Source organism: Lysobacter sp. HA18, from assembly GCF_054057595.1.
Genome location: NZ_JBSRZL010000001.1, coordinates 1650569 through 1765911, shown reverse-complemented (window position 1 = coordinate 1765911; position 115343 = coordinate 1650569). Strand labels below are relative to the sequence as shown.

The window sequence follows — 115343 nt, the reverse complement described above, 5'->3', positions numbered from 1 at the left end:
TCGAATGCGAAGCGCGGAATCTTGGTGACGACGTAGTCAATCGACGGCTCGAACGATGCCGGCGTCTGCCCGCCGGTGATCTCGTTACGCAGCTCGTCCAGCGTGTAGCCGACGGCGAGCTTCGCCGCGACCTTCGCGATGGGAAAGCCCGTCGCCTTCGACGCCAGCGCCGACGAACGCGAGACGCGTGGGTTCATTTCGATGACGACGACGCGGCCATCGTGAGCATTGACGCCGAACTGCACGTTCGAGCCACCGGTATCGACGCCGATCTTGCGCAGCACCGCGATCGATGCATCGCGCAAGCGCTGGTATTCCTTGTCCGTGAGCGTCTGTGCGGGCGCGACGGTGATGCTGTCGCCGGTGTGCACGCCCATCGCGTCGAAGTTCTCGATGCTGCATACGATGATGCAGTTGTCCGCCTTGTCGCGGACCACTTCCATCTCGAATTCCTTCCAGCCCAGCACCGATTCCTCGACGAGGATTTCGTGCACGGGCGAGAGCTCGAGGCCACGCTTGGCGATCTCCTCGAACTCCTCCTTGTTGTAGGCGATGCCGCCGCCGGTGCCGCCCAGCGTGAAGCTAGGCCGGATGATCGTCGGGAAGCCGACGGTGGTCTGGATCTGCACCGCCTCCTCGAAGCTGCGCGCGACCGCCGCCTTCGGGCAATCGAGACCGATCTCCGCCATCGCGACGCGGAACAGCTCGCGGTCTTCGGCCATGCGGATCGCATCGCGCGATGCGCCGATCAGCTCGACGCCGTACTTCTCCAGCACGCCGTTGTCGGCGAGGTCCAGCGCGCAGTTGAGCGCGGTCTGTCCGCCCATCGTCGGCAGCAGCGCGTCGGGCTTTTCCTTGGCGATGATCTTCTCGACCGTCTGCCAGGTGATCGGCTCGATGTAGACCGCATCCGCCATGTCGGGGTCGGTCATGATCGTCGCCGGGTTGCTGTTGACCAGCACCACGCGGAAGCCCTCGTCGCGCAGCGCCTTGCAGGCCTGCACGCCGGAGTAGTCGAACTCGCACGCCTGTCCGATGACGATGGGGCCCGCGCCGATGATCAGCACGGTCTTGATGTCGGTGCGCTTGGGCATCGTGTCCTCAGTACAGTCGGTTCTGCCACCGCGACGGCGGCAGCCAGGTGATTCGGTCCGGATCGGTCGCGTCGACGGCGCCATTGCGCACGGCGTCGCGGATCGCGGACTGCATGTCGCTCCAGCTACGCGCGGTGGAACCGATGCGCGCGCCGAGCAGGTTGTTATGCGCATCCATCGCGCGGCCGTCGTTGCCGATGCCGTCGTGCTCCATCACGTGTGTCACCCAGTCGACGCAACGCGGCGACAACGTGTACGCGACGGTCGCGCTCGCAAGCGAGTGGCGGTATGCGTCGGCGGGGCCCGTTACGTCCGCCCGGAAGATGCGCCTGGAAGAAGTGCACGTACGTCGCGCCGAGCACGAACGCCGGATAGGCGCCGAGCGCGAGAGCAACGACAGCCCAACGACGCCAGCGACGGCGCCGCGAGCGACCGTCGGCAGCGCCCGCTGCGCTCAACGCGCGGACTCCATCGCGTCGATGAAGCGATCGAACAGCGGTGCGACGTCGTGCGGACCCGGGCTCGCTTCCGGATGACCCTGGAAGCTGAAAGCCGGGGCGTCGGTGACGGCGATGCCCTGGTTGCTGCCATCGAACAGCGAGCGATGGGTGACGCGCACGTTGCCGGGCAGCGTCGCTTCATCGACTGCGAAACCGTGGTTCTGGCTGGTGATCAGCACGCGCCCGCTATCTAGGTCCTGCACCGGATGGTTCGCACCGTGGTGGCCGAATTTCATCTTCAGCGTGCGTGCGCCGACCGCAAGCCCGAGGATCTGGTGACCGAGGCAGATGCCGTAGACCGGCAGCTTGCGTGAGAGGAACTCCCGCGTCGCCTCGATCGCGTAGGTACACGGCTCCGGATCGCCCGGGCCATTCGACAGGAACACGCCGTCGGGCTTCATCGCGAACACGTCGGCCGCCGGCGTCTGTGCCGGCACCACCGTGAGGCGACATCCGCGCGAGGCCAGCATGCGCAGGATGTTGAGCTTGATGCCGAAGTCGTACGCGACCACGTGGAAACGGTCGTCGCCTTGTGCGAACGAATCGCTATCGAGATCGAGTTCCGTCTCGCGCCACTCGTAGGACGTGCGCGTGCAGACTTCCTTCGCCAGGTCCATGCCCTTGAGGCCCGGGAACTTGCGTGCGGCTTCGAGCGCGCGGTCCACATCGATCTCGCCCGCCATCAGCGCGCCGTTCTGCGCGCCGCGGTCGCGCAGGATGCGCGTGAGCTTGCGGGTGTCGATGTCGGAAATTGCGACCACGCCTTTCGCCGCGAGCCATTCCGGCAGCGACTGCTGCGAGCGCCAGTTGCTCGGGCGCTTGGGTACGTGGCGGACGATCAGGCCGGCGGGCCACACCGTCTTGGCTTCGTCGTCCTTTTCGGTCGTGCCGGTATTGCCGATGTGCGGATAGGTCAGCGTCACGATCTGCCGTGCGTACGACGGATCGGTCACCACTTCCTGGTAGCCGGTCATCGCGGTGTTGAACACGACTTCGCCGACGGACAGGCCGGGCGCGCCGACCGAAACGCCCTCGAAGATCGTTCCGTCTTCGAGCGCGAGGATCGCAGGTTGATTCACGGGGATCGCCTGTGCTGCCAGAGGATGCCGAGCCCTGCAAGCGCCGGATCGCGGCTGCAGAAAATCGCGGACGCGGTGCGGGACCGGTCCGACGAAGGGCTTCAGGCGAGCGAGAATTCTAGACGCAAGGCGCGCGCGGTTCCAGCGGCAGTCGAGACTTCTGCGGTGAAATCGTCGTCAGTCGAGCAGATCGGCGACGCGGTAGGCGCCCGGAGCGCGACCCTGAAGTCGCCGGGTGACGTGCAGTGCGCCGCGCGCGAAGATGTCGCGGTTGGTCGCACGGTGGATGAGCTCGATGCGCTCGCCCGCCGTGGCGAACTGGACGGTGTGCTCGCCGACGATGTCACCGGCGCGCAGCGAGGCGTAGTGCGGCTCGGCGCCGCCGACTTCGGCCCGTGCGCCCAGTGCGAGCGCGGTGCCGGAGGGCGCGTCCTTCTTGTGGACGTGGTGGGACTCGACGATGTCGCAGTCCCAGTCGGCCAGAACGCGGGCGGCGCGCTCGACGAGATCACCGAGGACCGCGACGCCGAGGCTGAAATTCGCGGCCCAGACGACGGGGATCTTGGTCGCTGCGTTCGCGAGCGTCTCGCGCTGCGCGTCGGACAACCCCGTCGTGCCCGAAACGAACGCGGCACCGCGCCTCACGCACAGGTCAAGCGCCGCGTCGAAGGCTTCCGGCAGGCTGAAATCGATGGCGACGTCGAATTCCGGCGCGCTGTCGAGCGACACCGCGTCGATGGCTGCAACGCCAGCCGGCAGGTCCGCCGGCGCCCGGCGCGCTGCGGCCGCGACCACACGCAGGTCGTCGCGTTCGGCCGCCAGACGCATCAGGGCCTGGCCCATGCGGCCGGAAGCGCCGTGAATCAGCAGTTGGGTCGGTTCGGTCATCGCGCGAGGCTAGCGGCCGTCGAGCGATGCGACAAGCGCGCGTAAAATCGCGGCGACCTCTGCCGGAGCTGTCATGGACGCACTGCTCGACATGCATCGCCTGCAGGCGCCGATCCCGGATCGCGCGCCGACGCCATTTCCGCTGTTCGTGCTCGAGCACATGCTGCCGGCAGACGCGGCGGCTCCGCTCGAGGACGACTTCCCTCGCTATCGCAGCGCCGGTTTCTTCCCGTATGCGCCGGAGGATTGCGGGCCGTCGATGCGCGTGGTTGTCGAGCAGATGACGTCGAAGGCGTTCGGCGATGCCGTAGGGCGTCAGCTAGGCATCGAAGGGCTGGGCGACAAGCCGACGCTGGCGACGCTGTGCCGGTCGCTCAACCGTCGGCACGGCACGATCCACACCGACAGCCGTTCGAAGATCGTCACGGCCCTGCTCTATCTCAACGAGGACTGGCCGGCGATCAGCGACGGCTGCCTGCGGTTTCTCGGCAAGATCGACGACATCGATGCGCTGGTCGTTCCGGAAATCCGGCCTGTGTACGGAACGCTCGCCGCGTTCAAGCGCGAGGACAACTCGTTCCACGGGCATCTGCCGTTCGAGGGCGAGCGCCGGGTGGTGCAGGTGGCGTGGCTGACTAGTGAGGACGAGAAGCTGCGGAAGACCAAGCGCGGTCGGTTTTCGCGCGGGTTGAAGCGGTTGCTTGGGGCGCTGGATAAGCGATTTGGTGCGGGACGGAAGGACAATGCTTCGCATCCGGATTGATGGATGCTTCGGGCAGGAAAAAAGCGGGCTGAGGCCCGCTTTTTTGTGTCGATCGATCGCGTTGTTGGCCAGCGTCAAAGCGAGTTTTATGTGACTCGCACCACTTTCGTCGCCCTGCCATCGCTATTCGCGATGGCGTTCGCGGCAGCAGGACGCGTAGCGTCCTAGCGCTGCCGCTCACCCCGTCATCCGTTCCCAGAACCCCTTAACACCGTCGAGGAACGTCGACGAACGCGGCGAATGACGACGCGCCGCCGTCTCGCCGACAAACGTCGCCTCGAACTTCTCCAGAAGCTCGCGCTGTTCGATGGTGAGATTCACCGGCGTTTCGACGACGACGCGGCAATACAGATCGCCTTCGCTGCGGCTGCGCACCGAACGCACGCCCTTGCCGCGCAGACGGAACATCTTGCCGGTCTGCGTTTCCACCGGAATGCGCAGCTCCACTTCGCCACCCAGCGTCGGCACGCGGATGGTGTCGCCGAGCGCCGCCTGCGAGATGCGGATCGGCACTTCGCAGTGCAGATCGTCGCCGTCGCGCTGGAAGATCTCGTGTTCGCGAACGCGCACGTCGACGTACAGATCGCCGGGCGGTGAGCCTGCCGGACCCGCTTCGCCCTCGCCCGCCAGACGAATGCGATCACCGCTATCGACCCCGGCGGGAATCTTGACCTGCAGCGTCTTGGTGCGCTCGACGCGGCCTTGGCCACCGCAGTCATCGCACGGGTTCGCGATGATCTTTCCACGACCAGCGCAGTGCGGGCAGGCCTGCTGCATCGAGAAGATGCCGCGCTGGAAGCGCACCTGGCCGCGGCCCTGGCAGGTGCCGCAGGTTTCGAGCTTGCCGTCTTCCGAACCGCTGCCGTCGCAGGTCTCGCACTCTTCGAGCGTCGGGATCTCGATGGTCTTCTCGACGCCGCGGACGGCTTCTTCGAGACCCAGTTCCATCACGTAGCCGATGTCGGCACCGCGGCGCGGGCCGCGCTGTGCGCCGCCACCGAAAATGTTGCCGAAGATGTCGCCGAAGATGTCGCCCATGTCGGCGTAGCCGGGACCCGGCCCGCCACCGCCCATGCCATGTTCGAACGCGGCATGGCCATGCGCGTCGTACATGCGGCGCTTGTTGCCGTCGGAAAGCGTTTCGTACGCCTCCTTGCATTCCTTGAAGGCATCCTCGGCCGCCTTGTCACCCGGATTGCGGTCCGGATGGTGCTTCATCGCGGCGCGGCGATAGGCCTTCTTCAGGTCTTCGTCGCTGGCGTCGCGGGCAACGCCGAGGACTTCGTAGTAATCACGCTTGCTCATGGTGCGCTATGTCTTGGATGCGGTGTTCGATGCGGCGGTCGGGGACAAACCACATCACGGCGACGGCGGCGTACATCGCCTGTGCCGCCCAGGTGTTGACGAAGGCCAGCGAGATGCCGGTGAGATAGAACACAACGGGTAGGACGGATTTCCAACCCCACGGATCGACTGCACGCGACAGCGTCCAATCACTTCCGCTCGCGCGCATCAGCGAAGCCTGAAACGGCAGCCACGCAATCGCCGCCATCATCAGCATGACGCCGTACATCGCGACCGGCGTCGCCGCGTCGTGGTGTTCGCCCATCCACGCGGTGGCGAATGGGAACATCGACAACCAGAAAAGCAGATGCAGGTTCGCCCACATCACCCGACCGTCGATACGCGTTGCCGCGCGCAGGAAATGGTGGTGGTTGTTCCAGTAGATGCCGACGTAGATGAAGCTCAGCACGTAGCTGACGAACACCGGAAGCAAGGGCCGCAACGATTCGAGATCACTGCCGGCCGGCGCGCGCAGCTCCAGCACCATGATGGTGATGATGATGGCGAGGACGCCATCGCTGAACGCTTCGAGCCTCCCCTTGTTCATCGCCATCCCCGTCGAAAGAAAGGCGCCGGTCGGTGACCGGCGCCCTGTGACAGCTTACTTGGCGTCGTCGCCCTTCACTTCGGTGAATTCGGCATCGACGACATCGTCGTTGCGCGACGCACCGCCCGGATTCGCACCGCCCGACGCGTCGTCGCCACCGCCCTGACCCGCCTGCGCGACGGCCAGCAGAGACTGCGCGGCTTCCTCGAGCGCGCGGCTCTTGGCCTCGATCTGACCCTTGTCGTCGCCCTTCATCGCGGTTTCGAGGTCGGCGATCGCGGTTTCCGCGCGACCGATCGCGTCGCCCGGCACCTTCTCGCCGTGCTCCTTGATCGCGCCGCGGGTCATGTGGATCAGGCCATCGGCGTGGTTGCGCGCCTGCACCAGCTCCTGGAACTTGCGGTCTTCCTCGCGGTTGGCTTCCGCGTCCTCGACCATCCGCTTGATCTCGTCCTCGGACAGGCCCGAGCCCGCCTTGATCTCGACCTTCTGCTCCTTGCCGGTCTTCTTGTCCTTCGCGGTGACGTGGACGATGCCGTTCGCGTCTATGTCGAAGGTGACCTCGACCTGCGGCATGCCGCGCGGTGCGGCGTCGATACCGGTGAGGTCGAAGCGCGCGAGCGACTTGTTGTAACGCGCCTGCTCACGCTCGCCCTGCAGTACGTGCACCGTCACCGCGGACTGATTGTCCTCGGCGGTCGAGAACGTCTGCGACGCCTTGGTCGGGATCGTGGTGTTCTTCTCGATGATCTTGGTGAACACGCCGCCGAGCGTCTCGATGCCGAGCGACAGCGGGGTCACGTCGAGCAGCAGAACGTCCTTGACGTCACCCTTGAGCACGCCGCCCTGCACCGCCGCACCGATGGCGACGGCTTCGTCCGGGTTGACGTCCTTGCGCGGCTCCTTGCCGAAGAAATCGGCAACGGCCTGCTGCACCTTCGGCATGCGGGTCTGGCCGCCGACGAGGATGACTTCCGTGATGTCGGACGCACGCAGGCCCGCATCGTTGAGCGCGACGCGGCACGGCTCGATCGTCTTCTTGACCAGATCGTCGACCAGCGCTTCGAGCTTGGCGCGGGTCAGCTTGATGTTGAGGTGCTTCGGGCCCGACGCATCCGCGGTGACGTACGGCAGGTTCACTTCGGTCTGCTGCGCGGTCGACAGCTCGATCTTCGCGCGCTCGGCGGCGTCCTTCAGGCGCTGCAGCGCGAGCGGATCCTTGCGCAGGTCGATGCCCTGGTCCTTCTGGAACTCTTCGACGAGATAGTCGATGACGCGCTTGTCGAAGTCTTCGCCGCCGAGGAACGTGTCGCCGTTGGTCGCGAGCACTTCGAACTGCTTCTCGCCGTCGACTTCCGCGATCTCGATGATCGACACGTCGAACGTGCCACCGCCGAGGTCGTACACGGCGATCTTGCGATCGGCGCCCGACTTGTCCAGACCGTACGCGAGCGCGGCCGCGGTCGGCTCGTTGATGATGCGCTTGACGTCGAGACCGGCGATGCGGCCGGCGTCCTTGGTTGCCTGGCGCTGCGAGTCGTTGAAGTACGCCGGCACGGTGATCACCGCTTCGGTCACCGCTTCACCGAGATAGGCCTCGGCGGTCTTCTTCATCTTGGCCAGCACTTCGGCCGAGATCTGCTGCGCCGCCATCTTGCGGCCGTCGGCAGTTTCCACCCACGCGTCGCCGTTCTCGTGCTGCGAGATCTTGTACGGAACGAGGCCGATGTCCTTCTGCACTTCGGCGTCGGTGAACTTGCGGCCGATGAGGCGCTTCACCGCGTAGAAGGTGTTCTTCGGGTTCGTCACCGCCTGGCGCTTGGCCGAGGCGCCGGCGAGGATTTCGCCATCCTTCGTGTACGCGATGACCGACGGCGTGGTGCGGTCGCCTTCCGCGTTCTCGATGACCTTCGCCTTGCCGCCTTCCATGACCGCGACGCACGAGTTCGTGGTGCCGAGGTCGATACCGATGATCTTGCCCATGGGGTTGCTCCTGCCAATTCGTGAATTCGGGGGCGCTGGGTCAGCGCCGATAAGCCGTATCTATGGACCGCTGGCGCCGGTTCAAGGCGCCGGACGCGATCAGGACTGCGCGATCACCACCAGCGCGGGGCGCAACAGCCGCTCGTTCAGCAGCCATCCCTTCTGGTAGACCTGTACGACGTGGTTGTCCGGCGTATCGCCGCCCGGAACCATGCTCATCGCCTGGTGGTGGTCGGGATTGAACGGCTGGCCCTTCGGGTCGACCGGGACGAGACCGTTGTCCGACGCCACCTTCAGCAGCTGCCGGAGCGTGAGTTCCATGCCCTCGCGCAGCGCGCCGGCATCGGCCGACGCCTGCGAAAGGCCGGCTTCAAGGCTGTCGATCACCGGCAGCAGCTCGCCGAGCAGGCGCTCGTTGGCGAACTTGCGGGCGGTGTCCATGTCGCGCGCGATGCGGCGACGCTGGTTCTCGAGCTCCGCACGCTCGCGCAGCGACTCCTCGCGAAGTCGGGTGAGTTCGGTGGTCGCGCTCTCGAGCTGCGTCTGCAGCACAGCGCAGCAATCCTTCACGCCTTCGCCGGCGGACGGCTGCGCCGGGTCGGCGCCGGGTTGCACGGTCTGTTCGGTGGTCATCGCAGGCCTGTCTCCTTCGCGCGGGTCGCGCGCCGGGGCCAGCTATGGGGCCGACGACCGTCGATTCAAGGCGTCAGGCGCCGCGATCGCCCGTGTTCAGCGCATCGCCGAGGATGTCCGCCGCGGCCTGCACGACCGGGATCACGCGGTCGTAGGCCATGCGGGTCGGGCCGATCACGCCCAGCACGCCGAGGACGCGGCCGCCCGAGCCATAGGGGGCGGTGACCAGCGATACGCCGTCCAGCGGCGCCAACCCGGTTTCCTCGCCGATGAAGATCCGCACGCCGGGCGCCTGCGCCGTGCGCTCCAGCAGCTGCAGGATCTCGCGCTTGCGGGAGAACGCCTCGAACAGCTCGCGCAAACGCTCGATGTCAGCCAGCTCCTGAACGCCCATCAGGCGCGTCTGGCCGGCAACCAGCATGTCCTCGTCGCCCGGCACCAGCACCTGCTCGGCGAGTTCGATCGAGCGGTCCATCAGGCGATGCAGTTCGTCCTGGGCGGTGCGCATTTCGTGCAAAAGGATCGCGCGGATCTCAGCCAGCGGCCGCCCCGCGAAGTGCTGGTTGAGGTAATTCGCGACGCGTTCCAGCTCGCCCGACTCGAACGGCCGACGCGCCTGGATGATGCGGTTCTGCACGTCGCCATCGGAGAACACGAGGATCGCGAGAACGCGCTGTTCGTCGATCTGGACGAAATCGATGCGTCGGAACGCGAACTGCTCACGCCCCGGCACGCTGACCACACCGACGAAATGCGTCATCGCGGACAGAAGTTCGGTCGTGCTGCCGAGCAGCGCCTGCGTACCGGAACCGGGCGGCAGTTCGCCGCGCAGCCGGGCCATCTCGCCGTCGGGAAGCGGGCTGACCTGAAGCAGCGAGTCGACGAAGAGCCGGTAGCCCTGCGCCGTCGGGATCCGGCCGGCCGACGTATGCGGCGCGCTGAGCAGGCCCGCGTCCTCGAGGTCCGACAGGATGTTTCGGATGGTCGCTGCGCTGACGTCGAGCCCCGCATGGCGCGCCAGCGTCTGCGACCCCACCGGCTCGCCGTTGCGGATGTAGCGCGCGATCAGCGTGCGCAGCAACTGCCGCGCGCGGGGATCCTGGCTGGGGTCGAGGGGACGGCGGCTCATGTCGGACCTATAAGCTGCGGGCAGCGGGCGTGCAAGCGATGTCGTCGCTTCGCGTGCGACGCCGGGCCGGGCACAATTCGCGCCATGCTGACCCAACTCTCGCTGAAGCAGTTCGCCGTCGTCACGGGGGCCGAACTCGAATTCGGACCCGGCCTCACGGTGATTTCCGGCGAAACCGGCGCCGGCAAGTCGTTGCTGGTCGACGCGTTGGGGCTAATTTCCGGCCTGCGAGCGGACAGCGGCGTCGTCCGCCACGGCGCAGATCGCGCCGAACTCGCAGCTGCGTTCGACCTCGCCGACGCCGTCGCCGCACGCGACTGGTTGCGCGAGAACGAACTCGACGACGAAGACGAACCGGGCACCTGCCGCATCCGTCGCGTGATCCGCGCGGACGGCGGGTCGAAGGCGTGGATCAACGGGCGACCGGCGACGATCGCGCAGCTCACCGAACTCGCCGGCCACCTCGTCGAGATTCACGGCCAGCACGAGCACCAGGCGCTGCTTTCGCGCACCAGCCAGCTCGCGCTGCTCGATGCGTTCGGGCGCACGGACGGAGAACTCGCGCAGGTCGCGACGGCCACGGCCGCGTGGAGCGAGCTGCTGCGCGAGCGCGATCGCCTGTCGTCGCAGGGCGACGTATCCGATCGCATCGAATGGCTGCAGCACCAGCTCGACGAACTCGAGCGCGAAGACATCGAGCCGGACAGCATCGAGAAGCTGCAGTCCGACCATCGCCGCTTTGGTCACGCGACCGCGCTGATAGCGGCCTGCGACAACGCGTTCTCGCGCCTCGGCGGCGACGACGGCCCGTCGATTTCGCGGGTTCTCGGCCAGGTGCGCGCCGAACTCGCGCGCGCGACCGAGCATGAACCGCGACTCGGCGAAGTCGACGGCATGCTCGATCTCGCGACCATCCAGATCGACGAAGCCATCGCCGCGCTGGATCGCGTTCGCAGCGACCTCGATATCGACCCGGACACCTTCGAACGCCTGGAACACCGCTTGGGCCGCGTGCATGAACTCGCACGCAAGCATCGCGTGCAGGCCGAGCAACTCGCTATGCGTCGCGATGCGATCCGCGACGAGGTCGAAGCCTTACGCACAGCCGGGGAGCGCCTGGAAAAGCTCGACGGCGAGATCGCGCGCGCAACGTCCGCATGGCGCGACGCGGCATCGAAACTGACTTCCGCTCGCACTGCAGCGGCTCACTCGCTCTCGTCGCAAACGACGACGTTGATGGGCGAACTCGGCATGGGCGGCGGCACGTTCGAAGTTGCGTTCGAACCGACCACTACGGAACGCCCCGACCCGAACGGCGCGGAACGCATCGAGTTCATGGTGAGCGCGAATCCCGGTCAGCCGACGCGCCCGCTGCGCAAAGTGGCATCCGGCGGCGAACTCGCGCGCATCTCGCTCGCAATCGAAGTCGCGTCGCTCGGCCTCGATGCCGTGCCAACCATGATCTTCGACGAGGTCGACACCGGCATCGGCGGTGCGGTCGCGCACATCGTCGGTCAAAAACTGCGCGCGCTTGGCGATCGCCGGCAGGTGCTTTGCGTCACCCATCTGCCGCAGGTCGCGGCGCAGGGTCATTCGCACTACCGCGTCATGAAGTCCAAGAGCGATGGCGTGACGCAGAGCGAAGTCGTCGCGCTGTCGCCGGCCGAACGTCAGGACGAACTGGCACGCATGCTTGGTGGCGCCGAACTTACGCGCGAGGCTCGCGCAGCGGCGAAACGTCTTCTGCAGGATGTGAGCTGACGCGCGGGCCGTCGTTATCAGTGATACTTCGCACCTCACGCGACACGGATGCCGCGTGGCCCACGGCATTCGCATACACCGGGCCACTCACCAAGGACGATGAAATGAAGACGACATTCTGCGTTGCCGCACTGGCTGCGCTACTCCCGCTGACCGCAAACGCGGGCATGTTTAGGGCGTCGACGCCAGACGAAGGCAAGCTAAAGACCCGCGCTGCCGACTCAATTGGCGTTGAACCCGACGAGATCGCGCTGTCAGACGTCGAGCAGGACGGCACCACGACGCGGTTCAAGGCGGCTCTCGCAGACGGCACCCTATACCGCTGCACGGTCGAATCGCCGAGCGGAATTGCGAAGTTCGCGACCTGGGGGCAAGCCGATACGAGCGACGCGATGTGCAGCAAGCGGCCGGGCTCGGGCAAGGGACCCGAACCGCATACGAATGCGCTGCTGGATGCAGCGAAAAAGATGCAGAAGCCCTGACTTGCGCCGCCCCGGCCGTGTCGCGGTCGGGGCGGACCCGTTATCCGCAGACGTTTAGCCCGTCTTTTTGCGCCGCACGTACAACACCAGCGAATGCGCTTCGATGTCGTAGCCGTGCTCGGCGGCGATGCGCTGCTGCAGCGCTTCGATCTCGGCGCTTTCGAATTCGATGATCTTGCCGGTGTCCACATCGACCATGTGGTCGTGGTGCTCGCCGCGATCGAGTTCGTACACCGATTGGCCCGACTCGAAATGGTGCTTGAGCACCAGCCCGGCGGCTTCGAACTGCGTCAGCACGCGGTAGACCGTCGCGAGGCCGATGTCCTCGCCGTCTTCGAGCAGGCGGCGATAGATGTCTTCGGCGGTCATGTGCCGCGTCTGCGCGCGTTCGAGAACGTCGAGGATGCGCAGTCGCGGGTGGGTGACCTTCAGGCCGACATTGCGCAGGTCTTGCGATTCCATCGAAGCTCCGGGACGGCCGCGATGCGCAGCCCGACGGGACGGGAGATGGCCCGGCCGCACGCTCAACCGGAGCTGACGCGGCGCACCGCGCGGGGTGCGGCAGGCGGGCGGCAGTGTATCATCCGCCGGTCCCACGACCCTCGTCGTGTCGAGTCTTCTGACCCATGCGAAAGCTGCTTCCCGTCCTCGTCGCCACCCTGCTCACCGCGGGCTGCGGCATCGTCTATCACCAGCCGATCTACCAGGGCAACCTGCTCGAGAAGTCGGCGGTCGACCAGCTCCAGGCGGGCATGGACAAGCAGCAGGTGATCCTCCTGCTCGGCACGCCCTCGGTGTCGGATCCGTACCATCAAGATCGCTGGGACTACGTCGCGACGCAGCGCACCGGTCGCACGAGCCACACGGATAAGAAGGACTTCACCCTGTACTTCGAAGGCGACAAGCTCGCCCGTTGGGAAGGCGATTACTTCCCCGAGCAGGACGAACAGCTCGCACGCCAGACCGTGCACCAGTTCGGCCCGAACCTCGCGAAGGACAAGGACAAGAAGAAGCGTCGCGGCGGCGGCTGACCGCTCGCCTCAGGACGCGTTCCGCTGCGCCCTGCGACGGCGCGCGTCCTTCGGATCCGCAATCAGCGGACGCAATACTTCGATCCTGTCGCCATCCACGAGCGCGCGTGTCATCACCGCGCGTTCGCCGAATACCGCGATTTCCGCGGCATCCCAACCGCTCGCTTCGATCGCGGACGCGACGGTGGCGTCATCCGGCAGATCCAGCCACAACGAGTCGTAGCGACGCGGCCACGCACGCACGAGCTCGACGCGGATCATGTCTCGCCGCGATCGGCCGCGCGCACGAAGTCGTCGACCATGCGATCGGCGAGCCCCTGAAAACCCAGCGCGAACGCGCCTGCGAGCAGTTTCACGGCGGGCTCGAACTCGAGCGTGAGCGTGACGCGGCAGGCGGATTCGTCGATCGCGTGGAATTCCCAGCGCCCGCGCAGCTGCCGGAACGGGCCGTCGACGAACTGCAGGTCGATGTGGTGCGGCGGCACCAGCGTGTTGTCGGTGATGAACCATGTGCGGAAACCGCCGACGCGCAGGTCGAGCCGCGCCTTCATGCGATCCGGTGACTCCTCGAGCACGGTGGCTTCGTCACACCAGTCGAATCGGGCCGGATAGGCCCGGACGTCATTGACCAGCCCGAACATGCGGGCGGCGGAATGCTCGACGAGCGCCGTGCGGCGGATGGTGGGCATCTGCGTTCCTTCTCGCCGGCGCGCCCCGCGATCGGGGACAATGGCGCGATGAGCAAGAATTCGAAAGGAAAGGCCGGCAAGGATAAGTCAAAGGCCGGCGGCACGATCGCGCTGAACAAGCGCGCGCGCCACGAATACCACCTCGAGGAGCGGACCGAGGCCGGCCTGTCGCTGCAGGGCTGGGAGCTCAAGGCGATCCGCGCCGGGCGCGCCAACATCGGCGAGGCGTACGCCGTGGTGCGCAACGGCGAGATGTACCTGTTCAACGCGCAGATCACGCCGCTGATCCAGGCGTCGACGCATGTGATCCCGGAAGAGCGCCGCACCCGCAAGCTGCTGATGCACCGCAACGAGATCGACTCGTTCATCGGCCGCATGCAGCGTGATGGCTACACGGTCGTGCCCACGGCGCTGTACTGGAAGGGCAATCGCGTGAAGGCCGAAGTCGCGCTCGCGAAGGGCAAGAAGGAACACGACAAGCGCGACGTCAGCAAGGAACGCGACTGGCAGCGCGAGAAGCAGCGCGCCATGCGCTCGCACAACAAGAACGCTTAAAGGTCGGTTCCGCCCGGCAGGGTGAAGTAGAACGTCGCGCCCTGCCCCACCTCGCCTTCGGCTCGGATGGTGCCGCCGTGGCGTTCGACGATGCGTCGCACCGTCGCAAGACCGATGCCGTGGCCTGCGAAATGTTCCTCGGTGTGCAGGCGCTGGAAGGGTCGGAACAGTTTGTCGACGTAGTCCTGCGCGAAGCCCGCGCCGTTGTCGCGCACGAAATATTCGCCGCCCGGCGTCATGCCGAATTCGATGACGGCGGGCTCGCGGTCGCGCGTGAACTTCCAGGCGTTGCCGATGAGGTTCTGCAGCAGGTTGCGCAGGAGCGTTGCGTCACCCTCCACTTCGAGACCGGGCTGTATGCGCGCGTCGATCCGGCGTGTGGGCTCGCCGACGTGCAGCTCCTCGATCAGCTCGGTCGCCACGCGGCTGAGGTCGACCTGCTCGACCTTCAATGCGCTGCGTGACAGACGCGCGAGCTGCAGCATCGAATCGATGAGTTCGCCCATGCGCGTCGCCGCACGCCGCACGCGAGCGAGATAATCGCGGCCTGGATCGTCCAGTCGCTCCGCGTAGCGCTCGGACAGGATGCGACTGAATCCGTCGATCGCGCGCAGCGGTGCACGAAGGTCATGCGAGACGCTGTAAGCGAACGATTCGAGTTCCTGGTTCGCGCGCATCAACTCGCGCGTACGCAGTGCGACACGGGCTTCGAGCGTGCGGTTGAGTGCATGCACACGCGCTTCGGCGAGCAGGCGTTCGGTGACGTCCTCCATTTGCAGGAGACCGGCCACGTCCTGCCCGATGTTGCCCGGAATGGGCGAATACGTGAGATGCACGTGTCGCGTCGTGCCGTCCGGGCGGTGGAACCGGCGCATGGCGCGCCAGACGCCCTCGACGTCGTTGCGCGCGAGCGATTCGCCTTCGCGCAGGTCGAACAGCGATTCGAACGGCAGGCCAATGATCGCGTCGGGGCGGCGTCCGAACATCGCGGCGAATGCAGGGTTCACGTCGACGATGCAATCGCGGCTGTCGACGAGCGCCTTGCCGATCGCGGAATACTGCATCGCGGCGCGGAAGCGAAGCTCGCTGCGGCGGAACTCTTCGGTGAGGCGACCGGCGATCGCGCGTGCACGGGTTCCGGTGCGCGCGAGCGTGAACGCGACGCCGTACAAAAGCAGGGCCGCGATCAGGCCCAGTGCGAGCGTGCCCTGCAGCGTGCGCAGCCCGGGAACCGCTTCAACGACCGGCGATGACGCGAAATCGAATCGCCAACGGCGACCGTAGACATCCAACGTCGTCGAGCGCGTAAACGCAGGATTCGTTTCGCGTTCGCCGCCGTCGTACAACGCGACCGGCGTGCCGGTGACATCGAAGATGCGCAGGTGCACGTTCGAAAGACGGCTGCCCAGCGCAGTCTCGACCATCTCGCGCACGTGGAACGGCACGTAGATCCAGCCCTGCATCGAATTGCGACGCGCCGACGGCGTAAGCGGCTGGTCGCCCGCGCGATAGATCGGGAGGTAGAGCTGCACGCTGGAGCGCGGCGTCAGGTCGTCCTGCACCAGCTGCACCGGACCGCTGACGCGCGGATGACCGGTTTCCAGTGCGGCTTCCATCGCGGCATGGCGGATGGGCTCGCCGTACATGTCGTAACCGATCGCGGCGACGTTTTCGGGACGGCGCGGCTCGAGATACAGCACCGGGCCGTAGTACGCACGCACGCCGCGTGGCCGGATGTTGAGCAGCCCGTAGCCGGAGTCGCGCCATTCGAGTTGCATGTCCGGCAAGCGCGAACCCGGTACGTAGCCCGCGAAGCCGAGGCCAAGGATGGCCGGGTAGCGCTCGGCGATACCCATGCCTTCGACGTACGACTGCCACTGTCGTGGCGTCGGGCGTGCAACCGATGAAAAGAGCGAGACGCCGCCACGCGTGATCAGTTCGTACTGCGCGAGTCGTTCGCGCACGATGCCCGCGGCTTCGTCGGTGTCGGCGTTGAACTGTTCCTGCGCGGCGCGGATCTCGCGGGTGCGCGCGTTGGTCCACGTCCACGAGACGAGCAGCAACGACGCGATCAGCACCGCGAATGCAAGCAGGTGGCTTCCGCGCGGCACCACGCGCGACCACGGCGATTCCTTCGGCAGGCCCGCACGATCATCCATCGCGACAGCATACCGTCGCGATGCGCAGGGTCGTGACAGGCAAAAAAAGAGCCCCGCCTTTCGGCAGGGCTCCGTGTTGGTGGAGGTGGGCGGAATCGAACCGCCGTCCGAAGGCACTCCATCCCCGGCACTACATGCTTAGCTCGCCGTTGAGTCTCGTCGCAGGGCAGCACGGCGTGCAAAGCGCACCCTGAAACAAGCCCGCTTTGGGTTAACCGGCGACTGACGGGCAGCCATCACCGGCGATTCCGTGATAATGACCCTACGCAGCGAGCACGGACACAAGCTGTTTCGGGGCTTACGCCTTAAGCGGCGAGAGCGTAGTTGTCGTCGTTGGCAACTAAAGTTTTGCAGCTGGATTAACGAGGAAAGCTACCCCCTCGGCATGCGCCAGGCGATTTCGCGACCCCCGTCGAAGCCAGTGCACCCCCGGGGACAGCATGTATCGCTGACGGGACCAGTATAGGCCCCAATGCCTCCGTCTCAACCTTTCGATCGACGGCGGCTGTGTGCGTATTCAGCGGGTGCCGGACGGCGGATCCACGCGGCCGTTCCCGCGGCGCAGACGACCAGCCCGTCCGCACGCGAGGCATTGACCTGGCAGCCGCCGGTGAATTCGGAGAACGCGGGCAGGACCGTGATGCCGGGTTGCAACCAGAAGACAGGCCAGCGTCGCGGCCCCAGCTCGGCGATTCCGACGCACGGATGGAGATGTCCGCTCAGGACATGCAGCCCTGCGCCCCCCCCCGGCTCGTGGCGCAGCGCGAATGGACCGACGTCGAAGGCCTCGCCGAGCAGTTCGACGTCGAGGCCGGCATCGGCCAGCGCGCGGTCGTGGTTGCCGGTCAGCGCCGCGACCTCGACCTGTTGATGCGCCTCGCGCCACGTCGCCCAGTCATGCAGCCATGCGCTGTCGTTGACTGCGCCGTGCACGACGTCGCCAAGGATCCAGACCGACGTTGCACCGGTGAGCGCGATGGCATCCGCGAGGCGACGCAGATCGCCCATCGTGCCGCCGCGCGGGAGTCCGATGCCTGCACGACGGAACACGTCCGCCTTGCCGAGGTGGAGATCGGACAGGAACAGCCGACGCATGCGCGGCCAGTACAGCGCGCGTGCCGCGAGCAGTTGCATCGCTTCGCCCGCGATGTCCGCGTCGACCCAGGGGCCGTGGTCAGCGGCCATGACGCTTCTCCAGTCGACTCGCTGCGCGCTGCACCCGCGTCTTCCAATCCTCGCTACTGAGCTGGCCGCGCAGACCTTCCGCCCAGAGCGGGAACGCTAGAGGCGTCAGACCGCGAGGGCGCAACAACATCACTTCGCGCGATGCGCAGTCGTCGAGCACGCGTTGCAGGCGCTGCACTTCGAGTTGGCCGGCGAACACCTCGCGCTCGGCGAGTTCCAGCAGCATGTGGTGCGGGTCGTAACGTTGCAGCACGTCATAGAGCAATCCGCTCGACGCCTGCAGCTGGCGCATGCTTTTCTGCGGGCGGCCCGGCACGGTTGGCGGCAACAGCCCAGCGATGCGCGCGATCTCGCGGAACTGTCGACGCGCGAGTTCGCCGAGGTTGAGACTTTCGCGCAGGTCTTCGAACAGTCGTTCGGGCGACATCAGGTCATGCAGCAATTGCTCGTCGATTTGTGGTTCGTTCGCGGGCTTCAGCACGAAGCCGTAATCGTTCGCGGCGTAACCGAACGTGTTGGGTTCGAGACGCCCCCATCGCAACGACACCAGCGCGGCGAGTCCTTCATTGGCAAGTCGACCGGCGAATGGAAACACGAACAGCTGCGTGCCTTCGCGGGTCTTCGTCCACTCGACGAGAAGCTGTCCCGCGCGCGGCAACGATGAAATGCGCGACTGCAGTTCGAGCAAGCCGGCGACGGCGCGCATCTCCGGCACGTCGACCGGGCGCGCGAGCAGGCGCTCGACGCGTGCCGCGAGTTCCATCGACAACGGCTGCTTGATGCCCGTCCACTGCGGCACCTGCCCTTCGCCGGCGGGCGCACGCTTCACGAGCGCGGTCATTGCTTCCATGCGCACGAGCTGCAACATCCGCCCGGAAAACAGGAAGCGATCGCCCGGCTTGAGTCGTGCGACGAAGCCCTCCTCCACCGCGCCCAGCGTGCCGCCGCGAACGAGTTTCACCGCGACGCTCCCTTCGCTGGTGATCGTGCCGATCGACAGGCGATGACGAAGTGCGACGCGCCGATCGTCGACCAAGTAGCGACCGTTCTCATCGCGCACGACGCGTTGGAAGTCCGGGTAATGCTCGAGCGCGCGGCCGCCCTGCACGATGAAGTCGAGCACCGATTGCCAGGCTTCGTCGGCCAGTCCCGTGAACGCATGCGTGCCCCGCACTTCCTGCAATAGTTCGTCGGCATCGAAACCGCCGCCGAGCGCGAGCGTGACGCAGTGCTGCGCGAGCACGTCGAGGCTCATGCGCGGCGGACGTCGCGCTTCGACTTCGCCCGCGGTCACGGCTTCCCGCACCGCGGCGAACTCGACGAGTTCCAGCATGTGCGTTGGCACGCAGACGACGTGGCCCGACTCGCCGGGACGATGCTTCGCGCGGCCGGCCCGCTGCAGCAGGCGCGCGGTTCCCTTGGGGCTACCGAGCTGGAACACCTGGTCGACGGCCGGAAAGTCGACGCCGAGATCGAGGCTCGACGTGGCGACAACGCAACGCACGCTGCCATCTCGCAGGCCCGCTTCGACTTCTGCGCGGATGCTCGGATCGAGCGAGCCGTGATGCAGTGCGAGCGTCGCCGGGTCTTCGGGCCACACCGCCTGCAGCGCCTGATGCCAGAGTTCGGCGAACGCGCGCGTGTTGGTGAACAGCAGGCTGGTGCGGGCTTCGAAGATGCGATCGGCGACGCGCGAGAGTTGCGCGAGGCCGATATGTCCCGCCCACGGAAAACGTTCGCCGGCCTCGGGAAGCAATGTTTCGAGCGTGACGGCGCGTGGTGTCGCACCGGACACGACCACCGACTCGGGCACGTGTGGAAGCAGTACCTCACGCGCTTCGTCGAGATTGCCGAGCGTGGCGGACAGTCCCCAGATTCGCAGCTTCGACGACAGCGCACGCAGCCGCGCAAGGCAGAGTTGCAACAGCACGCCGCGCTTGGTGCCGAGCAGTTCATGCCACTCGTCGACGACGACGCAACGCAGCGACGTCAGCCGTTCGGCGGTTTCCGGATACGACAGCAACAGGGCGAGCGACTCCGGCGTCGTCACCAGCGCATCGAGCCGGCCGTCGCGCGCCAGCTTCTTGTCACGTGCACTCGCATCACCGGTGCGCAGGCCGATCGCCCAGTCGAGGCCCAATGCATCGGCAGGTTCGCGGAGCGCGCGCAGCGTGTCGGTGGCGAGCGCACGCAGCGGCGTGATCCAAAGCACTTTGAGGTCGCGCGTCTTGTCATTTGCGATGGCCCCGCCCTGCGCGTCGGCGATGGCCTCGATCAACGGGCCGCCGAACGCGGCTAACGTCTTGCCGCTGCCGGTCGGCGTATGCAGCAGCCCGCTGTCGCCGCGTAGATAGCGCGACCAGACGTCGCGCTGGAACGGTGCCGGCGACCACCCGCGGCTGGCGAACCAGGCGGCAAGCGCCTGCTTCGGGTCATGCGATTTCAAATGACGCGCACGCCGAACTTGCGACGGCAGGTCGATGACACCTTCGAGCGCGCAGATCGCGTCGCCTTCGCCTGTCTGCTGCTCGCGCTCTCGTGCACGTTCGGCGCGTGCGTGCGCTTCAGCACGACGCCGTTCCGACGCAGCACGCCGCGACTTCTCGCGACGTATCGATTCCACCGTCTGCCGCGGCGCGTCGGGATCGGGCCGCTCGGGATACGCCGCGTACGGGTCGTCTTCGCCGTCGGGCGGCATCAGGCCCTTCAACAACCAGCCGCTCATCGCGCCAGCGCTCGCAGCGTGTCGAGCTTGTCGGCGTCGCGCGGCGTCTTGTCCTGACGCCAGCGCAGGATGCGCGGGAAGCGCACGGCGATGCCCGACTTGTGTCGGCTCGACTTGTTCACCGCTTCGAAGCCGAGTTCGAACACGTGCACGGCTTCGACGGAACGCACCGGGCCGAAGCGCTCGAGTGTATGCGCGCGGATCCAGCGATCGAGCGCGAGGATCTCCTTGTCGTCCAGCCCGGAGTACGCCTTGGCGACCGGCACCAGCGCGTCGCCGTCCCACAGGCCGAACGTGTAATCGGTAAACAGCGTGCTGCGTCGACCGTGCCCCGACTGCGCGTAGATGAGCACGGCGTCGATGTTCAGCGGATCGATCTTCCACTTCCACCAGTCGCCGCGGCGACGTCCGACCTGGTACGTCGACGAGCGACGCTTGAGCATCAGCCCTTCGACGCCGCGTTCGCGCGCGGCTTCGCGCAGCGACAGCGCTTCCGTCCAGTCACCGGCATCGACCACGGGCGACGGCACGATCCGCGGGTCGTTGGTGGACGACAGCAGGTCGTCGAGCATGAGCCGTCGTTCGGCGAGCGGCACCTCGCGCAGGTCGCGGCCGTCGAGTTCCAACAGGTCGTAGGCGAGCACGCAAACGGGCGTGTCGGCGAGCGTTTTCGGACCGGGCTTGCGGCGCTGGATCCGCGTCTGCAGCGCAGTAAACGGCATCGGCTGCTCATCGCCAGCGCGCCACGCCATCAGTTCGCCATCGATGACGCAATCGCGCGGAAGCAGCGTCGCGGCGTCTTCGATCTCGGGAAAGCGTCCATCGAGCCGTTCTTCGCCGCGTGACCACAGCGCGATCTCCGGTCCGCGCCGGATTAGCTGCAGGCGGATGCCATCCCACTTCCATTCGAGCAACCAGTCCTCGATGGCGCCGAGGCTTTCGGCTTCCGCCTCCAGCGGTGATGCAAGGAAGAACGGATAAGGCTGTTCGCGATCGCCCGGCAATTCCTCGGGATTCAGCAGGTCGCGCAGGAAGTTCGGCGTCGGCGCCCAGTTGCCGAGCATGCGTTGCGCGATGCGCGCGATGTCGACGCCCGACATCTCGGCGAGCGCCTGCTGCACGAGGCGCTGCGACACGCCGACGCGCAGCGCACCGGTCAGCATCTTGTTGAATGCGAGTCGCTCGTCGGCGCACAGCGATTTCCAGCCATCAACGACGGCTGCGCGACGCAATGCGGGGTCGCGCCCTGCCACCGGGATCAACCGCTTCGTGATCCAGTCATGCAGCGGGATATCGACCAGGCCCTTCGGCGGGTCGTCGAATAGAAGCGTCAATGTCTCCGCGAGATCGCCGACGTGCGCATGGCTGTCCTCGAACAGCCATTCCGGCATGCCGGTTTCCTGCGTCAGCCATTCGCGCAGTTCGCGCGTGTTGGCGATTTTCGTGAGCTTACCGCCGGACAATAGCCAGAGCGCCCAGACCGCGTCTTCCGGCGGCGCGTCGCGGAAATATGCGATGAGCGCCGCGCGCTTATCGAGCGTCGCGGTGCTGCGATCGAGTTCCGTGTACAGAGCGGCGAAGCGCTTCATTCGGCTTCACCGCCGTAATCCGTGGCGAAGGCCTCGGCCGCGATACCTTCTTCGATGAGCGCGCGGATGATTGCGTCGGTGTTGCCGTGCGTCGCAATAACGCGGCTCGCGCCGGTTTCGCGGATGGTGCGCATCAGGTCAGGCCAGTCGGCGTGATCGGAGACTACGAAGCCGCGGTCGTAATTGCGACGCCGACGATTGCCACGCACGCGCATCCAGCCGGATGCAAAGCCCGTCTGCGCGCGACGGAACCGTCGCATCCACAGGCTACCTGCCGCGGACGGCGGTGCGATCACGAGTTCGCCCGCGAACTCCGCGCCCTTCGCCGTTTCGGAAACGGGCAATGTCTCGACCATGCGGATGCCGGCGTCGCGATAGACCTGCACGCCGGCCGCGACCGCGCCGTGCACGAACACGGGACGATCGGTCCACATCGCGAGTTCCGCAAGTACGCGTTGCGCCTTGCCGAGCGCGTAGCAGAGCAGCACTGCGGCTTCACCGCGTGACGCGCAGTGATCCCGCCACTCGACGATCTCGCGCGCGACGTCGCTGGTGTCCGGCCAGCGATAGATCGGCAGGCCGAACGTCGCCTCGGTGATGAAGGTGTCGCAGTCGACGACCTCGAACGGCGCGCAGGTTGGATCGTGCTGGCGCTTGTAATCGCCCGATGCCACCCAGACCTGCCCGTCCGCCTCGATGCGCACTTGCGCGGAACCCAGCACGTGACCGGCGGAGTGGAACGACACGCGCGCATCGCCAATCTCGAACGATTCGCCGTATTCGAAGGTGCGATACGCCTGCTCACCCAGCCGCCAGCGCAGGATCGGCAGGCCATCGCGTGCGGCGAAGTATTCGGCGTTGCCCGGGCGCGCGTGGTCGCCATGACCGTGCGTAATCACTGCACGTTCGACGGGTTTCCACGGGTCGATGTAGAAGTCGCCCTGCGGGCAGTACAGCCCTTCGCGACGGAGGACGACGAGATCGGATGACATGGAGCGACCGTAGGCGGTGGAGCGTCAGCGCACCGACAAAGGCGCAGGGCGACGGTAAGGCGATGCCGTCTCACCTGACGTGACGCGTCGGTCGCGCCGGCATCGCCATTCACAATCGACGCAGGTACGCGAGTACGGCCGGTCGCGCGTCACCTCAACGCGGCTTGTTTATGGACCGCCAAAAAGAAAGGCGGGGCGCCGAAGCACCCCGCCTTCCCCCGCCCGATCTGTTCGATCAGCCCTGGCGCAGCGGCACCAGCGTGATTTCGACGCGGCGATTGCGCGACCAGCACGATTCCGTGTTCTCGGTGCACAGCAGCTGCGTTTCGCCACGGCCGACGACGACCATGCGGTCACGCGTCACGCCGCGCGTCGTCAGGTAGCCCGCCACCGACTCGGCGCGCTGCTGCGACAGGTTGAGGTTGTAGCTGGCATCGCCGCGCTGGTCGGTGTGACCGGCGACGTTGATGACCGTCTGGTTGTACTGCGTCAGCGTGCTCGCCAGGTTGTCCAGTACCGGACGGAACTGCGACTGCAGCGCCGAGCTGTTCGTACCGAACGTGATCGCGTCCGGCATGGTCAGCACGATGTTGTCGCCCTGACGCGTCACGCCGACGCCGGTGCCCTGCAGGCTGTCGCGCAGCGCGCGTTCCTGGCGGTCCTGATAGTTGCCGACGGCGCCGCCGGCGAGTGCGCCGACGCCTGCACCGACGAGTGCACGCTGGCGACGTTCGACTGCGTCGTCGCCACTGAGAACGCCGGCGACCGCGCCGACTGCTGCGCCGATCAGCGCGCCGTTGCGCGTGCGGTCATTGGTGTCGGGATTGGTGCTGTAGGAATTCGGATTCGTCGCGCAACCGGCGACCATCGCGCCGATCAGCGCGGTAAGAACGAAGGTGGAAGCAGTCTTCATGGAGTGGCCCTCTAGGCTTTGGCGTGGCCACGCTAGGTGCGCCATCGTCACCGACAGGTGAGGAAGAGCACGCTCGTTCAGCGTCCAGAGGTATTAGTCGTCACCGCGTCGTGCATCGCGTGATTTGCGGTACGCGAGGAGCGCGTCATCGCGACCTTTCGCGAGGTCGACGAGCGGTGTTCTCGGGTACGAGGGCGCAACGCGGGCGAGAAGTTCCGGGTCGCGCCACGGTGCATGACGCAACGGCACAGGAATCGATGCGAGTTCCGGAAGCCACTGTGCGACGTACTCACCGCGCGGGTCGAAACGCTCCGCCTGCGTCACCGGATTGAACACGCGAAAGTACGGCGCTGCGTCCGCACCTGTACCCGCGACCCACTGCCAACCCATCGTGTTGTTCGCGAGGTCCGCGTCGACCAGCGTGTCGCGGAACCACTCCGTGCCCGTGCGCCAATGCACGCGCATGTGCTTGCACAGGTAGCTCGCGACGATCATGCGCACGCGGTTGTGCATCCACCCCGTCGACCACAGCTCGCGCATGCCCGCGTCGACGATGGGCACGCCGGTGCGTCCGCGACGCCAACGATCGATCGCGGCGCGGCCGGGCTTGGCCCAGTCGAAGTTCGCGAAGCGTTCGTCGAGATCGCGATCGGGCGTATGCGGAAAATGATGCAGAAGATGCGTAGCGAATTCGCGCCATACGAGTTGGCGCAGGAAGGCGTCGATCTGTGCATCCGGAACGCGACCACGCTGCGCTTCGATCGCATGCACCACGCGCCAGACCGCGATCTCACCGAAATGCAGATGTGGCGACAGCCGCGACGTGCCGATTCGATCCGGCCGATCGCGTCCTTCGACATAGCCGTGCAACGCGCCGTCGACGAACGCTTCGAGCGCTTCGCGCGCGCCGGTTTCGCCCGGCGTCCAGTGCGACCAGAAGCCGCCGTCCCAAGTGCGCTCAGGAGTCAGGCGAAGCTGGTCGATCAGCACACCCGCCGGGCCGTCGTCGCTGTGCGCAATGCGGTCGGGAGCATCCTGCGGCGACGTCGGCGCCCAGTGCGCGAGCGCGGCGCGATAGAACGGCGTGAATACGCGATACGGGCCGCCCTTCCCTGTCTTCAGCGTCCACGGCTCGAACAGCAGGGCAGCGTTGAAGCTTTCGACCTGCAGCCCCTGCTCGCGCAGTTCGCGCTTGATGCGTGCATCGCGCGCTTCGACCGCGGGCTCATAGCGACGATTCCAGAACACGGCCTCCGCACCGGTCGCGGCAGCGATGCCGGCGAGCGTCGGGCCCGCATGCCCGAGAAAGAATCGCAGTGCGTTGCCGTGCCGATGCAATGCGTTGTCGAGCGATTGCAGCGATCGCGCACGCCATGCGTTCGAGGCCGCACCGGGCGCCCACTCGCCCTCGCCGTCCGGGTCGTGGATGTAGACGGGCACGACATCGAAGCCGCCATCGATCGCGGCCTGCAACGCCGGGTTGTCGTCGAGCCGCAGGTCGTTCCGGAACCAGACGATCGCGACGGGCATGGCGTCAGCGTTCGAGGAAACGGACGCGTCGCGTGATCGAACAGGTCAACTCGTAGCCGATGGTGCCGGCCGATGCTGCGATGGTTTCGACCGGCAACTCCGGCCCCCACAAGGTGACCGGATCGCCAACGCGTGCTTCGGGAACGCCGCGCAGGTCGATCGTCATCAGGTCCATGGAGATGCGTCCGATCACTTGCGTGCGATGGCCGCCGACGAGAACGGGGGTGCCTGCGGGCGCCGCGCGTGGATAGCCGTCGCCATAGCCGATGGCCGCGACGCCTACGTCCATGTCCTCGGGGCATTCCCACGTGCCGGCGTAACCGATGCGGCCACCCTTGCAGACGCGGTTCACCGCGATGAGGCGCGTCGACAGCGTCATCGCCGGACGCAAGCCGAAGTCCTCGCCGGTGCGGCCATCGACCACGGAGATGCCATAAAGCGCGCCGCCCGGACGGATCCAGTCGTCATGCGCATCGGGCCAGCCCAGCACCGCTGCAGAGTTGGCGAGTGATCGCGCGCCGTCGAGATCGGCGGTCACCGCGCGGAACACCTCCATCTGTTCGCGCGTCTGTGCGCCGCGCGACGGGCTGTCCGCGAAATCGTCGGACGCCGCGAAGTGGTTCATCAGCACGACGTTGCCGACCGCGCCACCGCGCATGGATATCAGCCGCTTATACGCGGCGCGAAAAGCATCCGGCGCGAAACCGAGCCGATGCATACCGCTGTCGAGCTTGAGCCAGCAATCGATCGGCTCGCCGGGCGCGGCCTGTTCGAGCATTTCGAGCTGCGAGACGTGATGCACCGTCGTCCACACGTTCAAGCCGCGCAGGCGTTCGATGTCCGACGGTTCGTCGAAGCCCGAGAGCAGCAGGATCGGCTGCGAAATGCCGGCGGCGCGCAGGCGCTCTGCATCGGACAACGCGGCGACGCCGAACGCATCGGCACCTGCCAGCGCACGCGCCACACGCTCGAGGCCGTGGCCGTAGCCGTCTGCCTTCACCACCGCCATCACCCGGCTGCGCGGCGCGCGGGCGCGCACCTGGCCGAGGTTGTGACGCAGGGCGTCGACGTGGATGGTCGCGGAGGTCGGTCGTGCCATCCGCGCATTCTAAGGCGGCGTCAGTGCACCTGCTCGAAGCGGTAACGGTCGCGCACGCGCTCGCTGAAATAGTGGCCGCGCGAGCCGGCCCGCATCATCCGCAGCACTTCCTGCTCGGGCACATCGAAGTACTGGTAGACGCTGCCGCTGGCGAATTCGATCTCCAGCACCTGGCGCGCCGGGTCGTAACCGACGCTGCTCAGGGCTTCGGAGTCAAGGGGGATGCGCTCCACCCGGCGAAATTATTCGAACGAACCGATCGAGTCGTGTGAAAGGTTGTCGAAGCGGGTGTATTCGCCGAAGAACTTCAGCTTGAAGGAGCCGGTCGGGCCGCTTCGCTGCTTGCCGATGATGACTTCGGCGAGGCCCTTGTCCGGCGAATTTTCCTTGTTGTAGTAATCGTCGCGGTAGATGAAGACGATCATGTCGGCGTCCTGCTCGATCGCGCCGGATTCGCGAAGGTCGGCCATCACCGGCCGCTTGTCGGTACGCGTTTCCAGCGATCGGTTGAGCTGCGACAGCGCGATGATCGGCACACCGAGCTCCTTGGCCAGGCCCTTCAGCGAGCGCGAGATCTCGGAGATTTCCGTCGCGCGGTTCTCGTTGTTGCCGGGCACCGACATCAGCTGCAGGTAGTCGATGACGATCAGGCCGAGGCCGTGCTCGCGCTTGAGGCGTCGTGCCTTCGACGACAGCTTCACCGGCGACAGGCCCGGCTCGTCGTCGATGAACACCTTGGCCTCGCGCAGCTGGCGGATCGCACCCGTGACACGGCTCCAGTCCTCGTCTTCCAGCTGACCGGTACGCAGGCGCTGCGCGTTGACGCGGCCAACGGACGAGATCAGGCGCATCGCGAGCTGCGACGCCGACATTTCCATCGAGAACACCGCGACCGGCAGGCGGCTCTTGAACGCCGCGAACTCGGCGATGTTGAGCGCGAGCGTGGTCTTGCCCATCGCCGGACGCGCGGCAAGGATGATCAGGTCGGTCTTCTGCAGACCGGCGGTGAGTTCATCGAACTCGGTGTAACCGGTCGGAAGGCCGGTGACGCCGCTGCCGTTCGCATAGCGCGTCTGCAGTTCGTCGAACGCTTCCGACAGCGCCTTGGTGACCGGCGTGAAGTCCTCGCGCCCCGTGCGGTTGGCCTGCGAGATCGCCAGCACTTCGCGCTCGGCTTCCTCGAGGATCTCGCCGCTCTCGCGGCCGTCCGGTTGGAACGCGTTGTTGACGACGTCGGTGCCGACTTCGATCAGCTGCCGCAGGATCGCCTTGTCGCGCACGATCTCCGCATACGCGGCGATGTTCGCAGCCGACGGCGTGGTGCTCGCGAGTTCGATCAGGTACGCACCGCCGGCAACCGTTTCCGACTGCCCCATCGACTCGAACCATTCACCGAGCGTCACCGCATCGAACGGGCGGTTCTTCTCCGCGAGCTCGCGGATCGCGCGATAGATGAGCTGATGGTCGCGACGATAGAAGTCGCCGTCGCTGAGCTGGTCGGCAACGCGGTCGTAGGCGTCGGGCGCGAGCATCAAACCGCCGAGCACGGCCTGCTCGGCCTCCACGGACTGCGGCGGCACCCTCAACTGGTCGACGCGTTGCTCGGCGCGCGTCTCGAAGCGCTTTTCGTTGCGGAAGCCGGCGCGTGCACTCATCGTCGTTGCTGCTCTCTGCCGCGTTCGCGGCGCGATGTTCCCCGCCGCATCCTAGCCAGCGGAAGCCTGCGTCCGTTGCAGATAAGTCTGTGGGTAAGTCGGGATAAGTCGCAGCCGTTGTCGCACGGCGCTGTCTCGCGGATTGCGATCACGAACGGGCTGTCCGCGCCGTCCGGATTCGCGCCACGCAGACGCTGTTTTGCGCGGCCGGAAACGACGAAGGGCGCCCGGAGGCGCCCTTCGGCTTGTCGCGATGATGCGTGGATCAGGCCTGTTCGCCGACCACGATCACCTTGACGGTCTGCTCGACGTCGGCGTGCATGCGCACGATGACGTCGTACTCGCCGGTGCGGCGGAACGGGCCTTCGCCCAGCACCACTTCCGACTTGTCGACCTTGTGGCCGAGCTTGGACAGCTGCTCGGCGATGTCGCGCGGCGTGACCGAGCCGAACAGCTTGCCTTCCGGCGAAGCGTTGGCGGCGATCGTGACCTCGGCGCCTTCCAGCGCGGCGCGGCGGGCTTCGGCGCCCTCGAGCTGCGCCTTGGCCTTGGCTTCGAACTCGGCGCGGCGCGCCTCGAAGTCGGCCAGGTTCGACGCGGTGGCCGGCGTGGCCTTGCCCTGCGGAACGAGGAAGTTGCGGCCGTAACCCGGCTTGACGTTGACCTTGTCGCCGAGGCGGCCGAGGTTAGTCACGTTCTGGAGAAGAATGAGCTGCATGGTGATGCTCCGTATTCGTTAGTGGCGGCCCGGCGTCTGCCGGTCACCGCCACAGCGGATCGCTGTCCGAATGGAAAAAGTCGCGGTGTTTCGTCGAAGAGCCCGCGTGTTGACGCGGACTCCCTACGAACGACGCGTACTCAGGCGTTGTGGTTGTCGGTGTACGGGATCAGCGCCAGGAAACGGGCGCGCTTGACCGCCGTGGCCAGCTGGCGCTGGTACTTCGACTTGGTACCGGTGACGCGGCTCGGGACGATCTTGCCGGTCTCGGTGAGGTACTGGCGAAGGGTGTTGAGATCCTTGTAATCGATCTCCTTGATACCTTCGGCCGTGAACTTGCAGAACTTGCGGCGACGGAAGAACTTGGACATGGGTCGGATTCCTTAGGCGGCTTCGGCGGTGTCGGAGGCGTCGGCAGCGGGTGCACCGTCGCCATCGTCGTCACGGCGGCGGCGATCGCCACGCTCGCCCTTGTCGCCCTTCTCGTCCTTGAACTTCATGATCAGCGACTGCTCGGTGTCCGCACCGTCGCGCTTCATGACGAGGTGGCGGAGCACCGCGTCGTTGAAGCGGAAGCTGTCGACCAGCTCGTTCATCGTGGCCTGCGAGGCCTCGATGTTCAGCAGCACGTAGTGAGCTTTGACCAGGTTCTGGATCGGGTACGCCAGCTGGCGGCGGCCCCAGTCTTCCAGGCGGTGGATCTTGCCTTCCGCGGTTTCGATCAGCGACTTGTAGCGCTCGATCATCGCCGGGACCTGCTCGCTCTGATCCGGATGGACCAGGAACACGACTTCGTAATGACGCATTTTCGTTTCCTTGTGGATACGGCGCGTGGCGCCGGGCAGCTCCCTGCGTGCAGCAGCAGTGGAGCAAGGTCGCCGCGACCAACGGCCGCGGAGCCGGAAATTATGTCAGCTCAATGGGTTACGTGCAAACCGCGTGAAAACCGGCGGGCCGGTTTCGGGCAACTGGCGGGTTCAGTGAGTGGGCGCGACCGGCGCCTGCTTGCGGGCAGCGATCCACTCGTCGATGTGGGTTTCCAGCACCGACAGCGGCACCGAGCCGGTCTCGAGCACGGCGTCGTTGTAGTCGCGCAGGTCGAAGCGGTCGCCCAGCTCGCGGGCCGCCTTCGCGCGCAGCTCGGAGATCTTCATCTGGCCGATCTTGTAGCCCAGCGCCTGCCCCGGCCAGCTGATGTAGCGGTCGATCTCGTTGACCACGTCCTGTCGGGTCTTGGGCGAGTTGTCCATGAAATACTGGATGGCCCGGTCGCGGCTCCAGGCCTTCGCGTGCATGCCGGTATCGACCACCAGCCGCACTGCGCGCCACATGTCGTACGCCAGCTGACCCATGCGGTCGTACGGGTCGTCGTAGAGGCCCATGTCGTAGCCGAGGCGCTCGGCGTACAGGCCCCAGCCTTCGCTGTAGGCGATGAAATACGCCGTGCGACGGAACATCGGGGCGTCGGGCAGTTCCAGCGCGCGGGCGAACTGGAAGTGATGGCCCGGCACCGACTCGTGCAGCGACAGCGGGACCATCTCCCAGGTCGGCCGCGTCTCGGGCTTGTAGAGGTTGACGTAGTAGAAGCCCGGCCGGCTGCCGTCGGACGCACCCGGCTGGTAGTAGGCGGTCGTCTGGTCAGGCGCAACGGCGTCGGGAATCGGGCGCACGCCGTAGGGCAGCCGTGGAATCGTGCGGAAGACCTTCACCAGCTCGGGGTCGATGCGCTTCGCCGTCGCTGCGTACGCCTCGAACAGGTCGTCGGGCGTCTTCTTGAAGAATTTCGGGTCGGTCCGCAGGTACTGGAAGAACGCCGGCATGTCGCCCTTGAAGCCGACTTCCGCCTTCACTTTCTCCATCTCGCCGCGGATGCGGGCGACTTCCTTCAGGCCGATCTCGTGGATCTGGTCCGCGGTCAGGTTGGTCGTGGTGAAGTAGCCAGCGAGGAAGTCGTAGTACGCGCGGCCATCGGACAGATCGGTGGCTGCCGTGCTCGTGCGCGTAGCCGGGATGTATTCCTTGTCGAAGAACGTCGCGAATTCGCGGTACGCCGGGATGATCTTGCGCGCGATGACGTCCTTGGCCTGCGACTGCAGGCGTTCGCGCTCGGCCGCGGGAACCGAATCCGGAAACTTGAGAAACGGCGAGTAGAACCGGCTCTTGGTGACATCGTCGACCAGTTGCGACCGCAGCTGCGTGCTAACACGCTGCATCAACACGCGCGGCGGCGTGCGGCCGGCCTTCATGCCCGCGCGCAGGATCACCTCGTTCTGCTCGATGAGCGTCGGCAGTGCGTCGAGGCGCTTGAGCCAGTCCTGATAATCCTTGACGGTCCGGAACTGCATGTACTCGACGATGCCGTCGACGCTCTGGATCCCGCCCAGCTGCGTCACCGGCATCATCCATTCCTCGAAGCGCTGGCGATCGACCGCGTGCTGGGCGCTCCAGAGGTAGACGTCGTAGTTGACGCGATCGGCGTCGGACAGCGCGCTGCGGTCGATCGCCTTCAACTGCGCGAGCGCATCACGATCCTCGGCTTCGATGCGCGCGAAGGACTCGAGGCTGGCGTCGATCCAGCGATCGTTGTAGCGGGTGTCGCCCTCGGTCGTGGCGAGCTCGGGGTTCTCGCGCAGGTAGCGTTCCCACTGTTCGTCGAAGAACCGATGCAACGCCGTGGTCGCGGCGTTCGTCACTGCCGGTGCGGGCGCGGGTGCAGCACTTGAAACGACAGGAACCAACGTCGACAGCGCGACGGCGAGCAGCAGCGGACGAAGCATCGGGCGGACTCCGGACGGGATCGCCCGAGTCTAGCGCCGCTTGTCGACGCGCCGCCCGTGCGGCGGTCGCGGATCAGACGTCGTCGGCCGTCGTGAAGCTCTCGCCGCAACCGCATTCACCGCGCACGTTCGGGTTGCGGAACACGAACTGCTCGCCGAGCTTCTGACGCACGAGGTCGATCTCGGTACCGTCGACGATCGCAAGGCTGGCCTGGTCGACGTAAATGCGCACGTCGTCCTGCAGGAAGATCCGGTCGTCGTTGCTCGATGCCTTCGCGAGGTCGGCGACGTACTGCCAGCCCGAGCAACCCGTCTTCTTGACGCCGAAACGCAGGCCCAGCGCGTCGGGCGTCTCGCTGAGGTAGCGGCGGACGCGGTCGAGGGCGGCGGGGGCGAGCGAGACGGCCATGAAGACTCCAGTGCGGCGGATCGTGCGGGACGAGTATAGGCAGCTGGCCGCAAAGGCCCTGCGACAGCACGTAAACTCTGCATCCCACGTCGGGCCGACCGGCCCGTAAATCAAGATCAGGACGGACGGTCAGCGCATGACGATCATGAGCGTCGAGCAGGTGCTCGCGGGCAAGGTGCCGGCAGGTGGCGAAGTCACGGTGCGCGGCTGGGTCCGCACGCGCCGCGATTCCAAGGCGGGGCTGAGCTTCGTCAACGTCAGCGACGGCTCGTGCTTCGCGCCCATCCAGGTGGTGGCACCGGCCGACCTCGCCAATTACGAGTCCGAGGTGAAGCGGCTGACCGCCGGTTGCGCGGTGATCGCCACGGGCAACGTCGTGCAGTCGCAGGGCCAGGGCCAGGCATTCGAGCTTCAGGCGACTGAGATGGAAGTCGTCGGCTGGGTCGAAGACCCGGAGACGTATCCGATCCAGCCGAAGGCGCATTCGCTCGAGTTCCTACGTGAAGTCGCGCATCTGCGCCCGCGCACCAACCTGTTCGGCGCGGTGACGCGCATCCGCAACACGCTCGCGCAGGCGGTGCACCGCTTCTTTCACGAGAACGGCTTCTACTGGATCTCGACGCCGATCGTCACGACGTCCGACGCCGAAGGCGCGGGCCAGATGTTCCGCGTGTCGACGCTCGACATGGCCAACCTGCCGCGCGACGGCAAGGGCGCGATCGATTTCAGCCGCGACTTCTTCGGCAAGGAAGCATTCCTGACGGTGTCGGGCCAGCTCAACGTCGAGGCCTACTGCCTTGCGCTCAGCAAGGTCTACACGTTCGGCCCGACGTTCCGCGCCGAGAACTCGCACACCACGCGCCATCTCGCCGAGTTCTGGATGATCGAGCCGGAGATCGCGTTCGCCGATCTCAACGACAACGCCGACCTCGCCGAGCGCTTCCTCAAATACCTGTTCCGCGCCGTGCTCGCCGAGCGCGCGGACGACCTGGCGTTCATCGCCGAGCGCGTGCAGAAGGATGCGATCACGCGTCTCGAAGCCTTCGTCAACGCGCCGTTCGAGCGCATCGAATACTCCGACGCGATCACGCTGTTGCAGAAGTCCGGCGAGAAGTTCGAGTTCCCGGTCGAATGGGGTCTGGACCTGCAGACCGAGCACGAGCGCTGGCTGACCGAGCAGCACGTCGGCCGCCCGGTCGTCGTCATGAACTATCCCGAGCACATCAAGGCGTTCTACATGCGCCTCAACGACGACGGAAAGACCGTCGCCGCGATGGACGTGCTCGCGCCGGGCATCGGCGAAATCATCGGTGGCAGCCAGCGCGAAGAGCGCCTCGACATGCTCGACAAGCGCATGGCGCAATTCGGCCTCGACGGCGAACACTACGGCTGGTATCGCGATTTCCGTCGCTACGGCACGGTGCCGCACGCGGGCTTCGGCCTCGGATTCGAGCGGCTCGTCGTCTACGTCTGTGGCTTGTCGAACATCCGCGACGCCATCCCCTACCCGCGCGCACCGGGCCAGGCCGACTACTGATGATCCTGTTCCTCGCCCTGTGCTTCGTCGCGACGGCGATCGCCGGCGCGAGTGCACTGGTGATCTTCTGGCCGCTGGCGCTCGTGCATATCCGCGATCGGCATCCCGAGCTCGCCAACGAGCTCGGGCCGAACGCGTTTTTCCGCCTGAGCGCGTGGAAGTGGCTGCTGCTCGGTCGCTATCGCGGCATGCCGGACCGCAACCTGACCGGCCTCGCAGGGCCCGCGCGCATCTCGCTGCTGACGATCATCGTCGGCCTGCTGCTCGCGTGGCTGCTGTGGCTGGTGTCGTACTGGATGGGAGCATGACGATGTCGCAGGACCAATGGTGGCTCGCAACCGCGGGCGGCACGCTGATCTGGGCGCGCCTTCGCGTGCTGGAGGCCGGCACCGCCGAAGTTCTCGACTGCGACGGCGCCACCCTGCCCTACGACAGCGAGGATAGCGCGCGCGCCGCGTTGATGGACGCCGAGTTCGTCTCGCTCGAAGGCCTCGATGCGGACGATGCCGACACGCGCGGCTTCGACCTCGATGCACTCACGCCGCCGCGCGGCACCAGCGACGACGCGCTGCGTCCGCAGATGATCGTCAAGCTGCCGCGACGCCAGTGACGCTCTACCTGCCGCGAGCCTTCGACGAGCGCGATCTCTCGCGACTCGACGCGCTCGCGGCGGCGCATCCTTTCGCAACCCTGATCACCGTCGACGACGGCACGCCGACCGTCTCGCACTTGCCGATGCTGTACGCGCGCGACGGCGATTCGATCGTGCTGCGCGGTCACCTCGCACGGCCGAATCCGCAGACACGTCATCGCGGACGCGCGCTAGTCATCCTGCAGGGCCCACACGCCTACGTGTCGCCGACTTGGTACGTGGACAAGGCCGAGCAGGCGCGCGTGCCAACCTGGAATTACGTAGTCGCCCATCTGAGCGGCGCGCTCGAATGGTTCGATGACGAAGACGCGCTTGGCGATCTGTTGACCGCACTTGGCGACGTGCACGAATCGCGCGTCGGTGGCGACTGGCGCTACGACGCGAACGATCCTGCCGAGCGCGTGCAACTGCGCGGCATCGTCGGGCTGCGCGTCGTCGTCGACCACGTCGAGTTCAAGGCCAAGCTCAGCCAGAACCATCCGCTCGCCAACCGCCACGCGGTGATCGATCGGCTTGCGTCGTCCACCGACGCCGGCGATCGCGACGTCGCCGCGTGGATGCGCGCCACTCTCGAATCGACGCAAGAAGGAGCCTGATCCATGGATCTTGACCTCACCGGCCGCCACGCGCTCGTCTGCGGCGCCTCCGAAGGCATCGGCCGCGCGACTGCGTACGAACTCGCGCTGCTCGGCGCCGACGTGACGCTGCTGTCGCGTCGCCCCGAAGTGCTGCTGCAGGTCGCCGATGCCCTGCCCGTTCGCGGCGCGCAGGCGCACGGCTGGATCGCCGCCGATGTCAGCGATCTCGACGCGTTGCGCGCGAAGGTCGAAGGCGTGGTGTCGGGCAAACCCGTGCACATCCTTATCGACAACACCGGCGGCCCGCCCGGCGGGCCCGCGCATACCGCCACGCTCGACGCCTTCCGCGACGCGTTCACACGCCACGTTCTCGCCAACCAGACGCTGGTGCAGGCGGTTGTCGCCGGCATGAAAGGCGCGGCGTGGGGCCGCATCGTGAACATCATTTCGACATCGGTGCGCGAGCCGATTCCGAACCTCGGCGTCTCGAATACGGTGCGCGGCGCGGTGGCGAGCTGGGCGAAGACGCTGTCGCGCGAGCTCGCGGCCGACGGGATCACCGTCAACAACGTGCTGCCGGGTTACACCAAGACCGCGCGGCTAACGCAGATCCTCGCCGATCGCTCGAAGGCAACCGGCCAGAGTGAGGATGAGGTCGCCGACGGCATGCGCCGCACCGTGCCGGCCGCCCGGTTCGCGGAAGCAGCCGAGGTCGCGTCGGTCATCGCCTTCCTGTGCTCGCCGGCCGCCGGCTACGTCAACGGCGTCAGCCTCGCGGTCGATGGCGGCCGCATGCAGTCGATCTGATCGCAACGGGCCGCGAAGGCGCGTCCGTTAAGCTGTCGACATGCGACTGAATCACTGGATCGACGGGCAGTCCGTTCCGCCTCGCGCGGACCGTTGGCTCGACGTGCACGAACCGGCCAGCGGCCGCGTCGTGGCCGAGGTCGCCGCCGGCGATGCGGCCGACGTGGAAGCGGCGGTCGATGCCGCTAAGCGCGCGGCGCCCGCCTGGGCGGCACTTCGCAACAGCGAGCGCGCCGAGTGGCTGGAGAAGCTCGCCAACGCCATCGAAGCAAAACTCGAGACCTTCGCGACTGCCGAGTCCCGCGACGCCGGCAAACCGCTGCGCCTGACGCGCGCCATCGAGATCCCGCGCGCCATCTCGAACTTCCGCTTCTTCGCCCACGCCGCGACGCAGTTCGCGAGCGAGTCGCACCACGGCGAGGCCGGGCTCAATTACACGCTGCGCTCGCCGCTCGGCGTCGTCGCTGCGATCTCGCCTTGGAACCTGCCGCTCTATCTGCTCACCTGGAAAATCGCGCCGGCGCTTGCGGCGGGTAATACGGTGGTCGCCAAGCCTTCGGAAATCACGCCGTGGACGGCGACTCTGCTCGGCGAGCTGTGCGGCGAGATCGGTCTGCCTGCGGGCGTACTCAACATCGTGCACGGCCGCGGGCCGGACGTCGGCGAGCCGTTGGTGTCGCATAGCGACGTCAAGGCAGTCACGTTCACCGGCAGCACGGCGGTCGGTCGGCGCATCGCCGGTATCGCATCGCCGCTGCTCAAAAAGGTTTCGCTGGAACTCGGCGGCAAGAACGCGACGATCGTGTTCGCCGACAGCCCGTGGCGCGAACACCTCGACCTTCTGGTGCGCTCGGCGTTCCAGAACACCGGGCAGATCTGTCTCTGCGGGTCGCGCATGCTTGTCGAGCGGTCAATCCACGACGAGTTCGTCGACGCCTTCGTCGAGCGCGCGCGCACGCTCCGCATCGGTGACCCGATCGATACCGATAGCGACATGGGTCCACTCGTGTCGGAGGCGCATTTCGAGAACGTCAGCGCCGCGATCCAGCGCGCTGTCGACGAAGGCGGACGCCTGCTCTGCGGCGGACATCGCATCGATCGCCCGGGCTGGTATCTCGAACCGACGGTGATCGACGGACTCGGCGCGGACTGCGCGACCAATCGCGAGGAGATCTTCGGCCCGGTGGTCACGCTGCAGGCGTTCGACGACGAAGCGCAGGCGCTTTCGCTCGCGAACTGCGGCGATTACGGGCTTTCGGCATCGGTATGGACGCGCGATCTGGGCCGTGCGCATCGTCTCGCCGCGTCGCTGCGCGTCGGCATGGTCTGGATCAACACCTGGATGCAGCGCGACCTGCGCACGCCGTTCGGCGGCGCGGGCGCATCGGGGCTCGGTCGCGAAGGCGGCTGGGAGGCGATGCGCTTTTTCACCGAACCCAAGAACGTCGGCATTTGCCTGGAGAACTGCGAGTGACGGAAACCCTCGACGACCTGCTGGCCCGCAACAAAGATTGGGCCGCCCGCATCGAGCGCGAAGACCCCGGCTTCTTCGGCCGCCTGTCGCAACAGCAGGCGCCCGAATTCCTGTGGATCGGCTGTTCGGATTCGCGCGTTCCGGCGAACCAGATCATCGACATGGCACCGGGCGAAGTGTTCGTCCATCGCAACATCGCCAACGTCGTCGTGCACACCGACCTGAACTGCCTGTCGGTGCTGCAGTTCGCGGTCGACGTGCTGAAAGTGCGGCACATCCTAGTCGTCGGCCACTACGGTTGCGGCGGCGTGCACGCGGCGCTGACGCAGCGGCGACTGGGCCTGGCGGACAATTGGGTGCGGCACGTCGCCGACGTCGCGGAGAAGCACCAGGCGCATCTGCAGCCGCTGGGCGACGAACACGCGATGCATGACCGGCTGTGCGAACTGAATGTGCTCGAACAGGTGGTCAACGTCGCGCGCACGTCGATCCTGCAGGACGCCTGGTCGCGTGGTCAGGACGTCACCGTGCACGCGTGGTGCTATCGACTCGAGGACGGCCTGGTGCGTGACCTCGGCCTGCATGTCGACCGCACGACACCACTCGCCGACGCGTATGACCGCGCGCTGGCCCACATCGAATCCCCGGAGCGAACCGCATGAGCGACAGCATCATCCTGAAGGACAACGCGCCGCGTCCCGTCGGCAGCTACCCGCATGCACGCCGCGTCGGCAACATGCTGCTGTTGTCGGGCATCGGCCCGCGCGACCCGGACACCAACCAGGTCAGCGGCGACGTGCGTGACACCGAAGGCAAGCTGATGAGCTACGACATCGAAGCACAGTGCCGCGCGGTGTTCCGCAACGTGCGCAACGTGCTCGATGCCGCGGGCGCCAAGCTCGACGACCTCATCGACGTCACCGTCTACCTCACCGATCTTCCCCACGACTTCCGCGTGTTCAACGAGATCTGGGCGGAATACTTCCCGAACCCGGAGAACGCGCCATGCCGCACGACGGTCGGCGTGAGCTACCTGCCGACGCCGATCGCGGTCGAGATGAAGTGCGTGGCGGTGCTGAAGTCGTGAAACTGCCGGACGCGCTGAACCTGCAGAAGTGGGTGGACGAGCATCGCGAGCTGCTCAAGCCGCCCGTCGGCAACAAGTGCATCGTCGATGGCGACTACATCGTCATGATCGTCGGCGGGCCGAACGCGCGTACGGATTACCACTTCGAGGAAGGCCCGGAGTTCTTCTACCAGCTCGAAGGCGAGATGGTGCTGCGCATCCAGGAAGACGGCGCGGTGCGCGACATTCCGATTCGCGCCGGCGAGATGTTCTACCTGCCGCCGCGCGTGCCGCACAGCCCGCAGCGCAGCGCCGGCGGCGTTGGGCTGGTCATCGAACGTCGTCGCCTTGCGCACGAGGACGATGCGCTCATGTGGTTCTGCGAGCGCTGTAACGCGAAGGTGTACGAGGAGTTCTTCCACCTCGTCGACATCGAGCAGGACTTCTTCCGCGTGTTCGAACGCTTCTATCGCGACAACCACCTGCGCACCTGCAAGAACTGCGGGCATCTCAATCCGCGGCCCAGCCGCTACGAGCTGCAAGCGACCTCCGAAGCGGACATCACCTGACACATGCTCAAGATCGACACACACGCGCACTACCTGCCGCGCGACTGGCCCGACCTTGCGCGCAAGTACGGTGACGCCCGCTTCCCGGTGATCCATCACACGGACGACGGCCGCCACCGCATCTACAAGGACGGCAAGTTCTTCCGCGAGATCTTCAGCAAGACCTGGGATCCGCAGGAACGCATCGACGACTACGCGCGTTTCGGCGTGCAGGTGCAGGTGATCAGCACCGTGCCGGTGATGTTCAGTTACTGGGCGAAATCGCAGCACGCGCTCGAACTGCACCAAGCGCTCAACGACCACATGGCGCAGACGGTCAACGACTATCCCCGTAACTACGCGGGCATCGGCACCGTGCCGCTGCAGTCCCCACGCCTTGCCGTGCAGGAACTCGAGCGCTGCATGGACCAGCTCGGACTGCAGGGCGTGCAGATCGGCAGCCACATCGGCGACTGGAACCTCGACGCGCCGGAGCTGTTCGAATTCTTCGAGGCCGCGTCCGAACTCGGCGCCGCCATCCTCGTGCACCCGTGGGACATGATGGGCACGGAATCGATGCCCAAGTACTGGCTGCCGTGGTTGGTCGGCATGCCCGCGGAGCAGTCGCGCGCCGCGTGCTGCCTGATCTTCGGCGGCGTGCTCGAGCGCTTGCCGAAGCTGAAGATCTGCCTCGCGCATGGCGGCGGTTCGTTTCCGTACACCATCGGCCGCATCGAGCACGGCTTCAACATGCGCCCCGACCTCGTCGCCACCGACAACCCGCGCAATCCGCGCGACTACCTGTCACGTTTCTTCTTCGATTCGTGGGTCGCCGATCCGCGTGCCCTCGAATACCTGCTCGACACCTGCGGCGTCGACCGCGTGATGCTCGGCACCGACTACCCGTTCCCGCTCGGCGAGCAGGAGCCCGGCGCGGGCATCGCCGCGCTCGAACTCGACCAAGCCGCCCGCGCGCGGCTCTATCACGGCACCGCGCTCGACTGGCTGGGCCTTCCGCTGTCCCGCTTCGCCTGAATCCCATCAATGACTGAGTTGTTTTCCGACGCGCACGCCGCCGCCCTCGACGCCGCGGACCCGCTGCGCGCCTTCCGCGACGAGTTCCTGGTCCCGCGTCATAACGGCGAGCCGATGGCGTACTTCGTCGGCAACTCGCTGGGACTGCAGCCACGCGGCGCTCGCGCGCACGTCGAAACCGTGCTGCGCAAATGGGAGGAGGACGCGGTGGAAGGCCACTTCACCGGCGACGCGCAATGGATGAACTACCACGAGCTCGTGCGCGAACCACTCGCGCGGCTCGTCGGTGCGAAGCCGGTCGAAGTCGTGGCGATGAACACGCTCACCGCCAACCTGCACTTGCTGATGGTGAGCTTCTACCGGCCGACGCCCCAGCGCCCAGCCATCCTCATCGAAGCCGGCGCGTTTCCTTCGGACCGGCACGCCACGGCATCGCAGGTCGCATTCCACGGTTTCGACCCCGCGACGGACCTCATCGAAGTTCAGCCCGACTCGCCGAGCGGCACCATCTCGATGGCGGCGATCGAACGCGCCATCGAGACGAATCGCGACCGCCTCGCGTTAGTGCTATGGCCGGGCGTGCAGTACCGCACTGGCCAGGCATTCGACCTCAAGCGCATCGCGAAACTCGCGCATGACGCCGGCGCGATGTGCGGCTTCGACCTGGCACATGCGGTGGGCAACCTCGACCTCGCGCTGCACGACAGCGATGCCGACTTCGCCGCCTGGTGTCACTACAAGTACGTGAACTCCGGGCCTGGCGCGGTCGGCGGTGCGTTCGTGCACGAGCGCCACTCGCGCGAGGACGTGCCGCGTTTCGCCGGCTGGTGGGGCCACGACGCGTCGACGCGGTTTCGCATGGGTCCGGACTTCGTGCCCGCCGCGGGCGCGGACGGCTGGCAGCTCAGCAATCCGCCGATCCTGTCGATGGCGCCGTTGCGTGCATCGCTGGAGCTGTTCGACCGCGCCGGGCTGCCCGCGCTGCGCGAGAAGTCGCGCTCGCTCACCGGCTATCTCGAAGCGCTGATCGACGCCCGCCTCTCGCACGTGCTCGACATCCTGACGCCGCGCGATACCGCGCAGCGCGGCTGCCAGTTGTCCCTGCGCGTGCACGGCGGACGCGAGCAGGGCCGTGCGCTGTTCGACCATCTCGCCGCGAACGGCGTGCTGGGCGACTGGCGCGAGCCCGACGTGATCCGCATCTCGCCCGCCCCGCTCTACAACACGCATGCCGACGTGCTGCGGTTCGTGCGCGAGGTCGAGCGCTGGGCGCCGGCGGCCTGATCGCGTCGTTCATCGCCTTGAACCGCGGCGCCACGGCGCGTCGCTGCCACTACACTCGCCCGACGACGACCGGATGGATCTGCACGTGAGCGACAGCCCCCGCAGCATCACGATCATTGGCGCCGGCCTCGCGGGCGCGTTGCTGGCCACGCTGCTGGCGCGCCGGGGCTGGAGCGTCGAGGTTTACGAAAAGCGCGGCGACCCGCGCGTTCGCGGTTATGCGGGCGGTCGATCGATCAACCTGGCGCTGGCGGAGCGTGGCCGATATGCGCTCGACCTCGCCGGTGCTGACGAAGCGGTGATGTCGCACGCGGTGATGATGCGCGGCCGCATGGTGCATTTCGCCGACGGGCGCACCGACCTGCAGCGCTACGGCCGCGACGACAGCGAAGTCATCTGGTCGGTGCACCGCGGCGAACTCAACATCATCCTGTTGGAGATCGCCGAAGCCGCCGGCGTGCGCCTGCATTTCGATCGCGGTCTCGTCGACGTCGATTTCGACCGACGCATCGCGACGTTCGGCACCACGGGCGAGGACGGTTTCCACGTCGGTTTCGATTCGCTGGTCGGTGCGGATGGCGCCGGTTCTGCGTTACGTGCGGCGATGAGCCGACGCGCCGATCTCGGCGAACGCACCGAAAACCTTGGCCACGGCTACAAGGAACTCGAGATCCCGCCGGCGGACGACGGCGGCTTCAGCATCGAGCCGAACGCGCTGCACATCTGGCCGCGCGGCCGTTACATGTGCATCGCACTGCCGAACGACGAGCGCACGTTCACCGTCACCCTGTTCCTGCCGAGCCACGGCGACCCGAGCTTCGACACTGTCCGCAACGGCGAAGAAGCACGCGGGTTCTTCGAGCGCGAATTCGCCGACGCGTCGCCGCTCATCCCCGATCTCGAACGCGATTTCGACGCGCACCCGACCGGCGTACTCGCCACGCTCTACCTCGATCGCTGGCATCTGGACGGCGACGCCGTGCTGCTGGGTGACGCCGCGCACGCGATGGTGCCGTTCCACGGCCAGGGCATGAACTGCGCGTTCGAGGACTGCGTCGCGCTTGCCGAACATCTCGACCGCGCGCCGGACCGCGCATCCGCATTCGCTGCCTTCCAGGCCGAGCGCCTGCCGAACGCGCGAGCCATCCAGCAGATGGCGCTCGAGAACTATCTCGAAATGCGCGATCGCGTCGACGACGACGATTACCTGCTGCAGCGTGCGCTGGAACGCGAACTCGCCGCAAAGCATCCCGACCGGTTCGTCCCGCGCTATTCGATGGTCACCTTCATGCGCATTCCGTACGCGACTGCGTTCGAGCGCGGCCGCCTTCAGCGCGAGCTACTGGCGGAGGTCACGCGTGGGCATGGGTCGCTGGACACCATCGACCGTGAATTCGCCGATCGCCTCGTTGCCGAACGTCTACCGCCGCTCGAGGCCGACGCGTGACGTCGAGCTTCCTGTTCTACGACCTCGAGACGTTCGGCGCGTGTCCGCGTCGCAGCCGCATCGCGCAGTTCGCCGGCATCCGCACCGACGCGAACCTCGAGCAGATCGACGACGACATCTGCTTCTACGTGAAGCCGGCCGACGACCTGCTGCCCTCGCCCATGGCGGCCGCCATCACCGGCATCTCGCCGCAACATGCGTGCGAGCACGGCGTCAACGAAGCCGAAGCGTTCGCGCGCATCTACGAGCAGATGATGCGGCCGGGCACGTGCACCGCCGGCTACAACTCGCTGCGTTTCGACGACGAGTTCGTGCGCCACGGGTTCTTCCGCAACTTCTACGACCCCTACGAACGCGAGTGGCGCGGTGGCAACTGCCGCTGGGATCTGCTCGACGTCATGCGTCTTGCGCATGCGCTGCGCCCGGACGGCATCAACTGGGTCTACCGCGACGACGGTACGCCGAGCTTCACGCTCGAAGGTCTCGCGAACGCGAACGGCGTGCGTATCGGCGATGCGCACGAAGCACTGAGCGACGTGCGCGCGCTCATCGGTCTCGGCCAGCGTCTGCGTGCAGCGCAACCGCGCCTGTGGGATTACTGCCTCAAGCTGCGCGATAAACGCTTCGCGGGCAGCCTACTCGACGTCGCGGCGATGACGCCGGTATTGCACGTCTCGCAACGCTTCCCGGCGAGTCGCCTTTGCGCGGCGCCGGTGATCCCGCTCGCGATGCATCCGCGCATCGGCAATCGCGTCGTCGTGTTCGATCTCGACCAGGACCCGGACGCGTTGCTATCGCTCGATCCAACGGAGATCGCCGCCCGGCTCTACGTCAAACAGGACGAGTTGCCCGGCGGCACCGAACGCGTCGCGCTGAAGGAAATCCATCTCAACCGGTGCCCGGCGATCGTCGCTTGGGATCACCTGCGGCCCGCCGACCTCGATCGCCTGCGCATCGATGTCGATCGCATCGAGCGCAACGCTGCGCGCCTGCGCGAACGCGCGCACGAGATCGCCGAGAAAGTGCGCCGCGTCTTCGCATCGGTGCCCGATCGTGGCGCATCGGACTGCGACGCATCGCTTTACGACGGCTTCCTGCCCGATGCCGACCGCCTGCGCTTTCCTGACGTGCGTGGCACGCCGCCGCAGCACCTCGGCGGCATCGACTTCCACTTCAACGACGCGCGACTTCCCGAGCTGCTGTTCCGCTATCGCGCGCGCAACTGGCGCGATTCGCTGGGCCACGACGAGCACGAGCGCTGGAACGGTTATCGCCGCGAGCGTCTCGCCGATACCACGTGCTCGGAATACACGTTCGACTCCTTCTTCGAAGAGCTACGCACGCTGCGCGCCGAACGTGCAGGTGACGAGCGCATCTGCGCGGTGCTCGATGCGGTGGACGCCTGGGGCCGCGAGCGGCAGGCCGAGATCGCCTGACCGGCCACCGGCCGTACGGCCGGGTACGCCGTCGGTCCGGTTGGGCAAACGCCGCGCTCGCACCGTGGCAAAGTAGCTGCGGGGGATCCAACCGGTCGAGGTCGATGGCAGCATCGCTGAAGGCACGTGCCTGCGCGCGTGTCCGCGCCAGTACGCACACGCGCCTTCGCACGTCGCTGCGACGTGGCGTTTTCGCGTTGTTGGCCGTGCTCGCGTTCGCTTGCCTTCCGGCGTTAGCCGCTCACTCACTGGCTGACGACTTCGTCGAGTCGTGGACCACGCGCGACGGCCTTCCACACAGCACAATCAACGGCATCGGCCAGACCTCCGACGGCTATCTCTGGCTGGCGACCTGGGAAGGCCTGGCGCGTTACGACGGCCACGAATTCCGCCTGTACCGGCGAGACGACATTCCGGGCCTCGTCGACGACAGCGTTCGCGCATTGCACATCGGCCCGAAGGGCGACCTCTGGGCCGGCAGCGCGCGCGGCGGCATCGTGCGCTGGCATGCCGGTCGCTGGGACTCGCGTCCGCCGGTCGATGGGTTGGTCACCGATCTTCTCGAAGAACCGAATGGCCGACTCTGGGTCGCCACTGCACGAAGCGGCGTGGTCCGCATCGACCCCGACGGCCATCGACACACCATCAATGCGACCGCCGGCCTGCCGAGCGATACCGTCAATGCGCTCGCCCGCGACTCGAAAGGTCGCATCTGGGTCGCGACGAGCCTCGGCCTCGCGCGCGTCGAAGGTGATCGAGCGGTCGCGGCTGGCGAGAATGGCCTGACCGCCGGCCCCGTGTTCTCGCTGTTCGCACTGCCGTCCGGCGGATTGCTGGTCGGCACCGAGCATGGCGCGCTGGTCGATGACCGCGGCGCGGCGCGCCTGCTCCATCCCGACCTCGCGACGCGCACCGCGACGCGCATCTGGCGCGACGCCAGCGGCGCGACTTGGGTCGGCACCAACAACGCCGGGCTCGCGCGCGTCGAAGGCGACCGCATCGAATGGCTGGATGCGCCGCAGGGCCTGCCGAACAACCGCGTGCTCGCGCTGGGTCGCGACAACGAAGGCAGCCTGTGGGTCGGCACGAACGGCGGCCTCGTGCGACTGCGCGCCGCGCCGATCCACACCTTCACCCGCAAGGACGGCCTCGCCGACGACTTCGTGCGCGCGACGCTCGTCACGCACGACGGCACGCTGTGGGTTGGCAGCGGCCAAGGGCTCGATCGCATCGACACCACGACCGGCGCGATCACCCGCGTCGGGCTCGGCACGCACCTCGCCGACGTTTCGGTGCTCGCGCTTGCCGAAGACCGCAGCGGCGACCTGCTCGTCGGCACCTTCCACGACGGCGTACTGCGCCTGCACGACGGCAAGGTCGTCGGCGACGTCACCATGGGCGACGGGCTTCCGTCGAACGAAGTACGCGCCGTGCTCGCCGCGCACGACGGCCGCATCTGGGTCGGCACCAAGCAGGGTGTGGTGATGCTCGACGGCGCGCAGCAGCGTGTCTACGGCGCGCACGACGGGCTGCCCGCGGAGTTCGTACTCGCGCTACATGAGGACGCCGACGGCTCGGTCTGGGTCGGAACCAGTTCGGGCGCCGCGGTGATCCGCAATGGACGCGCGCAGGCGATGGACCTGGGCGATACCGATGCGCAGTACGTCTACAGCTTCGTTTCGTCGGTCGACGGCAACGCGCTCTGGCTCGCGACGGATCGCGGCCTGGTCCGCATCGATCACGACGGCTCGCGCCCGCAACGCGTTGCACGCGCCGAAGGACTGCCGTTCGAGAAGATCTTCGCTGCGGTGCGCGACGCGCAGGGCCGGCTCTGGCTGACGGGCAACGAAGGCATCGCGCGACTGCGCATGGCTGAACTTGAGGATGTCGCGGCGAAGCGTCGAGAACGTATCGACGTGCATCTGTTCGGTCGCGCGGACGGCATGATGTCCGCGCAGGCGAATGGCGGCTCCATGCCTGCGGCCACGCTCGACGACGCAGGACGTCTTTGGGTCGCGACCGCGATCGGCGTCGCGCGACTCGATCCCGAAGCCGCGGTCCGTCGCTCGCTTCCTCTGCCGCCGGTCACCATCGAACGCTTCGAGGTCGATGGTCGTGCGGTTGATCCGCATGTCGCATCGACGCTCGCACCGGGCGACCACCGCATCGTCGTGCGCTTCGTATCGCCGACGCTGATCAATGCGCAGCGCGTGCACTACCGCTATCGCCTCGACGGGCTTACGTCGACGTCGGTCGACCTCGGTGACAGCCGCGAGGTGCAGTTCACCCGCCTGCCGCCGCGCGATTTCCATCTGCGCGTCGAGGCTTGGGTTCCGGGCGAGCCGGCGGTCGCGCGCGGCGGCCTGACGTTCACGATCGAGCCGTACTGGTGGCAGCGTCCGTTGGTGTGGGCGCTGATCGTGGCGTCGACAATCCTGCTGCTCGCCCTCGCCTACGGCGCGCGCATCCGTCAGCTGCGACGCAGCCAGCGCCGGCTGCGCGCACTCGTCGAGGAGCGCACGCATGCGCTGCAGGTGCAGACCAGCATCGCCGAGCGGCTCGCACGCACCGATGCACTCACCTTGCTGTCGAATCGTCGCGCTCTCGACCAGGCGCTCGACGCGGAACTCGAACATCTCGCGCAGGGCCATGCGGTCGCGCTGATGCTGGTCGACGTCGACGGCTTCAAGCCGATCAACGATCTCCACGGACATGCCGCGGGCGACATCGCATTGCAGGCAATCGCCGACGTGATCCGTGCGCAGGCGCGGCAGCGCGACATCGCCGCGCGCTGGGGCGGCGACGAATTCGCGTTGCTGCTCGTCGATTGCACGCTGGAACAGGCGATGACGGTGGCCGAGCGGATCCGCGCGGCGGTCGAACTGATCGATTGCGAGCCTTTCGCGCCAGGTTTCGGCGTCACCGCGAGCCTCGGCGTCGCGTGGAGCGACGGCCAGCCGCACAGCGCAAGCCTTCGGACGCTGGTGCCGCGTTCGGACGAAGCGCTGTATCGCGCCAAGCGCGAAGGCCGCAACCGCGTACGCGCGGCGATCGCGCCGGAGCCCGTCGTCTGACGCCCTCTCGGCGAACTCCTCACGCGCATTCGCTAGGCTGCGCCCGATGAAGACCCTGATCGCCCTCCTCCTCGTCGCCGTGCTGGCCGTCGTCGGCTACGTCGCGGCCGGACCGTTCCTCACCGTGCGCTCGATCAGCGCGGCCGTGCAGAAAGGCGACATGCGCACGCTCGATCGCGACGTCGACTTCCCGCTGGTGCGCGCGAGCGTCAAGGCGCAGCTCGAGGACTACCTCGCCCGCAAGATGGGCGACCCGTCGACCGACAGCCGCCTCAAGGAACTCGGCCGGCAGGTCACGTCGACGATGACCGGCGGCGTGGTCGATGCGCTGGCGACGCCTGCGGGCATCGGCGCGATCCTGCAGGGCCGCAGCGTGATCCGTCGCGCGATGGGTTATCCGCCCGAACGTTCGCAGGCGCCGGAACAACAGTTCGATCCGCTGCGCGGCGCGCATTACGACTACGAGTCGGCATCGCGTTTCACCGCCACCGTGCAGAACGCCGATGGCGTGCCGATCGTGTTCGTGTTCACCCGTGATGGGCTGCACTGGCGCCTGACGGACGTGCGCCTGCCGGTCGACCGGCTCGTCGGCAGCCTGACCGGCTAGCGCGGAACGTTGGCGACGCCGTGGGGCACGTGGCCCGCGGCGACGTGGTCACGTGCCGAGACGATGTTGTGCTCGGAATCGTCGAAGAAGATGTCCGCGCCGAATGCTTCGAGGAACGGTCCTTTCGGACGACCGCCGAGGAAGAGCGCTTCGTCCAGGCGAATGCCCCACTCTCGCAACGTGCGGATCACGCGTTCGTGCGCGGGCACGCTGCGCGCGGTGACGAGCGCGGTGCGGATGGGCGCGTCGTCGCCCGTGGGGAACGCCTGCTGCAGTCGATGCAGCGCGTCGAGAAAGCCGCGGAACGGCCCGCCCGACAAGGGCTCGCCCGCACGCTGCATTTCATGCTCGGTGAATGCCGCGAGGCCACCTTCGCGCGACACGCGTTCGCCTTCGTCGTCGAAGATCACGGCGTCTCCATCGAACGCGATGCGTAGCTGATCGGGATTGCGAGCGCCTGCAGACAACGCGCTCGGCGATGACGACGGCAGCAGCATTGCGGCGGCGACGCCGGCCTGCAGCGCGGCACGTACGTCTTCGCCATGCGCGGACAGGAACAGGTCCGCATTGAACGGCCGGATGTACGGATACGGCGGCGCGCCATTACTGAAAGCCGCGCGACGGATCGACAGCCCGTGGTGGGCGATCGAATTGAAGATGCGAAGGCCTGTATCCGCCGAATTGCGCGAGATCAGGATGACCTCGACGCGCGGCGCTTCCGGCGGCGCGCCGTCATTGAGGCGCAGCAGCTTTCGCACCAGCGGGAACGCGATGCCCGGCGCGAGCACGTCGTTCTCGTGGCTGCGCTGGAAATGCGCGTACGCCTCGAGGCCTTCGCGTTCGAACAGGTCGTGGCCCTCCTCCAGGTCGAACAGCGTCCGGGAGGAAATGGCAACGATCAGGGGGTCGGCGTCGCGGTCGGGCATGCGCCTATTCTGCACGCCCGCGCCGCGGCCGGCCGCCATTGCCGGCGACCGGCCGCGCCTGTGTCAATTGAGCTTGCCGTAGCCCTTCATGACGTCCTGCGGGCCGCCGAACTGCTCCATGTCGATCTGCTCGATCAGCCGCATGATGTCGCGCGGCGCGTCGTTGGCCTGCGCCGCCTGCAGCAGGTCGCCCTTGGTCGCCGGGTAGCTGACACCGGCCAGGTAACGCTCCACGTTCGACGGCGATTCGCCGCCCAGTCCACGCGTCATATCGATCTCCTCGTTGCGGTCAGGGATTCGGCGTGCCGTGCGTGCGGCCGTCCTCGCTGGCGCGATACAGCGCGCCTTCGCGATCGCGCGACGCCGGCTCGTCGCGCTGCTGGCGATCGGCCTGCATGGCGGACATGCGGTCGCCGACGCTCGGCATCAGCTTCGACGTCATCGTGTTCATCTTCGACATCGCGCCCACCTTGATGTCGCGGCCGCCCTTCTCCGCCGCCTTGAGGATCGCTTCGGCGACGTCCTCGGGCTCGATCATCGGTGTCGGCAACTTCGGCTCTTCGGCCATGTAGTTCGCCGCGTGCTGCGGATACGGCGTGTCGACCGCCGTCGGCTGGATCAGCACGACTTCCACCGGCACCTTGTCGATCAGTTCGAGTTCGACGCGCAACGCATCGGTAAACCCTTTCACCGCATGCTTGCTCGCGGCATACATGCCCTGCAGCGGGATCACCGCATCGGACACTTCGCTGCCAACGTTGATTAGCGCCCCGCCCTGTCGCTTCAGGTAAGGCAGGGCGACCAGCGAGCCGTTCACCGTGCCCCAGAAGTTGGTGTCGAACAGGCGGCGGCTGTCTTCCTCGCTGACTTCATCGAGGCGGCCGTACACTGACACGCCGGCGTCGTTGATCCATGTATCGATGCGGCCCCAGCGTTCGACCGCCTTCTGCGCCGCGGCTTCGAGCGCTTCGCGGTCGGCGACGTCGGCCGGGCAGACGATCGCTTCGCCGCGTACGTCGGCGAGACCGCGCTGGATCTCTTCCAGCGTTTCGCCGCTGCGCGCGACGAGTACGAGCTTCGCGCCCCGCTCGGCCGCCATCAGCGCGGTTGCGAGACCGATGCCACTGCTGGCACCGGTGATGACCATGACCTGGTCGGATACGGACTTGAGTTCGGCTTTCATCGCGGCCTCCGGATCGAGGCCTCTATCGTTGCGATGCGTGCGTTAGCCAGACGCCAAGCTCGCGTCGAAACGTCGTAGTGCGATCAGCCGCTGGTGAACTGTTCGGCGAGCATGCGCTCTTCGAGATTGTGTTCCGGATCGAACAGCAGCGTGACCGTGCGATCGCGTGATTCGCGGATCGTCACTTCGATCGCATCGCGCACTTCATGCGAGTCGGCGGTTGCACTGACCGGCCGCTTCAGCGGATCGAGCACCTTGAAGCGCACTTCGGTGTCGGCCTTGAGCACCGCACCGCGCCAGCGACGCGGGCGGAATGCGGCGATCGGCGTCAGTGCGATGACGTTCGCACCCAACGGCAGGATCGGCCCGTGCGCGGAGAAGTTGTACGCAGTGCTGCCGGCGGGCGTGCACACCAGCACGCCGTCGCAGATGAGTTCTTCCAGTCGCGTCTGCCCGTTGAGATCGATGCTGAGGTGCGCCGCCTGTCGCGTCTGCCGTAGCAACGAGACTTCGTTGTACGCGAGAGACCCCACCGTCGCGCCCGACTCGCTCTGCACGATCATTTCGAGCGGCCGCAGCACGGCGGGCTCCGCGGCGTGGATGCGCTCGACCAGTGAATCGATGCGCTGCTGGTTCATCAGGAAACCGACGGTGCCGAGCTTCATGCCGTACACCGGCTTGCACAGCGCGGCGTGACGATGGAGCGTCTGCAGCATGAAGCCGTCGCCGCCGAGCGCGATGATCACGTCGGCTTCGGCCGGCGGCGTATCGCCGTGCGCATCGACCAGCGCGGTGCGCGCCGCCTGGGCTTCGGGTGTCGGCGCGGCAAGAAAGGCCAGCCGCGGATTCGCCTTCAGGAGCGTGTCGGTCGCCATGGCCGCAGCATAGCGGCTTGACCGTGCGGGCGTGCGACACCTCCGCCCAAACGAAAAGCCCGCCGCAATGCGACGGGCTGTCACGTTTCCCTCGACGGCGCGGCGAACCGCGCCGTGTCGCGTCAGGCGCCCTGTGCGAGCTGCGCGAGACGTCGCACGGCCACCGACACCGTCGGATAGTCGAGCGACTTCTGCGACGCCAGTTCCGACAGCATCGTCAGCGTGAAGCGCAGGCTGGAATCGTCGCGCTGCAGCCACGACTCGACCTTCCCGTCCGCCGGCTTGCGCCCGCCCTCGGCCAGGATGTGGCCGACCAGTGCACGCTGCTGTGCACCGAGCTCGTCACGCAACGAGCCGCGAGCAAGCGCCTGCCAGCGGCTGTCGACCGGCAATGCTTCGATCTGGTCGTACAGCCACGACAGGTGCAACGCGCTGCTGAAGGCGAAGTAGGCCTTGGTGACCTCCGCCGCCGCGAGCTTGCGCGCCTGCGCGATCTCGACGATGTCCATCGACGCATCGAGCAGCGGCAGCGACGCCAGCTGCTGCGCGAGCGTGGCCGGAATGCCGCGACCGCGCCAGTCCGCTGCACGCTGCTCGTAAGCGGCGCGCAGATCCTTGGTCATCGCCTGCTCGAGCGAATCGCGCACTGCACGGATGCCGTCGCCGTAACGCACGACCGCCGCCTCGATCGCCGGGATAGCGCCCGGACGCGACAGCAGCCAGCGCGTGATCGACCGCATCAGGTGCCAGATCGCCATCAGCGCATCGACCTGCGCGGACTCCACCACCTTGCCGTCGAGCGCGTCGATCTGCGCCCACATATCGCGCGCTTCCAGCGCTTCGCGGGCGATGGTGTAGGCCTTGGCGATCTCCGCCGGCGTACGGCCGGTGTCTTCCTGCATGCGCAGCACGAACGTCGCGCCCATGCGGTTGACCATCGAGTTCGTCACCGCGGTGGCGATGATCTCGCGCTTCAGGCGATGGCCTTCCATCTGCTTGGTGTACTTCTCCTGCAGGGGCTTCGGGAAGTAGCGCACCAGCTCCTTGGAGAGGTACGGATCTTCCGGCACGTCGGACTGCACGAGCTGCGGGAACAGCACCAGCTTGCTGTACGACAGCAGCACCGACAGTTCCGGACGCGTCAGGCCCTGCCCGCGTGCCTTGCGATCAGCGAAGTCGGCATCGGACGGCAGGAACTCGATCTGACGATCGAGCAGGCCCTGCGATTCCAGCGTGCGGATGAAGTGCTGCTTCGACCCGAGGCGCGAAACCGACATACGCTCCATCATCGACAACGCCTGGTTCTGGCGGTAGTTGTCGGTGAGCACGAGGTCGCCGACTTCGTCCGTCATCGACGCCAGGAGCTTGTTGCGCTGGTCGAACGTGAGCTTCTTCTGCTGCACGGCCGCGTTGAGCAGGATCTTGATGTTGACCTCGTGATCCGAGGTGTCCACGCCCGCCGAATTGTCGATGAAGTCGGTATTGAGCAGCACGCCATGCTGCGCGGCTTCGATGCGGCCGAGCTGCGTCAGGCCGAGGTTGCCGCCCTCGCCGATCACGCGGCAACGCAGGTCGCGGCCGTCGACGCGCAACGCGTTGTTGGCGCGATCGCCGACATCCGCATGCGTTTCGCGGCTGGACTTCACGTACGTGCCAATGCCGCCATTCCACAGCAGGTCGACCGGCGCACGCAGGATCGCGCTCATCAGTTCCGACGGGCTCATCGACTCGACGGATGCATCGATCCCGAGCGCCTGCTTGACCTGCGGGCTCAGCGGAATCGACTTGGCCGAACGCGAATAGATGCCGCCGCCCTTGCTGATGAGCTTGGTGTCGTAATCCTCCCAGCTCGAACGCGGCAGCTTGAACATGCGCTCGCGTTCCTTGAACGACTTCGCCGCATCCGGCGTCGGGTCCAGGAAGATGTGGCGGTGGTCGAACGCGGCGAGCAGCACGATGTGCTTGCTGAGCAGCATGCCGTTGCCGAACACGTCGCCCGACATGTCGCCGATGCCGACGACGGTGAAGTCCTGCTTCTGTGAGTCGCGACCCATTGCGCGGAAGTGGCGCTTGACCGACTCCCACGCACCACGCGCGGTGATGCCCATGCCCTTGTGGTCGTAACCGACCGACCCGCCCGACGCGAAGGCGTCGTCGAGCCAGAAGCCGTGCTCGCGCGCGATGCCGTTCGCGATGTCGGAGAACGTCGCAGTGCCCTTGTCGGCGGCGACGACCAGGTACGGATCGTCGTTGTCGTAACGCACGACATCGTTCGGCGCGATGATCTTGCCGTCAACGATGTTGTCGGTGATGTCCAGCAGGCCGTTGATGAACATGCTGTAGCAGGCGATGCCTTCGGCCTGCACCGCATCACGGTCGCCACCCACCGGCGGACGCTTCACGAAGAAGCCGCCCTTCGAACCGACCGGCACGATCACGGTGTTCTTCACCATCTGCGCTTTGACGAGGCCCAGCACTTCGGTGCGGAAATCCTCGCGACGGTCGGACCAGCGCAGGCCACCACGCGCGACGGGGCCGAAGCGCAGGTGCACGCCTTCCACGCGCGGGCCGTACACGAAGATCTCGCGATACGGGCGCGGTTTCGGCAGGTCCGGCACCTTCGCCGAATCGAACTTGTAGCTGACGTAGCCGGTCGACGCGCCACCGCGCTCGCTCTGGTAATAGCTGGTGCGCAGTGTGGCTTCGATCACGCCCATGAAGCTGCGCAGGATGCGGTCTTCGTCGAGGCTGGACACGCGGTCCATCAGCCCGAAGATCGCGTCGCGCGCGGCCTGTGCCTGACCGTCGCGCTTGCCGGCGCGTGCTTCGATGACCGGCTTCGCGGCCGCCGAAAGCGCCGCATCGTCACCCGCGAGACGCACGAGCTGCGCCTCGAACTTCTGCATCCCCGCGCGGATTTCCGCCTTGCTTTCCTTGCCGGTGGCCGGGTCGAAGCGCGCTTCGAACAGCTCGACCAGCAGGCGCGCGATCATGGGGTAACGCGACAGCGTCTGCTCCATGTACGCCTGCGAGAACGGCACGCCGACCTGCAGCAGGTACTTGCAGTACGCGCGCAGCATCGCGACCTGCCGCCACGACATGCCGGCGGCGAGGATCAGTCGATTGAAGCCGTCGTTCTCGGCCTGTCCGCGCCAGATGGCGGCGAAGGCTTCCTCGAAGTCCTGGTCGATCTCGGTGACTTCGAGCGCACGCGGGTACTCGACCTCGAAGTCCTGGATGAAGAACACTTTGCCCGCGGCTTCGATGCGGTACGGGTGCTCCGCGATGACGCGCAGCCCCATGTTCTCCATCATCGGCAGCGCGTCGGACAGCGGAATGTCGTCGCCTTCGCGGTAGAACTTGAAGCGCAGGCCGCCCTCGCCCTGATGGCTGCGATACAGGCTCAGGCGCAGGTCGTCGGCGCCCGACAACGCAGCCAGATGCTCGACATCGTTCGCCGCAACTTCGGCTGACACGTTCTCGATGTAGCCCGCCGGCAGCGCACGTCCGTACGCGTTCGCGAGCGGCAGACCAGTGTTTTCGCCATGACGGGCGATCAGCTGGTCGCGCAGGTCGTCCGCCCAGTTGCGCACGATCTGCGCAAGGTGCGCTTCGATCGCGGCGACGTCGACGTCCGGCACGGTGCCCGAATGACCATCCGCCGGCTTCGGTCGCACCATGATGTGCAGCTGCGCGAGCGGCGACTCACCGAGCTGCACCGACGAATCGACGTGCTCGGCGTTGAGCATCTCCTTGAGCATCGTCTCGATGCGCAGGCGCACTTCGGTGTTGAAGCGATCGCGCGGGATGTAGACCAGTGCCGAATAGAAACGGCCGTACTTGTCGCGGCGCATGAAGATGCGGCTGCGCACGCGTTCCTGCAGGCCGAGCACGCCCATGCCGGTGCGATACAGCTCGTCCTCGCCCGACTGGAACAGCTCGTCGCGCGGCAGCGTTTCGAGGATGTGCTTGAGCGCCTTGCCGCTGTGGCCATCCGTCGGCAGGCCCGACTTCTCCATCACGTGCTCGTAGCGACGACGCACCAGCGGGATGTCCCACGGGCGACGCGTGTACGCGCTCGACGTGAACAGCCCGAGGAAGCGCTCTTCGCGCACGGGCTTGCCGTTCTTGTCGAAACTCAGGACGCCGATGTAATCCATGTAACCGCGGCGGTGCACGGTGGCGCGCGCGTTGGTCTTGGTCAGGATCAGCGCGTCGACGGCGCCCGAGTGCTCCATGTAATGCGCAGCCAGCGACGACAGCGGACGCGGCTTGCCGCGCTCTTCGCCACACAACAGGCCGAGGCCCGTGCCGGGCACGGCCTGCAGCACTTCCTGCTTGCCCTGCTTCGCGACTTCGTACTCGCGGAAGCCAAGGAAGGTGAAGTGGTTATCGGCGGCCCAACGCAGGAACTCCTGCGCCTCGCGCACGTTGTCCGGCTCGAGCGGCGAACGACGCTCGCCCAGTTCGTCCGCCACCTGCAGCATCTTGTCCTGCATCGCGGACCAGTCTTTGACGATGGCGCGCACGTCTTCGAGCACGCGATGCACGGCGGTCTCGATCTCCGCCATCGTCTCGACGCTCTGACGATCGATCTCCAGATGCATCAGCGATTCAGGATTGCCTTCGCCGATGCCGGTTGACGCGGCCGGCGCGATCACGCGCGACCGGCACGACCGGGTGGCCGAGCACGTGCACGGCGATGCCGCGCTCGGCGAGCGCGAGCGTCACGGAGTCGACGAGGAACGGCATGTCGTCGTTCGCGACCTGTAGCACCGTGTGCGCCGATTCCCAGCCGTTCGTACGCAGCGTCGGGTTGAACAGGCGGACCAGCGTAGTGCCCGGCTTGCGGGTGCGCATGAACTCGACGAAGCCCGCCGCGAGCGCGGCCCAGGCCTGCGGCGAATGCTGCGGGAACTCGTCCGTCGTCATGCGCTTGTAGAAGACGCGCGCAAAGGATTCGGCCAGCGCCTGCTGCGCCTTCGGCAGCGTGGCGCTGAGTGCGGCGACGATCTGGTCGACGACGCTGTCGTCGACGCGACGGGTGGTGCGGGAAGCGGTGCGTTTCGTGGTCATGTGAGGCGACTCCCTGTGCCGGCATCCGTACGCCGGCGTTCGGATCCTTCAAAAAGGAAACGCCGGCGCGGGCATCGCGTCCGGGCCGAAGCCCGAACGTCGACGCCGCATCGCCGGCGACGTGCTCATTGCAGGCTCAGCGCAAGCCTGTCTCGTTGCGAGCGATCACGAGGCGCTGGATCTCGCTCGTGCCTTCGTAGATCTCGGTGATCTTCGCGTCGCGGAAATAACGCTCGATCGGCATCTCCTTCGAATAACCCATGCCGCCGTGGATCTGCAGCGCCTGGTGGGTGATCCACATGGCAGCCTCGGACGAGGTGAGCTTGGCGACGGCAGCCTCGGTGCTGAAACGCGCGCCGCCCTTGTCGAACTCGCCCTTCTGCCACGCCGCGCGCAGCGTGAGCAGCAGCGACGCGTCGAGCTTGCACTTCATGTCGGCGATCTTGGCCTGCGTCATCTGGAACGTGCCGATCGGCGCACCGAAGGCCTTGCGTTCCTTGACGTACGCGAGCGTCGCTTCGTACGCGGCGCGCGAGATGCCAATCGCCTGCGACGCGATGCCGATGCGGCCGGCGTCGAGCACGCTCATCGCGATCTTGAAGCCTTCGCCTTCGGCGCCGAGCACTTCGTCCGCCTGCACGGCGTAATCGTTGAACTCGATCTCGCAGGTCGCCGACGCGCGGATGCCGAGCTTGGGCTCGGTCTTCCCGCGACCGAAGCCGGCGCGCGTGGTGTCGACCATGAATGCCGTGATGCCACGCGCGCCCTTGTCGGGGTCGGTCATCGCGAACAGCACGATGTACTTCGCGACGGGGCCGGAGGTGATCCAGCTCTTCTTGCCGTTGACGATGTAGGTGCCATCGGGCTGCTTGGTCGCTTTGCAGCGCATCGCGGTAGCGTCGGAGCCGGACTGCGGTTCGGTCAGCGCGAACGCACCGATCTCGCGGCCTTCGGCAATGGCGCGCACGTAGAGCTGCTTCTGCGCCTCCGTGCCGTACTTCAGGATGCCGTTGCAGAACAGCGAGTTGTTGACCGACATGATCGTCGAGTGCGCCGCGTCGGCCGCGGCGATCTCGACCATCGCGAGCACGTAGCTCACCGGGTCCATGCCCGCGCCGCCGTACTCGGCCGGCACCTCGATGCCCATCAGGCCGTTCTCGCCCAGCGTGCGGATGTTGTCGAGCGGGAATTCGCCCGTTCGGTCGAAGTGCTCCGCGCTCGGCGCGATCTTCTCCTGCGCGATGCGGCGCGCAACGTCCTGGATCATCAACTGCTCTTCGGTGAAGCGGAAATCCACGTCGGCACCTCGAATTGGGCGGATGACTGCAAAGCCCGCGAATTGTACCGGGATGCACGTTGCGGCCGCCTCCCCGCTTGACCCCCGCGGCCCCGGCGAGGACACTTATCTCTCTATCGCGATACGTTGATAAATAGACGCATGGACCTCGAAGCCTGGTCGGGCCAGCTCAAGACCTTCGCCGACGCCACCCGCGTCCGCCTGCTCGCGCTGCTCGAGCGCGAGGAGCTGACCGTCGCCGAGCTCTCCTCGATCACCCGGCTCGCCCCAGCCGCGCGTGTCCACGCATCTCGCTCGCCTGAAGGACGCCGGCCTGGTGCGCGATCGCCGCGCCGGCGTGTCCGCCTACTACCGATTCGACGACGAATCGCTGGAGCCCGCGCAGTCGGCGTTGTGGCGAATGCTGCGCGACGGCAGCGATGATCCGCTGCTGCGCCAGGACGCCGAACGCGTGCCGGCCGTGCTCGCGAGCCGCGCCGCGGACCAGAACTGGGCCGACACCGTCGCCGGCGACATGGAACGCCATTACTCGCCGGGCCGCACGTGGGAAGCACTCGCGCGCTCTGCGCTGCCGCTGATGGAAACCGGCGACGTGCTGGACATCGCGTCAGGCGACGGCGTGCTCGCAGAACTCATCGCGCCGCATTCGAGCCGTTACGTCTGCCTCGACGCGAGCAGCAAGGTCGTGCTGGCCGCATCGGAGCGCCTACGTCGCCTGAGCAACGTCGAGGTGATCGAAGGTGACATGCACGCGCTGTCGTTCGACGACGGCAGCTTCGACCTCGTCGTGCTCATGCATGCGCTCACCTACGCCGACGAACCGGCGAAAGCGGTCGCCGAAGCCGCGCGCGTGCTGCGACCCGGCGGACGCCTGTTGCTGAGCAGTCTCGCGAAGCACGAGCACCGTGCGGTCGTCGAGGCCTACGGCCACGTCAACCTCGGCTTCAGCGAGAAAGACCTGCAGCGTTTCGCAACCAAGGCCGGGCTGGACGTGCTGAGCAGCGGCGTCGTCACCCGCGAACGCCGCCCGCCGCATTTTGAAGTGCTTTCGATCATCGCGCGCAAACCGGGTGCCGGTGCGCGCGGGAGAACCTCACGATGAAAATGATTCCCTACGTCAATCCGGAACGCGCGGCCACGCTCGAAAAGCTCCTGGCCGAACGCATCCTAGTGCTCGACGGCGCGATGGGGACGATGATCCAGCAGCACGAGCTGTCGGAAGCCGACTACCGCGGTACCCGCTTCGTCGAAGGTTTCGATGCGACGCGCACGCTCGACGCGCACCAGCACGGCACGGGCTGCGGCTGCGCGCACGACCAGCGCGGCAACAACGACCTGCTGAGCCTTACGCGCCCAGAAATCATCGCCGGCATCCATCGCGAATATCTGCTGGCGGGTGCGGATCTCGTCGAAACCAACACGTTCAACTCGACGTCGATCTCGCTGGCGGACTACGGCCTTTCGCACCTTGCGCGTGAACTCAACGAAGCCGGTGCGCGACTCGCGCGACAGGTCTGCGACGAGGTCGAACGCATCGACGGTCGCCCGCGTTTCGTAATCGGCGTTCTCGGCCCGACCAGCCGCACGGCGTCGCTCAGCCCCGACGTCAATCGTCCCGGCTATCGCGCGGTGACGTTCGACGACCTGCGCATCGCGTATCGCGAAGCCGCGGACGGCCTGATCGACGGCGGCGCCGACGTGCTGATGGTTGAGACCATCTTCGACACGCTCAACGCCAAGGCTGCGCTGTTCGCGATCGAGGAGGCCTTCGACGCACGCGGCGCGCGACTGCCTGTACTGATCTCGGGCACGATCACCGATGCATCGGGTCGCACACTGTCCGGCCAGACGGCCGAAGCGTTCTGGTACTCCGTGCGTCACGCGCGCCCGCTCGCGATCGGGCTCAACTGCGCGCTCGGTGCCAAGGAGCTGCGCCAGCACGTCGACGTGCTCGCACAGGTCGCCGATGCCTACGTCAGCGCGCATCCGAACGCCGGCCTTCCGAATGCGTTCGGCGGTTACGACGAGACGCCGGAAGACATGGCCGAGGTGATCGGCGAGTTCGCACGCTCCGGCCTCGTCAATCTCGTCGGCGGCTGCTGCGGCACGACGCCCGCGCATATCGCCGCGATCGCGGAAGTCGTGCGCGGCCTCACGCCGCGCGCACTTCCGCGTCTCGCCGACGCGGCCTGATCGCCACTTTCGAATCACACGCGACGTCGCGAGACGTCGCACGCATTGCAGACCGATGACCGAACTCTTCCGCTACACCCGCCTCGCCGGCCTCGAGCCGCTCGTCGTCACGCCGCAGACGAACTTCGTCAACGTCGGCGAACGCACCAACGTCACCGGCTCGGCGCAGTTCAAGAAACTCATTCTCGACGGACGTTACGACGAAGCCGTCGTGGTCGCACGCCAGCAGGTCGAGAACGGCGCGCAGGTCATCGACGTCAACATGGACGAAGGCATGCTCGATTCCGAGCACGCCATGGTGACGTTCCTCAACCTGATGGCCGCCGAGCCCGACATCGCGCGCGTGCCGGTGATGGTCGACAGCTCGAAGTGGTCGGTGATCGAAGCCGGCCTGAAGTGCCTGCAGGGCAAGGGCATCGTCAACTCGATCTCGATGAAGGAAGGCGAGGACGAATTCCTGCGACAGGCGCGGCTTGTGCGTCGCTATGGCGCGGCCGTCGTCGTCATGGCGTTCGACGAACAAGGGCAGGCCGACACCGTCGAGCGCAAGGTCGACATCTGTTCGCGCGCCTATGCGCTGCTCACCGGGGAGATCGGTTTCCCGCCGGAAGACATCATCTTCGACCCGAACGTGTTCGCGATCGCCACGGGCATCGAGGAACACGACGGTTATGCGGTCGCCTTCATCGAGGCCGCGCGCGAACTCAAGCGACGCTTCCCGCACAGCCATATCTCCGGCGGCGTCTCGAACGTATCGTTCTCCTTCCGCGGCAACGAACCGGTGCGTCAGGCGATCCACGTGGTGTTCCTGTATCACGCGATCCGCGCGGGCATGGACATGGGCATCGTCAATGCGGGCGCCCTGCCCCTTTACGACGATCTCGAGCCCGACCTGCGCGAGCGCGTCGAGGACGTCGTGCTGAACCGTCGCAAGGATTCGACCGAGCGCCTTCTGGAGATCGCCGACAAGTACAAAGGGAAAAAAGGCGAGAAGCGCGTCGAGGACCTGCGCTGGCGTGAAAAACCGGTGCGCGAGCGCCTGAGTCATTCGCTGGTGCACGGTATCGACGCCTACATCGATGGCGACGTGGAGGAAGCGCGCGCGTTGTCGACGCGTCCGCTCGACGTCATCGAAGGCCCGCTGATGGATGGCATGAACGTCGTGGGCGATCTGTTCGGCGCCGGCAAGATGTTCCTGCCGCAGGTGGTGAAGTCCGCGCGCGTCATGAAGAAGGCGGTCGCCTACCTGCTTCCGTATATCGAAGCGGAAAAGCTGCGCACCGGCGACGTCGGTCGCTCGAACGGCAAGATCGTGATGGCGACCGTAAAGGGCGACGTGCACGACATCGGCAAGAACATCGTCGGCGTCGTGCTCGCCTGCAATAACTTCGAGGTGATCGACCTCGGCGTGATGGTGCCGGCGCAGGTGATCCTCGACCGCGCGAAGGCGGAGAACGCGGATCTGGTCGGCCTATCGGGACTGATCACGCCCTCGCTGGAAGAAATGAGCCACGTAGCGCGCGAAATGCAGCGACAGGGCCTGCAGATGCCGCTGTTGATCGGCGGCGCCACGACCTCGCGTGCGCACACCGCGCTGAAGATCGATCCGCATTACAAGGCGCCGACGGTGTGGGTGAAGGACGCTTCGCGTGCGGTCGGCGTCGCGCAGTCGCTGATCTCCGTCGACCTGCGCGCGCCCTTCGTCGCCGCCAACCAGGCCGATTACGCCGAGATCCGCGAACGTCATCGCAATCGTGGTGACGGCAAGCGCCTCGTGTCGCTCGACAAGGCGCGCGCGCAGCGCTTCGACGGCGGCTGGGACGTGCACGCGCCGATGGCGCCGCGCGTGACCGGCGTGCATGTGTTCGACGACTACCCGCTTGCCGAACTCGTCGACTACATCGACTGGACGCCGTTCTTCAACACGTGGGAACTCGCGGGTCGCTATCCCGAAATCCTGAACGACGCGGTCGTCGGCTCACAGGCGCGCGAGCTGTTTCGCGACGCAAAAGCGATGCTGCATCGCATCGTCTCCGAGCGCTGGCTGCGCGCGAAGGCGGTGTTCGGTATGTGGCCCGCCAAGGCAGTCGGCGACGATGTCGACGTTCGCATCGTTGCCGGTGCGCCTGCATCGGACGGGCTGCGCCATTGCCGCCCCGTTGACGGACTCGCCGACTCCACGGTCCGCCTGCACTTCCTGCGTCAGCAGGTCGACAAGCCCATCGATCGTCCCGACTTCTGCCTCGCCGATTTCATCGCGCCGGCCGATACCGGCCGCGATGACTGGATCGGTGCGTTCGCGGTCACCGCAGGCCTAGGCATCGAGGAGCACGTGGCGCGCTTCGAAGCCGACCACGACGACTACAACGCCATCCTGCTCAAGGCGCTGGCCGACCGCCTGGCTGAAGCGCTGGCGGAACGCCTGCACCAGCGCGTGCGTCGCGAGTTCTGGGGCTATGCGGCCAACGAGACGCTGGACAACAACGCGCTGATCGCCGAACGCTACGTCGGCATCCGCCCGGCGCCCGGCTATCCGGCCTGCCCCGAACACAGCGAGAAGTCGACGCTGTTCCGCCTGCTCGACGCGCAGCAACGTGCGGGCATCGAACTGACCGAAAGCTTCGCGATGTATCCGGCGTCGTCGGTGTCGGGCTACTACTTCAGCCACCCGAAGAGCCAGTACTTCGTGGTCGGCCGCGTGTCGAAGGAACAGGTTGCGGATTACGCGCGCCGCAAGGGCGTCGAAGTCGCGCAGGTCGAGCGCTGGCTGGCGTCGAATCTGGACTACGATCCCGAGTGACGGCGGACGCCGCCCACTTCGATCTGCGACATGGATAACGCGCGGTTTCTCCTCGAGCATGCAGGGCCGGGCCGCATCGGCCTCTGCGGTGGACGCGATCCGGTCAGCCGCCTGATCCGCAAGGCACAGGCACCGCTGACCGCCGACGGGCATCGCAGCCTCTGGTCGCACGCGTTCCTGTTCACCGAGAAGCGTGTCGATGGACGCTGGTGGGTGATCGAATCCGACCTCGACGTGCGATACCGCCAAGTGCGGCTCGGCGCGCAGGAAAACCGCTTGGATCGCTACTTCGACGACGAAGCGTTTCCGAATGTCGCCGTGCTCGATTTCGGACTCGACGCGGCGCAGGTAGCCGCGTGCCATACCGCCGCGCTCGACGTGGTGTCGGGCCTCGCGCACTACTCGATCCGAGAGCTCGTCGGCACGCTGCTCGGCATGCACAGCACGCGCCTGCGACGCCGCGACAACCTGCTCGCGCGCGAAGGTGCGCTCTACTGCTCGGCGCTGGTGCAGCACTGCTTCGCGCAGGCGGGCGTCGAGCTGTTGCCGGATGTACCGGGCAAGAACGTCACGCCGCACGACATCGCGCAGTCACCGCTGCCGCATACCGCGCATCGACTGGTTCGCGACCTCGGCGTATCGACGGTGCGTCGCGTGATGCATGAAGCCGCCGACGCGCTCGGCGTCGACTAGCGAATTACCAGACCAAGTCGTCCGGCACCTGGTACTGCGGGTCGCTGTACGGGTCGTCGCCCGCCGCCGCATTCGGATCCACGCGCAGCGCAACGGCCTGCGGAAAGATCGCTTCGGCTTCGTCGAGCACGGGCACGGTCACCAGCACGTAGCGACCATCCAGCTGCAGCACGCCAAGCTCGCCCGCATTGAGCGCGCGCAGCTGTTCGGTGTTGACGTAGATGCGCTTGATCTTGCCGCCGTACGGGAAGTGACGCGCGATTTCGGCGTCCTTGTCGTTGAGCGACTTGTCCTTCAGGAATTCGGCGAGCTTGACGCGCGCCTCGCGACGCTTGCGCGCCTCTTCCTGACGCGCGGCTTCCGCAGCGATGCGCTCGTCCTTTTCCTTCTGGGCGCGCAGCGCATAGGCCTTGCCGAGATCAATCTCTTCCTGCGTGCGCGGACGGCGCGGCGCATTGGGCCGCGGGCCCGACGGCTTACCCTGCGGTGGTCGCGCACCCTTCCCCGCCGGACGGCGATCGTCACGACGCTGCGGCGGCGCGCCGGGCTTGGCCGGGGGCGCGTTGCGCTTCTCGGGTTTGGGCGCCGGCTTGAAGCCGAGGCCGAGGAGCTGGTCACGAAGGCTGTCGGTCATGACGATGAATCAATAGTGCGGGGGCGGCGGCTCGAGGCCCGGGTCGCCCGTGAGATCACTGGAAAGCCCGGCGCGAACCTGCCGCAGCTCGTCGAGCGCGCGTTGCAGCATCAGCACCAGGCGCGCGTTTTCCGAGCGCAGGTCGGCGAGCGCGTCGCTGAGCTCGCCCAGCGAGTGCTCCTGGAACGCGAGGCGCGTCTCCAGTTCGACCAGCCGATCGTCGAGCGTCGCGTCGCTCATGCGACGACCGAACGCCCGCGACCGATGCCGTAGTACGCGAGACCCGCGCCTTCGACTTCGTCGGGGTGGTAGAGATTGCGACCGTCGAACAGCACGGCGTCGGCTAGCCCCGCGCGCAGGCGGCTGAAGTCGGGGCTGCGGAACTGCTTCCACTCGGTGACGACGACGAGCGCGTCCGCATCGACCAGCGCGGCATTCGCGCTATCGCAGAGCACTAAATCGTCGCGGTCGCCGAAGATGCGATGCGTTTCCTCGCGCGCTTCCGGGTCATAGGCGCGCGCTTTCGCGCCGGCGTCCCACAACTGCTGCAGGAGCACGCGGCTGGACGCCTCGCGCATGTCGTCGGTGTTGGGTTTGAACGCGAGCCCCCAAACGGCGAACGTCTTGCCGGCAATGTTTCCGGCGTAATGACGCTCGATCAGCTCGAACAGATGCTGCTTCTGTCGTGCGTTCACCGCTTCGACCGCATGCAGCAGCTCGGCTTCGTAGCCGACGCCGTGCGCAGTTCGCGCGAGCGCCTGCACATCCTTCGGAAAACACGAGCCGCCGTAACCGGCACCGGGATAGATGAAGTGCCAGCCGATGCGCGGGTCCGAGCCGATGCCATGTCGAACCATCTCGATATCGGCACCGACGCGTTCGGCGATGTTCGCCATTTCGTTCATGAACGAAATCTTGGTCGCGAGCATCGCGTTCGCCGCGTACTTCGTCAGCTCCGCGGACCGCACGTCCATGAGCACGATGCGCTCGTGGTTGCGATTGAACGGCGCATACAGGCGCTTCAGTCGTTCGATGACCTGCGCGTCGCTCGCACCGATGACGATGCGATCCGGGCGCATGAAGTCGTTGACCGCATCGCCTTCCTTGAGGAATTCGGGATTCGACGCCACGCCGAACTCGATCTCGACGCCGCGCTTCGCAAGTTCCGCAGCGATCGCGCCGCGCACCTTGTCCGCGGTACCGACCGGCACGGTCGACTTGTTGACGACGACGCCGGGGCGATCGAGATGCTGGCCAATGGAGCGCGCGACCGCGAGCACGTACTGCAGGTCCGCACTGCCGTCTTCGCCGGGCGGCGTGCCGACGGCGATGAAGATGACCTCACCGCGCACGATCGCTTCCGCGGCGTCCGTGGTGAAGTTCAGTCGGCCGGCGGCGTGGTTCGCGCGCACCATCGGCGCGAGGCCCGGCTCGAAGATCGGGATCTCGCCGCGTTGCAGCGCGGCGACCTTGCCCGCATCGATATCGACGCAGACCACGTCATGGCCGACGTCCGCGAGGCACGTACCGGTGACGAGTCCTACGTAACCGGTACCGAAGATGGTGACGCGCATCGCGTGCTCCGAATGATGCGGCCCGGCCGGAGCCGGGCCCCTGGATCAGCCCTGCGGCATGCCTTCCGGCGCGCCCGGACCCGGACCCGCTGCGCCCGGCTTGCCGATGCCGATCAGCTCGACATCGAATACAAGCGTCGCGTTCGGCGGAATCGGGCCACCCGGCGTACCCGCTTCGCCATAGCCCAGCGACGCAGGGATCCACAGGCGGTACTTGCTGCCGACCGGCATCAGCTGGATGCCTTCGCGCCAGCCCGGAACGACCTGGCCGAGCGGCAACGTCGCCGGGCCGCCGTGGTCGTACGAGCTGTCGAACTTCGTGCCGTCGAGCAGCGTGCCCGTGTAGTGCACGGTGACGACGTCATCGGCCTTCGGCTTCGGGCCGGTACCTGCCTTGAGCACCTGGTACTGCAGGCCGCTCGCGGTGGTCTGCACGCCCGCCGCCTTCGCGTTCTTCGCGAAGAACTCCTGGCCTTCCTTCGAGTTCTTGCTCGCCGCCTGCATCTGGTCGGCGATGTGCTTGGCCTGCAGCTTCTGCGCGAACGCTTCGCGCACCTGCTGTGCCTGCTGCTCGTTCATCAGCGGCTTGCTGCCGTCGAGCGCGGCCTTCAGGCCCTTCTCGAGCGTGGGAAGGTCGACCTCATCCTTGACCTGCTTCAGCGTCTGGCCCATGTCGAGGCCGATCATGTAGCTCACGCGCTGCTTCTCGTCCTTCAGGCCGGGAATCGCGTTCGGGTCTTTCTTGTCTGCAGCGGCTTCGGTCTTGGGTGCCGGCGCGTTCTTGTTGCAACCGGCGGCAGCGAGCAGCGCGACGGACAGCGTGCTCAGCGCCAGCAGGCGCATCGGAGAAGCGTTCATTCGAAATCCTCTTTCGGGGCGGCTATAGCCGCGGTCAGGGCGAAATCGCCAGCAGTTCGACATCGAAGACCAGCGTGGAGTTCGGACCGATCTGTTCGCCGGCGCCCTTCTCGCCATAAGCGAGCTGCGACGGAATCCAGAAACGGTACTTCGCGCCGACCGGCATCATCGACACGCCTTCCGTCCAACCCGGAATGACCTGGTTGAGCATGAATTCCACCGGCTCGCCGCGATCATAGGAACTGTCGAACACGGTGCCGTCGAGCAGCGTACCGTGATAGTTGACGCGAACGCGATCGGTCGGCTTCGGACGCGCACCCGAACCCTGGCGCAGCACCATGTACTGCAGGCCGGACGGCGTGGTGAACACGCCCTTCTTCGTCTTGTTCTCGGCGAGGAACTTCTCGCCCGCCTGCTTGTTCGTCGTCGACTGGCCCGCGCGCTTTGCGTCGAGCTTCGACTTCATCGAGGTGGTGAACTCGGTGCGCACGCTGTTGCGCGTGGCTTCGTCGAGCACCGGCTGCTGACCCGCAAGCAGCCCCGAAAGTGCCTGGAACACGAGCGGGTAATCGACTTCATCCTTGATCGACGCGAGCGACGGGCCGAGATCGGCGGCGACTAGCTTTGCGACTTCCGTCTTCGATACATCCGGCGGCGGCGCACCCTTGGCTTCGCCACGACGCGCGGCGATGCGCGCCATCAGCGCCTGGTTGATCTGCTGCGCGCGCGCGCGATCCACCTGCGGGGCGTGGCCGGCGACGATCTGGTCGACGTTCGCGCGGAACGCGTTGACGTCGAAGTCCGGTGCGATCGGCAGCAGCATCTGGGAGAGATCGAATGCGACGACATACGAAGCCTTCTGACGCGGCGTCGCCAACGACTGCGCGGTGATGGCGGACGCGACCGGTGCCGGCTTGGCCGGGGCCGGTTTGGTCGACGGCGGCGCGGCGAAGGCCACGGCAGCGGTCGACGCGAGCAGCGCGGCGAGGCCGCGTGCGGACAGGTTCATGCACGACTCCAGTGCGGCGCCGGATCGGCGCGAGGGGCCGTATTGTCGCGGCGCGTCCTGAACCGGGCAAATCGGCGAGCGGCCGTATGCCATCAGTTGGGGTCCGGCTTGTTGACGCTGGCCGAAGTGGTGTTATAGTTGCCTACAACACCGGTCTACCAACGAGGAGGTTTGCCATGTACCGCAGGCTCCGTAACAGCCTGAACGCCCTGGTCGTCACGGCGGCCCTGTGCGCGACCGCGGCCTTCGGCGCCGCGTCGGTCCCGTTCGCCTCCACCGCACCGGCGGTTTCGCCTCCGGTCGTCGCCGTGGCGATGAACGCGCATCAGAAGGTCAGCCACATCAATCGCATCCGCCACGCCCTGGCGATGCCCTATTTCTCTTTCCTGCCGAGGGGCTGACCCATGGCCGCCATCCAATGGAGCGACGGCGCTCCGATCTATCGCCAGCTCAAGGAGCGCGTCATTGCGATGATGCTCGACGGGCTCCTCAAGCCGGGTGATCCGCTGCCCTCCGTGCGTCAGGTCGCCGCGGAGTACCAGCTCAACCCCATCACCGTGTCGCGGGCCTACCAGGAGCTCGCCGACGAATCTCTGGTCGAAAAACGCCGAGGACTGGGCATGTACGTCACCGAAGAAGCCGCAAGGAAGTTGCTGGTCAACGAACGCGACCGTTTCCTCCGCGAGGAATGGCCGCTGGTGATGGAGCGCATCGCGCGCCTCGGTCTCAAGCTCGACGAATTGCTGGCCACTGGCCCGAAGGAAGGCATGCAATGAATGCCCAGGTCGCCCCATCCTCCCCGGCTCCGGTGGTCCGCGCCCGCGGCCTCCGCAAGGCCTACAAGAACAAGGCCGCCCTCGACGGCGCGTCGTTCGAGATCCCGGCCGGCCGCATCGTCGGCCTGATCGGCCCGAACGGCGCCGGCAAGACCACCGCCCTCAAGGCGATGCTCGGCCTCATCCCGTTCGACGGCGAACTCTCCGTGCTCGGCCGCAATCCCTGCACGCAGCGCGACGATCTGATGCGGGACGTGTGCTTCATCGCCGACGTCGCGGTGCTGCCGCGCTGGATCCGCGTCAAGGAAGCGGTCGAGTTCGTCGCCGGTGTACATCCGCGCTTCGACATGGCCAAATGCCAGCGTTTCCTGGCCGGCACGCAGCTCAAGCCGAACCTGAAAGTGCGCGAGATGTCGAAGGGCATGATCGTGCAGCTGCACCTGGCGCTGGTGATGGCGATCGACGCCAAGCTTCTGGTGCTCGACGAGCCCACGCTCGGCCTCGACATCCTCTATCGCAAGCAGTTCTATCAGCGCCTGCTGGAGGATTACTTCGACGAGGAGAAGACGATCATCGTCACCACCCACCAGGTGGAAGAGATCGAGCACATCCTCACCGACGTGCTGTTCATCCGCGACGGCCGCATCACGCTCGACGCCGCCATGGACACGCTTGGTGACCGCTACGTCGAAGTACTGGTCGAAAGCGCGAACGTCGAAACGGCGCGCGCGCTCAACCCGATCGACGAACGCGCGCTTCCGTTCGGCAAGACCGTGATGCTGTTCGACGGCGTGCCGGCGGTGCAGCTGGCGAAGTTCGGCGAAACCCGCACGCCGGGGCTGGCCGACCTGTTCGTCGCCACGATGAAGGGGACCTACGCATGAATGCCATGACCGACACCATGCCGCGCACGCAAGTCGCGGCGCCGCACGCCACCCACAAGTTCAAGCTGCTGCTCAAGCGCGAATTCTGGGAGCACAAGGGCGGGTTCTTCTGGGCGCCCCTGATCGCCGGCGGCATTTTCCTGCTGCTGACGCTGATGGGCATGATCACCGCCGAAGTCGCGAAGAGCCGTGCGGGCGAGCAGAACCTCAACATCAACGGTTCGCACATCCAGGTCGGCGCGCTGGATCTTTCCAAGCTCACGCAGCACCTGAGCGCGGAAGACCTCCGTCAGTTCGGCGGCGCCATCGACCTCACGTTGATGATGTCGGCCGGCATCCCGTTCATCGTGCTCGGCTTCGTGGTCTTCTTCTACGCGCTGGGCTCGCTGTACGACGACCGCCGCGACCGCAGCGTGCTGTTCTGGAAGTCGATGCCGCTGTCGGATTCGCAGACGGTGTTGTCGAAGCTCGCAAGCGCGACGTTGGTGGCTCCTGCGCTCGCGGCACTCGCCGGCATCGCGACGATGATCGTCCTGATGGTGATGCTCAGCCTGTTCGTGCTGCTGCACGGCGGCAATCCGATGACGCTGCTTTGGGGACCGGCGAGCCCGACCTCGGTCATCGCGACGTTCATCGCAGGTGTCCCGGTGTACGCAGCCTGGGCGCTGCCGACGGTGGGCTGGCTGATGCTCTGCTCGGCATGGGCACGCAGCAAGCCCTTCCTCTGGGCACTGGTGGTTCCGGTCTTCGTGGGCATCTTCGTCAGCTGGTTCGACCTGCTCCACTTCGTCAACCTCGACACCACGTGGTACTGGCAGAACATCGTCCTGCGCCTGCTCGGCAGCACGTTCCCGACCATGCTTCCCGCGGCGGCGAACCTCGGCACGATCCACGTCAACTCGCCGGCCGATCTCGACGCACTCGCAACGGTCCGCTCGCTGTACGCACTGTTCGCAACACCGTCGATGTGGGTGGGCATCGTGGCCGGCCTCGCGATGATCGTCGCCGCGATCCGCCTGCGCCGCTGGCGCGACGAGGGCTGAGGACCCGCGGGCGCCGTCCCGCACTTCAATCGGACGCCGGGCATCACGCCCGGCGGTTCGATGTCCGATAGTCGGCTTCACCACACACCACCGCGTCCTGCTTCCGAAGGATCACGCAATGAACGCACTCCGCACCGCCGCACTCGCTGCCGCACTGATCTCCAGCCTGGCCGCCTGCCAGGCGCAGACGCCGGATTCCGCCACCGCCGCCAAGCCTGCGGCCGACACCGGCATCGAAGGCGCGATCACCCGCAACGTCGACACCGCGATGAGCGAAGCGCACGCGAAGCTCAGCACCGAAAACGTCAAGCTCACCGAGAACGGCCGCCACGCCGAGATCACGCCGAAGGGCGACCTGATCATCGACGGCAAGACCATTGCGGTGAACGCCGAGCAGCGCCAGCTGCTGCTCGAGCACCGCGCGCACATCCTCGAGATCGCCAGCGCCGGCATCGAGATCGGCAAGCAGGGCGCGCACCTCGCCGGGCACGCCGTCAGCGAAGCCATCAGCGGCATCTTCAGCGGCAATACCGACCGCATCGAGAAGAGCGTCGAAGCCCAGTCGCAGGAGATGAAGCGCGCCGCGGCGTCGCTCTGCGATAAGCTGCCGGCGATGTACGCCTCGCAGCAGCGCGTCGCGCAGGCTGTGCCCGAGTTCGCGCCGTTCGCGACGATGAAGTCGACCGAACAGGACAAGTGTCATGACGACCTGACATCGGACGGCAAGGACGCCACGACGATTTCGAGCTCGACCAGCAAGTCGGGAACGCCGGATACGATCACGGTCGCACCGGGCAACTGATCGGCTCGCACATGGTTCTTCGACGCGCCGTCTCTACGGCGCGTCGTCGTTTCAGGAGCGGCGCTTACCCGCCGCCGGACATGCCTTCGCGGATGCCGCACTGCGTAAGCGACGTCGGATCGAGCAGTCGACGCAATTGCTCGCGCGGCATGCCAGTCGCTTCGACGGCGACGTCCAGCACCGGCCGGCCATCCTTGTAAGCCTGCTTGGCAATCGCAGCAGCCTTCTCGTAACCGATCACCGGGTTCAGCGCCGTCACGAGGATCGGATTGCGATCCAGCGCCTCGCGCACGCGTTCGTTGCGCACCTTCAGGCCGGCAATCGCACGATCCGCGAGCAACCGCGTCACATTCGACAGCAGCCCGATCGAATCGAGCAGGTTGTCCACGATCAGCGGCAGCATCACGTTGAGCTGGAAGTTGCCGCTCTGCCCGGCAACGGTGATCGCCGCGTGGTGACCGATTACTTGCGCGCAGACCATCGCGACGGCCTCCGGAATCACCGGATTCACCTTGCCCGGCATGATCGAGCTGCCCGGCTGCAGCGCCGGCAGTTCGATCTCGCCCAGCCCGGCAAGCGGGCCGGAGTTCATCCAGCGCAGGTCGTTCGCGATCTTCATCAGCGCGACGGCCAGCGCGTTTAGCTGACCGGACAGCTCGACCGCGTCGTCCTGCGACGCGATGCCTTCGAAGCGATCGGCGGCCGAGTCGAACTTTACGCCCGAGCGTTTGGCGAGCGTCTTGGACACCTGCTCGCCGAAGCGTGGGTCCGCATTGATGCCGGTACCAACCGCGGTTCCACCGATGGGCAGCCTACGCAGTCGAACCAGCGCGTCCTCAATGCGCATGCGCGCCGAATCCAGCTGCGACGCCCAGGCACCGAACTCCTGCGCGAACGTGACTGGCATCGCGTCCATCAGGTGCGTTCGGCCGGTCTTGGTGACCTTGGCGAGCGAACGGCCCTTCTTCGTGATCGTCGTCTGCAGATGCTTCAGCGCCGGCAGCAGCTCACGTGTGCAGGCGATGGCGGCGGATACGCGGATCGCGGTCGGGATCACGTCATTCGAGCTCTGCCCGAGGTTGACGTGGTCGTTCGGATGCACGCGCCGCCGCGTGTTCGACGCGACATGCGCGATGACCTCGTTCGCGTTCATGTTGCTCGACGTGCCCGAGCCGGTCTGGAACACGTCGATCGGAAACTGCGCGTCGAACTCACCGTCGGCCACGCGCTGCGCGGCATCGGTAATCGCCTTCGCGACCGCCGGATCGAGCAGCTTGAGCCGTGCGTTGACCTCCGCCGCCGACGCCTTGATCAGCCCCAGCGCCTCGATGAAACCGCGCGGCATGCGCCGGCCGGAGATCGGGAAATTCTCGACCGCCCGCTGCGTCTGCGCGCCCCAGAGCGCGTCGGCCGGGACCTGCAGCTCGCCCATGCTGTCGTGTTCGATGCGGACATCTGCGTCGTTGCGGGCCATCGTCGCCTCCTGTCGAAGACCCGAGCGTACGACGCGCGGTGTCAACGCGCGCCGGGCCCGACGCCCGCGGCAGGTAAAATCGCCGCACCCTCCCCGCCCGGCCCGCCATGTCCCCGTCCGTCGAAACCTCGCTCCTCGCCCTCTCGCCGCTCGATGGCCGCTATGCGGGCAAGGTCGACGCGCTACGGCCGGTGTTCTCCGAATTCGGGCTGATCAAGGCGCGCGTGAAGGTCGAGGTCGAATGGTTGATCGCGCTGGCGGCCGAGCCGGCTATCGTCGAACTGCCGGCCTTCGCTCACGCCGCGATCGCCCGCCTGCGCGCATTTGCCGATGGGCTGACCGTCGACGACGCGGCTCGCGTCAAGGAAATCGAGCGCACGACCAACCACGACGTCAAGGCGGTCGAGTACCTCATCAAGGAACGCCTGAAGGACGACGCCGAGCTCGCACCCGCGCTGGAGTTCGTGCATTTCGCCTGCACGTCCGAGGACATCAACAACCTCAGCTACGCGCTGATGCTGCGCGAAGCGCGTGACGAGGTGATGGCGCCGAAGCTACGCGAACTCATCGGCAAGCTGCGCGAGATGGCGCACCAGCACGCCGAGCTGCCGATGCTGTCGCGCACGCACGGGCAGACCGCGTCGCCGACGACCGTCGGCAAGGAACTCGCGAACGTCGTCGCCCGTCTCGAGCGCCAGCGCGAAGTGCTGGAAGCGCTGCCGATGCCGGGCAAGATCAATGGCGCCGTTGGCAACTACAACGCGCACGCGGCCTCGTATCCGGACGTCGACTGGACCGCGTTCTCGCAGCGTTTCGTGCAGTCGCTGGGCCTGACCTGGCAGCCGTACACCACGCAGATCGAACCGCACGACGGCATCGCCGAGATCAGCGATTCGATGAAGCGCATCGGCACGATCTGCGTGGACCTGTGCCGCGACGTCTGGGGCTACATCTCGCTCGGTTACTTCAAGCAGGCGGTGAAGGCCGGCGAAGTCGGCAGCTCGACCATGCCGCACAAGGTCAACCCGATCGACTTCGAGAACGCGGAAGGCAACTTCGGCATCGCCAACGCGCTGTTCGAACACTTCGCGGCCAAGCTGCCGATCAGCCGCTGGCAGCGCGACCTCACCGACTCCACCGTGCTTCGTGCGCTCGGCACCGCATTCGGCCATTCGCTGATTGGTTTCGACGCACTGATGCGCGGTCTCGGCAAGCTGAGCGTCAATCCGGAGCGCCTCGCCGCCGATCTCGACGCCGCCTGGGAAGTGCTCGCCGAAGCCGTGCAGACGGTGATGCGTCGTTACGGATTGCCGCAGCCGTACGAGCAGCTGAAAGCGCTGACGCGCGGCCAGGGGATTACCGAACAGTCCATGCGTGAGTTCATTGCCGGCCTCGATCTTCCGGCGGATGCCAAGCAGCGCCTGGTCGATATGACGCCGGGCAGCTACATCGGTCGCGCCGCGGAGCTCGCGCGCAATGTCTGATCTCCGCGTCGCGTCGCTCGTGGTCGCGATCGGTGCGATGTCAGCGTGCACCAGCGTCGCTAACACGCAGGCTTCGTCGCCTGCCGCACCGAACCGTTGCGCCGACGACGCCGGCTGGGATGATCCCGCCGTACCGCGCCACATCTACGGAAACACTTGGTACGTCGGCACCTGCGGCATCGGCGCAGTGCTGGTGACGTCGAAGGACGGGCATGTGCTGATCGATGCCGGCACGGAAAAGTCGGCGGCGCAGGTCGAAGCGAACATCCGCGCACTGGGCTTTCGTCTCGAGGACGTCCGCGCCATCGTCAACTCGCATGCGCATGCCGACCACGCCGGCGGCCTCGCACGACTGCAACAGGACTCCGGCGCGACGTTGTATGCACGCGCCGAGGCCGCGTCGGTCCTGTCGACCGCACGCATCGGCCGCAGCGATCCACAGATGCTCGCGCTGAAATCGTTTCCGGCCGTCGGACATGTAGAGACGATCGCGGATGGCGCGCATGTCCGCGTCGGCGCGATCGACCTGACCAACCACGCGACGCCGGGTCACACGCCGGGCGGTAGCAGCTGGACGTGGCGCGAGTGCGAGGGCGGCCGCTGCGTCGACACGGCCTACGTCGACAGCCTGACTGCGGTGTCCGACGACGTGTATCGCTACTCGGATAACGCCGCGTATGTCGCTGGGTTCCGCGCGACCATCGCGAACGTCGCCACGCTGCCCTGCGACGTACTGATCACGCCGCACCCCGTCGCCAGCGACCTGTGGTCACGCATCGCACCCGAAAACTCAAAGCCGCTGGTCAACCCGGCTGCATGCCGTGATTACGCACAGTCGGCCACGCTCCGACTCGATGCACGCCTCGCGAAGGAAGCGCAGCCGAAATGATCGAGATCGATGCACGCCGCAAACCGCCGCTGGGCATGGCGCCGGCGCGCTTTCTGCGCGAGTTCTGGCAGAAGAAGCCGCTGCTGATCCGCAACGCGTTCCCGGACCTCGTCACGCCGATCGAACCGGAAGACCTCGCCGGCCTCGCCTGCGAGGACTTCGCGCTGTCGCGCATCATCGAGCACGACCGCGCGAACGATCGCTGGACGCTGCGCACCGGGCCGTTCGCGGAAGACGATTTCCCAGGCATGCCCGAGCACGACTGGACGCTGCTGGTGCAGGACGTCGACAAGTGGGACGCGGACGTCGCCGCGCTGCTGCCGAGCTTCGACTTCCTGCCGCGCTGGCGCATCGACGACGTCATGATCTCGTTCGCCGCCACTGGTGGTTCGGTCGGCGCACATGTCGACCAGTACGACGTGTTCCTGCTGCAGGGCAAGGGCCATCGCCGCTGGCAGATCGATGCGTCGCCGAATCCGCCGCTCGCTTTCCGCGACGACGCGGAGATCAAGTTGCTGCGCGAATTCACGCCGACCCACGAATGGGTTCTGGCTCCGGGCGACATGCTCTATCTGCCGCCCGGCGTGCCGCATCACGGCGTCGCCGAAGACCCTTGCCTGACGTTCTCGCTCGGTATGCGCGCACCCGCCGCCGCGGAACTGCTCGGCGACTTCGTCGACACGTTGGCCGCGGACGCGGACGAATCGCTGCGTTACATCGACCCCGACCTGGCGCCCGCAAAGGACGCGTTCGAGATCGACGATGCCGCGATGACGCGCGCAATCGAAGCGCTCAACGCGCTGCGCATGAACGACCAGGACCGCCTGAGCGACTGGTTCGGTCGATTCGTCACCGCGTACCGCAGCGCCGGCATTGTCGGCGCGCCCGGCGAAGCCGTCGATCGCGCATCGATCGAGCAGGCGCTTGGCGAGGGCGAGACGCTGCATCGCAATCCGTTCTCGCGCGTTGCCTGGCGCAAGGTTTCGCGTGGTGCGTTGCTGTTCGTCGCCGGGCAGTCGTTCGCGATGCCGGTGGCGGATGCGAAGCGTCTGGCCGCGGGGTCGGCGCTCGACCTCGACATCTATTCGCGACTGGGCACGACGGCGCGCGACGCAGTGGCGGAACTCGCCGCCGGCGGTCATTACCAGCTCGCCGGAGGCGATAACGAATGACGGTCTACAGCGTCGAGGTCGTCGAGTACGGCAGCGCGCTGCCCGACCTGCGCGCGATCCGCGACGTCGTGTTCGTGCAGGAGCAGCGCGTTCCCGTCGAGATCGAGCGCGACGCGCTGGATGCCGCCTGCACGCACGTGCTCGCACGCGATGGCGAAGGCCGTCCGATTGGCACCGGGCGGCTCGCACCGAGCGGCAAGATCGGCCGAATGGCGGTGCTGGGCGAATGGCGCGGACGCGGCGTCGGTCGCGCGATGTTGCTGAAGCTGCTCGATGCCGCGCGGGCCGCTGGCCTCGCTGATGTGATGCTCCACGCGCAGGTCGACGCCGAGCGCTTCTACGCCGCCGACGGCTTCCTGCCGGTTGGCGAGCGATTCGAGGAAGCGGGCATCGTCCATCAGGAAGTGCGTCGGACGCTCGACCGCCCGGCCGCCGTCGAAAACGCTGCGCAGGCCATCGCCGCGACCATCGGCATCGCGACCAGCGCGCGTCGCAGCATGGTGATCTACAGCCGCGAGATGGACCCGGGCCTGCTCGACCACCCGGACGTCGTCACTGCGCTGCGCCGGCTCGCGACCCGGGGTGGCGAGATCCGCGTGCTACTTCAGGACGTCGACGCCCCGCAACGCGCGCACGCGCCGCTGATCGCGCTCGCCCAGCGGCTGTCGTCGGCCTTCGCGATCCGCGTGATCGATGAGCCCGTCGACCTGACCTATCCCTCGGCCTTCGTCGCCAGCGACACCGGCGGCTGGTACTTCCGCCCGCTCGGCCACCGGCTGGACGGCGAGACCCAACTCGACGGCGCGGCGCGCGTTCGCCAGCTGCGGACGGTGTTCGATAGCGCCTGGGAACGGGCCCGTCCCGCAAGTGAGCTGCGCGCGCTCGGCATCTGAAACCCGACGACTGGCGGCTTGGCTCGGCGTCGCGTACCGACGCCCATAACCGCTCACAGCGGGCACTTCGACGCCGCTGACGACGCCTGATCACGGCGGTCGAACGCATCCGGAACACCACAATCCGGGCACGGGGCGGCCTCATCCCGCTATAATTCCGCGTCTTTCGCGCCCGATCGCGACATGCGGCGCGTCATACCCTCTTCCCGCCGAGCCAGACGCCACCGCCATCGTGGATAGCCTTCTGAAGCAGTTTGCCCAGACCTCCCAACTCGGCGCGAACGCCGCCTACGTCGAGGATCTGTACGAGCAGTACCTGGTCGCACCGGACAGCGTCGACCCGAAATGGAAGGCCTACTTCGATGGTGTGAAGAGCGGCTCGACCACCGAGGTGCCGCATTCGGCCGTCCTCGAGTCGATCGCCGAAGCCGGTCGACAGGCCGCGCGCGGCGCGATCGCGGGTGGCGGCAGCGAGGCCGATGAGCGCCAGCGCGCGGTCGGCAAGCTGATCATCGCCTACCGTTCGCGGGGCCATCTCGCGGCGGAGCTCGATCCGCTCGGCCTCGAGAAGATGCCGCCGGCGCCGGACCTCGAACTCGCCTTCCACGGCCTGTCCGACAAGGACCTGTCGGCCGAATTCAGCACGGGCGGCGTGGGCGGCAAGGACCGCATGAAGCTGGGCGACCTCGTCGACCTGCTCAAGCGCACCTACACCGGCACCGTCGGCGCCGAGTTCATGCACATCGCCGAGTCGGACCAGCGTCGCTGGATCTACGAGCGCATGGAAAAGGCCGGCGGCCGCTACGCGCGGAGCGCGGACGAGCGTAAGCGCGTGCTCGAGCGCCTGACCGCCGCGGACGGCCTGGAGCGCTACCTCGGCACCAAGTACGTCGGCCAGAAGCGCTTCTCGCTCGAAGGCGGCGACTCGCTGATTCCGCTGCTCGACGACATGGTGCGTCGCGCCGGTTCGCAGGGCGCGAAGGAGGTCGTGATGGGCATGGCCCACCGTGGCCGCCTCAACGTGCTAGTCAATACGCTCGGCAAGCCGCCGCGCGACCTGTTCAACGAGTTCGAAGGCAAGTTCGAACACGTGCACAGCGACCTCGCCCACCAGGGCGACGTCAAGTACCACATGGGTTTTTCGGCCGACATCGGCACGCCCGGCGGCCCGGTGCATCTCGCGCTCGCGTTCAACCCGTCGCATCTCGAAATCGTCGATCCCGTGGTCGCCGGCAGCGCACGTTCGCGCCAGACGCGTCGCGGCGACGAAGGCCGCAAGCAGGTGCTGCCGGTGCTCATGCACGGCGACGCCGCGTTCGCAGGCCAGGGCGTGGTGATGGAGCTGTTCCAGATGTCGCAGGCGCGCGGTTTCGCGGTCGGCGGCACGGTGCACATCGTCATCAACAACCAGGTCGGCTTCACCACCAGCGAGCGTCAGGACGCGCGTTCGACGCTGTACTGCACCGACGTCTCGAAGATGGTCGGCGCGCCGGTGCTGCACGTGAACGGCGACGATCCGGACGCCGTGCTGTTCTGCGGCGAACTCGCGCTCGACTTCCGCAATACCTTCGGCAAGGACGTGGTGATCGATCTCGTCTGCTATCGCCGCCACGGCCACAACGAGGCCGATGAGCCGGCGGCCACGCAGCCGCTGATGTACCAGGTGATCCGCAAGCACGCGACGCCGCGCGAGATGTACGCCAAGCGCCTCGTCGGCGAAGGCGTGATCAGCGACGCCGACGCGCAGGCGATGGTTGACGGCTATCGCGCGAAGATGGACGCGGGCGAAGTCACCGCAGACGTCGTCGACGTGACGCCGGACGAGTTCATTCCGGACTGGACCAAGTTCATCGCCGGCAAGGTGACCGAGCCGGTCGACACCACGTTCGATCGCGCCGAGCTGCTCAAGCTCGCGACGTCGATCAACAACGTGCCCGAGCGCATCACGCTGCACCCGCGCGTGGCGAAGATCTACGACGACCGCCGCAAGATGACGGCCGGCGAGCTGCCGGGTGACTGGGGCTTCGCCGAGAACCTCGCGTACGCGACGATCGTCGACCAGGGCTACAAGCTGCGCCTCGTCGGCCAGGACTGCGGCCGCGGCACGTTCTTCCACCGCCACGCGATCCTGCACGACCAGAAGACCGACGAGTACTACCTGCCGCTGCGTGAGCTGGCGAGCAATCCGAACGACGTCGCGATCATCGACTCGCTGCTGAGCGAGGAAGCGGTGATGGCGTTCGAGTACGGCTATTCCACCGCCGACCCGATGACGCTCGATATCTGGGAAGGCCAGTTCGGCGACTTCGCGAACGGCGCGCAGGTGGTCATCGACCAGTTCCTGTCGTCCGGCGAAGCCAAGTGGGGCCGCCTCTGCGGACTCGCGCTGTTCCTGCCGCACGGTTATGAAGGCCAAGGGCCCGAGCACAGCTCCGCTCGCCTCGAGCGTTACCTGCAGCTGTGCGCGCTGGACAACATGATCGTCTGCACGCCGACCACGCCGGCGCAGGCGTACCACATGATCCGCCGCCAGATGCTCATGACCACGCGCAAGCCGCTGGTGGTGATGACGCCGAAGTCGCTGCTGCGCCACAAGCTCGCGGTGTCGACGATGGACGATCTCGCGTCGGGCGGCTTCCAGAAGCTGATCCCGGATGCGGTCACCACGCCGAAGAAGGCCAAGCGCGTCGTCCTCTGCGGCGGCAAGGTCTACTACGACCTGCTGGAAGACATGCAGAAGCGCGGTGCCGACGACGTTGCGCTGATCCGCATCGAGCAGCTCTATCCGTTCCCGCGCAACGAGCTCAAGGCTGCACTCGCGCAGTATTCGGCGAAGGACGTGGTGTGGTGCCAGGAAGAGCCCATGAACCAGGGCGCGTGGTACCAGATCCGTCATCACCTCGTTGCATGCCTCGGCGCGAAGCAGGCGATTCATTACGCGGGCCGTTCGCGCTCGCCCTCGCCGGCTGCCGGCCATTTCGCCGACCACGTGCGCGAACAGCAGCAGCTGATCGCCGACGCGCTGGTCAATCCGCTCAACGGCGAGGTGTCGGAGGAGTAATCCTTCGACGCCACGCCCGACGCTTCGCCGCATCTCCTATTTCTCAAGGACGCTTTTCCATGAGCACCGAAATCAAGGTTCCCGTGCTGCCCGAGTCGGTCTCGGACGCCACCATCGCCACCTGGCACAAGAAGCCCGGCGACGCGGTCAAGCGCGACGAGAACCTCGTCGACCTCGAAACTGACAAGGTCGTGCTCGAAGTGCCCTCGCCGGTCGATGGCGTGCTCAAGGAAATCAAGTTCGACACCGGCGCGACGGTGAACAGCGAGCAGGTCATTGCGATCGTCGAAGCTGGTGCCGCTGCAGCCGCACCTGCAGCTCCGGCCGCGACCGAGTCGAAGGCCGACAAGGTCATCGACGCGAAGAACGACGCCGCGACGACGAACGAAGCGCAGCCGGTGATGCCGAAGTCCGCACCGCAGCAGCCTGCGCCGGGCGCGACCGCCGGACAGTCGAATGCGCAGCTGCCGCCGGGCGCGCGCTTCGCCGCCGAAACGTCGGGCGTCAATGCGGCCGATGTGTCCGGCACCGGTCGCCGCGGTTCGGTGACCAAGGAAGACATCGTCAACTACGCGAAGTCCGGTGGCGTCGGCGCCGCGGGTGGCGCGCGTCCGGAAGAGCGCGTGCCGATGACGCGCATGCGTACGCGCATCGCGGAACGCCTGATGCAGTCGAAGAATTCCATTGCGATGCTGACCTCGTTCAACGAGGTCAACCTCGCCAAGGTCATGGCGATGCGCACGGAGTTGCAGGACGACTTCGTCAAGGCGAACGGCATCAAGCTCGGTTTCATGAGCTTCTTCGCCAAGGCCGCGGCGAACGCGCTGCAGCGCCATCCGATCGTCAACGCGTCGGTCGACGGCAACGACGTGATCTATCACGGCTATGCCGACATCTCGATCGCGGTGTCGACCGACAAGGGCCTGGTGACGCCGGTGCTGCGCAACGTCGAGCGCATGTCGTTCGCGGACATCGAGAAGGGCATCGCCGACTACGCCAAGAAGGCGCGCGACGGCAAGCTCGGCCTCGACGACCTGCAGGGCGGCACGTTCACGATCACCAATGGCGGCACGTTCGGTTCGCTGATGTCGACGCCGATCGTCAACCCGCCGCAGTCCGCCATCCTGGGCATGCACGCGATCAAGGAGCGCGCGATCGTCGAGAACGGCCAGGTTGTCGCCGCGCCGATGATGTACATCGCGCTGAGCTACGACCACCGCATCATCGACGGCAAGGACGCGGTGCTGTTCCTGGTCGACATCAAGAACCAGCTCGAGAACCCGCACCGCATGCTGCTGGGCATGTAATGCCCGCCGGGCCCCGCCGAGTGCGGGGCTTTTGCGTCCAGCGAACAAGGATCATTTGAGATGAGCGAACAGCAGCAATTCGACGTCGTCGTCATCGGCGCCGGCCCCGCGGGCTACCACGCCGCCATCCGCGCCGCGCAACTCGGCCTCAAGACCGCGTGCATCGACGCGGCGCTCGGCAAGGACGGCCAGCCGGCGCTCGGCGGCACGTGCCTTCGCGTGGGCTGCATTCCGTCCAAGGCGCTGCTCGACTCATCGCGCCAGTTCTGGAACATGCACCACATCTTCGACCAGCACGGCATTTCGTTCTCGAACGAGAAGATCGACGTCGGCACGATGGTTGGCCGCAAGGACAAGATCGTCAAACAGTTCACCGGCGGCATTGCGGCGCTGTTCAAGGCGAACAAGATCACCGCGTTCTACGGCTTCGGCCAGCTGCAGCCGGGCAATGTCGTCATCGTGAAGCAGCATGACGGCAGCACCGTCGAGCTGAAGGGTACGAACGTCATCATCGCCGCCGGTTCGGATTCGATCGAACTGCCGTTCGCGAAGTTCGGCGAGCACATCGTCGACAACGTCGGCGCGCTCGATTTCACCGAAGTGCCAAAGCGCTTCGGCGTGATCGGTGCCGGCGTGATCGGCCTCGAACTCGGCAGCGTGTGGAACCGCCTCGGCGCGCAGGTCACGATCCTCGAAGGCATGCCGACGTTCCTCTCGGCGGCCGATGGCGAAGCCAGCAAGGTCGCCGCGCGCGAGTTCAAGAAGCAGGGCCTCGACATCCGACTCGGCTGCAAGGTGTCGAACACCGAGGTCAAGGCCGACGGCGTGCACGTGAGCTACACCGACGACAAGGGCGCGGCGCAGGAAATCGTCGTCGACAAGCTGCTCGTCGCGGTCGGTCGTCGTGCAGCGACCAAGGGGCTGCTGGCCGACGGTACCGGCGTGCAGGTCAACGAGCGCGGCCAGATCACCGTGGACGAGCACTGCTACACCGGCGTCGATGGCGTGTGGGCCGTCGGCGACTGCGTGCGCGGGCCGATGCTTGCGCACAAGGGCTTCGAGGAAGGCATCGCGGTCGCCGAACTCATCGCCGGCCTGCCGGGCCACGTCAACTTCGACACGATTCCGTGGGTCATCTACACCGAGCCCGAGATCGCCTGGGTCGGCAAGACCGAAGAGCAGCTGAAGGCGGAAGGCATTCCGTACAAGGCCGGCAGTTTCCCGTTCGCGGCCGTCGGTCGCGCGGTGGCGATGGCCGAACCGGCAGGCTTCGTGAAGGTGCTCGCGCATGCGGAAACCGACACGGTGCTCGGCATGCACCTCGTCGGCGCGAACGTCTCGGAGCTGGTGCACGAAGGCGTGCTGACGATGGAGTTCAAGGGCTCCGCCGACGACCTCGCCCGCATCTGCCACGCGCATCCGTCGCTGTCGGAAGCCGTGCACGACGCCGCCATGGCCGTCCACAAGCGCGCGATCCACAAGGCCAACTGACCTTTCGATCGCGCGACACCGGGGCCGCCGTCATCCTGCGATGATGGCGGCTTCGTCGTTTCGGGAGTCCGGCATGACCGACACAACGCCCGTCCGCAACGTCTCCGACACCGCACGCTGGGTCGCGATCTACCGCGCGATGGAAAGCGAGCGCAGCGACGCGATCTTCCGCGATCCCTATGCACGTCGCCTCGGCGGCGAACGCGGCGAAGCGATCGTTCGCGACATGCCGCGCGGCCGCATGATGGCATGGCCGATGATTGTGCGCACCGCGGTGATGGACGAGATCGTGATGCGCTGCGTCCGCGAAGGCGCGCGCGTGGTGCTGAACCTCGCGGCCGGACTCGACGCACGCCCGTATCGGCTCGACCTGCCGGCCGACCTGCGCTGGATGCACGTCGACCTTCCCGACATGCTCGCCTACTTCCGCGACGCGATGGCCGGCGAAACGCCGCGCTGCCAGGTCGAGTTTCACACCGCCGACCTGCGCGATGCCGAGATCCGACGCGCATTATTCGCCGACGCTGCAGCGACCGGTCCGGTGCTCGTCATCACCGAAGGCCTGCTCGTCTATCTCGAACCTGACGATGTCGCCGCCCTCGCCCGCGACCTGCACGACGTCGCGCATGCACGCTGGTGGCTGACCGATCTCGCGTCGCCGCTGCTGCTGCAGCGCTACACGCGTCACCTCGACAAGAAACTCGCTGCGGGCAATGCGCCGTTCCGCTTCGGCCCGGCCGAAGGCACTGCGTTTTTCGCACCGATGGGCTGGCAGGAACGCGAATTCCGCTCGTCATGGGACGAATCGCTGCGACTCAATCGCACGGTGCCGTTCGCGCCGCTGTGGAAAATGCTCTCGACCTTTCAACCGCGCGAGAAGCGCGACGCGATGCGCCGGATGTCCGGCATCGTGCTGATGGAGAACAACGACTGATGCGTCAACTGCGTTCCGTATGCGTGTACTGCGGCTCCAATGCCGGCAACCGTCCGATCTATGCCGAACGCGCGGCTGCGCTCGGTCGTCGTCTTGCGCAGGACGGCATCGCCGTCGTGTACGGCGGTGGCAACGTCGGGCTGATGGGTGTTGTCGCCGATGCGGCGCTCGAAGCCGGCGGCGAAGTGATCGGCGTGATTCCCGAGCAGCTCGTGAACTGGGAAGTCGCGCATCGCGGCCTGACCAAGCTGGAAGTCGTCGCCGACATGCATACGCGCAAGGCGCGCATGTTCGACCTGTCGGATGCATTCGTCGCCCTGCCCGGCGGCTTCGGCACGCTCGACGAAATGTTCGAGATGCTGACGTGGCGACAGCTGGGCCTCGGCGATCGGCCGTGCGCGTTCCTCGACATCGACGGCTTCTACGCGCCGCTGATGTCGATGCTCGATCGCATGGTCGCCGAACGCTTCCTGCATCCCGAGCAGCGCACCGACCTGTGGCACGGCGACGACATGAACGCGATGCTCGACTGGATGCGCGCGTACAAGCCCGCGCAGGCCGACAAGTGGATGGACGAAAAGCGTCGCCGCGAAATCCGCTGAGCACGATACGAGAACGACGATGAGCCCGAGCAGCTTCCGCGCCTTCCGCATCCACGACGACGATCGCGGTTATCGCGCTGGCGTCGAAACGATTTCGCTCGACCACGTCTCGCCCGGCGAAGTCGTCATTCGCACCGCGTATTCGTCGGTGAACTACAAGGACGCGCTAGCGGGCACCGGCAAAGGCAAGATCCTGCGCCGCGCGCCGCTGGTGGGCGGAATCGACGTCGCGGGGCATGTTGTCGAAAGCCGCGACCCGCGTTATCGCGAAGGCGATGCCGTGCTGGTTACCGGTAGCGGACTTTCCGAGACGCGGGACGGCGGCTACGGCGAATACGCGCGCATCGAAGCGGAATGGGCGATTCCGCTTCCCGCGGGCCTCGACCTGCGCGAGGCGATGATCCTCGGCACCGCGGGATTCACTGCCGCGCTCGGCCTGTACCGGATGCTCGAGAACGGGCAGACGCCAGAGCACGGCCCGCTTGCCGTGACCGGTGCGACCGGCGGCGTCGGATCGCTGGCCGTCGATATCTTTACCCGCGCCGGTTTCGAGGTGCATGCGGTCAGCGGCAAACCCGAACACGCGGACTACCTGCGCGAACTCGGCGCCACCGACGTCCTGCCGCGCGAGACGCTGGCGACCAAGCGCCCCATGGAAAGCGCGCGCTTCGGCGGCGGTCTCGACAACGTCGGCGGGCCGATGCTCGCCAGCCTGCTCGCGCAGACCGCGCCCTACGGCAACGTCGCGACCGCCGGCCTCGCGGCCTCGCACGACCTGCCGACCACCGTGATGCCCTTCATCATCCGCGGCGTGTCTCTATTGGGCGTGGCGTCGGCCGGCACGGCGCGCGCGATCCGCGAGCGCGTCTGGGCGCACCTGGCGACGGACTGGAAGCCGGCGCACCTCGATCGCATCCTGACTCGCGAGGTCGATCTCGACGGCTTGGCCGGCGTTTTCGACGGCATGCTGGCCGGCGGATCGTTCGGCAGGACACTGGTTCGCCTGTGAGCTTGCCGACCTGATACGCCGGCCCGTTAGAATCGCGTCAATTCCCGAGAGCACACCATGGCCCGCATCCTGATCGTCGACGACTCGCCCTCCCAGCTGATGGGCATCCGCCGCCTCGTGGAGAAGCTCGGGCATGAAGCCCTCACCGCCGAAGACGGCGCGGCCGGCGTCGAAGCCGCCAAGCGCGAACTGCCGGACCTCATCCTGATGGACGTGGTGATGCCGAACCTCAACGGCTTTCAAGCCACGCGCGCGATTTCGCGCGAGCCCACCACCAAGCACATCCCGGTAGTGCTGGTGACGACGAAGGATCAGGACACCGACCGCATGTGGGGCCTGCGCCAGGGCGCGAAGGCGTACATCACCAAGCCCTTCAACGACAACGATCTTGCGGAAGTAATCGGCCAGCTCATGCCGGGCTGATCGGGTTTCGCTTCGAAAGAAAAGGCCGCGCAGTGCGCGGCCTTTTTTGTGGACGATGGTGCGTCGGCAACGTCAGGCACGTACGCCGTCGAACGCGTCACGCAGTGCTTCGTACGCCTGGATCTGCCCGACGGACTGCGGGCGCGGCGCGGTGACTTCGAGCTCGACGATCTGATCCCCCGGCGGATCACCCGGCAAGCCGCGACCGCGCAGACGCAGCTTGCGCCCGGCATCCGAGTTCGGCGGGATGCGCAGCTCGACGTTGCCGCCCAGCGTCGGCACGCTCACTGTCGCACCGAGCGCTGCATCCCAAGGCGCGACCTGCACCACATGGATGACGTTGCGGCCGTCGACTTCGAAATTCGGATGCGCGGCGTACTCGACTTCCAGCAGTAGGTCGCCGCCGGACGAGCCCTGCCCCGCGAGCCGGATCACCTGTCCCTCGCGCACGCCCTTGGGCACGCGCACGTCGAGCGTGCGGCCGTTGACGCTGATGCGCACCGATCGGCCCTCGTAGACCGACTCCAGCGCGACGGCCAGCTTCGCACGCGTATCGCTGCGCGGTGCCGGGCCGCGACCCATGCCGGGACCGGGACGTCCGCCGACGCCGCCACGTCGTGCCTGTCCGAACAGCCCTTCGAAGAAGTCGCTGAAACCGCCGCCTGCGCCGCCGCCAGCGAAGATTTCGTCGAAGTCGACGCCGCCTCCGCCGAAGTCGCCATAGCCCTGCGGGCCCGGCTGCACGTCATCGCCCGGACGATAGCCGCGAGACCGCAGCTGGTCGTAGGCCTTGCGCTTCGCGGGGTCGCGCAGCGCCTCGTAGGCCTCGTTCACCGACTTGAAGTGGTCCTCGGCGTCCTTTTCCTTGCTGACGTCGGGGTGGTACTTGCGCGCCAGCCGGCGATACGCGGTCTTGATCTCGGCATCGCCCGCGGTCGGCTCGACACCGAGGATCTCGTAGTAGTCCTTGAACTGCATCCAGCGCTCCGCTGATCGTCGAAACAGAAACGGCCCGCAGGCGACGCCGGCGGGCCGTCAGTGTAGTGGGCGCTCCGGGACGACGCCGTGTTGCGGCGTCGCGCGGTGCGATCACTCACGCGCTTACTGGCGCGTCGCCTCGCCCTGCGCACCGGCGCCGACCTGGATGCGGCGCGGCGTGGTTTCCGGACGCTTCGGGATGCTGATCTCCAGCACGCCATTGCGACCGCTGGCGGTGATGCCCTCCGCGTCGGCGCTGTCGGGCAGCGCGAAGCGGCGATGGAAACCGCCGTAGCGACGCTCGACCCGCGAATAGCGGCCGGTCTGCGCGTTGATCTCGCTCTTGCGCTCGCCACGGATGGACAGGATGCCCTTGTCCATCAGCACTTCGACGTCCTGCGGATCGACGCCGGGCAGGTCGGCGAAGATCACGAAGCGGTTCGGCTCTTCGACGATGTCCACGCGCGGCGCCCACTGGCTGGTTACCACCGATGACTCGTCGTTGCCGGCCTCGTTGAGGTTGAAGAAGCGCTCGAAGAACTGCTTGAACTCGTCCTGGAGCTGCGGGCCCGGACGCTGCTGCGGATACTGATTCAGGCTCATGGCGATGTCCTCATCGTTGAATCGCGGCGCTGCCGCTCTGCCGCGATAACTAGTGGCAACGCGATGCGTTTCAAGTCCTCGCACTGCCCGCACCGGCCGGCCGTACACTGCATTCAGACATTCGACAGGAGCACCCCCATGGCACAGCCCGGCGACCGCATTCCCGAAGTCGTGGTCCAGCAGATCACGAACAGCGGCATCGAAAAGACCGACACACATTCGCTGTTCGGCACCGGCAAGTCCGTCGTGTTCGCAGTGCCCGGCGCATTCACGCCGACGTGCTCCGAACGCCACCTGCCCGGCTTCGTCGAACATTTCGACGAGTTCCGCCGCCGCGGTTACGACGTCGCGTGCATGGCGGTGAACGACCCGTTCGTCATGCAGGCGTGGATGCGAAGCGCGGGCGTGCCCGACGGCATGCGCATGGTCGCTGATGGCAACGCCGAACTGTCGCGCGCACTCGGCCTCGACCTCGATGCATCGTCGTACGGCATGGGCATCCGCTCGAAGCGTTTCGCGATGGTCGTCGTTGACGGCGTGATCGAGCAGCTGTTCGTGGAAGCGCCGGGCGAGTTCCGCGTGTCGACTGCGGAACACATGCTCGAACAGCTGAGCTGAATTGCTTCAGCGAGCGACGCGCAAGTCGCTCGCGCGTGAAAGAGAATTGACGGGTACCTGTCGTATCGTGTCGGGCGCTTTCATTCCGCGTCCTGCATGCCGACCGTTACCCGTCGTTCTCTTTCGCTGATGGTCACCGGCCTGGTCTTTTTCGGCGCGCTCGCCGTGATCAGCACGCGCACGCTGCAGTCCGTACGTGCATCGACGGCGATCCGGGCGCAGGCGCAGGACAGCATGCTGGTCAATTCACGGCTGCTCGCGTCGCTGGTCGATGTCGAAACAGGGCAACGCGGTTTTTCGCTCACGGGCGAGTCCGCGTTCCTGGAACCGCTGGATTCTGGATTGCAACGGCAGTCCGCGCTGGTCGACAACCTCACCAAGCAGACCGCGACGATGCCGGCCGTTGCAGCGCATGTGCAACACATGCGCCCGCTGATCCACGACAAGCTGGCACTGGTGCAGAAGAGCATCGACTGGCGCCGCAGTGGCCACCAGACGGTCAACCTGCAGTTCGCCGAGCGCGGCAAGGTTGCGATGGATCGCATCCGTCGCGAGAGCGGCGAGATCGATGTATTGCTTCGCGCGGAGAGTCTGCAGCGCGAGCGTCAACTTGCGACGGTGATGTCGCGCGCCGCGTCGATCGAAATCGGGCTCGGCGTGGTCGGCACCCTCGCCATTCTCGCGGGCTTGGCGCTGCTGGTGCGCGAGCGCAAGCGACGGCTCGAGGCGGAGTTCGAGTTGTACAGCGCGAACCACCACCTTGAAGCACGCGTAATGGAGCGCACCCACGAACTCGAGCAGGCGCGTGCGCAGCTCGAATCATTCGCGACGCGGCTCGACCACAGCATTGAAGCGGAACGGCGTCGGCTCGCGCGCGAGGTGCACGACCAGCTCGGGCAGGTGTTCACCGCGCTGAAGCTCACCTGCTCGCACCAGGCGAAGCGCTACTCGATGAGCGAGTCGGACCTGCGTCTCGTCATGTCCACGCTCGATGAGGGCGTCGCGATCGCCCGCCGTATTTCGAGCGAGTTGCGGCCGCCGCTGCTCGATGATCTCGGCCTCGCCGCCGCACTCGAACTGCGCGGTGAGCGTTTCGAGCAGGAATCGGGCATCGCATGCGACGTCGCGGTCGCCGATGGCGAACTCGTGCCGGCCGCTCATCGCATCCAGCTGTTCCGCATCGTGCAAGAAGCGCTGACGAACGTGGCCCGACATTCCGGCGCGGCGCACGTCTGGATCGGTGGCGGACGCACGGACGGTGGCTACACATTCTTTGTCGAGGACGACGGCCATGGCCAGGTCGCGCCGCGTCGCGGGTCCGCCGGTATCGCGAGCATGTCCGAACGCGCGGCCCTCGCGGGCGGGCGGCTGCAGATGGAACGGGGCACGCATGGCGGGTTGCGTGTCGCCGTCCTGATTCCCAGCGAGGCGCTGTCTTGAGCCTGCGTGTTTTGATCGTCGAAGACCATCCCGTCATGCGCTTCGGCGTGACCCACCTGATCCGCCAGGAATGGCCCGACGCCGCGATCTCCGAAGCGACGTCGCTTGCGGCGGCCGTCGAAGTCGCGGCGTCACCCGACTGGTCGGTCGTGCTGCTGGACCTTTCGCTGCCCGACAGTTCCGGACTGGAAGGTCTCGTGCGGCTGCGGCGCCTGATGCCTGCGACACCCATCCTCATCCTGAGCATGCACGACGAAGCCGCTTATGCCGCGCGTGCGCTGCAGGCCGGTGCGTCGGGTTACCTCACGAAAGAACACGCGACCACCGAATTGCTCGCGGCGATCGCACGCGTGCGCAGCGGCGGTCGATATCTGAGTTCCGGTTTCACCGAGCGCCTCGCGGGCATGCTCAGCGGCGAGAAGGTCACCGCGCTGCCGCATGAATTGCTCTCCGCGCAGGAGCATCGCGTGATGGTGATGATCGCGAACGGCAAGGCGCCAAGCGAGATCGCCGAGACGATGCATCTGTCGGTGAAAACCGTCGGCACCTACCGCACGCGCATTCGCGAAAAGACGGGCTTGGGCAGCACCGCGGAGATGGCGCGCTACTGCGTGCAGCACGGCCTACTCGACCCGACCTGAATAGGCGTGTAGGCCGATTGCCTACACGCGTTGTCGGAATCGGCGACGTCGCGGATCAGTCGAACGCCGCTTCGAATCACCTGCCGTCGCGCCCAGCATGCTCACAGGCCATCGAAGGCGGTGATGCATGCGTGTCGTCATAGTTGAAGACTCCGACCTGGTTTACGCCGCACTGCTCGAGGTGCTCGCCGACTGCGTGTCGGTGGACGTGGTCGGGCGTGCGGTGTCGCAGGTGGACGCGATCGCGATGATCCTGTCGCAGGCGCCGGACGTCGTGCTGCTCGACCTTTCGCTGAGCCCCGGCAGCGGACTCGAGGTGCTACGCATGATCCGCGACGCCGGCTCGATGTCGCGCGTTTTCGTCGTGAGCAACCAGTCGGAAGACGCGATGCGCATCCGCTGCCTGCAGGAAGGCGCCGATGCCTTCTTCGACAAGTGCAGCGACCTCAATCTGCTCGTGCAGCATCTCGAGCGAAGCGCCGGCGCCGTGTGCGACGCCGAGCCGGTGCGGATCGAGGAGTTCGCGAACACCGCAGCGTCGCAGAGCAAGCTCGACGAGATCGTGGCGATGACCGCGGAGCTGACCGGATGCCCGACCGCAGGCGTGACACTGCTCGGCGCGAACCGCCAGTGGTTCGTGTCAACGTTGGGCACCCCGCTGACGTCTACGTCGCGACACATCTCGTTGTGCGCGCACGTCGCGGGTGCGGAAGGCCTGCTCGAGATTCCCGACGTTCTGGCCGACGAGCGCTTCGCGCTGAACCCGATCGCGCATGCGCCGTTCGGCATCCGTTTCTATGCCGGCGCGCCGATCACGTTGTCCGACGGACGCATCGTCGGCGCGTTGTGTGCGTTGGCGGCAGAGCCGCGCACGTTGTCCGACGCGCAACGCCAAGCGTTGCTCACCCTCGCCCGCCGCGCTTCTGCCCACATCGACGAGATGCGTGCCGAACCCGCGTCGCGTCCGGCGCTTGAACACGCGCAGGCCCATGAAGTCGACGCTCTCACCGGGCTTCCTTGCCGCAACGCCTTTCTCGAGCAGACCGCTACTGCCCTTCGAGATGCAGCAAGCCGCGGTAGCGAGGCAGCGGTGGTGTCGATCGGCACCGATCGCATGACCCGCATCAACCATACGTTCGGGCGGGACGGCGGCGATATCGCACTCGTGCAGATCGCACGCGAACTTCGACGCGCAGCGCCGTCGGACGCGTTCGTCGCGCGCTTGGACAGCGATCAGTTCGCGGTGCTGCTGCGCAACGTGGATGGGGTCGACGCACTGACGCGAATCGGCGAGTCGCTCGCCGAAGCCGTGGGTACGCCGATGGTCGTGAACGGCCGGCCTGTTCGCATGCACTGCAGCGTGGGCATGGCGTCCGGTTCCGGGGAGTCGATCACCGCACCCGTAATCACGGCACATGCCGAACTCGCCATGCAGAAGGCCAAGCGCCTCGGCGGCAACATGTGTCAGCAGTACGCGAGCTGGATGAGCGTCCGCGCCGTCGATCGCGTGATTCTCGAAGCCGATCTTCGTGCTGGTATCCCCGCCGGAGAGCTGGTGCTCGCATACCAGCCGCAGATCGACATCGCTACGCGCCGCGTGATCGGCATGGAAGCGCTGGTGCGCTGGAACCATCCAAAGCGCGGCCTGCTGCCGCCCGACATGTTCATTCCGCTCGCCGAAGAGACCGGGCTGATCGTCGAACTCGGCGCGAACGTGCTCGACATGGCGATCGCGCAGATCGCGTCCTGGCGAGCCGATGGGCTCGATCCGCCGACCATCGCCGTCAACGTTTCCGCAATGCAGCTGACCCGCGACTTGCCCGCGCTGGTCGCAGCGACGCTCTGCCGCCACGGCGTCGAAGCCACCGCACTCGAACTCGAACTCACCGAATCCGCACTGCCGCGTGCCGATCACGCGATGGACGACCTGCTGCTCGAGCTGCGTGAGTCCGGCGTCGGCATCGCGATCGACGACTTCGGCGTCGGCTATTCATCGCTCGCTGCGCTGCGTCGCCTGCCGGTCACCACGCTCAAGATCGACCGCAGCTTCATCACCGACCTGGGTGCGAGCGATCAGCATGCCGCCGTCGTCGGCGCGGTCATCTCGATGGCGCACACCCTCGGCATGACGGCCGTCGCGGAGGGCGTGGAGGACGACGTCGCGCACGCCTGCCTCGCTTCGCTGAACTGCGATCGCGCGCAGGGTTACCTGTATTGCCGCCCGATCGCGCCCGACGCGATGGCCAATGTCCTACGCGGCTCACGCGAATCGCACGACGCGCCGCTGCTTCTCCCGCGTGGGGGCATCGCATGCCGCGCATGATTCCCTTCGAGACGAATGACATGTCGTCGTCGAGTTCAGCGCGCGACAGCGTCGCGCCGAACAGCCCGCAAGCGATTTCGCTCGACGAGCTGACGATCGCGAACGCGATGTCCGCACGCAACGAGCTGCTCGCCTGGCTGGAATGCGGTGACGCGACGCTCGACCTGACGCACGTCACCCATGTCGACGGCGCGGGCCTGCAGCTGCTGCTCATGTTGCGTCGCGAGGCGGATCGACACGCGCTCGCGTTCGAGCGCATCGAGCCCAGCCGCCCCGTGGCGTCGGTACTCGCGCTCGCGCGCCTGCACGTCGACCTGCATCCGATCCGCCAGCAGCGTCATAACGAAGCCCTGCCCGCCGCGATCCGGAGGGCCGCATGAACGGCATGCGCGAGCGCATGTTGCAGACGTTCCTCGCGGAAGCGGGTGACCTCGTGCGCGACCTCGATGCGGGCCTGCGCCTGATGAAGGCCGGCGACCACAGCGAAGAGCTCGTGAGCCGGCTGTTCCGCGCCGCGCACTCGATCAAGGGCTCGGGCGGCATGTTCGGGCTCGCGCCGCTGGTGGGGTTCACGCATGTCGTCGAATCCCTGCTCGACCGCGTGCGCAGTGGACGGCTGCAACCCGACGCCGCGCTTGTATCCGCCCTGCAGGAGAGCTGCGACCACATCGCGGACCTCGTGGACGTGCTTGTTGCACGTCGCGAGCAGCCCGACGAGCAGATGATGGTTCGCGACTCGGCGTTGCGTCGCGTGCTGGCGCAGCACGACGAACCGGCTTACGCGTACCCGTCGACGATCGCTCGGCAGCCGGCTGCCGACGCGCAGCACGACGGCGTGATGCGGGGCGACGATTGCTGGCATGTGTCCGTCCGCTTCGGCGTCGACATCTTCCGTTACGGCATCAATCCCCTGTCGTTCGTGCGCGACCTCGAGTCGCTCGGCGAAGTGGTCGCGCTGACCACGGTGGATGCGCTGCCCGCGGCTGATGGGTTCAATCCTGAAGACTGTCATCTCGGCTTCGAGATCGACCTGCGCGGGGACCTCGACAAGGCGCGCATCGCGGACGTATTCGACTTCGTCGCCGACTGCAGCCAGCTGCGCATCCTGCCGCCGCAGTCGCACGTCAGTGATTTCCTTGAGCTCATCCGCGACCTGCCGGAATCGGACGCGCGACTCGGCGACATCCTCGTCGACGCGGGCACGCTGACGCGCGCGGAACTTGAGGCCGGCCTCGCCGAACAGCGCGAGCGTGGGATGCGCGAGGGCTTGCAGCCCGCGCTCGGCACGCTGCTCGTCGAACACAACGTGGTTGCGCCGGTCGTGGTGCAGGCGGCACTGGAGCGCCAGGCCGAGAGTCGCTCGCCCGCACCGTCGCGCACGGCGCCCGCATGCGCCGACTCCACGTTCCTGCGTGTGCGTGCGGACCAGCTGGACGAACTGATCAACCGCGTAGGTGAGCTCGTCATCGCCGGTGCTGGCGCCGCGATGCTCGCCGAGCGCAGCGGCGATACGGCACTGCGCGAATCGCAGTCGCTGGTGTCGCGCCTGATGGAGGACATCCGTGAGCGCGCGTTGCGACTGCGCATGGTGCCGATCGGCGAAACGTTCTCGCGCTTCCACCGCGTGGTGCGCGACATCGGCCGCGAGCTCGGCAAAGAGATCGAACTCTGCATCGAAGGCGAAGACACCGAGCTCGACAAATCCGTCGTCGAGAAGCTCGCCGATCCGCTCGTGCATCTCGTGCGAAACGCCGCCGACCACGGCCTCGAATCACGCGACGCGCGCCTTGCAGCCGGCAAGCCCGGCACCGGCACCATCCGCCTTACGGCCGCGCATGAATCCGGGCAGGTTGTCATCGAGATCGCCGACGACGGCGCAGGCATGGATCGCTCACGCATCCTCACGAAGGCACGCGAGCGCGGCCTGGTCGCAGACGGCACGACGCTGTCGGACCACGACATCCTGCAGCTGGTGTTCGAGCCGGGCTTCTCGACCGCAGAGACCGTGACCAACCTGTCCGGCCGCGGCGTCGGCATGGACGTGGTCCGCCGCAACATCGCCGCGCTGCGCGGTGACATCCAGCTGCACAGCACGCAGGGTGAAGGCACAACCGTGCGCATCCGCCTGCCGCTCACGCTCGCCATCATCGAAGGCTTCCTCGTCGGCGTCGGCGATGCCGCGTACGTGATGCCGCTGGACCGCGTCATCGAATGCGTGGAAATGCCTGCGGGCTTCGCACCGCACCGCGGTTACCTCGACCTGCGCGGCCATGCGCTTCCGCTGCTTCGGCTGCGCGAGCAGTTGGGCATCAGCGGTGCATCGCGCACCCGCCGCGAGAACGTCGTCGTCGTCGACTGCGGCGGCCGGCGCGCGGGCATCGTGGTCGATGCGCTGCTCGGCGAATTCCAGACCGTTATCAAACCGCTTGGCCCGCTGTTCGCAGGCCTGCGGGGTATCAGCGGGTCCACGATCCTCGGCGGCGGTGACGTCGCACTGATCCTGGACCTTCCCGAACTGGTCGATGCCGCCGTTGCCGGCGAGATTGACTCACTTGCCGGACGACAGCACGGGACACCTGTCGCGCCGACCGCACCGTTACTGTCCTGAGGATCGACCCATGCAGTGGTTCCGCAATCTCAAGATCGCCACGAAGCTGTTCGCTTCGTTCGGCCTGCTTATCGCGCTTACCGGTGGGCTTGGCGCATTCGCCATCAGCCGCCTCGCGCAGGTCAACGCCGTTTCGGTAGAAATCCGCGACAGCTGGCTCCCGAGCGTCCGCACGCTCGCGGACGTGCAGCAGGGCGTCGCCAATCTCCGCATTCAGGAGTTCAAGCATGTCCTCGACACCAACGGACAGGAGATGACCGAGGTCGAGGGCGCGATCGCCGATTACAGCAAGCAACTCGCTGCGGCGCGGGCTGGCTACGAGAAGGTGATCAGCAGCCCCGAGGAAAAGGCTCTCTACGCGCAATTCGAGAGCGACTGGGCCAGTTACCTGGAGCTGCGGGCAAAGATTCTCGCCCTGTCGCGCGCGGGCAAGCAGGAAGAGGCAAGGGAAATTCTTATCGGGCCGTCGAAGCAGCTCTACACGCGCATCAGCGAGACACTGCAGAAGGATGACGACCTGAACAATCGCGGCGCGACCGATGCTGCGGCGGCGGGCCAGCGCCAGTATGAGCAGACGCGTACCGCCGTCATCGCAAGCCTGATCGCCGTGCTGCTACTCGGCGTCGCACTCGCCGCACTGATCGCACGGATGATCTCGCGCCCCATCCTGCAGGCCGCGCAGGCTGCGCAGCAGCTGTCGGAAGGCGACCTGACCGCGAAGATCACCGTCGATTCGACCGACGAGAGCGGACAGATGCTCACGGCGATGAAGACGATGGTCGAACGCCTCGGGCAGATCATCGGCGAGGTGCGTGGCTCGGCCGACAACCTGTCGAGCGCCGCCGAGCAGGTCGCGTCGACCGCACAGTCGATCAGCCAGTCGACCAGTGAACAGGCGTCGAGCGTCGAAGAGACGAGTGCCTCGGTCGAGCAGATGTCGGCGTCGATCTCGCAGAACACCGACAACGCGAAGGTCACCGACGGCATGGCCGGCAAGGCGGCGAAGGAAGCCACCGAGGGCAGCCAGGCCGTGCGCAACACCGTCGATGCGATGAAGCAGATCGCGAAGAAGATCGCGATCATCGACGACATCGCCTACCAGACGAACCTGCTCGCTCTGAACGCGGCGATCGAAGCCGCGCGTGCCGGCGAGCACGGCAAGGGTTTCGCGGTGGTCGCAGCCGAAGTGCGCAAGCTTGCGGAACGCTCGCAAGTGGCGTCGCAGGAAATCGGCGAGCTGTCTGCGTCGAGCGTCGATCTCGCGGAACGTGCGGGCGACCTGCTCGACCTGATGCTGCCGTCGATCCTGAAGACCTCCGACCTCGTGCAGGAAATCACTGCCGCATCGCAGGAACAGACCGCCGGCGTCGGCCAGATCAACGGCGCGATGGGCCAGCTGAGCCAGGTGACGCAGCAGAACGCGGCGTCGAGCGAGGAGCTCGCGGCGACTGCCGAGGAGATGAGCGCCCAGGCCGAACAGCTGCAGCAGGCGATGTCGTTCTTCACCCTGCAGGCGCACGCCGAAGGCCGACGCATCGCACGCCAAGCGACGCGCCCCGCCGCAGCGAAGCCCGCTCCGCGCAAGACCGTGCGAGTGGCCGGTCCGATGGACGAATCCGAATTCGTCGAGTTCTGAGGAGGCCGCGCATGAGCGTTTCTGAAAACGCCGAGGAGTTCCTCGGCGCGCGCCCCGACGAGGGCAGCGACCTGCAGTACCTCACCTTCGCACTCGGCGAGGAGATGTTCGCGATCGATATCCGCGGCATCAAGGAGATCATCGAGTACGGCGGCCTCACCACCGTGCCGATGATGCCCGGCTTCATCCGGGGCGTGATCAACCTGCGCGGCGCGGTGGTGCCGGTGATCGACCTGTCGGTGCGCTTCGGTCGCGCGCCGACGGTGCTCGGCCGACGCACCTGCATCGTGATCATTGAGATCGCGACCGACGGCGGCTGGCAGGACGTGGGCGTGGTGGTCGACGCGGTATCGGAGGTCCTCGAGATCGCGTCGTCGAGCATCGAGCCGCCGCCCGCCTTCGGCCCGCGCATCCGCACCGAGTTCATCAGCGGCATGGCGCTGCTGGGTAGCGGGTTCGTGATGTTGCTCGACGTGCAGCGCGTGCTGTCGGTCGAGGACATGGCCGGGCTCGCCGGCGTCGCGGCCGTCAGCGCACAGGCCGCCTGATGTCGGCCGTCATGGAACGCACGACGACGGATGCAGGCTGGAGCGCCGCGCCTGCTCCGTCGATCACGGATGCCGAATTCGCGCGTCTACGTGATTGGTTGCACGACGCCACCGGCATCCATCTCACGGCCGCGAAGAAAACGCTGGTGACGAGCCGTTTGGCGCGTCGGCTGCGTGAGGCGGGAGACGCCACGTTCTCCGCATACCTCTCGCGTGTGTTCGACGATTCGGCCGAGCGACAGGTCGCCATCGACCTGCTGACAACGAACGAAACCTACTTCTTCCGCGAGGCGGCGCATTTCGACTTCCTGGCATCGCGCGTCGCGCAATTGCCGGCCGAGCGGACCGTGCGGGTGTGGAGCGCGGCGAGTTCGAGCGGAGAAGAGGCGTATTCGATCGCGATGCTGCTCGACAGCAAGCTCGGCATGCGCCCGTGGGAAGTCGTCGGTACGGATATCTCCGCACGCATGGTGCAGGCAGCGCGTGCAGGCCACTACCGGTTGCAGCGCACGAGCGGCATTCCTCGTCCGATGCTGGAGCGTTATTGCCTGAAGGGCACGGGCAGCCAGGCCGGCACGCTGCTGGTGAATCGTCGGCTGCGCGAGCGCGTGCGTTTCGAGCACGCGAACCTGACGTCGTCGCTGCCCGAACTCGGCGAGTTCGACGTGATTTTCCTGCGCAACGTGATGATCTATTTCGACAACGCCACCAAACGTGGCGTCGTCGAGCGCGTGCTGCGGCATCTGCGTCCCGGCGGACATCTGCTTGTCGGCCATTCGGAAACGCTCGGCGACGTCACGCAGGCCGTGCGAGCGCTATCGCCGTCCATCTACGTGCGGGCCTGACATGCCCGGCCGCCGCATTCGCGTATTCGTGGTCGACGACTCCGCCGTCGCGCGACAGGGCGTGCAGGCCATCCTCGATGCCGAGCCCGACATCGAGGTAATCGGCACCGCCAGTGACCCGATCTTCGCGCAGCAGAAAATGGCGGCGAACTGGCCCGACGTCATCGTGCTCGACATCGAAATGCCGCGCATGGACGGGCTGACCTTCCTGCGCCTGCTGATGGCCGAGCGGCCCACACCGGTCGTCATCTGCTCGACGCTCACCGGCAGCGGCACGCAGACCAGCCTGCAGGCGCTCGCGGCCGGTGCGGTCGAAATCATCACCAAGCCGACGATTGGCCTGAAGGATTTCCTCAGCGATTCGGGCGACCAGCTGTGCATGGCGGTTCGCGCGGCGTCACGCGCGAGGCCGCGTGCCGCGATGTCGGCGATGACGGCCTTGGCGTCACGCGGACGCTTGCCCGCAGCGACAAGCAGCGGCGCGATGGCGAAGACGACCGAACACATTGTGGCGATCGGCGCATCGACTGGCGGCACGCAGGCCATCGAGCGCGTGCTGACCGCCCTGCCCCGCGTATGCCCGGCCATCGCCATCGTGCAGCACATGCCGGAGCGCTTCACCGCATCGCTGGCGCAACGGCTTGACGGCTTATGCGAGATTGACGTACGCGAGGCGCGTCATGGCGACCGCATGCTTCCGGGGCTCGCGCTGATCGCACCGGGCGGGCGCCACATGCAACTGCGTCGTTCCGGCGCGCACTACCTCGTGCACGTGATCGATGGCCCGCCTGTCAACCGTCATCGCCCATCGGTGGACGTGCTGTTCCGGTCCGTCGCGCGACATGCAGGGCGCAACGCCCTCGGCGTGATCATGACCGGCATGGGCGACGACGGCGCGCGCGGGCTTCTGGAAATGCATCAGGCCGGCGCACCGACCATCGCGCAGGACGAGGCCACGTGCGTAGTGCACGGAATGCCGCGCGAAGCGGTAAAGCTCGGCGCCGCTTCACGAGAAGTGCCGCTTGGGCGCATTGCCGACGAGATCATGTCGGCTGGTTGATCAGTGCGTAGCGCCCGGCCTCAGCGGCCGAGCACGCGGAATGCGATTCGCGCCCACGCGCCGTCTTCGGTCAGCGCGGTCAACTGGTGCTCGCCCGGCTCGCCTAATTGAAGCGACGTGGTCGCCGCGCCGGACGTTTGCGCGACCACATGTCCGTCCAGCAGCCATCGCACGTTTTCGTCCGTGCCCAACGCGCGAACGTCAACGCGCACGGGTTTGCCGTCGCCCGACGCAAGACCCGCGTGATCGCGTACGCCGTCGATGTGCAGCGTGTTCGCTGCGCCGCGGCCGTCGTCCATGCAGTCGGGGGCGAGCGCGGGCAGCGACGACGCCTCGCGCTCGCGCTGCGTGAGCCACGGCGATGCCAGAACCGGCCAACGCGCAAGCGACACCGCGCGACGGTCGTGCGGCTTCGCGCAGTCGGCCGACAGCCGCAGGCCCGACGACGCATCGACATCGATGTCTTCGCGCCCCGCATTCCAGGCGCGCGCCTGACGTTCGGGCAGCGTCGGCGGCACGGTGCCGTCGAGCGACCAAGCGGTCATGCGTCGATGACACAGCGCAGCAGGTTGCGCGTCGGCGGCAACACCGAGCGGCCAGCAGACGTCGACTTCCGATACCGAAGCCGGCTTTCGCGCCACGGTCGCGATGCGCGAATGCGGCAGGCTGTCGACGATCTCGAAAAGCAGCGGCAATGCGGTGACCGCGCCGTACTGACCGGGCATCGGCGTGCCGTCGGGGCGGCCCACCCACGCGCCGACCGTGTACGCCGGCGTCGCACCGAGCGCCCACGCATCGCGATAGCCGTAGCTGGTGCCCGTCTTCCAGGCGAGCGGCGTTCGGCCACGCGCATCGAACAGATCGCCGACACTGCCGGGTCGCGGCGTGCGTTCGAGAATGTCGCGGATGATCCACGCTGCACCTTCGCTCATGATGCGGCGGTCGACATGGGCGTCGCGCGGCATGTAACGCACGCGCCCCGCGACACCGCCGCGCGCGAGCGATGCGTATGCGCCGACGAGATCCTCGAGCTTCGCACCGGTGCCACCGAGGATCATCGACAGGTTCGGCGACGCGCCGTCGGGCCACTTCAGTCGCAAGCCCGCGTGTTCGAGCCGCGCGTCGAACTTCACCGGGCCGAGTCGATCGAGCAGGTCGACCGCGGGCACGTTCAGCGACATCCGCAACGCTTCGGCGGCACCAATCGGCCCGTTGAACGCCGAGTCGAAATTGCCGGGCCTGTAATCGCCGAAGGACTGCGGCGCGTCGACCAGCAGGCTCTCGGAATGGATGAGCCCGTCATCGAGCGCCATGCCGTACAGGAACGGCTTGAGCGTCGAGCCGGGCGACCGCCATGCACGCACCATGTCGACGTGACCGAGGCGCGCGGCATCGCCGATGTCGATCGAGCCGACATAGGCGCGCGCTTCCATCGTCGCGTTGTCGACGACTAATAGTGCGGCCGACGTCCGCTCCGGGAGCGTGGAGAAATACGCCGCGACACGATCTTCGACGACGCGCTGAAGATCGAGGTCGATGGTGGACGCGATGCGCGCCTGGCGTGGCGATGCGCTGCGCAGCCGCTGCGCAAGCAAAGGTGCGAGACGCGGTGCCTGCAGCGATCGCGCTACGACGGGTTCAACGCGCGCATCCCGCGAGTCCGCGGTTGACCACACGCCAAGCGATGCCATGCGTGCGAGCACCTTGTCACGTGCCGTGCGTGCGGCGTCAGGGTGTCGGTCCGGACGCAGCCGGCTCGGCGCCTGCGGCAGCACGGTAAGCAACGCGGCTTCCGCGTGCGACAGTCGCGATGACGGCTTGCCGAGATACGCCCAGCTCGCCGCTTCAACCCCCTCGATCGCGCCGCCGAACGGTGCGTGGTCGAGATAGAGCTGCAGGATGCCGCGCTTGCCCACATGCACTTCAAGCTGCGCGGCGCGGAACAGCTGGCGCAACTTGCCGCCGACGTCGCGCGGATGCGGGTCGAGAATGCGCGCGACCTGCATGGTCAGCGTCGAACCACCGGACACGACGTGCCGATAGCGAAGCATCTGCAGCCCGGCGCGCCCGAGCGCATAAGGATTGACGCCGGGATGCCGCCAGAACCAGCGGTCCTCGTAACCGATCAGCGCCTGCAGGTAGAGCGGCGACACCGCGTCGGCGCACACCGGATATCGCCACACGCCGCGACTGTCGGCGAATGCACGAAGCGGCGTGCCATCGCGCGCGAGCACGACCGCGCCGCCGTCGCGTGCATCAGGCAAGGGCAGCGGGAACGCGAGGTCGAGAAGCATGGCGACGACGAGAAGCGATTCGATCACCAGCACTGCGCGAAGCAATCGGCCGCGCCGACTACTGCCCATCAACCGTGTTCGCCACCCGACCTGCTTCATCGTTGCTGCCGCGCCTGCGTCACATCACCGCGACGCAGGCCGCTACTCCCTCAGTGCCCCGGCTCGACCACGCCGATCTTCGCCGGCACCGACTTGCCGACGCCGCGGATCCACGGGCGGTACATGTCCTCGACCAGCGGCGGCGGCACGGTGTACGTGCCGGGCGTGACCGCCCGCACCAGGTAGAACACGCGCGACGTGCTGCCGGCCGATAGCTTCAGCGCGGCGACGTAACGATCGTCGCGGAACTCCTCGTGCTGCACCTCGGCGGCGTCCTTGCGGTCGGCGATTTCAATGCCCTCGATGCTGACGTCGGCCCACTGCTTCTCGTCGCCGAGATTGAAGTTCTCGATCTCCAGCCCCGCGGGCAACAGGTCGGTGAGCAACGCGTCGGGCGCGTCGTCCTGTGGCGTGATCGACACCGATGCGATCAGCGCGTCGCCCTCTTCCAGGCGACCACCGGTCCACGCCGTGCCGTCGGGCTTGTACCAGCGGCGGACGATGCCGATGCGCGAATCGTCGAATGCGGGCGCATCACGCGGAATGCCGGCAACGTCGACGGTGCCGTACAGCGTGCCGGTGCCCGTCGGTACAAACGACACGCCGCCACGCAGCGCGCTAGCGTCGAACAGTCGCGCCTGCAGTTTCGCGGCCGCTGCATTGGTCGCAACGCCGCCAACGCGCCATGTCCCGGCGACCTGGCGCGACGTATCCACCATCAACTGCTTGCCGAGACGCGCGAGCGCGACCTGCTCCTGCGTGCTGAAGTACATGCCGTACGGCGAGCGGCGCGCGTCGATCTCGCGCACCAGCGCCATCAGGCGCGTGTCGAACGACTTTGGTGCAAAGCCGTGCCGACGCGTGAGCGCGAGCATCAACGCGTCGTCGCGAACACGGCTGCCGTAATCACCGAGGTAAGACGGGCGCGCGTCGGGGTCGCGATCGAAGCCGTCCTGGATCGCACGCAGGCCGCGTGCGTGGTCGCCCTGCAGTGCCAGCGCGAGGCCGAGATGCACCAGCGGCAGGCCGGTGATGCTCTGCTTGCGGTCGTTGTCGTAGAGCCCGCGCAAGGTCCCCAGCGGCGCACGGTTCACGCGTGCCAGCACGTAGCCCGCATGCGCCTGGTACGCGAACCGCAGATGCTCACGATTGTCGTAACCGTAGAAGCCGCTGCTGCCACCGAGCAGGTCGTCGCTCATCGCCTTCAACGCCTTCTGCAGCACGTTGTCGGGAATCGCGAAGCCGGCGTCGCGCGCGTCGAGCAGGAACTCTGCAACGTACGGCGTGATCAGCGGATTGACCGTGTCGTCGTCATCGCCCCACATGGAGAAGTGGCCCGACGACACCTGCAGGCCGGACAGACGCGCGAACGCGCCGTTCATGCGTGCGAGCCGCTTCTTCGCGTCGAGACCGGGCACGCCGAGCATGCGTGCGGTCGCGTCGTCGAGCATCAGCCCCGCATAGCCCTTGCTGGTGGTCTGTTCGACGCAGCCATAGGGATATTCGAGTGCGCCCTGCAGCGCAGCCGCGAACGGAATTGGCGGGACAGGGCTGACGCTGAGACGCGCGGCGACGGAGTCCGCGATCAGCCCATCGGCGACGCTCGCCGGCAGCGTCAGCGCCGCGGGTGCTTCGACCGTCGACGTCTGCGTACGTACCACTTGTGGCCACGCCGGACGCACTGGCAGCTCGAAGCCGCGATCGACGTGCGACGCATTGCCGTCGACGCGGATATGTACGTGGCCGATCCCGAAGCCTTCCTTCGCGGTGAGCGGAAAGGTCAGCGAGACCTTCTGTTCGGGTGCGAGCGTCAGGTTGCGTGCGCCGTCGACGATCGCAAGCGGCCCGGTCGTATCGACATTGACGCGGAACGTGCCGGCGCGCCCCGTGAAGTTCTGCACGTCCAGCGTGACGCGGCTGGTGTCGTTCGGCGCGAGCACGCGCGGCATGCTGGGCTCGGCGAGGATCGGTGCGCGGATGATGCTTTCCTTCGCAACGCTGCCGTACTTGTTGGCGGAATACACGACGGCCGACACGCGTAACGTGCCGTTGAAGTCGGGCACCGGCACGCGCAGATGCGCGATGCCCTTGGAGTCGAGCGCAACGGGTCCGGCGAAGAGATCGACCGTCTGTACGTGCGCGGTTGGACGTCGCGCCTGCGGCAGCGCGGGCAATGCCATGTCGCCGCCGAACTTCAGGTGCGCGGTCCCGCCTTCGAAACTCTCAATCACGCGCCCGTAGATGTCGTACGCATCGACACCGAGGCGACGCTGCGCGAAGAAATGCTTGGCGGCGTCCGGCACCGGGAACTGCGTGATGTTGAGGATGCCGACGTCAACCGCGGACACCACGACGTTTGCGCGTTGCCCCGCGAGCTGCGGCACCGCGATGGTCACCGGCAGGTCGCGCTCGGGGCGCATCTTCTCGGGCACGGAGATGCCGACGGCGACGCGACGATCGCGACGGTCCATCGGCACGAACGCAACACCCACCGCACGCGCCGGCGTCACCTTGCTCGACGCACTGCCGCCACGGAAAACCAACGCGGTCACATAGACGTCGTGCCGCTCCCAGTCCTTGGTCACCGGGATCTCGAACGTGCTGCCGGCTTTAACGTCGACCGACTGCACGTACAGCATGTGGTCCGACTCGACGATGAGCAGGCCGCGGCCGGGATTCGGCGGCGTCACCGTCACCTTCAGCGTGTCGCCGGCGCGATAACCGGTTTTGTCGAGCGCGAGCTTGACCTTGTCGGGCCGCGCGTCGAGGCCGCGGTTTTCGTCGTTCCAGCTCCAGCCGGCCGTGAACGGATAGCGCGACGTCAGCTTCGTCTGCGGGTCGTAGACGTCGATGCGGTAATCGCCCCACTCCACCGGGAAATCGACGCTCGCCGCGTCGTTGCCGATATCGACGTTGCGCGTCTGCACGTTCTCGAATCGACGGGTGAACGCGTAGTCCCAGCCGTTGTCCTCGTCGTAATCCCAGTGGTAGTCGCGACGTTCGCGCACCAGCGTGACGCGCATCCCTGTCGCCGGCCGCGGACGACCCTGCGCGTCCATGCGAACTACTTGGAAGCGCGCATTCGAATTCGCGTTCGCGCCGTCGCCGGGATCGAACATCGGACGCACGCCGACCAGTGCATCCGCCGGCCACATCACGCGCTTGACGCTGCGATTGACGGTGCGGCCGCCGGTTTCGTACACGCTGCCGCTCAGCATCAAGGCGATCGGCGAGACGGGCTTCGCTTCCTTCGGCAATGGAACATCGACGTCGAACCGCCCGTTCGGATCGAGCGTGGTATCGACGACGTCTTCGGCCTTGTCCGGCAGCTGCAGCGTGGCGTCGCCGAAGAAGTAACCGGGCAACTGTTCGAGCGGATGCTGTTCGACCGCGATCGCGAGCCGCGCGGTGAAACGGTTGCCCGCCGCGGGCGCGCCGTAGAGGTAGTCGCTCTGCACGTGCAGCTTCAGCGGCTGACCAGGCGCCACCACGGGCTGGGCGCTCAGGTCGAGCTTCAGTCGTTCCGGCAGGAACTCTTCGACGCGCAGCGCCATGCCCTGCACCGCTTCCTTGCTGCCCGGATCGGTGCGGAACTCGATGCGCCAGCGCCCGGTCGGCGCGTCCTCGGGAATCAGCTGGTCCTGGCGCACATAGCCCTGAGCATCCGGCTGCAGGCGCGACTCGATCAGCGTCTTGCCATCGGGTTGCACGTAGCGCACGTACACGGGCTGCGCCGTCTTTCCGGCAGCGATCGCGACCGGGTTGCCGTCGTGGTCGCGCAGTAGCGCGGACAGATGCACCGTCTCGCCGGGGCGATACAGGTCGCGACCAGCCCAGGCGAACACGTCGAACCAAGCCTGCTCGCGGCCCGCGACGGCGAACTCCGACAGATCGAGCGCCGGCTGGTTGAACGGCAGCATCGTGACGTCGCTGCCGTGGCGCGCGATCAGCACGTGCGCGGCGTCGAGCTTGTAGTCGAGCAGCGCATTGCCATTACCGTCGGTCGTGCCCTTGAACACCGGGTTGCCCGACGCATCGAGCACGCGCAGGTCGACGCCGCCGGTGCCCGAGCCGTCGAGCAGCGATGCGGTGTGCACGAACAGGCGATCCTTGTAGGCACGCACGTGCAGGCCGAGGTCGCTGACCGTGAAGAATGCAGTCTCGAAGTCGTCCTTGAACGCGCCGGCGCGCTTCATCACCGCGAAGTACAGGCCGGGTTGCTGCAGCTCCTTGATGTCCTGGATCGGCAGGTAGGTGAGCACGCGCTCGTTGGCCTTGCCGCCGAGCACGAACCGGTTGACGTACACGGGGTCGGCAATGCGCGACAGCGCCGCGTGCTCCTTGCCGTCGTTGTCGAGATCCCAGCTGCCGCGACGCCCGCCGCGCTGGTACTCGGCGAAGAACTTCGGCAGCTCGCCGTCGCGCACGCGCAGGAATTCGACGTCGACTTCCGGCACGTTGATCGATACCACCGGCAGGCCGCGGCTTTCCCGCGCTGGCAGCACGCTGCCCTGCGATGCGAAACCGACCACCGGATCGAGCGGGCCCGTGTAGACCTTGCGTTCGATCTGGTTGCCGATGCGGCTGCCGTCCGCGGCGGTCATGCCGGGGTACGCGATGACGACGTAATGCCGGCTCGCCTCGACGTGCGGGAAGCGAAGGATCTTCGCGCCTTCGTCCAACACCCAGCCGCCGTCGATGCGCCCGCCCTTGTCGTCGCGCACGACGATCAGGCGGTCGAACTCCTGCGTCGGCGCGAGCGGTCGACTGAACTCGACCGCGATGGCCAGCTCGTCGCCGGACTTGTCGGGGTAGACCGAGGCGATGCCGAACTCGCCCGCGGCAACGCGCTTGGCGTGGATCGCCTCGCCGCCGGGTGTCGGCAGTTCGCCGTCGGTATCGCGTTTGCACGAGCCGATGCCAAGAGCCAGGATGACGAACATCACGATCATCGCGCCGATGCGGCGCGAGGCTGCGGATCCGTCCGCCCGTTGCATGCGTGGCATGCGTGCCCCCTCGAGAATGCACGCAGTATAGGCATCCGCCGACGCGCGAAATCGCATGCCGACGGACGGCTGCAACGTGTCAGTCGGCGGGAGAAACCGGTTGTTTCGGGTGCTCGCCGAGCCAGCGCACCAGGTCCGCCGGCGGCATCGGCTTGGCGAACAGATAGCCCTGCAGGACGTCGCAGCCGAGCTCGGTCAGGTGGTCGCGCGTGGCCTCGTCTTCCACGCCTTCAGCCGCGACGGTCAGGCCAAAGCGATGCGCCAGGTCGACCACGAAACGGATGATGTCGGCGCACGACGGATCGGTCGCGAGTTCGGTGACGAACGAGCGATCGATCTTCAACTCGTCGGCCGGGATGTTGCGGAAGTACGACAGGCACGAGTAGCCGGTGCCGAAGTCGTCGATCGAAATGCGCGCGCCGAGCGCACGAATGCGTTCGAGCACCGGGAACGCGAGGCGCGCATCCATCAGCGAGCTTTCGGTGATCTCCACGACGAGCTGCACGCCGTCGCCCCAAAGGCGCAATGCGTTCTCGATGAGTTCGGGAAGGTCCGGCTCGGTCGCGAGCATGCCGGGAATATTGATTGACACCGTCGGCGGGCCGGACGGGAACTTCCATTGCGACGCCTGCCGCAGCGCGGTGTTCAGCGCCCACACCGTGAGCTTCTTGATGTGCCCGATGCGTTCGGCGACGGGAATGAACACCGACGGCGGCACCATGCCGCGCGTGCGGCTGTTCCATCGCATCAATGCTTCGGCGCCGACGGGTACCAGCGAGCCGGCGCCGAGTATCGGCTGGAAATTCAACGACAATTCGCCGCGCTCGATCGCGCCGCCGAGCTGCACTTCGAGGTCCCACTGATCCGAGATGTCGACGTCGCCCGCCGTGTCCGGCGCGGACATGTAGCGAACCCCCGCACGTCGCGCACGCGACAGCGCGGCTTCGGCGCGGCGCAGCAGGAACTCGGGATGCGTTGCGTGGCGCGGCGCCATGGCAATGCCGACCGTCACCGGCACATGCAATTCCGCCTGCCCTTCGCGCATGGGTCGCGCGAGCAGGCGGAACAACTTCTGCACGGCCAGTTCGACATGCCCGGCATTCATCATGCCGGTGAGGATCAGCGCGAAGCGGTTGTCGCCGATGCGCGCAGCGTAGTCCTGCGGACGTGTAACGAATTCGAGTTGGCGTGCAAGATGGTTGAGCAGCCGGTCGCCCGTGGCAAACCCATGCACGCCATTGATCTGCGCGAAGCCGTCGATATCGATGATGAGCAGCGCCATCGCGATGCGCTTGTCGGACGCATGCACGACGTGCCGACCGAGCAACGGCAGGAACCCGCGTCGATCGCGCAGACCGGTTACTTCATCGTTGTTTGCCGCGAGCACGCGTCAGTCCAGGAACAGCGCGGCGCGGTCGATGCCGTAGGCGCCGGCCGGCAGTCCGCCGCGCACGTTCAAGGGCGCGCCGTCAGCGTCGGTCGCTACTTCGGCGAGGTCGATAAGCCGGAATTCCGCGAGCGGTTGCTTGTCGGGCGCGAGGATCAGCATCACCGATGGGCGCAGGCGCTTGAGCGTGTTGACTGACATGACCACACCGACGGACCCATCGGAAAGCTCGATCAGGGTGCCCGTCGGATACACGCCGCAGGTGCGGATGAACTGTTCGACGAGTTCGGACTGGAACAGGCGGTCGCGCGTCTCGTACAGCTCCATCACCGCTTCGTGCGGCGATCGTGCGCGTGCATACGGACGTTGGCTGACCATCGCGTCGTAACTGTCGACCATGCCGGCGATGCGCGCGAACATCGGGATCGATGCGCCCTGCAGGCCGCGCGGATAACCCGAGCCGTCGTGTCGCTCGTGATGGTTTTCGACGATCTGGTGGACGATGGGCGACAGGCCCGGTGTCTCCTCCATGATGCTGCGGCTTTCGCGGACATGTCCGCGCAGGCGCTGCAGGTCGTCGTCGTCGATCGCTTCAGTCTTGGTGAGCAGCGAATCGGGCAGGCGCACCTTGCCGACGTCGCACAGCAACGCGCCGAGCGCGAGATCGCGCAGGTCGTCGCGCTCGAGGCCGAGGTGTCGGCCGAACGCCGCCGCCCAGATCGAACAGGCGATGCCGTGCTGGTAGACGTAGTCGCCCTTGCGGCGCATTTCCATCACCCACGGCAACGCGGTCGGGTTGCGGGTGATCGAGTCGAGCATGGTGTCGACGCCTTCGCGCAGCTTGTCGGCGTCGAGCTTTCCGCCGCTGCGCAGGCCGTCGATGACGTCGCGCACGCCGGCTTCGAGCGTTTCATGCGCCTTCTCGGCGGCGGCGGTTTCGGCGCCGAACACGCGGGACAGGATCGAGCGCATCGGTCCTTTCGTTGCCGATGGCGACGCAGCCTCGGGCGCGGCCGCCGGAGAGTCGCCGTCGAAGATGACGAACTGCGGCGACGGCGCCTTGCCGCGCGCGATGTCGACGCGCACTTCCTTGCACATCGCCTTCAGGCGACGCAGCTCGTCTTCGGTGTCGACCAGCAGGCCTTCGAAGGCGAAGCCGCTGCCGAGCCACGGGCGATCGAGTTCGCTGACGAACATGCCGCGCTCGAGGCCCGCCGTGGTGATGCGCAGTTCCTGGCGAAAATCCGTCGTCGCCGTTGCGCCGTTCATCGTGCCGTGGCTCCGTCAGGGCGCACGCGGCCGGCGGCGCGTATAGCGACGTCAGTCAGGACTCGGCGGCATGGGGCGGTCAGGTGGCGCATTCGCGATCGATAGGAGCGTCTCGAAGGCCTAACGGCCGGGACCGCTCAAGCTTGACCCCCGTCGCGCTTCCGGGGCGCTGAAACGTTCATCGGGGTGCCCGTTTGCCGACGGGCGGCGCAAACGAAAACGCCGACCCGGAGGTCGGCGTTTCGTGGCAAGAATCCGCGATCAGGCGACGGGTTCGTCGTCCGCCGCGTCGTCAGGCGCGATGGCGTCGAGGTCATGGCCGGCGACGTTCATGACGTGCCGATCGATCGTCGGATCGGTGCCCTCCTCCGTCGGCACGACCGCGCCGGTCAGCATCTCGTCCTCTTCCTCAAGCGACACGTCGACGCGCTCGATCGCCTGCAGCGATTCTTCCGCGCCGAGTTTGATCAGCGTGACGCCCTGCGTGTTGCGGCTGACCTGCGAGATCTCCGACGCACGCGTGCGCACCAGCGTGCCGCGGTCGGAAATCAGCAGCACCTCGTGGTGGTCGCTGAGCTGGATCGCGCCGACGAGCTCGCCGTTGCGGTCCGTCGTCTTCAGCGCGATCACGCCCTGGATGCCGCGACCCTTGCACGGGTATTCCTCGAGCGGCGTGCGCTTGCCATAGCCGTGCTCGCTGGCGGTCAGCACGTCGCCGTCGCCATCGACCACGATCAGGCTGACGACGCGCGCACCGTCGGTGCCCTCTTCGCCCTCGGCCAGCCGCATGCCGCGTACGCCGGTCGCGGTACGACCCATCGGGCGTACCTCGGACTCCGAGAAACGCACGGCCTTGCCGTTGCTCGCGAACAGCATGATGTCGCGCGTGCCGTCGGTGAGCTCGGCGTTGACCAGCGCGTCGCCGTCGTCGAGCGAGATCGCGATCTTGCCGCGCTGCAGGCGGAACGAGAACTCGGTGAGCGGCGTCTTCTTGACCGTGCCGTTGCGCGTCGCGAAGAACACGAACTTGCCCTCGGTGTATTCACGCACCGGCACCACGGCCTGCACCTGCTCGCCGGCTTCCAGCGGAATCCAGTTGATGATCGGACGGCCACGCGAAGTGGCACCGGCTTCCGGCAACTGATGCACCGGCAGCCAGAACACGCGGCCAGTGCTCGTAAACGTCAGCAGCGTGTCGTGCGTGTTCACCAGCCACAGCTGGTCGATGAAATCCTCGTCCTTGGTCTTGGCCGCATTACGACCTCGACCACCGCGCTTCTGCGCGCGATACGCGGCGACCGGCTGGCGCTTGGCGTAGCCCGAATGCGACAGCGTGACCACAACGTCTTCCGGCGCGATGAGGTCGAGGATGTCGAAATCCTCTTCGCTCGGACGGATTTCGCTGCGACGCGCGTCGCCGAACTCGGCCTTGAGGTCGAGCAGTTCGGTGCGGATCACTTCGCGCAGGCGATCGGGATTCACGAGGATCTCGATCAGGCCGCGGATCGTTTCGAGCAGCGCGCGGTATTCGTCGGTGAGCTTTTCCTGCTCAAGCCCGGTGAGGCGATGCAGGCGCATCTCGAGGATCTGCTGCGCCTGCGTTTCGGTGAGCTGATAACGCTGCGCGCCATTCTCGTCGAGCAGGCCGACGCCGTTGGGCAGGTCGTCTGGACGCGACGCATCGGCGCCCGCCGACGCCAGCAGCGCGCTGACCAGGCCCGGCTCCCACGTGCGGGCAAGCATGCGCTCGCGCGCCTCGACCGGATTCGCCGACGTCTTGATCAGCTCGATCATCTCGTCGATGTTCGCGAGCGCGACCGTCAGGCCTTCCAAGATGTGCGCACGCGCGCGCGCCTTGCGTAGGTCGAAGATCGTGCGACGCGTTACCACCTCGCGGCGGTGGCGCACGAACGCGTCGAGGAATTCCTTGAGGTTCAGCAGCTTCGGCCGGCCATCGACCAGCGCGACCATGTTGATGCCGAACACCGACTCCATCTGCGTCTGCTGATAGAGGTTGTTGAGCACCACGTCGGCCGATTCGCCGCGCTTGACCTCGATGTAGATGCGCATGCCGTCCTTGTCGGACTCGTCGCGCAGTTCGCTGATGCCTTCGAGGCGCTTTTCCTTCACCAGCTCGGCGATCTTCTCGATCAGCCGCGCCTTGTTCACCTGGTACGGAATCTCGGTGACGATGATGGCCTCGCGGCCGTTGTCCATCGTCTCGATCTCCGCTTTCGCGCGCATGCGCACGCGGCCGCGGCCGGTGCGATAGCCGGCGATGATGCCCGCGGTGCCGTTGATGATGCCGGCGGTCGGGAAATCCGGGCCCGGGATGTACTCCATCAGGCCGTCGACGTCGATGTCGGCGTTGTCGATCAGCGCGATCGTCGCATCGATGACTTCGCTGAGAGTTGTGCGGCGGGATGTTGGTCGCCATGCCGACCGCGATGCCCGCGGAACCGTTGACCAGCAGGTTCGGCACACGCGTCGGCATGACGGTGGGCTCGAGTTCCTTCTCGTCGTAGTTGGGCTGGAAGTCGACGGTTTCCTTGTCGATGTCCGCCATCAGCTCATGCGCGATGCGCGACATGCGCGCTTCGGTGTAACGCATGGCCGCGGCGGAGTCGCCGTCGATCGAGCCGAAGTTGCCCTGCCCGTCGACCAGCATGTAGCGCAGCGAGAACGGCTGCGCCATGCGCACCAGCGTGTCGTACACCGCGGTGTCGCCGTGCGGGTGGTACTTACCGATGACGTCGCCGACGATACGCGCCGACTTGTAATACGGCCGGTTGCTGTGCGCACCGAGCTCGTGCATCGCGTAGAGCACGCGGCGATGCACCGGCTTCAGGCCGTCGCGCACGTCCGGGAGTGCGCGGCCGACGATCACGCTCATCGCGTAATCGAGGTAGCTGCGGCGCATCTCGTCTTCGAGATTGACCGGGATGATTTCTCGGGCGAGTTCCGTCATCGGGATTCCGTTTGGGGCGAGGACGCGCCGGCCGAAGCGGGTGGCGTGCGGGCGCTTTCCAAGCGGCCGTGCCATGCCTTCGGATACGCGTCCGGAAGTGGTGAAATTCTATCACGCGCGGCGGCCGGAAGCACGCGATTTCCGGCCGCAAAACAAGCACTTACGCGTGGAACACGGGGCGATTCAGACGGGTCGCAACTGCTGCGACCGGGAAGCCCGTTTCGAGGCGCTGAACCGGATGGCGGAACGGCCCAACACCGGCTGAGCTTGGTGACATGGCTCGGTGGCACGCCGCCTCGACAGCACGGTGTCGACGCAGCCTCAGCGGCCGCCTTTGTGCGTTCGGCCAGGACATCTAGCCTTACCGAACTACCATCCTCAGGTCCCGAATGCCGCCCGCATCGCGGCTTCGTCCGGGCGCTCGATAACGCCGCGCTCGGTCACGATCACGTCGATCAGGTCATGAGGCGTGACGTCGAACACCGGATTCCATGCCTCGACCCGCTCGGCCGCCGTGCGCACACCGCCGAGCGAGAACAGCTCCGTGGCCTCGCGCTCCTCGATATGGATGGCGTCGCCATTCGGTGTGTCGAGATCGACGGTCGACGACGGTGCGGCGACCATGAACTTGACGCCGTGGTGGCGCGCGGCGATCGCAAGCTGGTACGTGCCGATCTTGTTCGCGGTGTCGCCGTTCGCGCAGATGCGATCCGCACCGACGACGACCCACTGCACGGCACCGGTACGCATCAGGTGCGCGGCCGCGGCGTCGGCGATGAGCGTCGGCACGATGCCGTCCTGCTCGAGTTCCCACACCGTTAGGCGTGCGCCCTGCAACCACGGCCGCGTCTCGCCCGCGTACACCTTGTCGATGCGGCCCTGCGCGACGCCGGCACGGATCACGCCCAACGCGGTGCCGAAGCCCGCAGTGGCGAGCGAACCGGTATTACAGTGCGTAAGCACCTGGCTACCGGGCGCGATCATGGCCGCGCCGAGTGCACCCATGCGGCGATTCGCGGCGAGGTCTTCCGTCGCGATCGCTTCCGCTTCGCGAAGCAGTATGTCGCGCCAGTCGGCACCCGCCGCCTGCACGACGCGACGCAGGCGCGCGAGCGCCCACGCGAGATTCACTGCGGTCGGCCGCGATGCGTTGAGTCGCATGAACGCCGGATCGAGCTTCTGCATCGCGTCCGCGCCATCAGTCGCATCGACATCGCGCGACGCCAACACCGCGCCCCAAGCCGCCGCGATACCGATCGCGGGCGCACCGCGCACCGTCAGGTTGGTGATCGCGTCCGCGACTGCCGCGTAGTCGTCGCAGCGCACGTACTCGACCGCGAACGGAAGCTTGCGCTGGTCGAGAAGTTCAAGGGCGTCGCCCGTCCAGCGAATGGGACGGACGCGGTCGTAACGGTCGAAATCGAATGCGGGATCCATGCACGCATTCTAAGCGCGGCGGTGCGGCGGCCCGGCAGTCGCGCGTCAGCGACCGCTCGCAAGAACGCCGCCGCCGACTTCGAAGTCGGCGCGGCAACCACCGTCGACCCAGAGGCCGCGGTCGTCCACGCCCCAGGTCTGCCCTTCGATGCAGGCCGTATGCGAGAGCTGGTTGAGCAGGCGGACATTCGCGCGCGGCGCGATCGCACAGCTGTGGATGCGGCCCTTGTCGGATTCGCAGCGCACGCGCGACGGCGCCACCGCTTCAGGCCGGTTCCAGCCGCCGACGATGCGGAACTCGGCGCGGCAACCACCGCTGACCCAGACGCCTTCGCGATCCATTCCCCACGACTGCCCGCGGATGCACTGCGAGCGCGAGAGCTGGCGGACGATCTCGACCTGCGCGCCGGTGCGCGTGGTGCAGTGTGTCCAGCGGCCACTATCGGAGCCGCAGCGGAACAGTCGCTCGCCACCACCGATCGGGCCGATCGGTCCGCGGCCGTCACCATCGGACACCGCGAGGAATTCGCCGCGGCAGCCCTGCGTCACCCAGATCGAGCGCCGCGTGCGGCCCCATGTCTGTTCCTCGATGCACGGCGTCTTCGAAAGCTGGCGCAGCAGACGCGCGCCGCCGCTGGCATCCACCGGGCATTCCTTGGTGTGGCCATCGGACGACTCGCAACGCAGGGTGCGGCCGTCGGGCGGCGGCCCCCACGCGCGCGCTGGCGACGGCGCGACGACGCATGCCCCGACCGCGATCGCAAAACCGATCGCTCCGCGCATCACCATCGTTCGTCTCCAGCAGTTCGTTGCATACCGACTGTAGCGCGCCAAGGTGAACGCTGCTCGTCCAGATCGCGACCGGCCGGTGTTCATTTATGTGCCGTCAGGCGCGCGCGAAATCGAACGCGAGCAAGTCGGCGATGCGGGACGTGCCGAGCAGCGCCATCAGCAGGCGATCTACGCCGAGTGCGACACCCGAGCAGTCCGGCAAACCATTCGCCAGCGCATCGAGCAGCGCATCGTCCCGCGGCACGTTCGGGGCGCCGTGCATGTTGCGGCGCACGATGTCCGCGTCGAAGCGGCGACGCTGTTCCGCGGCATCCGTCAGCTCGTGGTAGCCGTTCGCGAGTTCGAGCGCGCCTAGGTAGACCTCGAAACGTTCGGCGACCGGCGGATCGCCTTCGCGCACGCGTGCCAGCGCGCATTGCGACGCTGGATAGTCATGCACTATGTGGATCGTGTCGGCGGCGAACGTCGGCTGGATGCGATGCGTCATCAACAGGTCCAGCCAGTCGTCGCGTGTCAGGCCGTCGGGATCGATGCGTACGTCCCCGAGCGCGCCGCGTAGCGTTTCGACATCGTCGCGATGCGCGTCCACGCCGAGGTGCGCATGGAACAGCGCACCGTAGGTGGTTTCATCGACACAGGCAGTGCGCCCTACCAGCGACAGGCAGCGCTCGATCAGGTCGGCTACTTCGCGCGCAAGCGCAATGTGATCGATGCCGGTGCGATACCACTCCAGCATCGTGAATTCGGGGTTGTGGCGCCCGCCCGCCTCGCCGTCGCGGAACACGCGACCCAGTTCGTAGCAATCGCCGATGCCCGCCGCGAGCAGGCGCTTCAGCGGAAACTCCGGTGACGTGCGCAGCCATCGCGTGCGCGGCGCACCGTCGGTGCGACCGCTGAACTCGACCGCGAACGATGCGATGTTCGGGTCGGTATTGCCGGCGCGCGACATCACCGGCGTTTCGACTTCGAGCACACCGCGCTCGGCCATGAACTCGCGGATGCGACGGTTCACCGATGCGCGCAGCCGCAGCGCCTCCGGCGTCGCCGACGGCTGCCATGCGGCGTCCATCAGGCTGCGCCGTGCTGCGCGAGGAACTCGATCAGCTTCGATTCGTCCCACACGTCGACACCGAGCTGCTGGGCCTTTTCGAGTTTCGATCCTGCACTTTCGCCTGCGACGACGAAGCCCGTCTTCTTCGACACGCTTCCGGACACCTTGGCGCCGAGCGCTTCGAGTTTCTCGCCCGCCTGTTCGCGGGTCATCGATGACAGCGAGCCGGTGAGCACGACGGTCGTGCCATCGAGCGGGCCGGCGTTCGCGGCGGCTTCGGGCAGCGCATCAAGAAGACGCTTCTGCGCCGCGACCGACGCATCGAGCAGCGTGCGGTTTGCGTCCACATCGCGCCATGCGACGAACGCTTCCGCTACGACTTCCGGAACGCCACCATCGACGAGTGTCGTCGTGTCGACCTTCGGTAGGGCATCGCGCTTAGTCGCAGCAGCAATCTGTTCAGCGCGCAGTCGCGTGACCTTCGGGATCTCGAGGTCGACCAGCAGCGTCGCGACATCAAGTCGCTCGCGCAGCTTCGGCGATGGCGAATGCTCGTCCGTCGGCGCAACGCCACGCTCGAGCAGCGTGTCGATCCCCTGCTGGT

At 66.8% G+C, this 115343-nt stretch carries 97 protein-coding genes, 1 other RNA gene and 4 pseudogenes (2 of these 102 running past the window's edge); 51 read left to right on the top strand and 51 right to left on the bottom strand.

Annotated features, from left to right (window positions below; all coding sequences use genetic code 11):
* The 4 genes and pseudogenes from carB to dapB form a co-directional block, all read right to left on the bottom strand.
* Nucleotides 1-1094, bottom strand: partial view of a carbamoyl-phosphate synthase large subunit gene (gene carB / locus ACVWWW_RS08850; protein WP_027083089.1) — the 5' end (the start) only. Its footprint begins 2149 nt before the window's first position; only the first 1094 of its 3243 coding nucleotides appear in the window; it begins with the start codon at nucleotides 1092-1094; the stop codon falls past the left edge of the window.
* Between the two features lie 7 nt (nucleotides 1095-1101).
* Nucleotides 1102-1552: pseudogene (locus ACVWWW_RS08845) on the bottom strand (hypothetical protein).
* Entirely contained in the window at nucleotides 1549-2673 is a 1125-nt protein-coding gene (gene carA, locus ACVWWW_RS08840) for a glutamine-hydrolyzing carbamoyl-phosphate synthase small subunit (protein ID WP_027083087.1), read from the bottom strand. Before carA ends, ACVWWW_RS08845 begins: the two are co-directional and overlap by 4 nt.
* A 177-nt stretch (nucleotides 2674-2850) precedes the next feature.
* Complete coding sequence (gene dapB, locus ACVWWW_RS08835) at nucleotides 2851-3561, bottom strand: 4-hydroxy-tetrahydrodipicolinate reductase (protein WP_027083086.1); 711 nt, start codon at nucleotides 3559-3561, stop codon at nucleotides 2851-2853.
* A 73-nt stretch (nucleotides 3562-3634) separates the two neighbouring features.
* Here dapB and ACVWWW_RS08830 point away from each other — a divergent pair, with 73 nt between their 5' ends.
* Nucleotides 3635-4324 (top strand): 2OG-Fe(II) oxygenase, encoded by a 690-nt coding sequence (locus ACVWWW_RS08830; RefSeq protein ID WP_027083085.1) that lies wholly within the window; start codon nucleotides 3635-3637, stop codon nucleotides 4322-4324.
* Between the two features lie 177 nt (nucleotides 4325-4501).
* Here the strand turns inward: ACVWWW_RS08830 and dnaJ are convergent, their stop codons facing one another.
* The 5 genes from dnaJ to hrcA form a co-directional block, all read right to left on the bottom strand.
* Nucleotides 4502-5629, bottom strand: a complete 1128-nt coding sequence (dnaJ, locus tag ACVWWW_RS08825; RefSeq protein ID WP_027083084.1) for a molecular chaperone DnaJ — start codon at nucleotides 5627-5629, stop codon at nucleotides 4502-4504.
* Complete coding sequence (locus ACVWWW_RS08820) at nucleotides 5616-6215, bottom strand: TMEM175 family protein (protein WP_027083083.1); 600 nt, start codon at nucleotides 6213-6215, stop codon at nucleotides 5616-5618. The genes dnaJ and ACVWWW_RS08820 overlap by 14 nt, the downstream gene beginning before the upstream one ends.
* A gap of 54 nt (nucleotides 6216-6269) precedes the next feature.
* Entirely contained in the window at nucleotides 6270-8198 is a 1929-nt protein-coding gene (gene dnaK, locus ACVWWW_RS08815) for a molecular chaperone DnaK (RefSeq protein WP_027083082.1), read from the bottom strand.
* A gap of 99 nt (nucleotides 8199-8297) precedes the next feature.
* On the bottom strand, nucleotides 8298-8831 hold the full coding sequence (gene grpE, locus ACVWWW_RS08810; RefSeq protein ID WP_051235143.1) for a nucleotide exchange factor GrpE: 534 nt from the start codon (nucleotides 8829-8831) through the stop codon (nucleotides 8298-8300).
* Between the two features lie 73 nt (nucleotides 8832-8904).
* Entirely contained in the window at nucleotides 8905-9960 is a 1056-nt protein-coding gene (gene hrcA / locus ACVWWW_RS08805; RefSeq protein WP_027083080.1) for a heat-inducible transcriptional repressor HrcA, read from the bottom strand.
* 84 nt (nucleotides 9961-10044) lie between these two features.
* Between hrcA and recN the strand changes: the two genes are divergently transcribed.
* Together recN and ACVWWW_RS08795 are read left to right on the top strand one after the other, a co-directional pair.
* A complete protein-coding gene (gene recN, locus ACVWWW_RS08800) occupies nucleotides 10045-11721 on the top strand; it encodes a DNA repair protein RecN (RefSeq protein ID WP_027083079.1) in 1677 nt (558 codons plus the stop codon).
* A gap of 104 nt (nucleotides 11722-11825) precedes the next feature.
* Nucleotides 11826-12203: a hypothetical protein gene (locus ACVWWW_RS08795; protein ID WP_027083078.1), complete on the top strand. Its 378-nt coding sequence runs from the start codon at nucleotides 11826-11828 to the stop codon at nucleotides 12201-12203.
* Between the two features lie 54 nt (nucleotides 12204-12257).
* Here ACVWWW_RS08795 and fur read toward each other — a convergent pair whose 3' ends face one another.
* Nucleotides 12258-12665: a ferric iron uptake transcriptional regulator gene (fur, locus tag ACVWWW_RS08790; RefSeq protein WP_027083077.1), complete on the bottom strand. Its 408-nt coding sequence runs from the start codon at nucleotides 12663-12665 to the stop codon at nucleotides 12258-12260.
* Between the two features lie 164 nt (nucleotides 12666-12829).
* On the opposite strand from fur, the gene ACVWWW_RS08785 reads away from it, so the two are divergent.
* Nucleotides 12830-13234: an outer membrane protein assembly factor BamE gene (locus tag ACVWWW_RS08785; RefSeq protein WP_027083076.1), complete on the top strand. Its 405-nt coding sequence runs from the start codon at nucleotides 12830-12832 to the stop codon at nucleotides 13232-13234.
* Nucleotides 13235-13243: 9 nt separating this feature from the next.
* Here ACVWWW_RS08785 and ACVWWW_RS08780 read toward each other — a convergent pair whose 3' ends face one another.
* Together ACVWWW_RS08780 and ACVWWW_RS08775 are read right to left on the bottom strand one after the other, a co-directional pair.
* Nucleotides 13244-13495: an RnfH family protein gene (locus ACVWWW_RS08780; protein ID WP_036141977.1), complete on the bottom strand. Its 252-nt coding sequence runs from the start codon at nucleotides 13493-13495 to the stop codon at nucleotides 13244-13246.
* Nucleotides 13492-13923, bottom strand: coding sequence for a type II toxin-antitoxin system RatA family toxin (locus tag ACVWWW_RS08775; protein ID WP_027083074.1), 432 nt, complete (start codon nucleotides 13921-13923; stop codon nucleotides 13492-13494). Before ACVWWW_RS08775 ends, ACVWWW_RS08780 begins: the two co-directional genes overlap by 4 nt.
* Nucleotides 13924-13971: 48 nt before the next feature.
* Between ACVWWW_RS08775 and smpB the strand changes: the two genes are divergently transcribed.
* Nucleotides 13972-14478, top strand: coding sequence for an SsrA-binding protein SmpB (gene smpB / locus ACVWWW_RS08770; protein ID WP_027083073.1), 507 nt, complete (start codon nucleotides 13972-13974; stop codon nucleotides 14476-14478).
* Here the strand turns inward: smpB and ACVWWW_RS08765 are convergent.
* From ACVWWW_RS08765 to ACVWWW_RS08690, 16 genes are all read right to left on the bottom strand, one after another.
* Nucleotides 14475-16637 (bottom strand): CHASE domain-containing protein, encoded by a 2163-nt coding sequence (locus ACVWWW_RS08765; protein ID WP_051235141.1) that lies wholly within the window; start codon nucleotides 16635-16637, stop codon nucleotides 14475-14477. The genes smpB and ACVWWW_RS08765 overlap by 4 nt on opposite strands.
* A 77-nt stretch (nucleotides 16638-16714) precedes the next feature.
* Nucleotides 16715-17068, bottom strand: a transfer-messenger RNA (tmRNA) gene (gene ssrA, locus ACVWWW_RS08760).
* Nucleotides 17069-17120: 52 nt separating this feature from the next.
* On the bottom strand, nucleotides 17121-17822 hold the full coding sequence (pdeM, locus tag ACVWWW_RS08755) for a ligase-associated DNA damage response endonuclease PdeM (protein WP_051235139.1): 702 nt from the start codon (nucleotides 17820-17822) through the stop codon (nucleotides 17121-17123).
* Complete coding sequence (locus ACVWWW_RS08750) at nucleotides 17812-20547, bottom strand: ligase-associated DNA damage response DEXH box helicase (RefSeq protein WP_456998674.1); 2736 nt, start codon at nucleotides 20545-20547, stop codon at nucleotides 17812-17814. The genes pdeM and ACVWWW_RS08750 overlap by 11 nt, the downstream gene beginning before the upstream one ends.
* On the bottom strand, nucleotides 20544-22136 hold the full coding sequence (locus tag ACVWWW_RS08745; protein ID WP_027083071.1) for an ATP-dependent DNA ligase: 1593 nt from the start codon (nucleotides 22134-22136) through the stop codon (nucleotides 20544-20546). The genes ACVWWW_RS08750 and ACVWWW_RS08745 overlap by 4 nt, the downstream gene beginning before the upstream one ends.
* Nucleotides 22133-23128 carry a ligase-associated DNA damage response exonuclease gene (locus tag ACVWWW_RS08740; RefSeq protein ID WP_027083070.1) on the bottom strand — a complete coding sequence of 332 codons (996 nt, stop codon included), beginning with the start codon at nucleotides 23126-23128 and terminating at the stop codon, nucleotides 22133-22135. Before ACVWWW_RS08740 ends, ACVWWW_RS08745 begins: the two co-directional genes overlap by 4 nt.
* Nucleotides 23129-23363: 235 nt before the next feature.
* Nucleotides 23364-24041: an OmpA family protein gene (locus ACVWWW_RS08735; RefSeq protein ID WP_027083069.1), complete on the bottom strand. Its 678-nt coding sequence runs from the start codon at nucleotides 24039-24041 to the stop codon at nucleotides 23364-23366.
* A 93-nt stretch (nucleotides 24042-24134) separates the two neighbouring features.
* The gene (locus ACVWWW_RS08730) at nucleotides 24135-25571 is read right to left on the bottom strand and encodes a cryptochrome/photolyase family protein (RefSeq protein WP_027083068.1); all 1437 of its coding nucleotides are present in this window, start codon (nucleotides 25569-25571) and stop codon (nucleotides 24135-24137) included.
* A 4-nt stretch (nucleotides 25572-25575) separates the two neighbouring features.
* Nucleotides 25576-26670 (bottom strand): alanine racemase, encoded by a 1095-nt coding sequence (alr, locus tag ACVWWW_RS08725; RefSeq protein WP_027083067.1) that lies wholly within the window; start codon nucleotides 26668-26670, stop codon nucleotides 25576-25578.
* A 20-nt stretch (nucleotides 26671-26690) separates the two neighbouring features.
* A complete protein-coding gene (locus ACVWWW_RS08720) occupies nucleotides 26691-26903 on the bottom strand; it encodes a KTSC domain-containing protein (RefSeq protein ID WP_027083066.1) in 213 nt (70 codons plus the stop codon).
* A 9-nt stretch (nucleotides 26904-26912) separates the two neighbouring features.
* Nucleotides 26913-28325 carry a replicative DNA helicase gene (locus tag ACVWWW_RS08715; RefSeq protein WP_027083065.1) on the bottom strand — a complete coding sequence of 471 codons (1413 nt, stop codon included), beginning with the start codon at nucleotides 28323-28325 and terminating at the stop codon, nucleotides 26913-26915.
* 265 nt (nucleotides 28326-28590) lie between these two features.
* Nucleotides 28591-29043: a 50S ribosomal protein L9 gene (gene rplI / locus ACVWWW_RS08710; RefSeq protein ID WP_027083064.1), complete on the bottom strand. Its 453-nt coding sequence runs from the start codon at nucleotides 29041-29043 to the stop codon at nucleotides 28591-28593.
* Nucleotides 29044-29183: 140 nt separating this feature from the next.
* Nucleotides 29184-29414, bottom strand: coding sequence for a 30S ribosomal protein S18 (gene rpsR / locus ACVWWW_RS08705; RefSeq protein ID WP_027083063.1), 231 nt, complete (start codon nucleotides 29412-29414; stop codon nucleotides 29184-29186).
* A gap of 12 nt (nucleotides 29415-29426) precedes the next feature.
* Complete coding sequence (gene rpsF, locus ACVWWW_RS08700; RefSeq protein WP_027083062.1) at nucleotides 29427-29849, bottom strand: 30S ribosomal protein S6; 423 nt, start codon at nucleotides 29847-29849, stop codon at nucleotides 29427-29429.
* A 171-nt stretch (nucleotides 29850-30020) separates the two neighbouring features.
* Nucleotides 30021-31820, bottom strand: a complete 1800-nt coding sequence (locus ACVWWW_RS08695) for a DUF885 domain-containing protein (protein ID WP_027083061.1) — start codon at nucleotides 31818-31820, stop codon at nucleotides 30021-30023.
* 73 nt (nucleotides 31821-31893) lie between these two features.
* Nucleotides 31894-32229, bottom strand: coding sequence for a HesB/IscA family protein (locus ACVWWW_RS08690; protein WP_027083060.1), 336 nt, complete (start codon nucleotides 32227-32229; stop codon nucleotides 31894-31896).
* A gap of 136 nt (nucleotides 32230-32365) precedes the next feature.
* On the opposite strand from ACVWWW_RS08690, the gene asnS reads away from it, so the two are divergent.
* From asnS to ACVWWW_RS08615, 15 genes are all read left to right on the top strand, one after another.
* Nucleotides 32366-33766 (top strand): asparagine--tRNA ligase, encoded by a 1401-nt coding sequence (gene asnS / locus ACVWWW_RS08685; protein ID WP_027083059.1) that lies wholly within the window; start codon nucleotides 32366-32368, stop codon nucleotides 33764-33766.
* Entirely contained in the window at nucleotides 33766-34074 is a 309-nt protein-coding gene (locus ACVWWW_RS08680) for a hypothetical protein (RefSeq protein ID WP_027083058.1), read from the top strand. The genes asnS and ACVWWW_RS08680 overlap by 1 nt, the downstream gene beginning before the upstream one ends.
* Nucleotides 34071-34376 carry a hypothetical protein gene (locus ACVWWW_RS08675; protein ID WP_036141968.1) on the top strand — a complete coding sequence of 102 codons (306 nt, stop codon included), beginning with the start codon at nucleotides 34071-34073 and terminating at the stop codon, nucleotides 34374-34376. Before ACVWWW_RS08680 ends, ACVWWW_RS08675 begins: the two co-directional genes overlap by 4 nt.
* On the top strand, nucleotides 34373-35014 hold the full coding sequence (locus ACVWWW_RS08670; RefSeq protein ID WP_027083056.1) for an FMN-binding negative transcriptional regulator: 642 nt from the start codon (nucleotides 34373-34375) through the stop codon (nucleotides 35012-35014). Before ACVWWW_RS08675 ends, ACVWWW_RS08670 begins: the two co-directional genes overlap by 4 nt.
* Before the next feature lie 3 nt (nucleotides 35015-35017).
* Nucleotides 35018-35803 (top strand): SDR family oxidoreductase, encoded by a 786-nt coding sequence (locus tag ACVWWW_RS08665; protein WP_027083055.1) that lies wholly within the window; start codon nucleotides 35018-35020, stop codon nucleotides 35801-35803.
* Nucleotides 35804-35843: 40 nt separating this feature from the next.
* Nucleotides 35844-37277: an aldehyde dehydrogenase gene (locus ACVWWW_RS08660; protein ID WP_027083054.1), complete on the top strand. Its 1434-nt coding sequence runs from the start codon at nucleotides 35844-35846 to the stop codon at nucleotides 37275-37277.
* Nucleotides 37274-37939 (top strand): carbonate dehydratase, encoded by a 666-nt coding sequence (gene can, locus ACVWWW_RS08655; protein WP_027083053.1) that lies wholly within the window; start codon nucleotides 37274-37276, stop codon nucleotides 37937-37939. Before ACVWWW_RS08660 ends, can begins: the two co-directional genes overlap by 4 nt.
* Nucleotides 37936-38364, top strand: coding sequence for a RidA family protein (locus ACVWWW_RS08650; RefSeq protein ID WP_027083052.1), 429 nt, complete (start codon nucleotides 37936-37938; stop codon nucleotides 38362-38364). Before can ends, ACVWWW_RS08650 begins: the two co-directional genes overlap by 4 nt.
* The gene (locus tag ACVWWW_RS08645) at nucleotides 38361-38912 is read left to right on the top strand and encodes a 3-hydroxyanthranilate 3,4-dioxygenase (RefSeq protein ID WP_051235448.1); all 552 of its coding nucleotides are present in this window, start codon (nucleotides 38361-38363) and stop codon (nucleotides 38910-38912) included. Before ACVWWW_RS08650 ends, ACVWWW_RS08645 begins: the two co-directional genes overlap by 4 nt.
* A 3-nt stretch (nucleotides 38913-38915) precedes the next feature.
* Entirely contained in the window at nucleotides 38916-39926 is a 1011-nt protein-coding gene (locus tag ACVWWW_RS08640) for an amidohydrolase family protein (protein WP_027083051.1), read from the top strand.
* 9 nt (nucleotides 39927-39935) lie between these two features.
* Nucleotides 39936-41210 (top strand): kynureninase, encoded by a 1275-nt coding sequence (gene kynU / locus ACVWWW_RS08635; protein WP_027083050.1) that lies wholly within the window; start codon nucleotides 39936-39938, stop codon nucleotides 41208-41210.
* An 85-nt stretch (nucleotides 41211-41295) separates the two neighbouring features.
* Nucleotides 41296-42657 (top strand): FAD-dependent oxidoreductase, encoded by a 1362-nt coding sequence (locus ACVWWW_RS08630; RefSeq protein WP_027083049.1) that lies wholly within the window; start codon nucleotides 41296-41298, stop codon nucleotides 42655-42657.
* The gene (gene sbcB / locus ACVWWW_RS08625) at nucleotides 42654-44093 is read left to right on the top strand and encodes an exodeoxyribonuclease I (RefSeq protein WP_027083048.1); all 1440 of its coding nucleotides are present in this window, start codon (nucleotides 42654-42656) and stop codon (nucleotides 44091-44093) included. The genes ACVWWW_RS08630 and sbcB overlap by 4 nt, the downstream gene beginning before the upstream one ends.
* A gap of 104 nt (nucleotides 44094-44197) precedes the next feature.
* The gene (locus ACVWWW_RS08620) at nucleotides 44198-47167 is read left to right on the top strand and encodes a ligand-binding sensor domain-containing diguanylate cyclase (protein ID WP_051235138.1); all 2970 of its coding nucleotides are present in this window, start codon (nucleotides 44198-44200) and stop codon (nucleotides 47165-47167) included.
* A 46-nt stretch (nucleotides 47168-47213) separates the two neighbouring features.
* Nucleotides 47214-47774 (top strand): DUF2939 domain-containing protein, encoded by a 561-nt coding sequence (locus tag ACVWWW_RS08615; protein ID WP_027083047.1) that lies wholly within the window; start codon nucleotides 47214-47216, stop codon nucleotides 47772-47774.
* On the opposite strand, the gene ACVWWW_RS08610 is transcribed toward ACVWWW_RS08615, so the two are convergent.
* The 6 genes and pseudogenes from ACVWWW_RS08610 to ACVWWW_RS08585 form a co-directional block, all read right to left on the bottom strand.
* Nucleotides 47771-48700 (bottom strand): 5'-nucleotidase, encoded by a 930-nt coding sequence (locus ACVWWW_RS08610; RefSeq protein ID WP_027083046.1) that lies wholly within the window; start codon nucleotides 48698-48700, stop codon nucleotides 47771-47773. The two genes, ACVWWW_RS08615 and ACVWWW_RS08610, sit on opposite strands and share 4 nt — an antisense overlap.
* A 63-nt stretch (nucleotides 48701-48763) precedes the next feature.
* On the bottom strand, nucleotides 48764-48970 hold the full coding sequence (locus ACVWWW_RS08605) for a DUF2795 domain-containing protein (protein ID WP_027083045.1): 207 nt from the start codon (nucleotides 48968-48970) through the stop codon (nucleotides 48764-48766).
* Nucleotides 48971-48989: 19 nt separating this feature from the next.
* The gene (locus tag ACVWWW_RS08600; protein WP_027083044.1) at nucleotides 48990-49883 is read right to left on the bottom strand and encodes an SDR family oxidoreductase; all 894 of its coding nucleotides are present in this window, start codon (nucleotides 49881-49883) and stop codon (nucleotides 48990-48992) included.
* Nucleotides 49884-49966: 83 nt separating this feature from the next.
* Complete coding sequence (locus ACVWWW_RS08595) at nucleotides 49967-50740, bottom strand: NAD kinase (RefSeq protein ID WP_027083043.1); 774 nt, start codon at nucleotides 50738-50740, stop codon at nucleotides 49967-49969.
* A gap of 140 nt (nucleotides 50741-50880) precedes the next feature.
* Nucleotides 50881-55834, bottom strand: a pseudogene (locus ACVWWW_RS08590) (NAD-glutamate dehydrogenase).
* A 136-nt stretch (nucleotides 55835-55970) separates the two neighbouring features.
* A complete protein-coding gene (locus ACVWWW_RS08585) occupies nucleotides 55971-57155 on the bottom strand; it encodes an acyl-CoA dehydrogenase family protein (RefSeq protein ID WP_456998748.1) in 1185 nt (394 codons plus the stop codon).
* 117 nt (nucleotides 57156-57272) lie between these two features.
* Between ACVWWW_RS08585 and ACVWWW_RS08580 the strand changes: the two are divergent.
* From ACVWWW_RS08580 to ACVWWW_RS08565, 4 genes and pseudogenes are all read left to right on the top strand, one after another.
* Nucleotides 57273-58233 (top strand): annotated as a pseudogene (locus ACVWWW_RS08580) (ArsR/SmtB family transcription factor).
* Nucleotides 58230-59324, top strand: a complete 1095-nt coding sequence (locus tag ACVWWW_RS08575; RefSeq protein WP_027083039.1) for a homocysteine S-methyltransferase family protein — start codon at nucleotides 58230-58232, stop codon at nucleotides 59322-59324. Before ACVWWW_RS08580 ends, ACVWWW_RS08575 begins: the two are co-directional and overlap by 4 nt.
* A 13-nt stretch (nucleotides 59325-59337) precedes the next feature.
* Nucleotides 59338-62124: a methionine synthase gene (gene metH, locus ACVWWW_RS08570; RefSeq protein ID WP_081672091.1), complete on the top strand. Its 2787-nt coding sequence runs from the start codon at nucleotides 59338-59340 to the stop codon at nucleotides 62122-62124.
* Nucleotides 62125-62154: 30 nt separating this feature from the next.
* Nucleotides 62155-62817, top strand: coding sequence for a hypothetical protein (locus ACVWWW_RS08565; protein WP_027083037.1), 663 nt, complete (start codon nucleotides 62155-62157; stop codon nucleotides 62815-62817).
* A gap of 4 nt (nucleotides 62818-62821) precedes the next feature.
* Here ACVWWW_RS08565 and ACVWWW_RS08560 read toward each other — a convergent pair whose 3' ends face one another.
* From ACVWWW_RS08560 to ACVWWW_RS08540, 5 genes are read right to left on the bottom strand one after another with little or no spacing between them, the layout of a single operon-like run.
* On the bottom strand, nucleotides 62822-63451 hold the full coding sequence (locus ACVWWW_RS08560; RefSeq protein WP_027083036.1) for a DUF2058 family protein: 630 nt from the start codon (nucleotides 63449-63451) through the stop codon (nucleotides 62822-62824).
* Between the two features lie 9 nt (nucleotides 63452-63460).
* Nucleotides 63461-63691: a SlyX family protein gene (locus tag ACVWWW_RS08555; RefSeq protein ID WP_027083035.1), complete on the bottom strand. Its 231-nt coding sequence runs from the start codon at nucleotides 63689-63691 to the stop codon at nucleotides 63461-63463.
* Nucleotides 63688-65025: a UDP-glucose dehydrogenase family protein gene (locus ACVWWW_RS08550; RefSeq protein WP_027083034.1), complete on the bottom strand. Its 1338-nt coding sequence runs from the start codon at nucleotides 65023-65025 to the stop codon at nucleotides 63688-63690. Before ACVWWW_RS08550 ends, ACVWWW_RS08555 begins: the two co-directional genes overlap by 4 nt.
* Nucleotides 65026-65070: 45 nt before the next feature.
* The gene (locus tag ACVWWW_RS08545) at nucleotides 65071-65883 is read right to left on the bottom strand and encodes an FKBP-type peptidyl-prolyl cis-trans isomerase (protein ID WP_196804364.1); all 813 of its coding nucleotides are present in this window, start codon (nucleotides 65881-65883) and stop codon (nucleotides 65071-65073) included.
* A gap of 34 nt (nucleotides 65884-65917) precedes the next feature.
* Nucleotides 65918-66892 carry an FKBP-type peptidyl-prolyl cis-trans isomerase gene (locus tag ACVWWW_RS08540; RefSeq protein WP_027083033.1) on the bottom strand — a complete coding sequence of 325 codons (975 nt, stop codon included), beginning with the start codon at nucleotides 66890-66892 and terminating at the stop codon, nucleotides 65918-65920.
* Nucleotides 66893-67068: 176 nt separating this feature from the next.
* Between ACVWWW_RS08540 and ACVWWW_RS08535 the strand changes: the two genes are divergently transcribed.
* The 5 genes from ACVWWW_RS08535 to ACVWWW_RS08515 all read left to right on the top strand — a co-directional run bounded on the left by ACVWWW_RS08535 (nucleotide 67069) and on the right by ACVWWW_RS08515 (nucleotide 70397).
* Nucleotides 67069-67293 (top strand): hypothetical protein, encoded by a 225-nt coding sequence (locus ACVWWW_RS08535; RefSeq protein WP_027083032.1) that lies wholly within the window; start codon nucleotides 67069-67071, stop codon nucleotides 67291-67293.
* A gap of 3 nt (nucleotides 67294-67296) precedes the next feature.
* Entirely contained in the window at nucleotides 67297-67668 is a 372-nt protein-coding gene (locus ACVWWW_RS08530; RefSeq protein WP_027083031.1) for a GntR family transcriptional regulator, read from the top strand.
* Nucleotides 67665-68552: an ABC transporter ATP-binding protein gene (locus ACVWWW_RS08525; RefSeq protein WP_036141960.1), complete on the top strand. Its 888-nt coding sequence runs from the start codon at nucleotides 67665-67667 to the stop codon at nucleotides 68550-68552. The genes ACVWWW_RS08530 and ACVWWW_RS08525 overlap by 4 nt, the downstream gene beginning before the upstream one ends.
* A gap of 17 nt (nucleotides 68553-68569) precedes the next feature.
* Nucleotides 68570-69595 carry a hypothetical protein gene (locus ACVWWW_RS08520; RefSeq protein ID WP_051235446.1) on the top strand — a complete coding sequence of 342 codons (1026 nt, stop codon included), beginning with the start codon at nucleotides 68570-68572 and terminating at the stop codon, nucleotides 69593-69595.
* 118 nt (nucleotides 69596-69713) lie between these two features.
* Complete coding sequence (locus ACVWWW_RS08515) at nucleotides 69714-70397, top strand: DUF2884 family protein (protein ID WP_051235129.1); 684 nt, start codon at nucleotides 69714-69716, stop codon at nucleotides 70395-70397.
* Between the two features lie 64 nt (nucleotides 70398-70461).
* Here ACVWWW_RS08515 and ACVWWW_RS08510 read toward each other — a convergent pair whose 3' ends face one another.
* Nucleotides 70462-71871: a class II fumarate hydratase gene (locus tag ACVWWW_RS08510; protein ID WP_027083028.1), complete on the bottom strand. Its 1410-nt coding sequence runs from the start codon at nucleotides 71869-71871 to the stop codon at nucleotides 70462-70464.
* Nucleotides 71872-71978: 107 nt separating this feature from the next.
* Between ACVWWW_RS08510 and purB the strand changes: the two genes are divergently transcribed.
* The 11 genes from purB to ACVWWW_RS08455 all read left to right on the top strand — a co-directional run bounded on the left by purB (nucleotide 71979) and on the right by ACVWWW_RS08455 (nucleotide 85136).
* Nucleotides 71979-73355: an adenylosuccinate lyase gene (gene purB / locus ACVWWW_RS08505; RefSeq protein WP_027083027.1), complete on the top strand. Its 1377-nt coding sequence runs from the start codon at nucleotides 71979-71981 to the stop codon at nucleotides 73353-73355.
* The gene (gene bla / locus ACVWWW_RS08500) at nucleotides 73348-74244 is read left to right on the top strand and encodes a subclass B3 metallo-beta-lactamase (RefSeq protein WP_155914277.1); all 897 of its coding nucleotides are present in this window, start codon (nucleotides 73348-73350) and stop codon (nucleotides 74242-74244) included. The genes purB and bla overlap by 8 nt, the downstream gene beginning before the upstream one ends.
* The gene (locus tag ACVWWW_RS08495) at nucleotides 74241-75416 is read left to right on the top strand and encodes a cupin domain-containing protein (protein ID WP_051235127.1); all 1176 of its coding nucleotides are present in this window, start codon (nucleotides 74241-74243) and stop codon (nucleotides 75414-75416) included. The genes bla and ACVWWW_RS08495 overlap by 4 nt, the downstream gene beginning before the upstream one ends.
* Nucleotides 75413-76309 carry a GNAT family N-acetyltransferase gene (locus ACVWWW_RS08490; protein ID WP_027083025.1) on the top strand — a complete coding sequence of 299 codons (897 nt, stop codon included), beginning with the start codon at nucleotides 75413-75415 and terminating at the stop codon, nucleotides 76307-76309. The genes ACVWWW_RS08495 and ACVWWW_RS08490 overlap by 4 nt, the downstream gene beginning before the upstream one ends.
* Nucleotides 76310-76541: 232 nt before the next feature.
* Entirely contained in the window at nucleotides 76542-79370 is a 2829-nt protein-coding gene (locus ACVWWW_RS08485) for a 2-oxoglutarate dehydrogenase E1 component (protein WP_027083024.1), read from the top strand.
* A 59-nt stretch (nucleotides 79371-79429) separates the two neighbouring features.
* A complete protein-coding gene (gene sucB, locus ACVWWW_RS08480) occupies nucleotides 79430-80677 on the top strand; it encodes a dihydrolipoyllysine-residue succinyltransferase (protein ID WP_027083023.1) in 1248 nt (415 codons plus the stop codon).
* 60 nt (nucleotides 80678-80737) lie between these two features.
* A complete protein-coding gene (lpdA, locus tag ACVWWW_RS08475) occupies nucleotides 80738-82168 on the top strand; it encodes a dihydrolipoyl dehydrogenase (protein WP_027083022.1) in 1431 nt (476 codons plus the stop codon).
* A gap of 73 nt (nucleotides 82169-82241) precedes the next feature.
* Nucleotides 82242-83102: an SAM-dependent methyltransferase gene (locus ACVWWW_RS08470; RefSeq protein WP_027083021.1), complete on the top strand. Its 861-nt coding sequence runs from the start codon at nucleotides 82242-82244 to the stop codon at nucleotides 83100-83102.
* A gap of 8 nt (nucleotides 83103-83110) precedes the next feature.
* Nucleotides 83111-83704, top strand: a complete 594-nt coding sequence (locus ACVWWW_RS08465; RefSeq protein ID WP_027083020.1) for a TIGR00730 family Rossman fold protein — start codon at nucleotides 83111-83113, stop codon at nucleotides 83702-83704.
* A gap of 19 nt (nucleotides 83705-83723) precedes the next feature.
* Nucleotides 83724-84713: a YhdH/YhfP family quinone oxidoreductase gene (locus ACVWWW_RS08460; RefSeq protein ID WP_027083019.1), complete on the top strand. Its 990-nt coding sequence runs from the start codon at nucleotides 83724-83726 to the stop codon at nucleotides 84711-84713.
* Nucleotides 84714-84770: 57 nt separating this feature from the next.
* On the top strand, nucleotides 84771-85136 hold the full coding sequence (locus ACVWWW_RS08455) for a response regulator (protein ID WP_027083018.1): 366 nt from the start codon (nucleotides 84771-84773) through the stop codon (nucleotides 85134-85136).
* Nucleotides 85137-85208: 72 nt separating this feature from the next.
* Here the strand turns inward: ACVWWW_RS08455 and ACVWWW_RS08450 are convergent, their stop codons facing one another.
* Nucleotides 85209-86114, bottom strand: a complete 906-nt coding sequence (locus tag ACVWWW_RS08450) for a DnaJ C-terminal domain-containing protein (protein WP_027083017.1) — start codon at nucleotides 86112-86114, stop codon at nucleotides 85209-85211.
* A gap of 123 nt (nucleotides 86115-86237) precedes the next feature.
* Nucleotides 86238-86717, bottom strand: a complete 480-nt coding sequence (locus ACVWWW_RS08445) for an Hsp20/alpha crystallin family protein (RefSeq protein WP_027083016.1) — start codon at nucleotides 86715-86717, stop codon at nucleotides 86238-86240.
* A 138-nt stretch (nucleotides 86718-86855) separates the two neighbouring features.
* Here ACVWWW_RS08445 and ACVWWW_RS08440 point away from each other — a divergent pair, with 138 nt between their 5' ends.
* The 10 genes from ACVWWW_RS08440 to ACVWWW_RS08395 all read left to right on the top strand — a co-directional run bounded on the left by ACVWWW_RS08440 (nucleotide 86856) and on the right by ACVWWW_RS08395 (nucleotide 98436).
* Complete coding sequence (locus ACVWWW_RS08440; RefSeq protein ID WP_027083015.1) at nucleotides 86856-87335, top strand: peroxiredoxin family protein; 480 nt, start codon at nucleotides 86856-86858, stop codon at nucleotides 87333-87335.
* A gap of 96 nt (nucleotides 87336-87431) precedes the next feature.
* Nucleotides 87432-88775 (top strand): sensor histidine kinase, encoded by a 1344-nt coding sequence (locus ACVWWW_RS08435; protein WP_081672088.1) that lies wholly within the window; start codon nucleotides 87432-87434, stop codon nucleotides 88773-88775.
* Entirely contained in the window at nucleotides 88772-89416 is a 645-nt protein-coding gene (locus tag ACVWWW_RS08430; protein WP_196804363.1) for a response regulator transcription factor, read from the top strand. Before ACVWWW_RS08435 ends, ACVWWW_RS08430 begins: the two co-directional genes overlap by 4 nt.
* Nucleotides 89417-89543: 127 nt before the next feature.
* Nucleotides 89544-91739, top strand: a complete 2196-nt coding sequence (locus tag ACVWWW_RS08425) for an EAL domain-containing protein (RefSeq protein ID WP_051235125.1) — start codon at nucleotides 89544-89546, stop codon at nucleotides 91737-91739.
* Nucleotides 91736-92119, top strand: a complete 384-nt coding sequence (locus ACVWWW_RS08420; protein ID WP_456998673.1) for an STAS domain-containing protein — start codon at nucleotides 91736-91738, stop codon at nucleotides 92117-92119. The genes ACVWWW_RS08425 and ACVWWW_RS08420 overlap by 4 nt, the downstream gene beginning before the upstream one ends.
* Nucleotides 92116-94347 (top strand): chemotaxis protein CheA, encoded by a 2232-nt coding sequence (locus tag ACVWWW_RS08415; RefSeq protein ID WP_027083012.1) that lies wholly within the window; start codon nucleotides 92116-92118, stop codon nucleotides 94345-94347. Before ACVWWW_RS08420 ends, ACVWWW_RS08415 begins: the two co-directional genes overlap by 4 nt.
* Before the next feature lie 10 nt (nucleotides 94348-94357).
* Nucleotides 94358-95983, top strand: a complete 1626-nt coding sequence (locus ACVWWW_RS08410) for a methyl-accepting chemotaxis protein (RefSeq protein WP_027083011.1) — start codon at nucleotides 94358-94360, stop codon at nucleotides 95981-95983.
* Between the two features lie 11 nt (nucleotides 95984-95994).
* Complete coding sequence (locus ACVWWW_RS08405) at nucleotides 95995-96531, top strand: chemotaxis protein CheW (RefSeq protein ID WP_081672086.1); 537 nt, start codon at nucleotides 95995-95997, stop codon at nucleotides 96529-96531.
* The gene (locus ACVWWW_RS08400) at nucleotides 96531-97376 is read left to right on the top strand and encodes a CheR family methyltransferase (protein WP_081672084.1); all 846 of its coding nucleotides are present in this window, start codon (nucleotides 96531-96533) and stop codon (nucleotides 97374-97376) included. Before ACVWWW_RS08405 ends, ACVWWW_RS08400 begins: the two co-directional genes overlap by 1 nt.
* Before the next feature lies 1 nt (nucleotide 97377).
* Complete coding sequence (locus ACVWWW_RS08395; RefSeq protein ID WP_027083009.1) at nucleotides 97378-98436, top strand: protein-glutamate methylesterase/protein-glutamine glutaminase; 1059 nt, start codon at nucleotides 97378-97380, stop codon at nucleotides 98434-98436.
* A 20-nt stretch (nucleotides 98437-98456) separates the two neighbouring features.
* Here the strand turns inward: ACVWWW_RS08395 and pbpC are convergent, their stop codons facing one another.
* The 5 genes and pseudogenes from pbpC to gyrA form a co-directional block, all read right to left on the bottom strand.
* The gene (pbpC, locus tag ACVWWW_RS08390) at nucleotides 98457-100799 is read right to left on the bottom strand and encodes a penicillin-binding protein 1C (RefSeq protein WP_456998672.1); all 2343 of its coding nucleotides are present in this window, start codon (nucleotides 100797-100799) and stop codon (nucleotides 98457-98459) included.
* Nucleotides 100800-100879: 80 nt separating this feature from the next.
* On the bottom strand, nucleotides 100880-105826 hold the full coding sequence (locus tag ACVWWW_RS08385; protein ID WP_036142555.1) for an alpha-2-macroglobulin family protein: 4947 nt from the start codon (nucleotides 105824-105826) through the stop codon (nucleotides 100880-100882).
* An 88-nt stretch (nucleotides 105827-105914) separates the two neighbouring features.
* Nucleotides 105915-107222 (bottom strand): bifunctional diguanylate cyclase/phosphodiesterase, encoded by a 1308-nt coding sequence (locus ACVWWW_RS08380; RefSeq protein WP_051235121.1) that lies wholly within the window; start codon nucleotides 107220-107222, stop codon nucleotides 105915-105917.
* Between the two features lie 3 nt (nucleotides 107223-107225).
* Nucleotides 107226-108491, bottom strand: a complete 1266-nt coding sequence (locus ACVWWW_RS08375) for an HD-GYP domain-containing protein (protein WP_051235119.1) — start codon at nucleotides 108489-108491, stop codon at nucleotides 107226-107228.
* A gap of 261 nt (nucleotides 108492-108752) precedes the next feature.
* A pseudogene (gene gyrA, locus ACVWWW_RS08370) lies at nucleotides 108753-111459 on the bottom strand (DNA gyrase subunit A).
* Nucleotides 111460-111532: 73 nt separating this feature from the next.
* On the opposite strand from gyrA, the gene ACVWWW_RS08365 reads away from it, so the two are divergent.
* Nucleotides 111533-111724, top strand: a complete 192-nt coding sequence (locus ACVWWW_RS08365; RefSeq protein WP_155914275.1) for a hypothetical protein — start codon at nucleotides 111533-111535, stop codon at nucleotides 111722-111724.
* Between the two features lie 113 nt (nucleotides 111725-111837).
* Here ACVWWW_RS08365 and mtnA read toward each other — a convergent pair whose 3' ends face one another.
* The 4 genes from mtnA to ligA form a co-directional block, all read right to left on the bottom strand.
* Nucleotides 111838-112896 (bottom strand): S-methyl-5-thioribose-1-phosphate isomerase, encoded by a 1059-nt coding sequence (gene mtnA, locus ACVWWW_RS08360; protein WP_027083005.1) that lies wholly within the window; start codon nucleotides 112894-112896, stop codon nucleotides 111838-111840.
* A 45-nt stretch (nucleotides 112897-112941) separates the two neighbouring features.
* Nucleotides 112942-113685: a DUF3011 domain-containing protein gene (locus ACVWWW_RS08355; protein WP_051235117.1), complete on the bottom strand. Its 744-nt coding sequence runs from the start codon at nucleotides 113683-113685 to the stop codon at nucleotides 112942-112944.
* Between the two features lie 97 nt (nucleotides 113686-113782).
* Nucleotides 113783-114757, bottom strand: coding sequence for an EF-P lysine aminoacylase EpmA (epmA, locus tag ACVWWW_RS08350; protein ID WP_027083003.1), 975 nt, complete (start codon nucleotides 114755-114757; stop codon nucleotides 113783-113785).
* A protein-coding gene (ligA, locus tag ACVWWW_RS08345) for an NAD-dependent DNA ligase LigA (protein WP_027083002.1) crosses the window boundary here: on the bottom strand, nucleotides 114757-115343 show its 3' portion. The gene runs 1765 nt beyond the window's last position; the window shows 587 of its 2352 coding nt (coding positions 1766-2352); the start codon falls outside the window, past its right edge — the gene reads right to left on this strand; it ends in the stop codon at nucleotides 114757-114759. Before ligA ends, epmA begins: the two co-directional genes overlap by 1 nt.

Bases quoted from the DNA above. Each gene is read 5' to 3' on its own strand.
- dapB (WP_027083086.1), bottom strand. From the start codon at position 3,561: ATGACCGAACCGACCCAACTGCTGATTCACGGCGCTTCCGGCCGCATG.
- ACVWWW_RS08830 (WP_027083085.1), top strand. From the start codon at position 3,635: ATGGACGCACTGCTCGACATGCATCGCCTGCAGGCGCCGATCCCGGAT.
- dnaJ (WP_027083084.1), bottom strand. From the start codon at position 5,629: ATGAGCAAGCGTGATTACTACGAAGTCCTCGGCGTTGCCCGCGACGCC.
- ACVWWW_RS08820 (WP_027083083.1), bottom strand. From the start codon at position 6,215: ATGAACAAGGGGAGGCTCGAAGCGTTCAGCGATGGCGTCCTCGCCATC.
- dnaK (WP_027083082.1), bottom strand. From the start codon at position 8,198: ATGGGCAAGATCATCGGTATCGACCTCGGCACCACGAACTCGTGCGTC.
- grpE (WP_051235143.1), bottom strand. From the start codon at position 8,831: ATGACCACCGAACAGACCGTGCAACCCGGCGCCGACCCGGCGCAGCCG.
- hrcA (WP_027083080.1), bottom strand. From the start codon at position 9,960: ATGAGCCGCCGTCCCCTCGACCCCAGCCAGGATCCCCGCGCGCGGCAG.
- recN (WP_027083079.1), top strand. From the start codon at position 10,045: ATGCTGACCCAACTCTCGCTGAAGCAGTTCGCCGTCGTCACGGGGGCC.
- ACVWWW_RS08795 (WP_027083078.1), top strand. From the start codon at position 11,826: ATGAAGACGACATTCTGCGTTGCCGCACTGGCTGCGCTACTCCCGCTG.
- fur (WP_027083077.1), bottom strand. From the start codon at position 12,665: ATGGAATCGCAAGACCTGCGCAATGTCGGCCTGAAGGTCACCCACCCG.
- ACVWWW_RS08785 (WP_027083076.1), top strand. From the start codon at position 12,830: ATGCGAAAGCTGCTTCCCGTCCTCGTCGCCACCCTGCTCACCGCGGGC.
- ACVWWW_RS08780 (WP_036141977.1), bottom strand. From the start codon at position 13,495: ATGATCCGCGTCGAGCTCGTGCGTGCGTGGCCGCGTCGCTACGACTCG.
- ACVWWW_RS08775 (WP_027083074.1), bottom strand. From the start codon at position 13,923: ATGCCCACCATCCGCCGCACGGCGCTCGTCGAGCATTCCGCCGCCCGC.
- smpB (WP_027083073.1), top strand. From the start codon at position 13,972: ATGAGCAAGAATTCGAAAGGAAAGGCCGGCAAGGATAAGTCAAAGGCC.
- ACVWWW_RS08765 (WP_051235141.1), bottom strand. From the start codon at position 16,637: ATGGATGATCGTGCGGGCCTGCCGAAGGAATCGCCGTGGTCGCGCGTG.
- pdeM (WP_051235139.1), bottom strand. From the start codon at position 17,822: ATGGCCGCTGACCACGGCCCCTGGGTCGACGCGGACATCGCGGGCGAA.
- ACVWWW_RS08750 (WP_456998674.1), bottom strand. From the start codon at position 20,547: ATGAGCGGCTGGTTGTTGAAGGGCCTGATGCCGCCCGACGGCGAAGAC.
- ACVWWW_RS08745 (WP_027083071.1), bottom strand. From the start codon at position 22,136: ATGAAGCGCTTCGCCGCTCTGTACACGGAACTCGATCGCAGCACCGCG.
- ACVWWW_RS08740 (WP_027083070.1), bottom strand. From the start codon at position 23,128: ATGTCATCCGATCTCGTCGTCCTCCGTCGCGAAGGGCTGTACTGCCCG.
- ACVWWW_RS08735 (WP_027083069.1), bottom strand. From the start codon at position 24,041: ATGAAGACTGCTTCCACCTTCGTTCTTACCGCGCTGATCGGCGCGATG.
- ACVWWW_RS08730 (WP_027083068.1), bottom strand. From the start codon at position 25,571: ATGCCCGTCGCGATCGTCTGGTTCCGGAACGACCTGCGGCTCGACGAC.
- alr (WP_027083067.1), bottom strand. From the start codon at position 26,670: ATGGCACGACCGACCTCCGCGACCATCCACGTCGACGCCCTGCGTCAC.
- ACVWWW_RS08715 (WP_027083065.1), bottom strand. From the start codon at position 28,325: ATGAGTGCACGCGCCGGCTTCCGCAACGAAAAGCGCTTCGAGACGCGC.
- rplI (WP_027083064.1), bottom strand. From the start codon at position 29,043: ATGCAGCTCATTCTTCTCCAGAACGTGACTAACCTCGGCCGCCTCGGC.
- rpsR (WP_027083063.1), bottom strand. From the start codon at position 29,414: ATGTCCAAGTTCTTCCGTCGCCGCAAGTTCTGCAAGTTCACGGCCGAA.
- rpsF (WP_027083062.1), bottom strand. From the start codon at position 29,849: ATGCGTCATTACGAAGTCGTGTTCCTGGTCCATCCGGATCAGAGCGAG.
- ACVWWW_RS08695 (WP_027083061.1), bottom strand. From the start codon at position 31,820: ATGCTTCGTCCGCTGCTGCTCGCCGTCGCGCTGTCGACGTTGGTTCCT.
- ACVWWW_RS08690 (WP_027083060.1), bottom strand. From the start codon at position 32,229: ATGGCCGTCTCGCTCGCCCCCGCCGCCCTCGACCGCGTCCGCCGCTAC.
- asnS (WP_027083059.1), top strand. From the start codon at position 32,366: ATGACGATCATGAGCGTCGAGCAGGTGCTCGCGGGCAAGGTGCCGGCA.
- ACVWWW_RS08680 (WP_027083058.1), top strand. From the start codon at position 33,766: ATGATCCTGTTCCTCGCCCTGTGCTTCGTCGCGACGGCGATCGCCGGC.
- ACVWWW_RS08675 (WP_036141968.1), top strand. From the start codon at position 34,071: ATGACGATGTCGCAGGACCAATGGTGGCTCGCAACCGCGGGCGGCACG.
- ACVWWW_RS08665 (WP_027083055.1), top strand. From the start codon at position 35,018: ATGGATCTTGACCTCACCGGCCGCCACGCGCTCGTCTGCGGCGCCTCC.
- ACVWWW_RS08660 (WP_027083054.1), top strand. From the start codon at position 35,844: ATGCGACTGAATCACTGGATCGACGGGCAGTCCGTTCCGCCTCGCGCG.
- ACVWWW_RS08650 (WP_027083052.1), top strand. From the start codon at position 37,936: ATGAGCGACAGCATCATCCTGAAGGACAACGCGCCGCGTCCCGTCGGC.
- ACVWWW_RS08640 (WP_027083051.1), top strand. From the start codon at position 38,916: ATGCTCAAGATCGACACACACGCGCACTACCTGCCGCGCGACTGGCCC.
- kynU (WP_027083050.1), top strand. From the start codon at position 39,936: ATGACTGAGTTGTTTTCCGACGCGCACGCCGCCGCCCTCGACGCCGCG.
- ACVWWW_RS08620 (WP_051235138.1), top strand. From the start codon at position 44,198: ATGGCAGCATCGCTGAAGGCACGTGCCTGCGCGCGTGTCCGCGCCAGT.
- ACVWWW_RS08615 (WP_027083047.1), top strand. From the start codon at position 47,214: ATGAAGACCCTGATCGCCCTCCTCCTCGTCGCCGTGCTGGCCGTCGTC.
- ACVWWW_RS08610 (WP_027083046.1), bottom strand. From the start codon at position 48,700: ATGCCCGACCGCGACGCCGACCCCCTGATCGTTGCCATTTCCTCCCGG.
- ACVWWW_RS08605 (WP_027083045.1), bottom strand. From the start codon at position 48,970: ATGACGCGTGGACTGGGCGGCGAATCGCCGTCGAACGTGGAGCGTTAC.
- ACVWWW_RS08600 (WP_027083044.1), bottom strand. From the start codon at position 49,883: ATGAAAGCCGAACTCAAGTCCGTATCCGACCAGGTCATGGTCATCACC.
- ACVWWW_RS08575 (WP_027083039.1), top strand. From the start codon at position 58,230: ATGAAAATGATTCCCTACGTCAATCCGGAACGCGCGGCCACGCTCGAA.
- ACVWWW_RS08565 (WP_027083037.1), top strand. From the start codon at position 62,155: ATGGATAACGCGCGGTTTCTCCTCGAGCATGCAGGGCCGGGCCGCATC.
- ACVWWW_RS08560 (WP_027083036.1), bottom strand. From the start codon at position 63,451: ATGACCGACAGCCTTCGTGACCAGCTCCTCGGCCTCGGCTTCAAGCCG.
- ACVWWW_RS08555 (WP_027083035.1), bottom strand. From the start codon at position 63,691: ATGAGCGACGCGACGCTCGACGATCGGCTGGTCGAACTGGAGACGCGC.
- ACVWWW_RS08550 (WP_027083034.1), bottom strand. From the start codon at position 65,025: ATGCGCGTCACCATCTTCGGTACCGGTTACGTAGGACTCGTCACCGGT.
- ACVWWW_RS08545 (WP_196804364.1), bottom strand. From the start codon at position 65,883: ATGAACGCTTCTCCGATGCGCCTGCTGGCGCTGAGCACGCTGTCCGTC.
- ACVWWW_RS08540 (WP_027083033.1), bottom strand. From the start codon at position 66,892: ATGAACCTGTCCGCACGCGGCCTCGCCGCGCTGCTCGCGTCGACCGCT.
- ACVWWW_RS08535 (WP_027083032.1), top strand. From the start codon at position 67,069: ATGTACCGCAGGCTCCGTAACAGCCTGAACGCCCTGGTCGTCACGGCG.
- ACVWWW_RS08530 (WP_027083031.1), top strand. From the start codon at position 67,297: ATGGCCGCCATCCAATGGAGCGACGGCGCTCCGATCTATCGCCAGCTC.
- ACVWWW_RS08525 (WP_036141960.1), top strand. From the start codon at position 67,665: ATGAATGCCCAGGTCGCCCCATCCTCCCCGGCTCCGGTGGTCCGCGCC.
- ACVWWW_RS08520 (WP_051235446.1), top strand. From the start codon at position 68,570: ATGCCGCGCACGCAAGTCGCGGCGCCGCACGCCACCCACAAGTTCAAG.
- ACVWWW_RS08515 (WP_051235129.1), top strand. From the start codon at position 69,714: ATGAACGCACTCCGCACCGCCGCACTCGCTGCCGCACTGATCTCCAGC.
- ACVWWW_RS08510 (WP_027083028.1), bottom strand. From the start codon at position 71,871: ATGGCCCGCAACGACGCAGATGTCCGCATCGAACACGACAGCATGGGC.
- purB (WP_027083027.1), top strand. From the start codon at position 71,979: ATGTCCCCGTCCGTCGAAACCTCGCTCCTCGCCCTCTCGCCGCTCGAT.
- bla (WP_155914277.1), top strand. From the start codon at position 73,348: ATGTCTGATCTCCGCGTCGCGTCGCTCGTGGTCGCGATCGGTGCGATG.
- ACVWWW_RS08495 (WP_051235127.1), top strand. From the start codon at position 74,241: ATGATCGAGATCGATGCACGCCGCAAACCGCCGCTGGGCATGGCGCCG.
- ACVWWW_RS08490 (WP_027083025.1), top strand. From the start codon at position 75,413: ATGACGGTCTACAGCGTCGAGGTCGTCGAGTACGGCAGCGCGCTGCCC.
- sucB (WP_027083023.1), top strand. From the start codon at position 79,430: ATGAGCACCGAAATCAAGGTTCCCGTGCTGCCCGAGTCGGTCTCGGAC.
- lpdA (WP_027083022.1), top strand. From the start codon at position 80,738: ATGAGCGAACAGCAGCAATTCGACGTCGTCGTCATCGGCGCCGGCCCC.
- ACVWWW_RS08470 (WP_027083021.1), top strand. From the start codon at position 82,242: ATGACCGACACAACGCCCGTCCGCAACGTCTCCGACACCGCACGCTGG.
- ACVWWW_RS08460 (WP_027083019.1), top strand. From the start codon at position 83,724: ATGAGCCCGAGCAGCTTCCGCGCCTTCCGCATCCACGACGACGATCGC.
- ACVWWW_RS08455 (WP_027083018.1), top strand. From the start codon at position 84,771: ATGGCCCGCATCCTGATCGTCGACGACTCGCCCTCCCAGCTGATGGGC.
- ACVWWW_RS08450 (WP_027083017.1), bottom strand. From the start codon at position 86,114: ATGCAGTTCAAGGACTACTACGAGATCCTCGGTGTCGAGCCGACCGCG.
- ACVWWW_RS08445 (WP_027083016.1), bottom strand. From the start codon at position 86,717: ATGAGCCTGAATCAGTATCCGCAGCAGCGTCCGGGCCCGCAGCTCCAG.
- ACVWWW_RS08440 (WP_027083015.1), top strand. From the start codon at position 86,856: ATGGCACAGCCCGGCGACCGCATTCCCGAAGTCGTGGTCCAGCAGATC.
- ACVWWW_RS08435 (WP_081672088.1), top strand. From the start codon at position 87,432: ATGCCGACCGTTACCCGTCGTTCTCTTTCGCTGATGGTCACCGGCCTG.
- ACVWWW_RS08425 (WP_051235125.1), top strand. From the start codon at position 89,544: ATGCGTGTCGTCATAGTTGAAGACTCCGACCTGGTTTACGCCGCACTG.
- ACVWWW_RS08420 (WP_456998673.1), top strand. From the start codon at position 91,736: ATGATTCCCTTCGAGACGAATGACATGTCGTCGTCGAGTTCAGCGCGC.
- ACVWWW_RS08415 (WP_027083012.1), top strand. From the start codon at position 92,116: ATGAACGGCATGCGCGAGCGCATGTTGCAGACGTTCCTCGCGGAAGCG.
- ACVWWW_RS08410 (WP_027083011.1), top strand. From the start codon at position 94,358: ATGCAGTGGTTCCGCAATCTCAAGATCGCCACGAAGCTGTTCGCTTCG.
- ACVWWW_RS08405 (WP_081672086.1), top strand. From the start codon at position 95,995: ATGAGCGTTTCTGAAAACGCCGAGGAGTTCCTCGGCGCGCGCCCCGAC.
- ACVWWW_RS08400 (WP_081672084.1), top strand. From the start codon at position 96,531: ATGTCGGCCGTCATGGAACGCACGACGACGGATGCAGGCTGGAGCGCC.
- ACVWWW_RS08395 (WP_027083009.1), top strand. From the start codon at position 97,378: ATGCCCGGCCGCCGCATTCGCGTATTCGTGGTCGACGACTCCGCCGTC.
- pbpC (WP_456998672.1), bottom strand. From the start codon at position 100,799: ATGGGCAGTAGTCGGCGCGGCCGATTGCTTCGCGCAGTGCTGGTGATC.
- ACVWWW_RS08385 (WP_036142555.1), bottom strand. From the start codon at position 105,826: ATGCAACGGGCGGACGGATCCGCAGCCTCGCGCCGCATCGGCGCGATG.
- ACVWWW_RS08375 (WP_051235119.1), bottom strand. From the start codon at position 108,491: ATGAACGGCGCAACGGCGACGACGGATTTTCGCCAGGAACTGCGCATC.
- ACVWWW_RS08365 (WP_155914275.1), top strand. From the start codon at position 111,533: ATGCCTTCGGATACGCGTCCGGAAGTGGTGAAATTCTATCACGCGCGG.
- mtnA (WP_027083005.1), bottom strand. From the start codon at position 112,896: ATGGATCCCGCATTCGATTTCGACCGTTACGACCGCGTCCGTCCCATT.
- ACVWWW_RS08355 (WP_051235117.1), bottom strand. From the start codon at position 113,685: ATGGTGATGCGCGGAGCGATCGGTTTTGCGATCGCGGTCGGGGCATGC.
- epmA (WP_027083003.1), bottom strand. From the start codon at position 114,757: ATGGACGCCGCATGGCAGCCGTCGGCGACGCCGGAGGCGCTGCGGCTG.